At 72.7% G+C, this 99,316-nt stretch carries 82 protein-coding genes, 2 tRNA genes, 3 pseudogenes and 1 riboswitch; of the genes and pseudogenes, 50 read left to right on the forward strand and 37 right to left on the reverse strand.

The features are described 5' to 3' along the window. Positions 1-114 precede the first annotated feature (114 nt). The 8 genes and pseudogenes from shc to ABZZ04_RS14280 all read left to right on the forward strand — a co-directional run bounded on the left by shc (position 115) and on the right by ABZZ04_RS14280 (position 8,544). The gene (gene shc, locus ABZZ04_RS14245; protein ID WP_356932482.1) at positions 115-2,103 is read left to right on the forward strand and encodes a squalene--hopene cyclase; all 1,989 of its coding nucleotides are present in this window, start codon (positions 115-117) and stop codon (positions 2,101-2,103) included. Beyond that, positions 2,103-2,762, forward strand: coding sequence for a 1-hydroxy-2-methyl-2-butenyl 4-diphosphate reductase (locus ABZZ04_RS14250; RefSeq protein WP_356932483.1), 660 nt, complete (start codon positions 2,103-2,105; stop codon positions 2,760-2,762). The genes shc and ABZZ04_RS14250 overlap by 1 nt, the downstream gene beginning before the upstream one ends. Before the next feature lie 5 nt (positions 2,763-2,767). Then, positions 2,768-3,787: an adenosyl-hopene transferase HpnH gene (gene hpnH / locus ABZZ04_RS14255; RefSeq protein WP_356932484.1), complete on the forward strand. Its 1,020-nt coding sequence runs from the start codon at positions 2,768-2,770 to the stop codon at positions 3,785-3,787. Positions 3,788-3,791: 4 nt separating this feature from the next. Continuing rightward, a pseudogene (locus ABZZ04_RS14260) lies at positions 3,792-4,295 on the forward strand (flavodoxin-dependent (E)-4-hydroxy-3-methylbut-2-enyl-diphosphate synthase); the annotation flags it as partial. A gap of 69 nt (positions 4,296-4,364) precedes the next feature. Next, positions 4,365-6,266, forward strand: coding sequence for a 1-deoxy-D-xylulose-5-phosphate synthase (dxs, locus tag ABZZ04_RS14265; protein ID WP_356932485.1), 1,902 nt, complete (start codon positions 4,365-4,367; stop codon positions 6,264-6,266). Beyond that, positions 6,263-7,660 carry an aspartate aminotransferase family protein gene (locus tag ABZZ04_RS14270; protein ID WP_356932486.1) on the forward strand — a complete coding sequence of 466 codons (1,398 nt, stop codon included), beginning with the start codon at positions 6,263-6,265 and terminating at the stop codon, positions 7,658-7,660. Before dxs ends, ABZZ04_RS14270 begins: the two co-directional genes overlap by 4 nt. 74 nt (positions 7,661-7,734) lie before the next feature. After that, positions 7,735-8,343 carry an XRE family transcriptional regulator gene (locus ABZZ04_RS14275; protein ID WP_356932487.1) on the forward strand — a complete coding sequence of 203 codons (609 nt, stop codon included), beginning with the start codon at positions 7,735-7,737 and terminating at the stop codon, positions 8,341-8,343. Between the two features lie 33 nt (positions 8,344-8,376). Then, positions 8,377-8,544 carry a DUF6126 family protein gene (locus tag ABZZ04_RS14280; protein ID WP_177328335.1) on the forward strand — a complete coding sequence of 56 codons (168 nt, stop codon included), beginning with the start codon at positions 8,377-8,379 and terminating at the stop codon, positions 8,542-8,544. A gap of 88 nt (positions 8,545-8,632) precedes the next feature. On the opposite strand, the gene ABZZ04_RS14285 is transcribed toward ABZZ04_RS14280, so the two are convergent. Further along, on the reverse strand, positions 8,633-9,445 hold the full coding sequence (locus ABZZ04_RS14285) for a tyrosine-protein phosphatase (protein WP_356932488.1): 813 nt from the start codon (positions 9,443-9,445) through the stop codon (positions 8,633-8,635). A 224-nt stretch (positions 9,446-9,669) separates the two neighbouring features. Between ABZZ04_RS14285 and ABZZ04_RS14290 the strand changes: the two genes are divergently transcribed. The 3 genes from ABZZ04_RS14290 (at position 9,670) to ABZZ04_RS14300 (ending at position 14,234) form a co-directional block, all read left to right on the forward strand. Further along, a complete protein-coding gene (locus ABZZ04_RS14290; protein WP_356932489.1) occupies positions 9,670-11,766 on the forward strand; it encodes an alpha-galactosidase in 2,097 nt (698 codons plus the stop codon). A gap of 296 nt (positions 11,767-12,062) precedes the next feature. Next, a riboswitch (cyclic di-AMP (ydaO/yuaA leader) is annotated at positions 12,063-12,215 on the forward strand. A 3-nt stretch (positions 12,216-12,218) separates the two neighbouring features. Then, positions 12,219-13,190 (forward strand): peptidoglycan DD-metalloendopeptidase family protein, encoded by a 972-nt coding sequence (locus tag ABZZ04_RS14295; RefSeq protein WP_356932490.1) that lies wholly within the window; start codon positions 12,219-12,221, stop codon positions 13,188-13,190. A gap of 210 nt (positions 13,191-13,400) precedes the next feature. After that, positions 13,401-14,234 (forward strand): SGNH/GDSL hydrolase family protein, encoded by an 834-nt coding sequence (locus tag ABZZ04_RS14300; protein WP_356932491.1) that lies wholly within the window; start codon positions 13,401-13,403, stop codon positions 14,232-14,234. Between the two features lie 73 nt (positions 14,235-14,307). On the opposite strand, the gene ABZZ04_RS14305 is transcribed toward ABZZ04_RS14300, so the two are convergent. The 6 genes from ABZZ04_RS14305 to ABZZ04_RS14330 all read right to left on the reverse strand — a co-directional run bounded on the left by ABZZ04_RS14305 (position 14,308) and on the right by ABZZ04_RS14330 (position 20,520). Next, positions 14,308-15,186 carry an STM4011 family radical SAM protein gene (locus ABZZ04_RS14305; RefSeq protein WP_356932492.1) on the reverse strand — a complete coding sequence of 293 codons (879 nt, stop codon included), beginning with the start codon at positions 15,184-15,186 and terminating at the stop codon, positions 14,308-14,310. Positions 15,187-15,194: 8 nt separating this feature from the next. Next, entirely contained in the window at positions 15,195-16,556 is a 1,362-nt protein-coding gene (locus ABZZ04_RS14310; protein WP_356932493.1) for an STM4012 family radical SAM protein, read from the reverse strand. Next, positions 16,553-17,368, reverse strand: a complete 816-nt coding sequence (locus ABZZ04_RS14315) for an STM4013/SEN3800 family hydrolase (protein ID WP_356932494.1) — start codon at positions 17,366-17,368, stop codon at positions 16,553-16,555. The genes ABZZ04_RS14310 and ABZZ04_RS14315 overlap by 4 nt, the downstream gene beginning before the upstream one ends. Before the next feature lie 88 nt (positions 17,369-17,456). Beyond that, positions 17,457-18,611, reverse strand: a complete 1,155-nt coding sequence (locus ABZZ04_RS14320; RefSeq protein WP_356932495.1) for an STM4014 family protein — start codon at positions 18,609-18,611, stop codon at positions 17,457-17,459. Further along, positions 18,592-19,563, reverse strand: coding sequence for an STM4015 family protein (locus ABZZ04_RS14325; RefSeq protein ID WP_356932496.1), 972 nt, complete (start codon positions 19,561-19,563; stop codon positions 18,592-18,594). Before ABZZ04_RS14325 ends, ABZZ04_RS14320 begins: the two co-directional genes overlap by 20 nt. Before the next feature lie 6 nt (positions 19,564-19,569). Beyond that, positions 19,570-20,520, reverse strand: a complete 951-nt coding sequence (locus ABZZ04_RS14330; protein WP_356932497.1) for an STM4015 family protein — start codon at positions 20,518-20,520, stop codon at positions 19,570-19,572. A gap of 157 nt (positions 20,521-20,677) precedes the next feature. On the opposite strand from ABZZ04_RS14330, the gene ABZZ04_RS14335 reads away from it, so the two are divergent. The 3 genes from ABZZ04_RS14335 (at position 20,678) to ABZZ04_RS14345 (ending at position 22,860) form a co-directional block, all read left to right on the forward strand. Beyond that, the gene (locus tag ABZZ04_RS14335; protein WP_356932498.1) at positions 20,678-21,190 is read left to right on the forward strand and encodes a DUF1877 domain-containing protein; all 513 of its coding nucleotides are present in this window, start codon (positions 20,678-20,680) and stop codon (positions 21,188-21,190) included. Positions 21,191-21,348: 158 nt separating this feature from the next. Further along, positions 21,349-21,675, forward strand: coding sequence for a hypothetical protein (locus ABZZ04_RS14340; protein WP_356932499.1), 327 nt, complete (start codon positions 21,349-21,351; stop codon positions 21,673-21,675). 183 nt (positions 21,676-21,858) lie between these two features. Beyond that, positions 21,859-22,860 (forward strand): DUF6745 domain-containing protein, encoded by a 1,002-nt coding sequence (locus tag ABZZ04_RS14345; RefSeq protein ID WP_356932500.1) that lies wholly within the window; start codon positions 21,859-21,861, stop codon positions 22,858-22,860. Positions 22,861-22,915: 55 nt separating this feature from the next. Here ABZZ04_RS14345 and ABZZ04_RS14350 read toward each other — a convergent pair whose 3' ends face one another. Together ABZZ04_RS14350 and ABZZ04_RS14355 are read right to left on the reverse strand one after the other, a co-directional pair. Then, positions 22,916-23,527, reverse strand: a complete 612-nt coding sequence (locus ABZZ04_RS14350; protein ID WP_356932501.1) for a TetR/AcrR family transcriptional regulator — start codon at positions 23,525-23,527, stop codon at positions 22,916-22,918. Positions 23,528-23,765: 238 nt separating this feature from the next. Continuing rightward, positions 23,766-24,329, reverse strand: a complete 564-nt coding sequence (locus ABZZ04_RS14355) for a carboxymuconolactone decarboxylase family protein (RefSeq protein WP_356932502.1) — start codon at positions 24,327-24,329, stop codon at positions 23,766-23,768. Positions 24,330-24,515: 186 nt separating this feature from the next. Between ABZZ04_RS14355 and ABZZ04_RS14360 the strand changes: the two genes are divergently transcribed. After that, positions 24,516-24,956, forward strand: a complete 441-nt coding sequence (locus ABZZ04_RS14360) for a PPOX class F420-dependent oxidoreductase (RefSeq protein WP_356932503.1) — start codon at positions 24,516-24,518, stop codon at positions 24,954-24,956. Positions 24,957-25,067: 111 nt separating this feature from the next. Further along, positions 25,068-26,267, forward strand: a complete 1,200-nt coding sequence (locus ABZZ04_RS14365) for an MBL fold metallo-hydrolase (protein WP_356932504.1) — start codon at positions 25,068-25,070, stop codon at positions 26,265-26,267. 28 nt (positions 26,268-26,295) lie between these two features. Here the strand turns inward: ABZZ04_RS14365 and ABZZ04_RS14370 are convergent, their stop codons facing one another. After that, complete coding sequence (locus ABZZ04_RS14370; protein ID WP_356932505.1) at positions 26,296-27,036, reverse strand: response regulator transcription factor; 741 nt, start codon at positions 27,034-27,036, stop codon at positions 26,296-26,298. Then, a complete protein-coding gene (locus ABZZ04_RS14375) occupies positions 27,033-28,343 on the reverse strand; it encodes a histidine kinase (RefSeq protein WP_356932506.1) in 1,311 nt (436 codons plus the stop codon). Before ABZZ04_RS14375 ends, ABZZ04_RS14370 begins: the two co-directional genes overlap by 4 nt. A gap of 217 nt (positions 28,344-28,560) precedes the next feature. Between ABZZ04_RS14375 and ABZZ04_RS14380 the strand changes: the two genes are divergently transcribed. The 8 genes from ABZZ04_RS14380 to ABZZ04_RS14415 all read left to right on the forward strand — a co-directional run bounded on the left by ABZZ04_RS14380 (position 28,561) and on the right by ABZZ04_RS14415 (position 37,132). Further along, the gene (locus ABZZ04_RS14380; protein ID WP_356932507.1) at positions 28,561-29,268 is read left to right on the forward strand and encodes an ABC transporter ATP-binding protein; all 708 of its coding nucleotides are present in this window, start codon (positions 28,561-28,563) and stop codon (positions 29,266-29,268) included. Next, on the forward strand, positions 29,265-31,616 hold the full coding sequence (locus ABZZ04_RS14385) for an FtsX-like permease family protein (RefSeq protein WP_356932508.1): 2,352 nt from the start codon (positions 29,265-29,267) through the stop codon (positions 31,614-31,616). The genes ABZZ04_RS14380 and ABZZ04_RS14385 overlap by 4 nt, the downstream gene beginning before the upstream one ends. A gap of 213 nt (positions 31,617-31,829) precedes the next feature. Further along, positions 31,830-32,255: a hypothetical protein gene (locus ABZZ04_RS14390; protein ID WP_356932509.1), complete on the forward strand. Its 426-nt coding sequence runs from the start codon at positions 31,830-31,832 to the stop codon at positions 32,253-32,255. 413 nt (positions 32,256-32,668) lie between these two features. Then, complete coding sequence (locus ABZZ04_RS14395) at positions 32,669-34,612, forward strand: ATP-binding protein (RefSeq protein WP_356932510.1); 1,944 nt, start codon at positions 32,669-32,671, stop codon at positions 34,610-34,612. A 7-nt stretch (positions 34,613-34,619) separates the two neighbouring features. Then, positions 34,620-35,054 carry a roadblock/LC7 domain-containing protein gene (locus tag ABZZ04_RS14400; protein WP_148840873.1) on the forward strand — a complete coding sequence of 145 codons (435 nt, stop codon included), beginning with the start codon at positions 34,620-34,622 and terminating at the stop codon, positions 35,052-35,054. A gap of 2 nt (positions 35,055-35,056) precedes the next feature. After that, positions 35,057-35,428, forward strand: a complete 372-nt coding sequence (locus ABZZ04_RS14405) for a DUF742 domain-containing protein (protein ID WP_356932511.1) — start codon at positions 35,057-35,059, stop codon at positions 35,426-35,428. 559 nt (positions 35,429-35,987) lie between these two features. After that, positions 35,988-36,548, forward strand: a complete 561-nt coding sequence (locus tag ABZZ04_RS14410; RefSeq protein ID WP_356932558.1) for an ATP/GTP-binding protein — start codon at positions 35,988-35,990, stop codon at positions 36,546-36,548. Further along, a complete protein-coding gene (locus ABZZ04_RS14415) occupies positions 36,545-37,132 on the forward strand; it encodes a GAF domain-containing protein (protein WP_356932512.1) in 588 nt (195 codons plus the stop codon). Before ABZZ04_RS14410 ends, ABZZ04_RS14415 begins: the two co-directional genes overlap by 4 nt. Positions 37,133-37,228: 96 nt before the next feature. On the opposite strand, the gene ABZZ04_RS14420 is transcribed toward ABZZ04_RS14415, so the two are convergent. The 5 genes from ABZZ04_RS14420 to ABZZ04_RS14440 form a co-directional block, all read right to left on the reverse strand. Continuing rightward, the gene (locus tag ABZZ04_RS14420; protein ID WP_356932513.1) at positions 37,229-39,139 is read right to left on the reverse strand and encodes a DUF2264 domain-containing protein; all 1,911 of its coding nucleotides are present in this window, start codon (positions 39,137-39,139) and stop codon (positions 37,229-37,231) included. Positions 39,140-39,175: 36 nt separating this feature from the next. Further along, positions 39,176-41,611: a polysaccharide lyase 8 family protein gene (locus ABZZ04_RS14425; protein WP_356932514.1), complete on the reverse strand. Its 2,436-nt coding sequence runs from the start codon at positions 41,609-41,611 to the stop codon at positions 39,176-39,178. Between the two features lie 22 nt (positions 41,612-41,633). After that, complete coding sequence (locus ABZZ04_RS14430; RefSeq protein ID WP_356932515.1) at positions 41,634-43,010, reverse strand: M60 family metallopeptidase; 1,377 nt, start codon at positions 43,008-43,010, stop codon at positions 41,634-41,636. A gap of 237 nt (positions 43,011-43,247) precedes the next feature. Then, positions 43,248-44,342, reverse strand: a complete 1,095-nt coding sequence (locus ABZZ04_RS14435) for a LacI family DNA-binding transcriptional regulator (RefSeq protein WP_356932559.1) — start codon at positions 44,340-44,342, stop codon at positions 43,248-43,250. A gap of 62 nt (positions 44,343-44,404) precedes the next feature. Next, a complete protein-coding gene (locus tag ABZZ04_RS14440) occupies positions 44,405-45,391 on the reverse strand; it encodes a hydroxyacid dehydrogenase (RefSeq protein WP_356932516.1) in 987 nt (328 codons plus the stop codon). Between the two features lie 342 nt (positions 45,392-45,733). Between ABZZ04_RS14440 and ABZZ04_RS14445 the strand changes: the two genes are divergently transcribed. From ABZZ04_RS14445 to ABZZ04_RS14460, 4 genes are all read left to right on the forward strand, one after another. After that, entirely contained in the window at positions 45,734-46,747 is a 1,014-nt protein-coding gene (locus ABZZ04_RS14445; protein ID WP_356932517.1) for an ABC transporter permease subunit, read from the forward strand. Between the two features lie 82 nt (positions 46,748-46,829). Then, positions 46,830-47,690: a carbohydrate ABC transporter permease gene (locus ABZZ04_RS14450; protein ID WP_356932560.1), complete on the forward strand. Its 861-nt coding sequence runs from the start codon at positions 46,830-46,832 to the stop codon at positions 47,688-47,690. A gap of 74 nt (positions 47,691-47,764) precedes the next feature. Beyond that, on the forward strand, positions 47,765-49,438 hold the full coding sequence (locus tag ABZZ04_RS14455) for an extracellular solute-binding protein (protein WP_356932518.1): 1,674 nt from the start codon (positions 47,765-47,767) through the stop codon (positions 49,436-49,438). Beyond that, on the forward strand, positions 49,435-50,904 hold the full coding sequence (locus ABZZ04_RS14460) for a M1 family metallopeptidase (protein ID WP_356932519.1): 1,470 nt from the start codon (positions 49,435-49,437) through the stop codon (positions 50,902-50,904). Before ABZZ04_RS14455 ends, ABZZ04_RS14460 begins: the two co-directional genes overlap by 4 nt. A 148-nt stretch (positions 50,905-51,052) precedes the next feature. Here ABZZ04_RS14460 and ABZZ04_RS14465 read toward each other — a convergent pair whose 3' ends face one another. Further along, on the reverse strand, positions 51,053-51,955 hold the full coding sequence (locus ABZZ04_RS14465; RefSeq protein WP_356932520.1) for a transketolase: 903 nt from the start codon (positions 51,953-51,955) through the stop codon (positions 51,053-51,055). A gap of 57 nt (positions 51,956-52,012) precedes the next feature. Continuing rightward, positions 52,013-52,714, reverse strand: a complete 702-nt coding sequence (locus tag ABZZ04_RS14470; RefSeq protein WP_356932521.1) for a transketolase — start codon at positions 52,712-52,714, stop codon at positions 52,013-52,015. A gap of 126 nt (positions 52,715-52,840) precedes the next feature. Here ABZZ04_RS14470 and ABZZ04_RS14475 point away from each other — a divergent pair. After that, a tRNA-Pro gene (locus ABZZ04_RS14475) sits at positions 52,841-52,914 on the forward strand. Positions 52,915-53,021: 107 nt separating this feature from the next. Here the strand turns inward: ABZZ04_RS14475 and ABZZ04_RS14480 are convergent. Beyond that, positions 53,022-53,452 (reverse strand): annotated as a pseudogene (locus ABZZ04_RS14480) (tyrosine-type recombinase/integrase); the annotation flags it as partial. Positions 53,453-53,674: 222 nt separating this feature from the next. Between ABZZ04_RS14480 and ABZZ04_RS14485 the strand changes: the two are divergent. Then, positions 53,675-53,796, forward strand: a pseudogene (locus ABZZ04_RS14485) (polysaccharide deacetylase family protein); the annotation flags it as partial. Positions 53,797-53,852: 56 nt separating this feature from the next. On the opposite strand, the gene ABZZ04_RS14490 reads toward ABZZ04_RS14485, so the two are convergent. Further along, the gene (locus tag ABZZ04_RS14490) at positions 53,853-55,643 is read right to left on the reverse strand and encodes a hypothetical protein (RefSeq protein ID WP_356932522.1); all 1,791 of its coding nucleotides are present in this window, start codon (positions 55,641-55,643) and stop codon (positions 53,853-53,855) included. A 252-nt stretch (positions 55,644-55,895) separates the two neighbouring features. On the opposite strand from ABZZ04_RS14490, the gene ABZZ04_RS14495 reads away from it, so the two are divergent. After that, positions 55,896-56,912, forward strand: a complete 1,017-nt coding sequence (locus tag ABZZ04_RS14495; RefSeq protein ID WP_356932523.1) for a LuxR family transcriptional regulator — start codon at positions 55,896-55,898, stop codon at positions 56,910-56,912. 28 nt (positions 56,913-56,940) lie between these two features. On the opposite strand, the gene ABZZ04_RS14500 is transcribed toward ABZZ04_RS14495, so the two are convergent. The 9 genes from ABZZ04_RS14500 to ABZZ04_RS14540 form a co-directional block, all read right to left on the reverse strand. Next, on the reverse strand, positions 56,941-58,410 hold the full coding sequence (locus tag ABZZ04_RS14500) for an NAD(P)/FAD-dependent oxidoreductase (RefSeq protein WP_356932524.1): 1,470 nt from the start codon (positions 58,408-58,410) through the stop codon (positions 56,941-56,943). Then, positions 58,407-60,308 carry an ABC transporter ATP-binding protein gene (locus tag ABZZ04_RS14505; protein WP_356932525.1) on the reverse strand — a complete coding sequence of 634 codons (1,902 nt, stop codon included), beginning with the start codon at positions 60,306-60,308 and terminating at the stop codon, positions 58,407-58,409. Before ABZZ04_RS14505 ends, ABZZ04_RS14500 begins: the two co-directional genes overlap by 4 nt. Continuing rightward, entirely contained in the window at positions 60,305-61,117 is an 813-nt protein-coding gene (locus ABZZ04_RS14510) for a class I SAM-dependent methyltransferase (RefSeq protein WP_356932526.1), read from the reverse strand. Before ABZZ04_RS14510 ends, ABZZ04_RS14505 begins: the two co-directional genes overlap by 4 nt. Further along, entirely contained in the window at positions 61,114-61,722 is a 609-nt protein-coding gene (locus ABZZ04_RS14515) for a hypothetical protein (protein WP_356932527.1), read from the reverse strand. The genes ABZZ04_RS14510 and ABZZ04_RS14515 overlap by 4 nt, the downstream gene beginning before the upstream one ends. Beyond that, the gene (locus ABZZ04_RS14520; RefSeq protein WP_356932528.1) at positions 61,719-63,677 is read right to left on the reverse strand and encodes an alpha/beta fold hydrolase; all 1,959 of its coding nucleotides are present in this window, start codon (positions 63,675-63,677) and stop codon (positions 61,719-61,721) included. Before ABZZ04_RS14520 ends, ABZZ04_RS14515 begins: the two co-directional genes overlap by 4 nt. Positions 63,678-64,138: 461 nt before the next feature. Further along, entirely contained in the window at positions 64,139-64,339 is a 201-nt protein-coding gene (locus tag ABZZ04_RS14525) for a hypothetical protein (RefSeq protein ID WP_283855167.1), read from the reverse strand. 57 nt (positions 64,340-64,396) lie between these two features. After that, the gene (locus ABZZ04_RS14530) at positions 64,397-64,591 is read right to left on the reverse strand and encodes a hypothetical protein (RefSeq protein WP_356932529.1); all 195 of its coding nucleotides are present in this window, start codon (positions 64,589-64,591) and stop codon (positions 64,397-64,399) included. 73 nt (positions 64,592-64,664) lie between these two features. After that, complete coding sequence (locus ABZZ04_RS14535) at positions 64,665-64,838, reverse strand: hypothetical protein (protein WP_187439020.1); 174 nt, start codon at positions 64,836-64,838, stop codon at positions 64,665-64,667. A 291-nt stretch (positions 64,839-65,129) separates the two neighbouring features. Then, positions 65,130-65,333: a hypothetical protein gene (locus tag ABZZ04_RS14540; protein ID WP_356932530.1), complete on the reverse strand. Its 204-nt coding sequence runs from the start codon at positions 65,331-65,333 to the stop codon at positions 65,130-65,132. A gap of 190 nt (positions 65,334-65,523) precedes the next feature. Between ABZZ04_RS14540 and ABZZ04_RS14545 the strand changes: the two genes are divergently transcribed. The 3 genes from ABZZ04_RS14545 (at position 65,524) to ABZZ04_RS14555 (ending at position 69,176) form a co-directional block, all read left to right on the forward strand. Continuing rightward, positions 65,524-65,626: transfer RNA gene (locus ABZZ04_RS14545), tRNA-OTHER, on the forward strand. 167 nt (positions 65,627-65,793) lie between these two features. After that, positions 65,794-67,695, forward strand: a complete 1,902-nt coding sequence (locus ABZZ04_RS14550) for an alkyl sulfatase dimerization domain-containing protein (protein WP_356932531.1) — start codon at positions 65,794-65,796, stop codon at positions 67,693-67,695. Positions 67,696-67,841: 146 nt separating this feature from the next. Then, entirely contained in the window at positions 67,842-69,176 is a 1,335-nt protein-coding gene (locus ABZZ04_RS14555) for a hypothetical protein (protein WP_356932532.1), read from the forward strand. 43 nt (positions 69,177-69,219) lie between these two features. Here ABZZ04_RS14555 and ABZZ04_RS14560 read toward each other — a convergent pair whose 3' ends face one another. Next, a complete protein-coding gene (locus ABZZ04_RS14560) occupies positions 69,220-70,473 on the reverse strand; it encodes a DUF2254 family protein (protein WP_356932533.1) in 1,254 nt (417 codons plus the stop codon). Between the two features lie 151 nt (positions 70,474-70,624). On the opposite strand from ABZZ04_RS14560, the gene ABZZ04_RS14565 reads away from it, so the two are divergent. Further along, the gene (locus ABZZ04_RS14565) at positions 70,625-71,110 is read left to right on the forward strand and encodes a DUF1269 domain-containing protein (protein WP_356932534.1); all 486 of its coding nucleotides are present in this window, start codon (positions 70,625-70,627) and stop codon (positions 71,108-71,110) included. Between the two features lie 160 nt (positions 71,111-71,270). Beyond that, complete coding sequence (locus ABZZ04_RS14570; protein ID WP_356932535.1) at positions 71,271-73,982, forward strand: ABC transporter substrate-binding protein; 2,712 nt, start codon at positions 71,271-71,273, stop codon at positions 73,980-73,982. 75 nt (positions 73,983-74,057) lie between these two features. Here ABZZ04_RS14570 and fusA read toward each other — a convergent pair whose 3' ends face one another. Next, the gene (gene fusA, locus ABZZ04_RS14575; protein ID WP_356932536.1) at positions 74,058-76,151 is read right to left on the reverse strand and encodes an elongation factor G; all 2,094 of its coding nucleotides are present in this window, start codon (positions 76,149-76,151) and stop codon (positions 74,058-74,060) included. A 489-nt stretch (positions 76,152-76,640) separates the two neighbouring features. Here fusA and ABZZ04_RS14580 point away from each other — a divergent pair, with 489 nt between their 5' ends. Beyond that, positions 76,641-77,273 (forward strand): class I SAM-dependent methyltransferase, encoded by a 633-nt coding sequence (locus ABZZ04_RS14580; protein ID WP_356932537.1) that lies wholly within the window; start codon positions 76,641-76,643, stop codon positions 77,271-77,273. Between the two features lie 57 nt (positions 77,274-77,330). On the opposite strand, the gene ABZZ04_RS14585 is transcribed toward ABZZ04_RS14580, so the two are convergent. Beyond that, positions 77,331-77,663: a hypothetical protein gene (locus ABZZ04_RS14585; protein ID WP_356932538.1), complete on the reverse strand. Its 333-nt coding sequence runs from the start codon at positions 77,661-77,663 to the stop codon at positions 77,331-77,333. A 112-nt stretch (positions 77,664-77,775) separates the two neighbouring features. Then, positions 77,776-78,654: a DUF2510 domain-containing protein gene (locus ABZZ04_RS14590; RefSeq protein ID WP_356932561.1), complete on the reverse strand. Its 879-nt coding sequence runs from the start codon at positions 78,652-78,654 to the stop codon at positions 77,776-77,778. Between the two features lie 114 nt (positions 78,655-78,768). Here ABZZ04_RS14590 and ABZZ04_RS14595 point away from each other — a divergent pair, with 114 nt between their 5' ends. From ABZZ04_RS14595 to ABZZ04_RS14620, 6 genes are all read left to right on the forward strand, one after another. Further along, entirely contained in the window at positions 78,769-79,617 is an 849-nt protein-coding gene (locus tag ABZZ04_RS14595) for a crotonase/enoyl-CoA hydratase family protein (protein ID WP_356932539.1), read from the forward strand. Positions 79,618-79,727: 110 nt separating this feature from the next. Next, complete coding sequence (locus ABZZ04_RS14600) at positions 79,728-80,774, forward strand: S66 peptidase family protein (RefSeq protein WP_356932540.1); 1,047 nt, start codon at positions 79,728-79,730, stop codon at positions 80,772-80,774. A gap of 202 nt (positions 80,775-80,976) precedes the next feature. Next, positions 80,977-81,711, forward strand: a complete 735-nt coding sequence (locus ABZZ04_RS14605; protein WP_356932541.1) for an FCD domain-containing protein — start codon at positions 80,977-80,979, stop codon at positions 81,709-81,711. A gap of 192 nt (positions 81,712-81,903) precedes the next feature. Then, complete coding sequence (locus ABZZ04_RS14610) at positions 81,904-82,671, forward strand: (Fe-S)-binding protein (protein WP_356932542.1); 768 nt, start codon at positions 81,904-81,906, stop codon at positions 82,669-82,671. Then, on the forward strand, positions 82,668-84,227 hold the full coding sequence (locus tag ABZZ04_RS14615) for a lactate utilization protein B (RefSeq protein ID WP_356932543.1): 1,560 nt from the start codon (positions 82,668-82,670) through the stop codon (positions 84,225-84,227). The genes ABZZ04_RS14610 and ABZZ04_RS14615 overlap by 4 nt, the downstream gene beginning before the upstream one ends. Beyond that, positions 84,224-84,856, forward strand: a complete 633-nt coding sequence (locus tag ABZZ04_RS14620) for an LUD domain-containing protein (RefSeq protein WP_356932544.1) — start codon at positions 84,224-84,226, stop codon at positions 84,854-84,856. Before ABZZ04_RS14615 ends, ABZZ04_RS14620 begins: the two co-directional genes overlap by 4 nt. A gap of 41 nt (positions 84,857-84,897) precedes the next feature. Here the strand turns inward: ABZZ04_RS14620 and ABZZ04_RS14625 are convergent, their stop codons facing one another. Then, positions 84,898-86,799, reverse strand: coding sequence for a DUF2264 domain-containing protein (locus tag ABZZ04_RS14625; RefSeq protein WP_356932545.1), 1,902 nt, complete (start codon positions 86,797-86,799; stop codon positions 84,898-84,900). A 330-nt stretch (positions 86,800-87,129) separates the two neighbouring features. Between ABZZ04_RS14625 and ABZZ04_RS14630 the strand changes: the two genes are divergently transcribed. From ABZZ04_RS14630 to ABZZ04_RS14645, 4 genes are all read left to right on the forward strand, one after another. After that, positions 87,130-87,279 carry a hypothetical protein gene (locus ABZZ04_RS14630; RefSeq protein WP_356932546.1) on the forward strand — a complete coding sequence of 50 codons (150 nt, stop codon included), beginning with the start codon at positions 87,130-87,132 and terminating at the stop codon, positions 87,277-87,279. Between the two features lie 133 nt (positions 87,280-87,412). After that, positions 87,413-89,317 (forward strand): RiPP maturation radical SAM C-methyltransferase, encoded by a 1,905-nt coding sequence (locus ABZZ04_RS14635; RefSeq protein WP_356932547.1) that lies wholly within the window; start codon positions 87,413-87,415, stop codon positions 89,315-89,317. Further along, entirely contained in the window at positions 89,314-89,919 is a 606-nt protein-coding gene (locus ABZZ04_RS14640; protein ID WP_356932548.1) for a DUF5825 family protein, read from the forward strand. The genes ABZZ04_RS14635 and ABZZ04_RS14640 overlap by 4 nt, the downstream gene beginning before the upstream one ends. A 4-nt stretch (positions 89,920-89,923) precedes the next feature. Next, positions 89,924-91,171 (forward strand): MFS transporter, encoded by a 1,248-nt coding sequence (locus ABZZ04_RS14645; RefSeq protein ID WP_356932549.1) that lies wholly within the window; start codon positions 89,924-89,926, stop codon positions 91,169-91,171. A 142-nt stretch (positions 91,172-91,313) separates the two neighbouring features. Here ABZZ04_RS14645 and ABZZ04_RS14650 read toward each other — a convergent pair whose 3' ends face one another. Then, on the reverse strand, positions 91,314-92,843 hold the full coding sequence (locus ABZZ04_RS14650) for an amino acid permease (RefSeq protein ID WP_356932550.1): 1,530 nt from the start codon (positions 92,841-92,843) through the stop codon (positions 91,314-91,316). 91 nt (positions 92,844-92,934) lie between these two features. Next, complete coding sequence (locus tag ABZZ04_RS14655) at positions 92,935-93,942, reverse strand: hypothetical protein (protein ID WP_356932551.1); 1,008 nt, start codon at positions 93,940-93,942, stop codon at positions 92,935-92,937. A gap of 441 nt (positions 93,943-94,383) precedes the next feature. Between ABZZ04_RS14655 and ABZZ04_RS14660 the strand changes: the two genes are divergently transcribed. Genes ABZZ04_RS14660 through ABZZ04_RS14670 form a run of 3 tightly spaced genes read left to right on the forward strand, consistent with a single transcriptional unit; the run spans position 94,384 to position 98,484 of the window. After that, positions 94,384-95,817: an FGGY family carbohydrate kinase gene (locus ABZZ04_RS14660; protein WP_356932552.1), complete on the forward strand. Its 1,434-nt coding sequence runs from the start codon at positions 94,384-94,386 to the stop codon at positions 95,815-95,817. A 19-nt stretch (positions 95,818-95,836) separates the two neighbouring features. Continuing rightward, positions 95,837-97,249 (forward strand): NAD(P)/FAD-dependent oxidoreductase, encoded by a 1,413-nt coding sequence (locus ABZZ04_RS14665; RefSeq protein ID WP_356932562.1) that lies wholly within the window; start codon positions 95,837-95,839, stop codon positions 97,247-97,249. Beyond that, positions 97,246-98,484 (forward strand): FAD-dependent oxidoreductase, encoded by a 1,239-nt coding sequence (locus tag ABZZ04_RS14670; protein WP_356932553.1) that lies wholly within the window; start codon positions 97,246-97,248, stop codon positions 98,482-98,484. The genes ABZZ04_RS14665 and ABZZ04_RS14670 overlap by 4 nt, the downstream gene beginning before the upstream one ends. A gap of 48 nt (positions 98,485-98,532) precedes the next feature. Here ABZZ04_RS14670 and ABZZ04_RS14675 read toward each other — a convergent pair whose 3' ends face one another. Beyond that, positions 98,533-99,159 (reverse strand): hypothetical protein, encoded by a 627-nt coding sequence (locus ABZZ04_RS14675; protein WP_356932554.1) that lies wholly within the window; start codon positions 99,157-99,159, stop codon positions 98,533-98,535. Between the last annotated feature and the right edge of the window lie 157 nt (positions 99,160-99,316).

Consider the following 99,316-nt stretch of genomic DNA (forward strand, 5'->3'; position numbering starts at 1 on the left):
CTCCCCATCTCACCATCTGGTCCATATGACTCGCTGTCGCCGGCGGGGCCCCGGCGGGCACCGGCCGACGGAGACCCCAGCACAGCAGAGGACCGACTGCACGAAGGGGAAGCCATGACAGCGACGACCGACGGAAGCACCGGGGCCGTGAACCCCCGCGCGGCCTCGGCCAGTGAACCGACCGACACAACCATCGCCGCGGACGACGTGCTCGCCGCCGCGCGGCGGGCCGCGGAACGCTCGGTGGAGCACCTCCTCGGCAAGCAGGACGAGCAGGGCTGGTGGAAGGGCGACCTCGCCACCAACGTCACCATGGACGCGGAGGACCTGCTCCTGCGTCAGTTCCTCGGCATCCAGGACCCCGAGACCGTCCGGGCGGCCGGCCTCTTCATCCGCGGCGAACAGCTGGGCAACGGCACCTGGGCCACCTTCCACGGCGGGCCCGGCGAACTCTCCACCACCATCGAGGCGTACGTGGCCCTGCGGCTGGCCGGGGACCGGCCGGACGAACCGCACATGGCCCGCGCCTCGGCCTGGATCAGGGAACAGGGCGGCATCGCGGCCGCCCGCGTCTTCACCCGGATCTGGCTCGCCCTGTTCGGCTGGTGGAAATGGGACGACCTGCCGGAACTCCCGCCCGAGCTGATGTTCTTCCCCAAGTGGGCCCCGCTCAACATCTACGACTTCGGCTGCTGGGCCCGCCAGACCATCGTGCCGCTCACCATCGTCTCGGCGAAGCGGCCGGTGCGCCCCGCCCCGTTCCCGCTCGACGAACTGCACACCGACCCGGCCAACCCGAATCCGCCCAGACGCCCGGCCCCGGCGGCGAGCTGGGACGGCGTCTTCCAGCGCCTGGACCGGGCGCTGCACGTCTACCACCGGTTCGCCCCGCGCAGGCTGCGCCGGATCGCCATGAACGCGGCGTCCCGCTGGATCATCGAACGCCAGGAGAACGACGGCTGCTGGGGCGGCATCCAGCCGCCCGCCGTGTACTCCGTCATCGCCCTGCACCTGCTCGGCTACGACCTGGACCATCCGGTGATGCGGGCCGGACTCGAATCGCTGGACCGGTTCGCGGTCTGGCGCGAGGACGGCGCCCGCATGATCGAGGCATGCCAGTCCCCGGTGTGGGACACCTGCCTCGCCACCATCGCGCTCGCCGACGCCGGGGTCAGCCCCGACCACCCGGCCCTCGTCAAGGCCGCGGACTGGATGCTCGGCGAGGAGATCGTCCGGCCCGGCGACTGGTCGGTGCGCCGGCCCCGGCTCAACCCGGGCGGCTGGGCGTTCGAGTTCCACAACGACAACTACCCGGACATCGACGACACCGCGGAAGTGGTCCTCGCGCTGCGCCGGGTCCGCCACCCCGACCGGGCCCGCGTCGAGGCCGCCATCAGGCGGGGCGTGCGCTGGAACGTCGGGATGCAGTCCCGCAACGGGGCCTGGGGCGCGTTCGACGCGGACAACACCAGCGCCTTCCCCAACCGGCTGCCCTTCTGCGACTTCGGCGAGGTCATCGACCCGCCGTCCGCCGACGTCACCGGACACGTGGTGGAGATGCTCGCCGTCGAAGGGAAGACCGGACACCCCGCGACCCGGCGCGGCGTCGAGTGGCTGCTCGCCGAACAGGAGGCCAACGGCGCCTGGTTCGGCCGGTGGGGCGTCAACTACGTGTACGGGACGGGGTCGGTCGTGCCCGCCCTGGTCGCCGCCGGACTGCCCGTCACGCACCCGGCGGTCCGGCGCGCGGTCCACTGGCTGGAGTCCGTGCAGAACGACGACGGCGGCTGGGGCGAGGACCTGCGCTCGTACCACGAGGACGAGTGGATCGGGCACGGCGCCTCGACCGCCTCCCAGACCGCGTGGGCGCTGCTCGCGCTGCTCGCCGCCGGACGGCGCGACAGCGGGGCCGTGCTGCGGGGGGTGTCCTGGCTGACCGAGACCCAACGGGCCGACGGCTCCTGGGACGAGCCGTACTTCACCGGGACCGGCTTCCCCTGGGACTTCTCCATCAACTACCACCTCTACCGGCAGGTCTTCCCGCTCACCGCCCTCGGGCGGTACGTGTACGGCGAACCGTTCGCCGTCCGCAAGGGGGCCTGATGGGCGACGACCCGGGGCCGTCAGGGCCCGCGGCACCGCTGCTGATCGCCTGCGCGCTGGGCATCGAGCGGTTCGCCCTGCACAGCGGCCGGGGCAGGGCCGGCACGGCCCCCGGCCCCGTCACCGTCCTGCGCACGGGCATGGGCCCCAGGGCCGCCGAGGAGGCCGTGGGCCGGGCGCTGGCCCAAGGCCGCGCGTCCGGTGCGGCGGTCCTGGCCTCCGGGTTCTGCGCCGGACTGTCCCCGGGGATGCACCCCGGGGATTTGGTGGTCGCCGACGAGACCCGGGAAGCCGGGAGCTCGACGGCCTGCACCGCCCCGGGCCTGCTCGCCGAGGCCCTGGCCAGGGCGGTGCCCGGCCGCACCGTCCACACCGGCCCGCTGGCCGGCTCCGCCCATGTCGTACGCGGGCACGAGCGGGCCGGACTGCGGGCCACCGGAGCGATCGCGGCGGACATGGAGTCGGCTGCCACGCTGCGCACCGCCCTGCGGTCCGGGCCACGCCCGGTTGCCGCCGTACGGGTGGTCGTGGATGCTCCGGAGCACGAGCTCGTCCGCATCGGCACGGTGCGCGGTGGAATATCGGCTTTCCGTGTTCTCCGTGCCGTCCTACCGGCTTTCTACGAATGGCACCGATCTTTGTTGCTCCCCAGGAGGTGAGCCAGATGGCCATGCCGCTCCGTCAGACCATCAAGGTTGCGACGTATCTCGCCGAACAGAAGCTCCGCAAGCGGGACAAGTTCCCGCTCATCGTGGAGCTGGAGCCCCTGTTCGCCTGCAATCTCGCGTGCGAGGGCTGTGGGAAGATCCAGCACCCCGCCGGAGTGCTCAAACAGCGCATGCCGGTCGCCCAGGCCGTGGGCGCCGTGCTCGAATCGGGTGCCCCGATGGTCTCCATCGCGGGAGGCGAACCGTTGATGCACCCGCAGATCGACGAGATCGTCCGGCAATTGGTGGCGCGGAAGAAGTACGTCTTCCTCTGCACCAACGCGATGCTGCTGCGGAAGAAGATCGAGAAATTCACCCCCTCCCCGTATTTCGCCTTCGCCGTGCACATCGACGGGCTGCGCGAACGGCACGACGAATCGGTCGCCAAGGAAGGCGTTTTCGACGAGGCGGTGGCGGCGATCAAGGAGGCCAAACGACGCGGCTTCCGGGTCACCACGAATTCCACCTTCTTCAACACCGACACCCCGCAGACCGTCATCGAGGTCCTCAATTACCTCAATGACGAGCTGAAGGTCGACGAGATGATGCTCTCGCCCGCCTACGCCTACGAGAAGGCGCCCGACCAGGAGCACTTCCTGGGCGTCGAGCAGACCCGCGAACTCTTCAAGAAGGCGTTCGCCGGCGGGAACCGCGCCCGCTGGCGGCTGAACCACTCGCCGCTCTTCCTGGACTTCCTGGAGGGCAAGGCGGACTTCCCCTGCACGGCCTGGGCCATCCCGAACTACTCCCTGTTCGGCTGGCAGCGGCCCTGCTACCTGATGAGCGACGGCTACGTGCCGACGTACCGCCAGCTCATCGAGGAGACCGACTGGGACAGGTACGGCCGGGGCAAGGACCCGCGCTGCGACAACTGCATGGCGCACTGCGGCTACGAGCCCACCGCCGTGCTCGCCACCATGGGATCGCTGAAGGAGTCCCTGCGCGCGGCGCGCGAGACGGTCTCCGGGAACCGGTGACGCCATGACCGCCGGAGAGCCGGTCGTACCGGGTCTCCCCGGCCCGTCGGCCCGGCCGCTCGCGATGCGCCGCCCCTCGCGGCGCATCCGGGTCGGGTCGGTTGCGGTGGGCGGGGACGCGCCGGTGCGGGTGAACCCGGGGAACATCAAGCAGTTCGACGACAAGGTCAGGGAGATCGCGCGGGCCGCGGGCGAGGCGGGCACCCCGATCCGGATCGGGGTGAACGCGGGCTCGCTGGACGCGCGGCTGCTGGCCAAGTACGGCAAGGTCACCCCGGAGGCGCTGGTGGAGTCGGCGCTGTGGGAGGCGTCGCTGTTCGAGGAGCACGGCTTCCGGGACATCAAGATCTCCGTGAAGCACAACGACCCGGTGGTGATGGTCAATGCCTACCGGCAGCTGGCCGAGCGCTGCGACTATCCCCTGCACCTGGGCGTGACGGAGGCCGGGCCGGCCTTCCGGGGCACGATCAAGTCGGCGGTGGCCTTCGGCGCGCTGCTGTCGGAGGGCACCGGGACGCCGTCGGGGGCTCCCGCCGTCACCGTGAGCTGAAACGGAACCAGGAGAGGGGGCCCGAGCATGACGATTCTGGAGAACGTCCGGGGGCCGCACGATCTCAAGGCGCTGGACGAAGCAAGACTCGGCGAACTCGCCGAGGACATCAGGAAGTTCCTCATCCAGGCGGTGGCGAGGACCGGCGGCCACCTGGGACCCAACCTCGGCGTGGTGGAGCTGTCCATCGCCCTGCACCGGGTCTTCGACTCGCCCGTGGACCGCATCCTCTGGGACACCGGGCACCAGAGCTACGTGCACAAACTGCTCACCGGACGGCAGGACTTCTCCAAGCTGCGCGGCAAGGGCGGACTGTCCGGATACCCCTGCCGCGAGGAGTCCGCGCACGACGTCATCGAGAACTCCCACGCCTCGACCGTCCTCGGCTGGGCCGACGGCATCGCCAAGGCCAACCAGGTGCTGGGACGCGACGACCACGTCGTGGCCGTCATCGGGGACGGGGCCCTCACCGGCGGGATGGCCTGGGAGGCGCTCAACAACATCGCGGCCGCGCGGGACCGGCCGCTGGTCGTCGTGGTCAACGACAACGAGCGCTCGTACGCCCCCACCATCGGCGGCCTCGCCGACCACCTCGCGACCCTGCGCACCACCGACGGCTACGAACGCTTCCTCTCCTGGGGCAAGGGCGTGCTGCGGCAGACACCGGTCATCGGGCCGCCGCTGTACGAATCGCTGCACGGCGCGAAGAAGGGGTTCAAGGACGCCTTCGCCCCGCAGGGCATGTTCGAGGACCTCGGGCTCAAGTACGTCGGTCCGGTCGACGGGCACGACATCGCGGCCGTCGAGTCCGCCCTGAACCGGGCGAAACGCTTCCACGGCCCGGTGGTGGTGCACTGCATCACCGAGAAGGGCCGCGGCTACCCGCCCGCGCTCCACGACGAGGCCGACCGCTTCCACACCGTCGGCGCGATGGACCCGCTGACCTGCGCGCCGCTCGCCGCTCCCGGCGGGCCGTCCTGGACCTCGGTGTTCGGCGACGAGATCGCCCTGATCGGAGCGGAGCGGCCGGACGTCGTGGCCGTCACCGCGGCGATGCTGGACCCCGTCGGGCTCACCCGGTTCGCCGAGGCGTTCCCCGACCGGATCTGGGACGTCGGCATCGCCGAACAGCACGCCGTCGTCTCCGCGGCGGGGCTCGCCACCGCCGGACTCCACCCGGTCGTCGCCGTCTACGCCACCTTCCTCAACCGGGCCTTCGACCAGTTGCTGATGGACGTCGCGCTGCACGGGTGCGGGGTGACCTTCGTCCTCGACCGGGCCGGGGTCACCGGACCCGACGGACCCTCGCACAACGGGATGTGGGACATGTCCGTGCTCCAGGTCGTGCCCGGACTGCGGATCGCCGCACCGCGCGACGCCGACGAGCTGCGGGCCCAGCTCCGCGAGGCCGTGGCCGTCGACGACGCCCCCACCGTGATCCGGTTCCCCAAGGAGTCGGTGGGGGAGCCGGTCCCGGCGCTCGACCGGATCGGCTCCATGGACGTGCTGCACCGGGCGGACGACCCCGACGTGCTGCTCGTGGCCGTCGGCGCGCTCGCCCCGGTCTGCCTGGGAGCGGCGGACCTGCTGGCCGGCGGCGGCATCCGCTGCACCGTCGTCGACCCGCGCTGGGTCAAACCGGTCGACGGGGAGCTGCCCCCGCTCGCCGCACGCCACCGGCTGGTCGCAGTAGTCGAGGACAACAGCCGGGCAGGGGGCGTCGGCTCCGCGGTCGGGCAGGCGCTGCGGGACGCCGGGGTCGACGTACCGCTGCGGACGTTCGGCATCCCCGAGCAGTTCCTCGCCCACGGCAAGCGTGCCGAGGTACTGGCCGACATCGGGCTCACCCCGGTGGAGATCGCCGGACGGATCAGCGCCGCACTGGCCGCCAGGGAGGCGGCGACGAGTACCGAGGAGAGCGGGGAATGAAGGACGACGACCCCAAGGGCTTCGACCTGGCGCGACTCCTCGCGGAGCGCGGCGCCGAACGCTACGAACTGCACACGAAGCACCTCAACCACCAGCTGCCCCGGATGCTCCGCACCATCGGCTTCGACAAGGTCTACGAGCGGGCCGAGGGCGCGTACTTCTGGGACGCGGACGGCAACGACTACCTCGACATGCTCGCCGGGTTCGGCGTGATGGGGCTCGGCCGGCACCACCCCGTCGTGCGCAAGGCCCTGCACGACGTCCTGGACGCCTCGCTCGCCGACCTCACCCGCTTCGACTGCCAGCCGCTGCCCGGCCTGCTGGCCGAGAAACTGCTCGCGCACAGCCCGCACCTGGACCGGGTGTTCTTCGGCAACAGCGGAACGGAGGCGGTCGAGACGGCCCTGAAGTTCGCCCGCCGCGCCACCGGCAGGCCCAGGATCCTCTACTGCGCACACTCCTTCCACGGGCTGACGACCGGCTCCCTCTCGGTCAACGGCGAGGACGGCTTCCGGGACGGCTTCGCCCCCCTGCTGCCGGACACCGCCATCGGCCTGGGCGACCTCGACGCGCTGCGGCGCGAACTGGGGCGCGGCGACGTGGCGGCGCTGATCGTCGAGCCGGTCCAGGGCAAGGGGGTCCACGCCGCGCCCCCCGGCTTCCTGCGGGAGGCCCAGGAGCTGCTGCACGGACACAAGGCACTGCTCATCGCGGACGAGGTGCAGACCGGCCTCGGCCGGACCGGCGACTTCTACGCGTACCAGCACGAGGAGGGCGTCGAACCCGATCTGGTCTGCGTGGCCAAGGCGCTGTCCGGCGGCTACGTCCCGGTCGGGGCGACCCTCGGCAAGGACTGGATCTTCCGGCGCGTCTACTCGTCGATGGACCGGGTCCTGGTCCACTCCGCGAGCTTCGGCTCCAACGCCCAGGCGATGGCGGCCGGACTCGCCGTCCTCGCGGTGATGGAGGACGAGCGGATCGTCGCCCGCGCGCGCCGCACCGGCGACCTGCTGCGGGAACGGCTGGGCGCGCTGGTCGACCGCTACGAACTGCTGCACGAGGTGCGCGGACGCGGACTGATGATCGGGATCGAGTTCGGCCGGCCGTCGTCACTGAAGCTGCGCAGCCGCTGGACCATGCTGCAGGCGGCCCGCAAAGGACTGTTCGCGCAGATGGTGGTGGTGCCGCTGCTCCGGAAGCACCGCATCCTCACCCAGGTCTCGGGCGACCACATGGAAGTGATCAAGCTGATTCCGCCGCTGGTGATCGGGGAGCCGGAGGTGGACCGGTTCGTCACGGCGTTCACCGAGGTCATGGACGACGCCCACAGCGGCGGCGGACTGATGTGGGACTTCGGCCGGACCCTGGTGAAGCAGGCCGTGGCCAACCGCTGACCGGGGTTCCCGGAAGCTTTTGCCTCGGAGGCAAGAAATTTGCCTCCGAGGCAGGATCCTGGCCCAATGGGAACATGAATCCTCCGGACGGAGGGGTGGCCGACGAGCTGCCCGGAGTCGCACCACGCCTGCGCGATCTGCGCCGCAGCCGCGGTCTCACCCTGGAGACCGCCGCCCAGCGGGCGGGGCTTTCCCCCGCCCATCTCTCCCGGCTCGAAACGGGCCGGCGTCAGCCCTCGCTGCCGATGCTCCTCGGTCTTGCCAGGATCTACGGTACGACGGTCTCCGAGCTGCTCGGCGAGACACCCCCCGAACGCGACGCGATCATCCGCGGCGGAAAGTTCGAGGGGGCCGAGGCCGACGGCTGGTCCTACCAGCAGGCCGGCGGCTCGGGCCGGGCGATGCAGGCCCTCCGGGTCCGGGTTCCCCACGGTGCGCAGGGCGACCTCGTGCGGGTCCACCCGGGCGAGGAGTGGGTGTACGTGCTCGCCGGACACCTGCGCGTCACGCTCGGGGACACCGTGCACGACCTCGCCCCCGGCGACAGCGCGCACTTCGACTCGCTCACCCCGCACCGGCTCGCGGCCCTCGACCGCGACGGCGCGGAGCTGCTCTTCGTCCACACCCTGCTGCAGAGCCCCGCCGCCGAGCTGTGCCTCGGCAGCGGCATCCACCGTCGCTGAGACCGGCCCGGCCGGTCACCAGAGAGGACCGTCATGTCCGATTCGGAGAACTTCGACCCGCTCGGGTCCACGAAGAAGTACGAGGCCCAGGAGCGGAAGTTCCCCCGCGGCGTGGTGATCAGGCTGTTCGCCTATCTCATCGCCGGGCACATCTTCGCGGCCTTCCTCTACCTGCTGTTCGCGGTGGCGGGCAAGGGCTGAACACGCGCCGGGGCGGGCCGGGCACGCGACGCGGCCGACCGGGCGCCGTTTTGGACCGCTCCCGCCCCCGACCGCGCCGCGTTCCCGCTCAGGACTCGTCGAGGAGCCGGTCGCGCAGCCGCTCGCGGGTCCCGTGGGAGAGCTTCAGCCCCTCGGAGAAGTAGCGTTCCGTGCCGCCCCAGGTCTCGTCGATGACGGCGAACGCCGCGGAGAGGTACTCGGCACGGGCGCCGAAGAGCGGATTGAGCAACTCCATCACCTCGTCCGACATGCCCTTCGCCGACGTGTCGCTGCGGCGCACCTTGTAGCGGCGGTGGGCGTCGTTGGACTTCAGGTAGTCGGCCTCGATCTCCTCGCGCCCGACGCCGACGGCCAGCAGCGACACCGCGATCGCCAGCCCGGCCCGGTCCTTGCCCGCCGCGCAGTGCATCAGCGCCGGGACGCTGTCCTCGGCCAGGGCGTGCAGGACCCGGCTGTGCTCGGCGGTCCGGTCCAGGATGATCGACCGGTACGAGGCGATCATCCGGTTCACCCCCTTGCCGTCGCCGAGTATCGCGTGCAGCTGCGGGACGTCGCCGTCCCGGACCACGTGCCAGAACTCCGCCCCGTCGGCCGGGTCGGACAGGGGTATGTTCACGCTCCGCACGCCGGGCAGCTCCACGTCCAGGCCGTCGAGCCGCCGGTCGGTCTCGTTGCGGAAGTCGAAGACGGTGTGCAGACCGAGACCGCCGAGGAAGGCGGCGTCCTCGGCCGTGGCGTGCGCGAGGTGACCGCTGCGGAAGAGCCGCCCGTACCGCACCCGTCGGCCGTCCGCGGCGGGCAGGCCGCCCAGGTCGCGGAAGTTGCGGACGCCCGCCAGTTCGGGTTCCGTCGACGGGATCTGCGGCAACTGCTGGGTCACGGCGCCTCCTGGAGTGTCTGGGACCGGCGCGAGTCGCCGGCAAGGCCAACCCTCGCGACGATACGACATGGGTTCCTCAGGCAATCATCTCGGCCATTTCCTGTCGATACCCGGTGAACTCCCTTGCTCCGGCAGCCAGTCCGACCGGTGAATTGCCCACTGGCCGTTGCCCGGTATCCAGTGATGCTCGATGATGTGCGGAACTGTTGGAATGTGGGGAAGCGATGATCGAGACGGGCAATACGGGCCGGGTCTGGATGCTCACCGGGGCGGACAGCAGTTACGCGCTGCGCCTCACCGAGCGGGACGAGCTGATCCATCTGCACTGGGGGCCGAAGCTCTCCCTCGCGGCGGCCGAGTCCCTGGCCCAGGAGCCGGAGCCGTCCTCCCGGGCCTTCGAGTCCTGGCTCGACGGGCGCGAGGAGTACCCCGTGGAGGGCGGCCCCAGGTTCGCCCGCCCGGCCCTCTCGGTGCGCACCCCGCAGGTCAGGGGCACCGAGTGGTCCTTCGCCGATGCCGTGGTGGACGGGGACGAACTGCGCGTCGGCTTCACCGACGCCGTGCACCGGCTCGCCCTCACGCTGCACTACCGGATGCGGGCGGACTCCGACGTCGTCGAGCGCTGGGCCACCGTCACCCACGCCGGACCGGACGGCCCGCCGCTGGAACTGCTGCGGGCCGACGCGGCCGCCTGGTCGCTGCCCGCCCGCGACGGATGGCGGCTGAGCCGGCTGCACGGGCGCTGGGCGGCGGAGTCGCAGCTCGAACGGGCGGAGCTGATGCACGGCGAGAGCGTCACCTCCAGCAGGCGCGGCCACACCGGCCACCAGCACCTGCCGTGGGTCGCGCTGGACGCCGACGGCACGGCGACCGAGGGGAGCGGGGAGGTGTACGGCTGTGCGCTCGCCTGGTCCGGGTCGTGGCGGATCTGCGTGCAGCGGCTTCCCGACGGGCTCGTGCAGATCACCGGCGGCGCCGGCCACGACGACTCCGGACTGCTGCGGCTCGCCCCGGGGGAGTCGTACACCACACCCGTGTTCGCCGGTCTGTGGAGCGGGCGGGGGTTCGGCGGGGCGAGCCGCGCCTGGCACGCCTGGCAGCTGGCCCATGTGGTCCCGGACGCGGAGAGCCTCCGGCCGGTGCTCTACAACTCCTGGGAGGCGGCCGGCTTCGACGTCTCGCTGGAGCAGCAGCGCGCCCTCGCCGCCCGCGCCGCCGGGGTGGGCGTGGAACTCTTCGTCGTGGACGACGCGTGGTTCGGGCGGCGGACCAGCGACCGGGCCGGGCTCGGCGACTGGACGCCGAATCCGGACCGCTTTCCCGAGGGGCTGAAGCCGCTCGCGGACGAAGTGCACGCACTCGGCATGCAGTTCGGTATCTGGGTCGAACCGGAAATGGTCAACCCGGACAGTGATCTCTATCGTGCGCACCCCGACTGGGTGCAGCACTTCCCGGGCAGGAAGCGGACCGAGTACCGCAATCAGCTGGTGCTGAACCTGGCCCGCGCCGATGTGCGCGAATATCTCCTGGGGCAGCTGGACACCCTGCTCTCCAGCGCGCCCATCGACTATGTGAAATGGGATTTCAACCGCTGTTTCACCGATGCGGGGTGGCCGGGCGAGGAGTATCCGCAGAAGCTCTGGATCGAGCACGTGGACGGCCTGTACGCACTGATCGACCGGCTCGGGGCCGCGCACCCCTCCGTCGCGTTCGAGTCCTGCTCGGGCGGTGGCGGGCGGATCGACCTGGGAATCCTGTCCCGTACGGACCAGGTGTGGACCTCCGACAACACCGACCCGCTGGACCGGCTCGCCATCCAGGAGGGCTTCGGTCAGATTCACCCGGCCCGGGTGATGGCCGCCTGGGTCACCGACAGTCCGAACGTCCAGTTCAACGACAGGGTCAGCTCCCTGCGCTTCCGTTTCGTGAGTGCGATGGCCGGGGTGCTCGGCATCGGCGGGGACCTCGCGAAGTGGAGCGGGGAGGAGCTCGCCGAGGCGCGGGAATGGGTGGATCTGTACAAGGAGATCCGGCCGGTGGTGCAGCACGGCGAGCTGTACCGGCTGCGCCCCCCGGACGGCGGCCTCAGCGCGGTCCAGTACGTCCGCGGCGAGGAGACCGTGGTCCTGATGTGGCTGGAGACCCAGCGCCACCGGGAGCGGCCCCCGGCCCTGCGGCTGCGCGGGATCGACCCCGGGGCCACGTACACCTGCCTGGACACGGGGGCGGTGCACCACGGTTCGGTGCTGCTGCACCGCGGACTGCACACCGGGCTCCGGGGGGATCTCGACGCGCGCGTGCTGAGGCTTCGGAAGGGATGACCTGCGAAGTGTGTCCGTAATGTTCCTTTTGGTGCAACTTGCCCCGGGTGCGGGGGAGATGGTTGCCCGCTCGTGAGCGGGATCATATCCGTGACGGTGTGTGGCGAAGGGGCGGTCGGGAATTCCGTGCGCGGCGCGGAAAGGCATGATCCTTAATCCACGGAGTGTGACCGGAATTCCGCACCGATTTCCCGGGTGCGGAATCCGGGGTGGAACCCATGGCTTGTTCTCGACGTCCCGGCTCGCCTACGGTCACCGTCAATCCGGACGGACCGCCCAATCCTGCCGCCGCCCGGAATTCACATCCACTGATCGCGTGGCAGGAGCGGGGGAACCAGGTAAGCCGCCGACCGGTATCCGGTCGGCTAGGGGTGAAGTCGCGTTCGCGCGGCCGGGCATCTCCAGCCCGAACCCGACAGCTCACCTCGCAGGCGCCGGAGAGGAAACACTTCATGCCCATATCGGGTAAGCACCGTCGTCCCAAGGCCGGCCCCATCGCCCGCGGCGTCGTCGCGGCGAGCGCCGGCGGCGCCGTCATCGCGCTCCCGCTGCTCGGCGCCACCGGCGCCCACGCCGCGGAGCAGGCCGCCCCGGCCGTCGTGCCGCAGAAGGCCCCCGTCACCACCACGCACGCCCAGCCGGTCGCGCAGAAGCAGGCTCCCGCCACCACGACGTACTCCGTCGTCACCGGCGACTACCTGGCGAAGATCGCCGCCGAGTACAAGGTCCAGGGCGGCTGGCAGAAGCTGTACCAGGACAACCGCCAGATCGTCGGCGAGAACCCCGGCCTGATCTTCCCGGGCATGAAGCTGACCCTCGGCGGCAAGGCGTCCGCCGGCGCCGCGTCCACCGGCACGGGCACCGGCTCCTCCCTCCCGTCGAAGGCCCCCTCGGCGCCGTCGGTCGCGAAGAAGTCGGCCCCGGCCCAGGCCGCCCCGGCCGAGTCGGCCCCGGTCAAGTCCGCGCCCGTCGCCGAGTCCAAGGCCGCGACCTCCGCCCCGGCCGCCCAGAGCACCGGCTCCGGCTACGTCCACCCGGTTCCCGGCAACCACACCACCAACTACCGGGCCTCCGGATCCAACTGGTCCAGCGGCAGCCACAGCGGGATCGACTTCCCCGTCTCCACCGGCACCAGTGTGAAGGCCATCACCTCCGGCACCGTCGTCACCGCCGGCTGGGGCGGCGCGTACGGCAACCAGGTCGTCATCAAGCACGCCGACGGCCGCTACTCGCAGTACGGCCACATGTCCTCCCTCTCCGTCTCGGCGGGTCAGAGCGTGAGCGCCGGGCAGCAGGTCGGCCTCTCCGGCTCCACCGGCAACTCCACCGGTCCGCACCTGCACTTCGAGGTCCGCACGGGTCCGGCGTACGGCTCGGACATCGACCCGATCGCCTACCTGGCCTCGCACGGCATCTACGTCTGATCCGTACGGATCCACGTCCGATCCGCACGGCCGGGAAACCGGACGGCGGAATCCGACCCCGGCGACATGGAAGGGGCGGTGCGCGGCGGCGCACCGCCCCTTCGGCGTATTCCCCCTTTGCCAAAAACTGACCGGGTGGTCTATCTCACCTCCCGTCAACCCCATATTACGGTCGCGTAGGTCACATTCAGCGGTGCAGGATAAGCGCTTGTGGCAGACGATTCGAGAAAAAATCAACGTGGCGTCATCAACCGAAATGGTGTCATCGGGTCGTACGCGGCGATCGGCGACAGCTTCACCGAAGGGGTCGGCGACCCGGGGCCGGACGGGGCCTTCGTCGGCTGGGCGGACCGGTTCGCGGTACTCCTCGCGGACCAGCTCCCGGACACCGGACCGGACGCGGATCCCCACGGGGACTTCAGGTACGCCAACCTCGCCGTACGCGGACGCCTCCTCGACCAGATCGTCGAGGAGCAGGTGCCGCGCGCCAAGGAACTCGCCCCCGACCTGGTGAGCTTCTGCGCGGGCGGCAACGACATCATCCGCCCCGGCACCGACCCCGACGACGTGGCCGAGCGCTTCGAGCGCGCGGTCGCCGACCTGAGCGGATCGGTCGGGACGGTCATGATCACCACCGGCTTCGACACCCGTGGCGTCCCCGTGCTGCGCCATCTGCGCGGCAAGATCGCCACGTACAACGCCCATGTGCGGGCCGTCGCGGACCGCTACGGGTGCCCGGTCCTCGACCTGTGGTCGCTGCGGTCCGTCCAGGACCGGCGCGCCTGGGACGACGACCGGCTCCACCTCTCGCCCGAGGGACACACCAGGGTCGCGCTGCGCGCCGCCCAGGTCCTCGGCATGGAGGTGCCGGCCGACCCCGACCAGGAATGGCCCCCGCAGGCCCAGCGCGGCACGCTCGAAGTGCGGCGCGACGACATCCACTGGGCGCGCGAGTACCTGGTGCCGTGGATCGGACGGCGGCTGCGCGGAGAGTCCTCCGGCGACCACGTCGAAGCGAAGCGGCCGGACCTGCTGCCGCTCTAGGGATGCTTCCCACCGGGCGCCGGACGGAGCGGACGGCCCGGACCCGGCCGTGCGACGGACGGATCCGGGCCTCTCAGGCCCGTCCGAGGAGGGACGGCGGCGACGCCGCCGGTATCCGCTCCAGCACCCCGCCCGCGAAGACGTCGTACAGCGGCAGCGTCTCCAGGTGCACGTACCCGATGTGGCAGTCGCAGACCGCCAGCGGGCAGGCCCGCGGCCCGAGCGCCCGCCGGTAGCTCCCGTCGTAGAGGTTGCCGAGCTCCGCCGGCACGAAGTGGCAGCGCCGCACCGTGCCCTCCCCGTCCACCGAGACGACCGACTCACCGGTCCGGCAGGGCAGCCCCGCCGACCGGTGCGGGTGCCGGCTGTAGGGGAAGAGCGGGTCGACGGCCGTCCAGCGGTCCGCCTCCTCGTCCGTGTAGGTGTGGCCCTCCGCCGCGTTCACCCACAGGTAGACCTCGTCCGGCAGCGCGGCCCGCAGCCGCCGCGCCTCCGCCAGGTGCTCGTCGAGCCCGACGATCCCGACGCTGTGCCGGACGCCCATCGCGGTCAGCTCCCGGCACTTGCCGAGGAACCTCTCGTACGGCGTCTGCCCCGGGTGGTACGTGCACCAGAGCGCGATCTTCCCGAGCCCGGCCCCGCCCGCCTCGGCCAGCCACCCCGTACGACTGCTGAGATTGGTCTGGATCGCGACCCGGCGGATGTGCGGCAACTGCGCCAGCTCGACCAGCGCACGGCGGTACCAGGAGCGGACCAGTCCCTCGCCCCACGGCGTGAACAGCACCGAGAGCCGGTCACCGGTCTGCGCCGCGGCCCACGCCGTGAACCGCTCCAGCGCGGCACGGTCGGCGCGCAGCTGCTCCCGGCTGTCGCGCCGCTTGGCGAACGGGCAGTACGGGCAGTCGTAGTCGCACGAGGAGAGCGGGCCGCGGTAGAGGATGGTCAGGTCCATGGGCGCGCTCACTTCAATTCGTACGCGGCCATCGCGGCCCGTACACCGGGGGAGAAGAGCTCGGGGCCCAGGGCGTCGGAGTGGGCCAGGCCCTCGGGGGAGAGCCGCAGCAGCCCGGCGCCGCCGGCCGGCGCGTCGAGCCAGCCGCGAGCCTCGAAACGGGCCAGTTCGGCGGGGAAGTCGTCGGCGGGCGAGGTGCCGAACCGCTCACGGTAGTCGTCGACCCGCAGCCCCTCGGCCTGGAGGACCGACTGCAGGAGATGACGGCGGCGGGCCTCGTCGCCGTCGACGTACCGGCCGACCTCGGCGCGCGAGAAGTCCTCCGTGGCGGTGTAGCCGTCGATGATCGCCCGCACCTCCCGCATCTCCACCGCGTAGTCGAAGGAGTAGTGCAGCTTCGTGGTGTACGAGCGGGCCCCGCACCCCAGGCCGATCATCCCGTCGGTCTGGCAGGCGTAGTCGTCCGGGCCGTCCGTGCGCGGGGCGTCGGCACGGCGGAACATCCGCATCGAGACCTGCTCGTACCCGTGGGCGAGGAGGTGGTCCCGGCCCGCGCGGTACAGCCGCAGCCGCTGCTCGTCCCAGGCCGCTTCCGCCGCCTCGCCGTCGGCGCCGAGCCGCCCCAGACCGGTCAGCGGACGCACGTACAGCGGGTAAAGGTACAGCTCCTCCGGCCGCCAGCCGAGCGCCGCGTCCAGCGAGGTGCGCCAGCTGGCCTCGGTCTGGCCGTCGATGCCGTAGATCAGGTCGATGTTGAGGATCGGGACCCCGGCGTCGCGGATCCGGTCGAGCGCCGCCTCCACGTCGGCCCGGTGCTGCGGGCGCACGGCGGCACGCGCCTCGGCCTCTACGAAGCTCTGCACCCCGATGCTGATCCTGGTCGCGCCCCGGTCGGCCAGGACGGCCAGCCGGTCGGCGGTCGCGGTCGACGGAGACGTCTCGACCGACAGCGGGACGGAGCGCAGATCGGCTCCCATCCGCTTCTCCGCGATGTCGCAGAGCCGGTCCAGCTCCGCCGCGGTCAGGAACGTGGGCGTGCCCCCGCCGAACGCGGCCGCCGCGAAACGCACCGGCTCGGCGTCACCCAGCGCCTCCCGGACGGCCGTGGCCTGCCGGTCCAGCGCATCGAGATAACGGGTCGTCAGCTCGTCGGGGGCGCCGATCCTGGTGAAGAGGTTGCAGAAGCCGCAGCGGACCTCGCAGAAGGGTATGTGGAGATAGAGCGAGAGCGCGTCCCTGCGCTCGCCCGCCCACAGCTCGCGCAGCTCCGGCCGGTCGGTGAGCGGCCGGTAGGCGGTCTTGTGCGGGTAGGCGTAGACGTAGCTCCGGTACGGGCGGACGGCCGGTACGGCGGTCGTGGTGCGGTTCATGGTGCGATGGCCCCCGGTTCCAGGAAGAAGTGCGCGTACGGAACGGTCCAGACGGACTCGTGCCCGAGCCGGTGACCGGTGTAGCCGTCGTCCCCGTACGCCGTGCCGTGGTCGGAGCACACGATGGCGAAGCAGCGGCGACGGCTGCTCGCCGCGGCGAAGAGCCGGCCGATGTGGGCGTCGACGTACTCCAGGGCGGCGGCGTGGGTGGCGCGGGAGTCGCCCGCCTCACGGGTGGCTCCCGGCCGGTGGAACCAGTTGGGCTGGTGCAGGGCGGACACGTTCACGAAGAGGAACAGCCGCTGCTCGGGCGGGAGTTCCGCCACGACCTGCTCGGCGCGGGCCACCTGCGCCTCGAAGGAGGTGGGCGAGGCCACGCCGAACTCCGGCTCCCAGTGGCTCTCCTGGAACATGTCCGGCAGCACGGAACCGAGCGGCGGCTGCCGGTTGAAGAAACCGACACCCCCGATGCACACCGTGCGGTAGCCCACGTCGGCGAGGGCGGACATCAGGTCCGGCCGGTCGAAGACGAAGGTGCCCGACGCGGTCGACTCGCTGCCGGCGAAACGCGCCGCGAACAGCCGGGGATGCGGTCCGGGGCCGGCCGGAGTCGGCAGGAAGCCCGCGAAGATCGCCTGGTGGGAGGCGTAGGTGAAACTGCCCGGCGCATGGCGCTTCTCCCAGACCCCGCCCGGCAGGTGGCGCGCCAGGTTCGGGATGCGCCCCGCGGCGGCGAGCTCCACCGCCACGTCGTGGCGCAACGTGTCGAGGGTGACGAGCAGCAGATCGTGACTGCCCACGATCCCGCTCATGTCCGGTTCGCCCGTGCCCGGTCCGTTCGTGTCCGGTTGATTTGCGTCAGGGGCCGGGGCGGGGGCGTCCGCGGGAGCGGGCGCGGTGTCAGGCGGTGGCGGTTGCACGGTGGTTCCTTGCTCTGTTCTGTACGGCGGCGACCTGTGCCGCGTAGGTGTCCAGTCCCTCGGCGCCGCTGCCGGGCAGTCCCGTCAGCCGCGGCAGCAGGTCGCCGAAGGCGTTGACCTCCCCGACGGCGAAGCGCCGCCAGTCGGTCGAGGGCAGCAGATCGACGCCCACGCACAGCGTGTCCGGGAAACACGCCGCCGCCCGCTCGCACACGGCCAGGGCGTCGGCCCAGCTGCCGCCCGCGGCAGCGACGGCCGCACGGACCTCGTCGAGGCTTCCGCGTTCGCCGCCGAGGTGAAGATTGGTCATGGGGGAGGTGCTGGTGCGCACGACGGCATGGGTGGCCCTGCCCGCCACCACCACGACCCGCAGGTCCGTCGCCCGGCCGCGCCGGGTCGCCTTGGGCAGCCAGCGCTCGACGTGCAGCCCGTCGGGCGCCAGCGCGTCGACGATCGCGGCGACCTCCGGTTCCGTCGTGCAGCGGCGCACCCGCAACGAGTTGAACAGCCGGCCGGACGCGTCCCGCTCCACCGAGGTGGTGGCCCTGATCCGGCCGGGCCCGGCCGTCTCCACGGCCAGGACCCCCGACGCGGACGAACCGTGCGCGAGCTTCACGAAGACCCGGGGCGTGCCCAGGGCAGCCATCCGCTCGCGCACGTCCGCCCAGTCCCGCACCACCGGCGCCGCGGCGCCCGACGTCGGCGACGCCGGGACGGGCACACCGGCACCGTCCAGCACGGCATGGCAGAGCCGCTTGTCGAACAGCACCGCGGCCTCGTCGGGATCGTCGAGCAGTACGGCCCCGGCGGCGTCCGCCGCCCGCGCCACCGCCCGGACGGCCCCGGTGAACCGGGCGTACCAGAGCGCGGTCCCCTCGACCCTGGTCGGATCGTCTACCGCCCTGAGCAGCCGCTCCACCTCGGCGTCCTCGCCGGGCGAGTCCATCCGCACGGTCTCGCCCGGGCGGAAGGCCGCCGCGCCGCGCAGGACGTCCAGCCAGGGCACGACGCGCGCCGCCGGCAGCCCGGCGGCACGCACGGCGTCCTGGAAGAACGCGACCCGGCGGTTGCCGGGCACACCCACGACGGCGAAGCGCGGCGCCGGGCCGACCGCGCTATTCGCTGACGGCGACATAGCGGTGCTCGTCCTCTTCCGGGTCCCAGTACTCGGCCTCGTCGATCTCGGTGTTCACCCGGTCGGGCCCCAGCAGGTCCCGCAGGCGGTCCACCAGCGGGTCGCCGATGTAGTGGTGGTGCAGATCCAGCGAGGCCAGATGGGTGAGGGGCTGGCCCGAGAGCAGTGCCTGGGCCCCCTCGTCGCCCAGGGTGCCCATCGCGAGGGAGAGCGACTCCAGCCGGGCGACGACCGGCGCGGAGGCGACCGCCGCCGCGATCTCGTCCTGGATCTCGCTGTTCTGCAGCCCCAGATGGCGCAGGGCCGGGAACGCCGCCCCGGACAGCAGCGGAGCGAGGTCCGCGACCGTGGCGTCGCCGCCGTACTCGGTGACGCCGAGCCAGAGTTCGAGCCGCTCCAGCGCGGGCAGCTCCGACGCCCCCACTGCCCGCACGACCCCGGCCGGAAGCCCGCCGGACTCGAACCGCAGCGACTTGAGCGCCGGATGCCGAACCGGCCGCAGGGCGAGGACCTCCCGGTCGCCGACCGGCTCGCCGCAGCCGCGCACCGTCAGCTCCTCCAGCTGCCCGAACGCCTCGACCACCGGGGTGATGTCGCACATCTCGAGCCACGACAGCTCGCACTCCTCACCGACCACATCGGCGAGGTAGAGCGCCCGCAGGGCCGGGAACCGGTCCGCGTGGCCGGCCAGCAGCTCGACGACGGGGGCGAAGCTCTCGTATTCCTCCTGCCACCAGGGGCCGATCAGCAGGGCCCGCACCCGCGTCGTGTCGACCGTGTCGACGAAGTGCTGCCACAGCGCGCCGAAGGTCAGCTCGTCCTGCCAGGCGCTCTCCAGCCGCCACGCCACCGAGCCGGCGTCCGGGAGAGGGACGTCGGAGGCCCGGTCAGGGCCGGGCAGGGTGAGGACGGGCAGGCCGTGGAACGTTTCGGGGTGGCCGATGTCCGACACCGCGCATCACTCCGCGACCGAGGTGTAGCGGCCCTCGACGCCGCGGTCGCCCCAGGGCTCGTTGCGTTCCGACACGTCGACCCGCACGCCGTGCGGTTCCAGCGCCTCCGTGACCCGACGCTCCATCGGCTCGGTCATGAAGTGGTGGTGCAGGTCGAGCCGTTCGAGATGGGTGAGGGGCTGGCCCTCCAGCAGCGCCGCCGCGCCCTCGTCGCCCAGCGTGCCGTTGGACAGGTCGAGGACCCGGAGCTGCGCGACGACCGGGGCACTGGCGACCGCCGAGGCGATCTCGTTCTGCAACTCGCTGTTGCGCAGGCCGAGATGGGTGAGCCGGGGGAAGCGGGTGCCGGAGAGCAGCGGGGCCAGGTCCGCCACATCGGCGTCGCCGCCGTACGCGGACACGCCGAGCCAGAGGTCGAGCCGCTCCAGCGCGGGCAGCTCACTGTCCAGGATGCCGCGGATCACCTCGACCGGCAGACCACCGGTCTCGATGGTCAGCGCGCTCAGCCGCTCGTGCTTGGAGGGCGTGAAGACCAGTTCCGAACCACCGCGCACCCCCAGCTCGGCCAGCTCGGGGAAGGCCTTGAGCAGCGCCGTGACGTCCGACTGCTCGATCCAGGAGATCTCGCTCTCCTCCATGATCAGGTCGCCGACGAAGACGGCCCGCAGCGAGGTGAACCGGTCGGCGGCGGCGATGACCAGGTCGATCGGGTAGGACGACTTCTCCTCGTACGACTCGCCCCACTGGCCGATGACCAGAGCCCGCACCCCGGCCGGATCGACCGTCCGCAGAAACTTCTCGAACGCCTCTTCCCAGGTCGTTTCCTCCTCGTACGGCTCGACCGAGATGCGCCAGGCTGCCGCGTCGGCGGCCTGCACGGGCACTTCCTCCGCCGTGTGCTGGAACTGGACGACGGGAAGGCCGAAAAACTCGTGCAGATGGTCCACACCGGACATGACCCTGAGCTCCTGGTACTGGGGGACGACTGATGTCCCCAAGGTTTATCAAGTCACACTGACAACGGCACGGCCGGGACCGCCCACGACGGGGCGACCGGGGCCGGACGGGCGGCGTCGCGGTTCCGGCCACCGGCGGTCCGCGATACTTCGACGCATGGCGCTGACGCAGCAACTCGCACGGGTGTCCCCGCAGTACCTGGCCCGGTGCCGCGCAGCCGCGGAAGCGGCACCGGACGGCAACCCCGACTGGGACCCGCCCGCGGAGGACACGGTGGATCTTGACTGGGCGGTTCGGGGCTTGATCCGGTTCTGTCGGTACATGCGTGTCGAGGGGCCGTGCGTCCAGGTCCTCGAACGGAGCGTCTCGGGAGATCCGGGTGGCGTCGAGTTCCTCGACCATCCCGCGGTCCATGACGGTTTCGGCTCCCCTCCGGCCCTGCTCACCCCTGCGGCAGTGGCCGACGTGGCCCGCGGACTGGCCGCTCCGGATGTCGGCGAAGTGCTCGGCCGCCTGCCCGCGGACCCGTCGGGAGCCGCCGGGGCATGCGGATTCCGGGGATTCGACGGGCACCCGCGCGAGTACCTCGTCGAGCATTTCGGGCTGCTGCAGAACTTCTACCTCGTGGCCGCTCGACGGGGGATGGCAGTTCTGGCCTGGACGGACTGACCACGGTCCGGGAGACCGGCGGAATGGCTGCGGGACAGCCGGTCGCGGCGCCATCCGACCCCTGGGCCACGACCGTCGGACCCCTCGATGTCAGACCCCCGTCGTAGCGTTTTCTGCGTGGCCGGCACAGCGGGTGCGGCCATCGAGGGGAGACGTCTGTGTACCGGCAGGGCGATGTACTGATCATGTCGTTGGAGGAGTCGGAGGTGCCCGCGCAGCTCCTGGAGGCCCCGGGTGAGCCGAGGGACGCCCGGGGCCGCATGGTCCTCGCGCTGGGTGAGGTCACCGGCCACGCCCACGCCATCCAGGGGCCGGGCCGGCTGATGCGCGAGGCGGGGGCCTTCGGACCGATGCTGCTCCATCTCCCCGAGGGCGGACGGGTGGTGCACGAGGAGCACGCGACGATACCGCTGCCGAAGGGCTGGTACCGGGTGGTGCGCCAGCGGGAGTACGCGCCGGGAGCGGTCCGCATCGTCGCGGACTGACGCGCCGGGAAACGGCCCGGGGCACGGCGGCGCACCGGATCACCGCAGCGCGCCGCGCATCACGCACCACTCGCAGGACGCTCCGCGCGCAGCCGCTGCGCACGGACGCACAGACACACGAATACGCAGACACGCGGATACGCGGATACGCGAACACACGGAATCAGGGGACGGGGAAGACTGATGCAGTACGTGGACTCATGGCGGACCGTGGCGGCGGCGACGGGCACGGCGGACCGGGCCGCGGCCGAGGACGGGCTGCGGCTCGCCTACCGCAGCGCGGGGCTCGCCGAGCCGGAGCGGATCGTCTGGGTCGAATCGCCCCGGGCCGCGGTGGAGGCCGTCGAGAAGCTGGTGGACGCCGGCCGCTCGGTGCGCGACGAGGTGCGGACCCGGCCCTGGGCGCAGGAGCGCCGCCGGATGTACGACGAACTGGGCCCGGCGGGCTGGTCCGCCCTGTGGTCCGCGACGGGGGCACAGCTGTGGGAGACCACGGCGGCGCTCGCCGACCGGATCCGGGCCGGGGTCGTCGCGGACCTCGCGAAGCGCCCGGAGGACGAGTCCGACGTCCGGCTGGTGCTGCTCGACGCCGTCCTCGGCCAGCACGACGCGGCCTGGCTCGCGGCCTTCGACGGCCGGGGCGACCGGCTGAACGGCCTGGCCGAGGTGGCCAGGAACGCGGGCTGGTGGTGGCCCTACGAGCGCGCCGTGGTGATCAGCGAGCGACCGCAGGCACTGCACCGGGACGAGGCGGGGCGGCTCGACCGGGGGGACGGTCCCGCACTCGCCTACGCCGACGGCTTCGCCCTCCACGCCTGGCGCGGCATGCCGGTGCCCGCCGAGTTCCTCGACGAGCTCAACGCGCTGACCCCGAAGCGGATACGCGAGGAGGAGAACGCCGAACTGCGCCGCGTGATGCTGGAGTTCTACGGCTACGACCGCTACCTGAGCGAGTCGGGTGCCGAGCCGGTGCACCGGGACGAGACCGGTGTCCTCTGGCGGATCGCGCTGGCCGGCGACGAGGACGTGGTGATGGTCGAGGTGGTCAACTCCACTCCCGAGCCGGACGGGACGCACCGCGTCTACTGGCTCCGGGTGCCGCCGGGCACACGGACCGCGAAGGCGGGAGTGGCCTGGACCTTCGGGGTCGGGAGCGAGGAGTACGCGCCCCTGCAGCAGACCTGACCCCCAGTCGGTTGGACGGATCGCCGCCCCGCGCACGACGGGGCGGGCCGTCGGGTCAGGCCGTCAGCGTCGCGCGGTCGATGCCGAGTTCGCGGGCGAGCGCCTCTTCGGTCCAGGCCAGCATCGTGGTGCGGGAGAGCGGGCCCGCGTACGAGATCATCTGCACGGCCAGGCCGTCCAGCAGGGCGGTCAGCCGCCAGGCCGTCGACATGGGGTCGTCGCACTGGAACTCACCGGCGGCGGCGCCCTCTTCGATGACCTCGGCCAGCTCCGCCTTCCACTGCTGGTCGAGATCGCCGGCCACGTTGCGCAGCGCCGGATCGCGCAGCGAACCGGCCCAGCCCTCGATCCACAGCCGCCAGCCCTTGGCCTGCCCCGTCGGGGCGTACCAGCGGACGGCGGCGCGCAGCCGGCGCACCGCGCTCGTGCGCCGGCCCAACAGCTTGCGCAGATGGGCGAGATCGGCCTCGGCGGCATGGGCGAAGGCCGCCGCGACCAGCTTCTCCTTGGTCGAGAAGTGATAGAGCACGAGCGCGTTGCTCACACCGAGCACGGAGGCGACATCGGCGATCCGGACCGCCGCGACCCCCCGCACCTCGATCTGCTCGACGGCAGCGCGCAGGAGCTCTTCGCGTCGTTCCGCCACGCTCAACCGCACTCTTGCCACGGCGTCACCCTAACGAATATGCCTCCGGCGGGAAGAGCGGGGGCGCGGCCGTGTCCGGCTCCGTCCCGGTTCGGCCGAGCCCCGGGCCCCGGACCTGCGCCGACACCTCCGCCCTCGTTCTGGTCGCCCCCGCCCTTGCCCGCCCTCGCCTCCGTACGCGCCGGATGCCGCGGCGACAGGGCTCCGGTCGGTCGATCGACCGACCGACCGGCCGGAGCGACTGCGGCGACCGCGGCGGTCAGAGCCGCGCGGGGCGTTCGAGGTCGCACCGGTCCTTGAAGCCCTGGCTGGTCAGACCGAGCGCGGAATTGGTCCGAGAACGCATGTTCTCCAACGCGACCATGGTGGTGAGCTCGACGAACGCCTCCTCGCCCAGCACGGTCCGCAACCGCTCCGCCAACTCGTCACCGACCTCGGGCGGGGTGACGCTCATGCCCTCCGCGTACTCCATGACGTCGCGCTCCAGCGGGGTGTACGCCTCGCTCTCCCGCCACACCGGCACATCGCGCAGCTTGCGCGGGTCCATGCCGTGGCGGTGGTTCTCCCAGTAGCCGAAGTCCAGGCACCAGCTGCAACCGACCGTGGTCGCCGACGTCATCACGGCCAGCGCCCCGAGCTGCGGGTCGAGCTTCTTCCAGCGGCCCGCGGCCAGCTCGAGACGGACCAGGGACCACAGCACCCCGGTGTGATGGGCGTAGGCCCGTACGGGGTCGACCACCTTGCCGTACGTGCGCTTCGAGTACCACGAAACGGCACGGAACAGCAGGGTGCGGGGCGGGTCGAGCGATATGCGGGTGGTCATGTCCGTTCTCCTTCGAATACGAATTCCGAATACGGCTTCGATACGGCGTGGACGCCGCCCGGCGGAGCCGTGGGACGCCGCGGGCGGGCCGCTCACACCGATGCGACGGATGACGGCACCGCGGATGTGACACGGGATGTCACCGGAAAGCGGAATCCTGCGGCGGGCACGGACGTTGGTTCCGGCATGACGGGATTCGACGCACGGCAGGAAGCACTGCTCGGGCTGCTCGCCGAGGAGAACGGCGGAGTGCTCGTGACACTCGGGCAGGACGGCAGGCCCCAGCTGTCCAATGTCAATCACTTCTACTATCCGCAGGAGCGCATCGTCCGCGTCTCGATCACCGACGGCCGGGTGAAGACCAGGAACCTCCGCCGCGACCCGCGGGCGAGCTACCACGTCACCAGCGCGGACCGCTGGGCGTGGACGGTGGTGGACGCCACCGCCGAGCTGTCCCCGGTCGCCGCCGGACCGCACGACGCGACGGTGGAGGAGCTGATCACGCTCTACCGCGACGTCCAGGGCGAACACCCCGACTGGGACGACTACCGCGCGGCGATGGTCCGGGACCGGCGCGTCGTCCTGCGACTGCGCATCGAGCACGTGTACGGGCAGCCGCGTGGCTGACGCGGCCCGGCCGGGCCGCCGCCCCGTACGGCGCTTCGCCGGCCGTTCCGTTCCCGCACTGCGGTACCCCCTCCCCATAATGGGACAAGACCGACCCTCTCAGGAGATGCTGTGACCGGCGCCGATCCCTTGCCTCCGCTGCGCACCCGACTGCGTGCGCAGCGTCCCCTCGCCTTCGGCGCGGATCCGGACGGTGCCCGGATGGAGCGCATCCGCCGCTCGCCCAACTTCGCCGACGGCGTCTTCCAGAACCCGGTGGGGGCGCGGACCAGGCCCTCCGGTTCCACCCTGGAGTTCGCCAAGGTCTACTTCCGCAAGGAGGAGCGGGCGCGCCGGGCACCGTCCGGCACCGTGCCCGTCCACGCCACCACCTACGCCGATCTCGCCGAGCCGCCCGCCACGGGGCTGCGACTCACCTGGATGGGCCACTCCAGCGTGCTCGCCGAAATCGACGGCCGCCGGGTGCTCTTCGACCCGGTGTGGGGCGAACGCTGTTCGCCCTTCGCCTTCGCCGGGCCCCGGCGGCTGCATCCCGTGCCGCTGCCGCTCGCCGCGCTCGGGCCGGTGGACGCGGTGGTGATCTCCCACGACCACTACGACCACCTCGACCTGCCGACGGTCCGGTCCCTCGCGGGCACGGGCACGGTCTTCGTCGTCCCGCTCGGGGTCGGTGCCCATCTGGAACGGTGGGGCGTGTCCCCGGACCGGATGCGCGAGCTGGACTGGAACGAGACCACGCAGGTCGCCGGGATCGGCCTCACCGCCACCCCGGCCCGGCACTTCTGCGGCCGCGGCCTGCGCAACCAGCAGCACACGCTCTGGGCGTCCTGGGTCGTCGCGGGGCCCGAGCACCGGATCTACCACAGCGGGGACACGGGCTACTTCCCCGGCTTCGCGGAGATCGGTGCCGCGCACGGCCCGTTCGACGCGACGATGATCCAGATCGGCGCGTACTCCGAGTACTGGCCCGACATCCACATGACGCCGGCCGAGGGCATGCGGGCCCACCTGGACCTCCAGGGCGGCAGACCGCTCGGCGCGATGCTCCCCATCCACTGGGGCACCTTCAACCTGGCTCCGCACGCCTGGGCGGAGCCGGGGGAGTGGACGAAGGACGCGGCCGAGGAGGCGGGCCAGGCGGTGGCGCTGCCCCGTCCCGGCGAGCCGTTCGAGCCCGCCGGGAAGCTGCCCTCCGACCCCTGGTGGCGCGGGGTGTCCCACCCGATCGCCCGCCCGTGGCGTCGGCCCCGGCGGGCCGGGGCGGTCGCCGAACCGCGCAGCGACGACCTCGACCTCGCGGGCGGGCGGTGACGCCGGTCCGCACGGTGCGGCGTCCGGTCTACTCCTGTTCGGCGGACAGCCGGCCGGCCCCGGGCGTGCCCGCGCTGACCAGCCCCGTCTCGTAGGCGACGATGACGGCCTGGACACGGTCCCGCAGCCGGAGCTTGGCGAGGATGCGGGCGACGTGGGTCTTGACGGTCGTCTCGGCCAGATGGAGGCGGGTGGCGAGTTCGGCGTTGCTCAGTCCTCGGGCGAGCAGGCCGAGGACCTCCAGTTCGCGCGGCGTGAGCGAGGCGAGGTCGCGGTGGAGGGCGGAGGCGTCGCTGCCGTGCCGTGCGAACCGCTGCACGAGGCGGCGGGTGATGGCGGGCGCGAGGAGGGCGTCGCCGGTACGGACCGTGCGCACGGCCGAGGTCAGCTGCTCGGGGGTGACGTCCTTGAGGAGGAATCCGCTGGCCCCGGCGGACAGGGCCGCGTACACGTACCGGTCGAGGTCGAAGGTCGTCAGGACGACGACGCGGGGTTCGCCGGGAGGCGGGGCCTCCCCTGCTCGAACGGAGTCGGGGGCCCGGGGAGCGGCGAGGATGCGGCGGGTGGCCTCCAGACCGTCCATCTCCGGCATCCGGATGTCCATCAGGACCACGTCGGGACGGGTGCGGCGGACCGCTTCGACCGCTTCGGCCCCGTTGGTCGCCTCGGCGACGACGTCGATGCCGTCGGCGCCGAGGATCATCCGGAATCCGGTGCGGACCAGGGTCTGGTCGTCGACCAGGAGGACCCGCGGCGGCTGCTCGGTCACGGTGCCTCCAGGGGGATCAGGGCTTCCACACGGTAGCCGCCGGTCAGGCGCCGTCCGGTGCTCAGGGTTCCGTCGTAGACGGCGAGACGTTCGCGCAGGCCGATGAGGCCCCGGCCGTTTCCGGTGGCCGCGCCCGCGTCCGGGCGCCCACCGGTGTCGGTGACCTCCACCCGGAGCCGTTCCGGTCCGTACTCGACGGTCACGCGGGCGGTGGCCCCGGACGCGTGCTTCATGGTGTTGGTCAGGGCCTCCTGGACCACTCGGTAGACGGCGAGCCCGATGCCGGGCGGGAGTTCGCCGGGCGGGCCGGTCACGGTCATGTCGACCGGCAGGCCGGCGTCCCGTACGCGCCCCACGAGCATGTCCAGCTGGTCCGGGCCGGGCTGCGGGGTCAGCTCCGTGCCCGCGTCGGTCAAGTCCCCTTCCCCGTCCGCCGGTTCGCCGTCCCCGGCCATGGTGAGCAGGCCCATGACGTGCCGCAGTTCGGTCATGGCCGCCCGACCGCCGGCCTCGACGGCGAGCAGGGCCTCACCGGCCTGCTCGGGGGCGGTTCTCATGATCTTGCGGGCTGCACCGGCCTGAATGACCATCACGCTGACGTTGTGCGTGACGACGTCGTGCAGTTCGCGGGCGATCCGCGCGCGTTCGTGCTCGACCGCCCGGCGCAGTGTCTCGGCCTGTTCGCGTTCCAGGGCGGCGAGCCGGGTCCGCCCCTCGTCGGTGCGGAGTTTCCAGGTACGGAGGCCGAGGGCGGCCCCGGCCATCGGGACCAGGATCAGCAGGACGACGTACTCGTTGGGGACGACCGGTGTCACCGAGTTCCCCGAGGTGCTGACCAGGAGGACCGACACGGGCAGGGCCGCCAGGGTCGCCGTCCGGTACGGGCTGAACACGGCCGCGCTGTAGACGGCGATGACGAACGCGTAGAAGGTCAGCCGCAGGACGCTCTGCGGCGTCGCGAGCGTCGCGGCCGTCACGACGCACAGCACGGCGAGCGGAAAGCGGCGGCGCAGCGCCAGGGCGCCCGAGGCGACGGCCGCGAGGGTCACCATGAGGACCAGGCCGCCGGTACCGGACGGCCGCGGGTTCGCGACCCGCACACCGGGCGCGATCTCGCGCACCACGACGTTGCCGACGTTGTCGACGCCGTAGTAGACGGTGGCGATCCCGAGGACCAGCGCCAGCAGTACGTCGAACTGCCGGGCGCGCCGGGTGAGCCGCAGCGGCGGACCGGTCGGCACCCTGGCGTCGCGGACCGCCCGACGGACCGGGACCGCCGGCCACGCCGACGTCGTACGTACGTTCATCACCGGCTCATTGTCGCCGCCGCACGGCTCCCCGGAGTCCGCCCCGGCGGTCGGTTTCCGGCGCCCGCGTACATCGGGCGCCTACATCGCGGGGATGACGTCCGGGCGGCTCGTTCCGATGCGGTACGGCAAAGGGCCCGGGCGGTCGACGCGCGGGGGCCGGGCCTGCTCCTAGCGTCCACGGAGTCCGATGCCCATGTCGAAGGAGCCCATTCCCATGACCACGCCGATGATCGAACTGCGCGAGGTGAGCCGGCGGTACGACGACGGCCCGCCCGCGCTGCGACACGTGTCGCTGACCGTGCGGAGCGGCGAGGCCGTCGCCGTCCTCGGCCCTTCAGGCAGCGGCAAGTCCACCCTGCTCAACCTGCTCGCGGGCCTGGACCGGCCGGACACCGGGACCGTCACCGTGGCCGGGGTGCGCGTGGACGGACTGGACGAGACCGGGGCGGCGCTGCACCGGCGGAACAGGGTCGGCATGGTCTTCCAGTTCTTCAACCTGCTCGACGACCTCACGGTCGCCGACAACGTCGTGCTGCCCGCGCGGCTCGCGGGCATGGGCCGTGCGGAGGCGGACCGGCGCGCGGCGGAGCTCCTGGAGAACCTCGGCATCGACCGGCACGCCCGCGCCCACCCGGGGCGGCTGTCCGGCGGAGAGCGCCAACGCGTCGCGGTGGCACGGGCGTTGATGAACCGGCCGCCGCTGCTCCTGGCCGACGAACCGACCGGGGCCCTGGACACGGCCGCGGGACAGGACGTCAGCAAGCTGCTCGCCGACCTCAACGCCGAGGGCCAGACCGTCGTCGTGGTCACCCACGACCTCGCACTGGCCCGCTCCTGCACCAGCCGTACGGTCGGGATCGCCGACGGCCGGATCACCGAGGACGTCCCGTCGCGGAACCTCGCCCCGGAGACCGCCCGATGAGCGCGCTCGGCAGGGTGGTGCGTTCGGGGGTGGGACGGCGCCGGGTGCAGACGCTGGTGATCGGACTCACCACGATGATGGCGGTGGCCGCCTCCGTCCTAGGAGGGTCGCTCCTCGTGGTCTCCGGCGCGCCCTTCGACGACGCCTTCGCCCGGCAGCACGGCGCACACCTGTCCGTCCGGTTCGACGCGCGCGAGGTGAGCGCCGCACAGCTGACGCGGTCCAAGGACGCCGAAGGGGTCAGCGGCGCGGCCGGTCCCTTCCGCACGGCCACGGTCACCCCGCGGGCCGACGCGGCGGGCCCCGGCTGGCCGATGACCGTGGCCGGGCGTTCCGGTCCCGGCCGTGACGTGGACGAGGTGGCGCTGACCGAGGGACGGTGGCCCACCCGCTCCGGTGAGATCGTGCTGTCCGCCGACTCCCCGCAGATCCCGACCCCGGGCAGGAGGATCGCCTTCCCCGGGCTGCCCGGGGAGCCGACGCTGACGGTGGTCGGAGTCGCCCGCTCGGTCACCCGGACCGCGGACGCCTGGGTGCTCCCGTCCCAGATGCCCGCACTCACCGCCTCCGGCAGCGGCGGTTACCAGATGCTCTACCGCTTCACCTCGGCGAACAGCGCGGCGCGGATCGCCGCGGGCAACAGGGCCGTGACGGCGTCCCTCCCGGCGGGTGCGGTCGTCGGCGACCAGTCCTGGCTCACCGTCAGGAAGGACGCCGAGCGCGAAACCGCCCTCTACGTCCCGTTCCTCGCCGCGTTCGGCGCGCTGGGCCTGGTCATGTCGGTGCTCGTCGTCGGCAACGTCATCGCCTCGGCCGTCGGCATGGGAACGCGTCGCATCGGCATCCTCAAGGCCGTCGGTTTCACCCCGGCCCAGGTCGTGCGCGCCTACGTGGGCCAGGCACTGGTCCCGGCCGCCGCCGGGACGGTCCTCGGCGTGCTCGCCGGGCACCTGCTCGCCGTCCCCGTGCTGGCCGAGGCCGAGGAGGTGTACGGCACCTCGTCCCTGGCCGTCGAGCCACGGGTCGACCTGGCGGTGGTCGCCGGGATGCTCGGCCTGGTGGCGGCGACGGCGTGGGCGAGTGCCCGGCGGGCGGGCCGGCTGCGTACGGCCGACGCGCTCCTCGCGGGGCGCAGCGCGTCCGCGGGGCGCGGCCGGTGGGCGGCGCGCCTGGCCGGACGGCTGCCGCTGCCGCGCCCGGTCGCCCTGGGCCTGACCCGGCCCTTCGCACGGCCCGCCCGTGCGCTGGCCATGGGCGCGGCGATCCTGTTCGGCACCGTCGCCGTCACCTTCACCGTGGGGATGGGCTCCTCGCTCGGCCGGGTGATGGAGGCCAAGGCGCACGACGTCGCCGACGTGGTCGTACCCGCGCCCATGCCGGACTTCGGACCCCGGGGCCCCGGTCCCGGGGAGCGGCGGCCCGGGACCGATCCGGCCGCGGTCGCCGCGGCCGTCCGGTCCGCCGACGGCACCGGGAGGTACTACCGCGCCACGACGGTCCGGGCGACCTTGGCCGGTCCGACCGGCATCGTCGACGTGACCGCCTTCACCGGCGACGCCTCCTGGGGCGGCTACACGATGGTCTCGGGCCGCTGGTTCGACGAGCCGGGCGAGGCCGTGGTCCCCACCCCCTTCCTGGCCGCCACCGGCAGCCGCGTCGGCGACACCGTCACCCTCGGCGGTCTGGCCCGGCCGGTCACGGTCCGGATCGTCGGCGAGGTCCTCGACCCCCGCAACGACGGCATGCAGGTCTTCGTCGACGCCCCGACCCTCACGGCCGCACGCCCCGACCCGACGGACACGAGCCATCACATCGAGGTTGCCCCGGGCACCGACGTGTCCGCCTACGTCACCGCCCTGAACAAGGCCCTGGCGCCGCTGGGGGCCACCGCACGGACCGGCGCGCTCCACGGCGGCAGCGACATGGCCGCCACCCTCGACGCGCTGTCCGCGACCCTCACGCTGATGCTCGTCGCCGTGGCCGCGCTCGGCGTGCTCAACGGCGTACTGCTCGACACCCGCGAGCGCGTCCGGGAGCTCGGTGTGCACAAGGCCCTGGGCATGACTCCCCGGCAGACCGTCGCGATGGTCCTCACCTCGGTCCTCGTGACCGGACTCGCCGCGGGCGCGCTGGGCGTGCCGCTCGGCGTGGCGCTGCACGCCCAGGTCCTCCCGGCCATGGGCGACAGCGTGGGGCTCCGCCTCCCCGGCTCAGTCATGGCCGTCCACGGCTGGGGAGAGTCGCTGGTGCTCGCACTCGGCGGCCTGCTCATCGCCGTCCTGGGCGCGCTCCTGCCCGCCTGCTGGGCCGCCAGGACCCGGACCGCCACGGCCCTGCGCACCGAATAGGGGCGGGGCCGGGACGCATGGCTCCGGTGCCTGTGGCCCGGACTTCCGCCGACGTGGTCTCAGGGGGAGCGGAGTGCGGTGCGGGGGCCCGGCAATGATGAGGGCAGGATTGTGCAGGCGCACGGCTCACCACTGCCGGAGAAGACCGGCAACTCGCCGTCGAAGGGAGAACTCGTGGCGCGGATCGTCCGGCGGCAAGGCGTGGAAGCGTTTGTGGGATATCACGCGTTCGGGTTGCAGGAATCCGACGATGCGGACCTGCCGGTCGCTTTCCTGGACGAGTTCGACTTCGGCTCCTTTCTCGTCGCCCGCCCCGGGCGTCTGGACATCACCAGTGGCGGCCACACCCACACCGCAACGGTGGACGTCGAGGTGTGGGACGGTACTCCGCCCCCGCAGGATCCGGCCGACTGGGACGAACAGGCCGAGGCCGGCTTCGACTCCACCAGCGGACGACTGGCGGTCTGGTCCATGCACACGGGCCGGACGGACGACGTCGTGCTGGCGGACTCGGGTGGCTCCTGGCGGGTCCGGGTCGGTTGCGCCGGCCGGGCAGAGGCCGCTGCCCTGTCGGCGGGCGACGGCACCGGAGCCGGGGTGGAGCGCTACCTCGTCCAGTTCTGGCCGGCGGACGCGTAGGCGGGGAGCGCGCCGACGGGGCGGTGGCCCGGTGGCGGTGCGCTCCCGGGGCGGCTCACCGCACCCGGGCGTGGATCACGCATGACGCGGCAGACGGCTCGGTGGGCAGGCCGAGCCGTTCCGTGTGCTCACGGTGCCGCTCCGTTCGGCCGTTCGGGTGGTCGCCGGTCGGGTGCGGATGCGGAGTAATCGGTCTTTCGTGCGAGCTCTCATACCAGAGCGGGACGGATGGCGGGCAAGTTCGACAACTCCCCGCCGCGCCCGTGTGATGGACGACTACCGTGTGTTGCCGGTGATCAACGGTGGGCTCACGAATTCCGAGCCCGCCCGACCGACGAACCGAGCCTGACCGACCACCGTAGGTGCCACCGCATGGATGCCGATTCCTGGTGCCCCACGTACCGAGGACACTGATGTCTCAACTTCGCGCACCTGCAGCGCGACCGGAACGCCGAGAGGGCGGACGGCACGGCCGACCCGGTGCCCGTTCCCACTCGGCCGCGGCCAGACCCCGCGCCGCCCAGCCGTCCCCCGAGACGCGTATACGCCCCCAACTGCTGCGCACCGCGGTGCTGCCGACCGTCGCCGCGGTGCTGAGCGGGGCCGCAGCGGTCATCTTCACCGTCCGCTCCACGGGAGCCGGGCCGTCCACCGCGCTCTGGATCGCCCTGGGCGCGGCCGGTGCGCTCGCGATCGCCGCGGTGCTGGCCGCGTTCCTCGCCGCCAACCGGGTCGCCAACACCGTCTTCGGACGGTGCCTGGCGCTCCGCCGTGCCAGCGTCCAGGGGCAGGCGGAACTGCAGCGCGTGCTGGAGCGGCTCCGCAACGGCGAGCAGGTGCCCGTACGGAAGCCCGCCCCGCCCGTCGCTCCGGGGGGTGACGCCTTCGAGCTGCTCGCCCAGGAGATGGGCCGTCAGCAGGAGGCCGCGGTGGCCTCGGTCGTCGAGGCGTCCCGGCTCGCCGACCACTCCGGCGAGGACCAGAAGGTCGAGGTATTCGTCAACCTCGCCCGGCGGCTGCAGTCGCTCGTGCACCGCGAGATCCAGCTGCTCGACGAGCTGGAGCACGAGGTCGAGGACCCCGACCTGCTCAAGGGCCTCTTCCACGTCGACCACCTGGCCACCCGCATCCGCAGGCACGCCGAGAACCTCGCCGTCCTCGGCGGCGCGGTGTCCCGGCGGCAGTGGAGCAACCCGGTCAGCATGACCGAGGTCCTGCGCTCGGCGATCGCGGAGGTCGAGCAGTACCCGAGGGTCAAGCTCGTGCCGCCGATCGCCGGCACGCTGCGCGGCCACGCCGTGGCGGATGTGATCCACCTGCTGGCCGAACTGGTGGAGAACGCGACCGTCTTCTCCGCCCCGCAGACCCAGGTGCTCCTGCGCGCCCAGCAGGTCACCGCCGGGCTGGCACTGGAGGTGGAGGACCGGGGGCTGGGCCTGCCGGGCAACGAGCAGAAGCGGATGAACGCACTGCTCGCCGACCCCGACCAGGTCAACGTGGCCCGCCTGCTGCAGGACGGCCGGATCGGGCTGTTCGTCGTCGCGTCCCTGGCCCGTCGGCACGGCATCGCGGTCCGGCTGCAGAGCAACATCTACGGAGGCACCCAGGCCGTACTCGTCCTTCCGCAGACCCTGCTGGGAGGGGACGGGGACACCGGGGAGGCGAACGAGGCTGCCCCGGCCCCGCAGCCGGGGGTCGCGCACCACCCGCCGGCCGAGCCCGGCGGCCACCACCGACCGGACCAGGGCCCCGGCCCGTCCCCGGTCCCCGCGCCGGGACCGCAGACGGACACCACCCGCCGGCCGTACGTCCCCGGCCAGCCGCTGCGTCTGCACCAGACGCCCGAGCAGGAACCGGACCGGGGCGAGGCCCCGCCGCTCCCGCTGCGCGCGGACCGGCCCGCCCCGGACGGCCCCCGCCCCGAGGCCGACGCCCCCGGAGCCCCCCGGCCCGAACCCGGGGCGGTGCGCGGCACCATGAGCCGCCCCCAACTGCCCAGGCGCGCCAACCAGGAACACCTGGTACCGCAGCTCAGGGAAGCACCCGCACCGCGCACCGAGGACGAACAGGCCCTGCACGACCCGGGGCTCATGGCGGCCTTCCGCCGGGGCATCGAACTCGCCGAGGCCCGTGCCGAATCCGAGTCCGAGACGGACACCGTCCGGGAACCGGACCCGGCCACCGAGGCGCGGACGGCACCGCAGCCGTGGCAGCCCCGGGCCCCGCTCGAACCGCTGCCGGTACGCGGACGGACCACGGCCGTCACCCCGTACCCGGTCCCCGGCACGACCCCGGGCCCCGGAACGGGCGAGGCTCCGGCCGGCGACCCCCTCGAAACGAACACCTCCAAGGAGTAGATGCACCATGGCGACCGATATGCCGTCCGGTCAGGTCTCGGACCTCGACTGGCTGCTGAGCGGACTGGTCCAGCGCGTCCCGTACACACGCAGTGCGGTTCTCCTCTCCGCCGACGGGCTGGTGAAATCCCTCCATGGCATGGACGCCGACAGCGCCGACCACATGGCGGCGCTGGCGGCCGGCCTGTACTCGCTCGGCCGCAGCGCCGGCGCGCGCTTCGGCGACAGCGGCGAGGTGCGCCAGGTGGTGGTCGAACTCGACTCGACCCTGCTGTTCGTCTCCACCGCCGGCTCCGGCACCTGCCTCGCCGTCCTCGCCGGACGCGAGGCGGACGCGGCGGTGCTCGGCTACGAGATGACGATGCTGGTCAAGAGCGTCCGGCCCTACCTGATGACGCCGACGAGACAAGCGGCCGGCACGCCGAGCCCCACGGGGCTGTGAGGGTGTCGGTCCAGCAGGACGGGCCGCTGCTCGACGACGCGGCGGGCCGGCTGATCCGCCCGTACACCGTGAGCAACGGCCGTACCCGTCCGACGGCCGTGCTCGATCTGCTCTCCCTGGTGATGGCCACGGGCACCGAGCCGCAGATCCACCTCGGCCCCGAGCACTCCGTCGCGCTGGGGCTGTGCGGCGGCCCCACGTCGGTGGCCGAGATCGCCGCCCATCTGCGGCTGCCCGCGGTCGTCACCAAGGTGCTCGTCTCCGACCTGGTCGACTGCGGAGCAGTCACCGCGCACCCGCCCGCCTTCCAAGACATGCCCACCGACCGATCCCTGCTGGAGGCAGTGCTCGATGGCTTACGACGACAGCTCTGACGGCTTCGGCAGCCCCGCCGCGTACGAGAACGACGCAGGCTCCGAGGGCTACGGCGGCCCGCAGGGCTACCCGATGCCGCAGGGCTACGGAACTCCGCAGGCCCACGGGGAGGCCCAGGGGTACGGAGCCCCGCAGGCCCAGGGCTACGGAGCCGCACAGGCCCACGAGGAGGCCCGGGGCTACGGAACTCCGCAGGGCTATGGAGCGCCGCAGGGATACGGCGACCCGCAGTCCTACGGAGAGACCCCGGCCCCCGGGAGCCCGCAGGACTACGGGAGCGGGCAGTACTACGGCGACACGCACCACTACGGGGACGCCCGGGGGCGGGGAAGCACCGGGGCGGAGTTCGGGGCAGTGCCCGCGCAGGGCTCGCCGGACTACGGCACCGGGCCGGACTACGGCACCGGGCCGGACTACGGCACCGGGCCGGGCCACGGCGACGCGCAGGACCACGGAGCCGGACCGGAGCACGGCGGCCACGGTGACGCCCCGGACCCCGCGGACCTCGCCGGTCCCACCGGTCCCGCCGCCTCCGAGGGCTTTCCCGTCGCGCTCAAGGTGCTGGTGGCGGGCGGATTCGGCGTCGGCAAGACCACGTTCGTCGGCGCGGTCAGCGAAATCGCACCGCTGAGCACGGAAGAGCTGCTGACCCAGGTCAGCGCCGCGACCGACAGCCTCGACGGCATCGAGTCCAAGACGTCCACCACCGTGGCGATGGACTTCGGCCGGATCACCCTCGACGAGCAGCACGTGCTCTATCTGTTCGGCACCCCCGGCCAGGAACGTTTCTGGTTCATGTGGGACGAGCTCTCCCAGGGGGCGCTGGGAGCGGTCGTGATCGCGGACACCCGCAGGCTCGCGGACTGCTTCGCCGCCGTCGACTTCTTCGAACGGCGAGGCATCGGATTCATCGTCGCGGTGAACGAGTTCGACGGCGCCTTCCGCTACGCGCCCGAGGAGGTACGCGCCGCGCTCGACCTCGGGCCGGACGTGCCGGTGGTGCTCTGCGACGCCCGGATCGCCAGCTCGGGAACCGGCGCCCTGGTCACCCTGGTCCAGCATCTGATCAACGCCACCTCGGCACCGGCCCCGTTGACCGGTTTCGGGGCCCACCCGTGACCCGGAGCACCACCCGACGGATGCTGCTCACGCCCGCCGACCGCGACGCCCCGGTCCGCACCCGACGACTGCGGACCCTGGGGCTCGGGGAGCGTGCCGACGCGTCCTTCGACAACTTCGACGCCTTCGCCGACAGGGTGGCCGAAGTGACCGACGTGCCCTTCTCGATGGTCAACTTCATCGACGGGAACCGGCAGTTCTTCGCGGGACTGCACACCCCGACCGGCACCCACCGGGGCTCCGACCTCGGGGCCGCGGCCGCGGGCAGCAGCCGCAGCGGCCGGTACGTGGCGCTCGACCGCGGCTACTGCCCCCACGTCGTCGTACGGCGCAAGGCGCTCGTCCTGGAGGACGTCTGCGACTACCCCCGGTTCGCCGGCAACCCGGTCGTCGACGAGATAGGCATCCGCTCCTACCTCGGCGCCCCCCTCATCGACCGCACGGGCGTCGCCCTGGGCGCCGTCTGCGCGGTCGACACGGTGCCCCGCCCATGGGGCAGGGCCGGGCTGGACACCATCAAGTCCCTTGCCAGGGAACTCGTCGGACACATCCACCAGCGGGAGGAGAACGGCATCGGCATCTGAACCGGCACTGCCCGGCCCTCTCCGGCCCGTGGCCGGACCCGCTCGGCCCGGACCACCGGCCGATCCATCCCGATCCGTCCCGCCCGGCGTGCCGCCTCAGACCTCGACCGTCGTACCGTCCAGGAAGGTCAGCACCACCGAGTCCGCCTCCACCCGCACCCGCACCGCGTCGCGCAGCGCCTCCGGATGCACGGTGTCCCGGGACAGGGCGACCAGCGAGACGTGGATGCTGCGACCGCCCGGATGCGGACGGCTGCGCAGATACGGGACCGCGGAATGCGGGCCGTACGCGTTGGACTGGACGTCACGCGCCACGGCGGCTCCCTCGGCGCCACCGTCCCAGCCGTGCAGCGCGATCAGGGCGCTGCTCAGCCCGTCGGCCGTCCGGGCGAGCGCCCAGTCCGGCCCCGACACGGCGAACGGGCTCCGTGCGTGCGCGACCGCGTGACCGCCCTCCCGCACCACCGCCCCCTCGGGTGCCTCGACCCGGTGCACCCGGATCTCCCACGGACCGTGCAGCACGCTCGTCGTCCCGATCCGGTACGCCCGCTCGTCGCCCGGCAGCCGGGCCGCGTACCAGGAAGCGGCGACCCGGTCCGCGCAGCGCAGCGGATGGATGCGGCGGCGCCGCGACGGGGTGCCGTCCGGGGCCACCAGCGCCAGATGCCCGTCGATCGAGCGGGACACCGCGTGCGGGGCGGCCTCCGGAGCCGTCGCCGTCGAGAAGGCGAAACCCGCGTAGTGCGGATCGGCCGTTCCCTCGGCCGGGTCGGCCGTCTCGTCGTACGGCGGATTGTGGTCGCTGCCGTGGTTGATCAGCCGGACGATCCCGTCGTCGCGGGTGCCGTGCAGCAGCCAGCCCGGGGCGGGCAGCGCCGTGTACCGGTCGGACTCCTCGACGGGCAGCGGGAGTTCGCGCGCCGTCCACACCGCATGGTCCGCCGGGAGCAGCAGCCCGAGGAAGCCCTTGCTCGCCCAGTACGGCGAGGCGGGGCCGGAGTACGGCTGGGTGGTCGGCAGGAACGTGTCGTACCAGCCCAGCGTCAGCAGGCCGCGCTCGTCCGGCACCCCGCGCTCCACGAAGTGCCGCATGGTGCCCGAGGCGAGCCGGCGGGTGAGCCCCGGCGCGAGCGGGGTGCAGTCGGCCAGCGCCCCCATCCACACCGGCGCCAGGGCGGCGAACCGGTAGGTCAGCGAACGGCCCTGGTGCACCGGGGCGCCGTCGGATCCGAAGAAGTGCTGGTAGTCCTCCAGGAACCGGCCGAGCCGCTGCCGGTAGACCTCGGTCCTGCCCCCGTCGTCGGTGCCCGCCATCCGCGACCACAACAGCGGGTACAGGTGCATCGCCCAGCCGATGTAGTAGTCGAAGTTCTGGCCGTCGCCGTCGGTGTACCAGCCGTCGCCGACGTACCAGTCCTCGATCCTGTCCAGGTTGCTCTCGATGTCCGACCGGCTGTACGGGGCGCCGACCGAGGCGAGGAACTGCTCGGACACCACCTGGAAGAGCCGCCAGTTGTTGTCCCAGGTGCGCCCGCCGACGAATCCGGAGAACCAGTCGACGACCCGCTCCTGCACCCGGGCGTCCAGCCGGTCCCAGATCCACGGCCGGGTCTCGTGCAGCGCCACCGCGACCGACGCCGCCTCGACCATCTGCTGCGAGCAGTCCGTCAGCTCCGGCCACGCCTCCCCGCTCGCGGGATCCGTGCCGGCCGCCAGCCCCGCCGCGTACCGTTCGACCAGCGCCGGGTCGACCGCCCCGCCCGCGCCCGCGATGCGGCAGGCGGCGAGCAGGAACGACCGGGCGAATCCTTCGAGACCGTCCGAGACGACCCCCGACCAGCTGCCGCGGCCGGGCAGCCGGTACTGGGCGAGGCCGGGGGTCGCGTACGGCACCAGGGCGTCCAGCAGCCGGTCGGCCGTCGCCTCCCAGTGGGCCCTGGTCCAGCCGGTGCGGGAGGACAGGAGCCGGTCGGGCGGCGGCAGGTGCAGATGCGGTGCGACGGACACGGTGGTGCTCCTCGGAATGGGGGGTGCGGGGGCGGATCAGCGGGAAAGCACGGCTCGGTGGGTGTGACCGCGGGAGCCGCCGACGGCGATGGTGAGCACGGGCCTGCGGCCCGGGGCGACGCTCACCGAGGCGTCGGCGTCCACCACCGACCGCACGGGGAACGGCAGCTCGACCGAGAGCGTGGTGAGCGTCCGTCCCGGGTCCGCGACCGCGACGCGGACCCGCCCGCCGTGGTGCTGCACGAGCACCGACGCCGGGCCCGACGCGGTGATCCCGGCGGCCGTCCCGGCACCCCAGAAGTTCACGGCGGTCAGCCCCGCCCGGCGCACCTCCACGGCCTGCGCGGTCGCGTCGTCGGCGACGGTCCGCACCGGCCGGGACCGCGCCCAGGCGGCGGTCGCCGCCGCCGAGGCGCCGGGCAGCAGCACGTAGCAGTAGCGGGCGTCGGCGGGGGAGACGCCGTGGTCCACCCACAGCGTCAGATAGCGGCGGGTGACGGGATCGGTGCTGCCGCCGGTGTCCGCACCGGAGTTGATGTCCCGCCAGGTGCCGGTGCGCTGTTCCCGCAGGGCGTGCAGGGCGGCCCGGTCGGGGAACACATAGCCGCCGACGCCTTCCACGTGTGCCCACCGGGCCCCGTCGAACTCATGGGTCCAGCCCTGCTCGACGGGCTGGCGGAGGCCGTCGACCAGCAGCCGGTGGCGGCCGTCGGCGCCCAGGCTGCGGTTCTCCACGACCGTCTCGATGCGGCGGCCGTCGGTCGACGTGATGCCCGCCCCGAGCGCGATCACCGCGTTGTCCAGCAGGAACCACGACTTCCTGGCCCGCAGCGTGGTGTCGGGGGCACCGAGCACCTCCATCGCGGCCGCCACGTACCTGCCGTCCAGCACGGCACCGCCCGCGACGGCGTTGGACGGGCGGTGGGTGGACGTGCCCGCGCCCGTGCCGAGATCGGCGCGCGGCCGGGTGTCGACCGTGGTGCCGGGCAGCCGGTACGGGTCGACGGTCGGCCAGAAGCCGTCGTTGTACTGCCGCAGGTCGTCGCCGTCGTACAGGTACGTCATGCCGTCGCCGGTGTACCAGCCGTGCAGGTTCTCGCCGTTGCCCGCCTCGTACGCCGAGATCCGCTTCGACGACAGCGACAGCGCGCAGGCCCAGCCGGGGCGGCGGTGCACCACGCGGTCCATGTCGGCGAAGACCGAACTGCCGGTGGTACGGGGCCCGACGGGGACGGTGTCGTCGTTCAGGACGGCCTTGGCCAGGGCGAGTTGGGGCAGGCTCGCGAGGGCCCCGAAGGGGGTGGCGCGGTTGCGGACCAGCCAGCCCTTGACCAGCGCGCGCCAGCGGTCCGCGTACCCGGCGGGGGCGCCGGAGGCCAGGAGCAGGATCGCCGCGAGGGCCGCCGCGCCGTCGCGGTGGTCACCGGCGCGCTCCCGGGAGACCGCCCGGCCGCGCACCGAATCCATCATCAGCCCGTCGAGGACCACCGGGGCGAAGGTCCGCTCGACGGCCTCGTACATCACCGAGACCTTCGGGTCGGTCACCGCCCACTCGGAGCCGGCCAGCAGCGCCAGCAGATGGGCCGTGCCGCTGAGCAGCACGACGCCGTACGTACCGGTGTAGGCGACCACGTCGTGCTGGACGAACGACCCGTCCTCGTAGAACCCGTCCCCCGAAGCGGCGTACCGGAAGAGGCTGTTGCGGCCCGCGTAGCGCACGTCGGACAGCGCGTCGCGGGCCGAGACGAGCTTGCCGGGGTCCCGCCCCAGCAGCCCGCGCAGCGCCACGACGACCGCCTTGTCGGTGCGGTTGGCACCGGTCTCGGCGAGCGCGGGGTGGTTGGTGCGGCGGTCCGCGTCCGGGCAGAACCGGTCGACGACCGCGAGGTAGTCCGCGAGGTCGGCCGCGGGAAGCCGGTCGCGCAGGACGACGGCGCAGTCCATCAGGGCGCGCGGGGCGCCGATCTCCCAGAACCACCAGTTGCCGGTCTCGGGCCTGGTCGGGTTGTACGCGGTGTCGTGGGTGAGGCGCAGCGCCGCGACGAGGGCGTCCGCCACCTCGGCGCTGCCCGCGAGGGAGGTGCCCGCGGTGGCCCAGGCGGTCGCGAGGGTGCGCAGCCGGGTGTAGCTCTGGCCGAAGTTGCCGGGGGCGGTGAGCGGCGCGAGGTCGGACCAGAGCGCGGTGCGTCCCGTGCCGCGGTCGAGGGTGTCCCACAGGCCCCGGGCCGTGGTGTCCAGGGCCGCGACGGCGGTGGCGAGATCGGGGTCGGCGGGGTCGGGGACGCCGCCGGTGAGCAGCGCCTCGGCCCGCTGGAGCAGGGTGTCGAAACCGACGGCCGCCGCCCCGCCGGCCGTCGTCCCGTCGGTCGCCGCCGTGCCGGGGGCGGCCAGGGCGGTGCCGGGCGCGGCCAGCAGTGCGGTGGCGGTGGTGGCGCCGCCCGCCATCAGGAGGGTTCTTCTGCCGATGTCCACGGTGGACTCCTTGTGGTGGCGGTCAGTCGGCCAGGGTGGACGGGTCGACGAGGGGCTTCGGGAGGTCCAGCGCGGCCAGCTCGGCCCGGCCGACGGCGTCGATCGGGAACGCCCAGGTGTTCACGAAGAAGTCCGTCAGGTCGTGGCCGGCGACCCGGCTGGAGTACGTGGCCAGGGCCCGATAGCGCTTCTCGTCCTCCGTGTAGTGGGACTGCGGGTTCTCCTCGCGGACCAGCTTGTGCATCCGGGGCCAGAAGTCCTCGCCGAAGGCCAGCTCCAGCTGGCGCAGCGGAACGAGCTTCTCGTACGCGCCGAAGGACTTCTCGTACGTCAGCCCCGGTGTGCCGAACTTCTGCCGGGCCGACCGGAAGGGGTCGAGACCCGTCTTCGGGTCGACGGTGAGGAGGTTGGAGGGCTGTCCGAGGGTGCGCTGCGCGGCCAGCGAGTAGATGTTGACCGTGACCTCGGTCAGACCGCCGGGCTTGTAGGCGAACTGCTGATGCAGGTGGCCGAGTTCGTGGTACAGGCCCCAGCCGCGGGTCCGGAGTCCCTCCACGGTCGTGGCCCGGTCCAGGTAGGCCCGCGGGAAGCCGTTGTAGCCGTGCGTGGCGTAGGCGCCGACGCCGCTGGGCACCTTGCTGACCTCGGTGAAGTGGTACGGGCCCGCCTTGCGCCGGTGCACCGGCCGCGAACCGTCCAGGCCGCTGATCCGGGCGTGCGACTCGATGATCGTCTCGACCAGTTCGAGCAGTGCCGCGTGGTCCTGGTCCCGGTACAGCAGCGCGCCCTCGCGGGTGAGCGTCATGATCGTGCGCGGCGCGTGGAGCTCCACGTACGGCGACGCGGTGAGCGTGTCCAACTGCCGCTGGTAGTCCGCCTCCGAGGTGCGGCCCAGGGTGAAGACCGGCATGGGCACGGCTCCGGAGCGGAACAGCACGCCCGCCTTCTCGCCGTTCCCGGTCAGGGTGAGGTGGACCGGGCCGCCGTGCGGGTCCGTCACCGTGTTCGCGCCCTCGGTGAGCGGATGGGCGCGGGGCTCGGTGATCCCGCCGTAGTAGTCCCAGGCGCCGATCCAGAGGGTGGGCAGCAGGCCGTCGTGCGCCTGGACCGTCAGGGAGAGGGGCGTGCCGCCGGGGACGTACAGACCGGTGGGCTGGAACTCCGAGCCGCGCAGGGCCTGTCCGAGCCGCAGCCGCTCGGCCTCGGCGGCGGGCCGGGCGGTCACGGTCAGCCCGACCGGGCGAGACCCCCGGTGCCCGGCGGCGGTACCGGCCGTCGAGGCCCGGGCGGTCCCGGCACCGAGCGCGATCGCCGTGCCCGCTCCGGCCACCGCGGCGAGAACCGAACGGCGGCCGACGGGGGAGGGGACGGCGGAAGGAGTGGCGGAGGGCGCCCCCACGGAAGGCGCCACGGAAGACGCCGCGGAAGACGCGGCGGAAGGCGTGACGGAGGAGCCGGCGGATTCGGTGGGCATGCGCATGCGGAACTCTCCCTGCGAACGAGTGAGGGGCAGAAGGCGTGCGGAACGAGTGCTGCTCGGCGCCAGCATGTAAGCGGTTGCTATGGAGAGGCAAGAGGAGGTGGGGAGTTACTGTTATTTTCTATGGCCGACTGCGGACAGGCTGGAAGTAACCGATCACATACCGGTGGACCGGGCGGAACGCGGCGCGACGGAATCGCGTACCACGATGTGGGTGCCGAGCCGCAGCGCGCCCGTGGTGGGCTCGCGCCAGTCGTCCTCGTCCCCGCCGGTCACGGCGAGCCGCACCGCCTGACGGCCCATCTCCTCCAGCGGCACATGGACGGTGGTGAGGCGCGGCCGCAGTTCCTGGGCCACCGGGATGTCGTCGTACCCCACCAGGGACACGTCCTTCGGGATCCGCACCCCGGCCTCCTCCAGCGCCTGCGCCGCACCCGCCGCCACCATGTCGTTGGCGGCGAACACCGCGGTGAAGTCCGGTCCGTCCCGCAGCAGTTCGGCCATCCTCCGGTGGCCGAAGCCGCGGCTGAAGGCGCCGGGGTGCACCAGGTCCGGGTCCGGCGCGATCCCGCGCAGCTCCAGGGCCCGCCGGTGGCCGGCCAGCCGGTCGCGGGTGGTGGAGAGCTTCGGCGGGCCGCCGAGGTAGAGGATCCGCTCGTGCCCCTGCATCAGCAGATGGTCGGTGATGGCGAAGGCGCCGCCCTCGTTGTCGTACTCGACCGCGACGGTCGGGGCCTGCTCGCCCAGCGGCGGCCTGCCGCACAGCACCAGTTTCGATCCGCCCGCGTCCAGTTCGCGGGCCCGGCGGGCCAGTTCGGTGGTGTAGCCGCGGTCCGCGATGGAGCCGCCGACCACGACCACCGCGTCCGCCCTGCGCTCGTGCATCAGGTCGATGAAGGCCAGTTCGCGCTGCGGGTCGCCCTGGGTGCAGCAGACCAGGCAGAGCCGTCCGCCCAGCGCCGCCTCCCGCTCCACCCCGCGCGCGATGTACGCGTAGAACGGGTCGACGACCTCGTTGACGATGATGCCGACGGTGCGGTTGGAGACCCCGGCCAGCGCGCGGGCGTGGGCGTTGACGACGTAGCCGAGCTCGCGCATCGCGGACTCGACCCGCTCCCGGGTCGCCTCCGCGACCGGGTAGTTGCGGTTCAGCACACGGGAGACCGTGGCCGTCGATACGCCCGCGCGCCGCGCGACGTCGGTGACCGTCGCGCGCCGTTGTCCGTCCGCGGCTGTGCTCTGCCGGCGCATCCGGCTCACCCCCTGGAGGCTGTTGTGTGACGCCGAGCCTAGAGCCTGCGGGAGGACGGGACTCATGCGATCCTCCCCAGGTCGGCCCGGTGCACCGGGTGTTCCAGCGCCGCGCCCCGCGCGTACCGGGCCAGCTCCTCGACGGCCAGTGCCCCGAGCCGCCCCACCTCGTTGCCCTGGGCGCCCGCCAGGTGCGGGGTGAGGAAGACGTTGGGCAGGTCCCACAGCGGGTGGTCCCCGGGCAGCGGCTCGGGGTGCGTCACGTCCAGGACCGCGTCCAGCCGCCCGCTGACCAGGTGCCCGGTCAGCGCCTCGGTGTCCACCAGCGGTCCGCGCGCGGTGTTGACCAGCAGGGTGCCCGGGCGCATCAGGGCGATCCGGCGGGCGTCGATGATCCCGCGCGTCTCGGGTGTGTCGGGGGCGTGGAGGGTCACCACGTCGCTGGTCGCGACCAGGGTGTCCAGATCGGTCGGGGTGACGCCGAGCGACCGCGCCCCGGCCGCGTCGACATAGGGGTCGTGGAGCAGCACCTCCGCGTCCAGGACCCGCAGCAGTTCGATGACCCGGCGGCCGATCCGGGATGCCCCGACGACGCCGACGGTCAGCCCGTGCGTGCCGAGCCAGTGCTGGCGGTCGAGGTCGGCGTGGGTGCGGTGGGTGCGCCGGGTGCGGAAGAGACCGGCCAGCGGGAACACCCGCTTGGCGCCCATGATGATCGCCGCCAGGGTGAACTCGGCGACCGGCACGGCGTTGGCGGCGGCGGCCGAGGAGACGACCAGTCCGCGGTCGAACGCGGCCGGGGACAGGAAGGTCTTCACCGTGCCGGCCGCGTGGATCACGGCCCGCAGCTCGGGTGCCCGGTCCAGCAGCCCGGCATCCACCGGTGGGCAGCCCCAGCCGGTGAGCAGGACCTCGGCGCGGCCCAGCGCCGCCGCGGCCCCGGGGGAGTCGAACTCGCTGATCGCGGACGGGGTGAGGAGGTCGGCGGTTTCCTCGAGGCGGGCCCGTACGGGTGGCGGAAAGACGTCGTCGAGCAGACCGGGGTCCATGACTAGGACCGTGCGCGGCCGTCGCGGGGACGCTGCCGCAGCATCGCTACCGGAATGAGCCGGTGCCTCTTCGGTGGTTCGCACCCTGCCTCCGGACAGTAATCGCGTTCTATGGAATGACCGGCACGCTAAGGAGCGTGATGACCGGACGTCAAGCTCCCGTACATCTCAACTGTCCGTTTCGCTGGCATATTTATGGACTGTTGGCGCCTGATTCCGTCATCGGGAGCGATGTGGACCGGATGGTGTTCGCTCAGATCCCTTGACGCTTGGGTTAACCGCTTACTAACTTGCGGCCCCAGAAGGCCCACCACGCGCCACCCAGCCGAACAGGACGCACCAATGGCTGAAACAGCACCCCCGTTGCCGCGGGAGAAACGGCGACCGAAGGCCGAGACACCCGCCCCGCCCGCCACCGGGGCCGCCGTCGCGCAGCACCGGCTCACGCTCCGCCGGCGGCTCAAGCGGGACCGGGTGATGCTCCTGCTCACCCTGCCCGGCCTGCTGTACTTCATCGTCTTCCACTACGTCCCGCTGCTCGGGTACGTCGTGGCGTTCCAGGACTACCAGCCGTACCTCGGCTACATGCACAGCGTCTGGGTGGGGTTCGCCAACTTCTCCGCCGCGTTCGGCGAACCGGCCTTCTGGTCCGCGACGTTCAACACCCTGGAGATCGCCCTCGTCCAGCTGGTGTTCTTCTTCCCGATCCCGATCGCGCTGGCCCTGCTGCTCAACAGCATCGCCAGCGACCGCGTCAGGCGCTTCGTGCAGAGCGTCGTCTACCTGCCGCACTTCATCGGCTGGGTCATCATCGTCTCGATCTTCCAGCAGATCCTGGGCGGCGCCGGACTCCTGCCCGACGTCCTCGGCGGCATGGGCCTGCCGCGCTACGACATGATGAGCGACCCCGACGCCTTCCCCTGGCTGCTGACGCTCCAGGTGGCCTGGAAGGATGCCGGCTGGGGCACGATCATCATCCTCGCCGCGCTGCTCAACATCGACAAACAGCAGTACGAGGCCGCCGCGATCGACGGCGCCGGACCGCGACGACGGCTGTGGCACGTGACACTGCCGGGCATCGCACCCGTCCTCATCCTGCTGCTGATCCTCAACCTCGGGCAGATCCTCTCCGTCGGCTTCGAGCAGATCCTGCTCCAGCGCGACGCGGTCGGCCCGGACGCCGGCGAGGTCCTCGACACCTACGTCTATTACCACGGCATCAAGGACAACGACTGGGGCGTCGCCGCCGCCGTCGGCCTCGTCAAGGCGGTCATCGGCACCGCACTCGTCCTGGGCGCGAACAAGTTCGCCCACCGACTCGGCCACGAAGGGGTGTACCGCGGTGCTGACCGCTGAGAAGAAGCGCGCCACGACGGAATCCACCGCACCGGCGCCCCGCCCCGCCCCCGCCCGGAAGTCCGACGGACGGCCCCCGTGGATGGAACGGCCGACCCGTCTCGGACAGACCGCCAAGGCGATCGCCGTCGTCGTGGTCGTCCTCGCCGTCGCCTACCCGCTGGTCGGCGTGATCGGCACGAGCTTCGCCTCGCAGACCGACATCATCAAGAGCTCCGGCCTCGTCCTGTGGCCGGACCACCCCACCCTGGACGCCTACCGCACCATCTTCACCGGCGGGGTCGTCACCCGGGCGCTGATCGTCTCCATCGGCATCACCGTCCTCGGCACCCTCGCCAGCCTCCTCGTCACCGTCGGCATGGCCTACGGCCTCTCCCGCCGCGACGTCACCGGCTCCCGCTTCATCCTGATGACCGCCCTGTTCACGATGCTCTTCAACGCGGGCATCATCCCGAACTTCCTGCTGGTCAAGGGACTCGGCCTGTACGACACCTACGCGGCGCTCGTCATGCCCACCCTGGTCAGCGCCTTCAACCTGGTCGTCCTGCGGTCCTTCTTCATGAACCTGCCGGACGAGCTGTACGACGCCGCGAAGGTCGACGGAGCGGGCGACTTCCGCATCCTGGTCCGGATCGTCCTGCCGCTGTCCAAGGCCGTCCTCGCCGTGATCAGCCTCTTCTACGCGGTGACGTACTGGAACGCCTTCTTCAACGCGCTCCTGTACCTCAACGACTCCGACAAGTGGCCGCTGCCGATGGTGCTGCGCACCTACGTCCTCCAGGGCCAGAGCCTGAACGCCGCCTCGGCGGGCGAGGCGCTCGCCCCGCAGCAGGCCGTGCAGATGGCCGTCCTGGTGATCGCCGTCGTACCGATCCTCTGCGTCTACCCGTTCCTCCAGCGCTACTTCACCAAGGGCGTGCTCACCGGCGCCGTCAAGGGCTGAGAAACCACCCGACGGCCTTTCGAGCGCAACCGCCGCCCCCCACTCCTTCCTTCCCCTCTCCCAAGGAGACCCAGGTGTCGAGCTCCACCCCCATCAACCGCAGAGCACTCTTCCGCATGGGCGCGGGCATCGGTCTGGGACTGGCCGCCGCCCCGCTGCTCGCCGCCTGCGGCGACGGCGGCGCGACCGCGAAGGCGGAGGCCAAGAGCGCCTCGCTGCTGCCCGGCACCGCGGTCCGCAACATCGGCCTCGAACCCGACCTGGCGGGCACCGCCGCCGGTGTCCCGCAGGGCTTCTTCAAGTACCCGGCCGAGCCGCTGCGCGCCACGAAGGGCGCCCCGCTCAAGGGTGCGAAGCCGATCAGCGCGACGATGGAGACCTTCTCCCCGCCGCCGCCCGCCCGCGGTTCCAACGCCGCCTGGCAGGCGATCGAGAAGCTCCTCGGCGGCCGGGTGGACATCACCGCCGTCCCCGCCGACGACTACGGCACCAAGTTCTCCACCATGGTCGCCAGCGACAGCCTGCCCGACCTGTTCATGTACCCGGAGAGCGGCGGCGTCGACAACAAGGCCGCCTTCCTCCAGGCCAAGTGCGCCGACCTGACCCCGCACCTGGCCGGGGACAGGATCAAGGACTACCCGAACCTGGCCGCGATCCCGAAGGGCGCCTGGCAGGCCGCGATCTTCGGCGGGAAGCTGTACGGCATCCCGATCGCCCGCACCGGCACCGGCGGCGCCGGCTTCTACCGTCACGACCTGTTCGAGGAGGCCGGCGTCACGAGCCTCGACCAGATCACCGACCTCGACCGGTTCGTCGAGCTCTGCAAGGAACTGACCCGGCCCAAGAAGGACCAGTACGCCATCATCGCGGGCGCCACCACGATGCTCGCCATGTCCGCGGGCGCGCCCAGCAGTTGGCGGCTGGACGGGAAGACCGGGAAGTTCACCCTCGACCTGGAGACGCCGGAGTACCGCAAGGCGGTGGAAACCGCCCGGCTGCTGTACGAGGCGGGCTGCTTCTACCCCGGCACCCTCCAGATGTCCGGGGCGCAGAAGGCCCAGTACACGGACATGTTCAAGAACGGCAAGGGTGCGTACGTCTACGACGGCATGCCCACCTACCTGGCGCCCGGCGTCGGCTACATCGCATCGATGAAGGCGATCGACGAGAAGTACGACCCGCGCCCGTTCGTGCCGGTCGGCAAGGACGCGGTCGCCTGGATGGACAACGTCGCCCTCCAGAACACCCACGTCAAGAAGGCGTCGGAGGACCGCGTCAAGGAGATCCTGGCCCTCGCCGACTTCGCCGCTTCCCCGTTCGGCAGCCAGGAGTACACGCTCATCAACTACGGCGTCGAGGGCACGGACTTCACCCGCGACGCCCAGGGCAACCCGGCCCTCACCAAGCAGGGCACCCAGGACGTCACCGTGCCCTGGAAGTTCATGGCCTCCGCCGTCCCCGCGATCTTCAGCGCCGACTCGGAGCAGGGCGTCCGCCACGTCCACGACGCGTTCACGAGGATGATCCCGATGATGGTGCCCGACCCGGTGCTCCAGTACTCGTCCCCCACCTGGGACTCGAAGGGCACCGGCAGCCTCTACACGCTCAAGCAGGACGGGCTCAAGGACGTCATCGCGGGCCGCAAGCCCATGTCCGCCTACGACCAGCTCGTCAAGGACTACCTGGCCAAGGGCGGCGAGCAGGCCCGCGGCGAATTCGAGGAAGCCTTCCAGAAGGGGAAGAAGTGACCACGACACGACGCACGGCCCTCCGGCTCGGCGGCACGGCGGTGGCGGCCGCCGTCGCCGTGCCCGCCCTCGGCTCGCCCGCCGCCGCCCGGTCGCACGGCTTCGACCCGCGGCCCGGCTCGGACGGCGTCGGCGACCCGCTCTTCCCGACCCTCGGCAACGGCGGCTACCAGGTCGTCCACTACGACCTGACCTTCGACTTCACCCCGGTCACCTACGACTTCACCGCCGCCGTGCGGATCGAGGCCAGGGCCACCCAGGACCTCTCCTCGTTCAACCTGGACACCGACGGCCACACCATCGACTCCGTCACCGTCGCCGGCCGCCCCGCCACCTGGGAGATCTCGCCCGGAAAGAGCGGCCAGGAGCTCACCGTCACCCCGGCCCGCCCGCTGCACGACGGCCGGGCGTTCACCACCGAGGTGCGCTACCGGGGCAACGGCAAGGCACCCCGACTCGGCCTGACCGGCTGGAAGTTCGGCACCGACGGCGGCTTCGCCTCCGCCGCCCAGTCCTCCCGCGCCGACACCTTCCTGCCCTGCAACGACACCCCCTCCGACAAGGCGACCTGGACCTTCCACATCAGCGCGCCCGAGGGCTACGTCGCCGCCGCCAACGGCGAACTGCTCCACAAGTCCCCGCGCGCCGACGGCTCCACCGTCTGGCACTTCGCCCTGCGCGAGCGCATGGCGACCGAACTCATCGGCATCGCCGTCGTCAAGGGCACCTACCTGTACGGCACCAGCCACCGCGGACTGCCGCTGCGCCACATCGTGCCCCGGGGCCAGGAGGACAAGTACGCCCCGATCGTCGCCCGTACCGCCGACCATCTGGCCTGGCTGGAGGCGAAGTTCGGCCGCTACCCGTTCTCCGTCTACGGCGTCCACATCTACGACGGCTACACCGACGCCCTGGAGAACCAGACCCTCTCGCTGTTCTCCACCAACTGGTTCAAACCCAACGCCCAGGGACAGCCCGGCTACGAGACCACCATGGTCCACGAGCTCGTCCACCAGTGGTTCGGCGACTCCGTCACCCCGAACGACTGGCAGCAGGCATGGCTCAACGAGGGCCCCGCCGTGTACTACGCCGGGGTGTACGGCGAGGAGCGCGGCTGGTCGGTCCTGGAGGACAAGATGAAGGCGACGTACGAGAAGCTCGACGCGGTCCGCGCCGCCGACGGCCCGCCCGGACTGCCCCGGGCGCTCGGCGGCACCAACATCTACGACGGCGGCGCACTCGTCCTGTACGCCCTCGACAAGCAGGTCGGACAACGGAGGTTCGACCGGATCATGCGCGAGTGGGTGCGGCGTTTCAAGGACTCCACGTACACCAGCGAGGACTTCATCCGGCACGCCGTCGACGTCACCGGCGACAGGTCCCTCGACCCGTTCCTGCGCGACTGGCTCTTCGGGGCCGTGAACCCGCCCATGCCCGGCCACCCCGACTGGAGGGCCACCGCGTGAACCGACCGGCGCACGTCGTACGAGGACCGTCGCCGCCGCCTTCGCCGCCCTGCTGAACCGGACTCCTCACCGCCCCGGGCCGCACCCGGGGCGGGTGCCCGGCGGCAGATGGACCCGGGCGGCGGGCGGCGCGTTCGCCGGGTCCCGGTCAGCGGCGCAGGAACGCGCCGATCCGCTCCCGCAGCCCCCGAGGATCCAGCCCGTGGGCGGCGAGGTGCTCGTCCATCTGCCCGTACCTGCGCAGCTCGGCCCGCCCCACACCGAGCCCCAGCACCCGGTGCGGCAGCTCGGCGAGGGCGTCGTTCGCCGCGGCCGTGGACGTGCCCGCCAGGTAGGGCTCCACGACCACCACGTCGGCGGCGTCCTGCCCGCCGACCGCCCGGCGCAGCCCGGCCCCGTCGAACGGGCGCACCGTGGCCGCGTACAGCACGGTCACGTCCAGCCCCTCGGTCGCCGCGAGCACGTTGTCGAGCATCGGCCCGACCGCGACCACCACCCCGCCCGTCCCCTCCCGCACCGTGATGAACCCGGCCCCCGAGCCGACCGGCCGGGCCACCGCGTTCGACTGCAGCGACAGCCGCAGGTACACCCGGTCGTCCCCGACCGCGGCCTCCCGCAGCAGTTCCTCGGCCTCGTCGGGATGGCCCGGCACCTGGACCGTCCAACCCTCCAGGGTGTCCATGAGGGCGACGTCGCCCGGCGCCATGTGGGTGAAGCCGCCGGCCGGCCAGTCGTACGAGGCCCCCGCGCTCACCAGCACCCCGCCCACCCCCTGGTGGCCGAAGTCCAGCTTGACCTGCTCGAACGGCCGCTCCACCAGAAAACTGGCGAAGGTGTGCACGATCGGCCGCAGACCGGTGAGCGCCATTCCCGCGCCCGCCCCGATCAGCAGTTGCTCCCTGATGCCGACGTTGACGACCCGGTCCGGATGGGCCCGCTCGGCCCGGGCGAAGCCGTCGCGGCTGATCTCGGCCAGCACCAGGGCCAGCCGCGGGTCCTCGTCCAGCAGCTGCGACGTGGTCGAGATGAAGCGGTCACGCATCGTGTCCATGTGAAGTGTCCCTCTTCTGCATCGCTGTTTCGGTGGGGCGGCGCTCGCTCGGAGCGCTCAGTCCTTCGGGTCGACGCGGGCGACCACGGCCCGCGGCCGTCCGGGGTGCGGCGCGGTGAAGGCCGCGTACAGCGCCTCGTGGTCCCGGCCGTCCACGGAGTCGACCGACCAGCCCGCGGCCTCGAAACGGGCCGCGATCCCGCCGGGCCGGCCGTGGGACGACGAAGCGTTGTCGATCACCACGGTGTGCAACTGCTCCAGCCCGGCCGGGCCCGCGTAGGCGATCGCCTCGTGATTGCTGCCCTCGTCCAGCTCGGCGTCGCCGATCAGCACCCACACCCGGGGGTCGGTGAGCCCCTGGGCCCGCAGACCGAGCACGCTCCCCACGGCCAGCGGCAGCCCGTGCCCCAGCGACCCGCTGCCGATCTCCGCCCCCGGCACCAGCGTCCGGTCCGGGTGGTGCCCGAGCGGCGAGTCGTACGCCCCGAACCCCGGCAGCAGCTCCTCGTCGAAGAAGCCGTGCGCGGCCAGGACGGCGTAGTACGCCATCGGCCCATGTCCCTTGGACAGCAGGAACCGGTCGCGGCCGGGCGCGTCGACGGTGTCGGGCGCGACCCGCAGCACCCGGTCGTACAGCACCCACAGCACGTCCAGCGTGGACGTCGCGGCGGGGCCGTGCTTCTCGTCCCCGGTCATCAGGCCCATCAGGCGGTTCATGTCGCGGTGGTCGGGTGTCCGTGCGGTGGTCGTGTTCGTCATGGGACCAGCGTTGAACATCAAGCATGGTTGAGGTCAAGCGGCGAAAGGAGTTCGTGACCACCCCGCCGAGTGCGGTATTGTTCTCATGCGCGTTCGGCCAGGGGAAACCCCAGGTCAGGCGGGTATCGGGACGTGGCGCAGCTTGGTAGCGCACTTGACTGGGGGTCAAGGGGTCGCAGGTTCAAATCCTGTCGTCCCGACTGGAGACAGTCGCAGGTCAGGGCCGGTTTCGGAGGTATCCGAAACCGGCCCTTGACCATTCTTGAGGACCAGTTGGGGACCGGTGTCCTCGACCGAGGCCGACGGGTCATGGAGATCGGGCCCGCAGCGAGCGCGGTGCGCGCAACACGCCGAGGTGCGCGGAGAGCGCCGCCCCGGCAGCCGTGATCTTGTGCATGTCGGGGTGCAGGTATCGCTGGGCCGTGGTCAGCGACCCGTGGCCGGCGATGCGTCGCAGGACGTGGACCTGCACGCCTGCGTCGGCGAACCAGGTCGGTCCGGTGTGCCGGAGGCCGTGGCGGCGCAGGCGCTCGTGGCCGAGCCTGGTGACCACGTCGTCCCGGTGCGCGGCGTCGCGCAGGACGGCGGTGGGGACGCGTCCGCCGTGCGGGCCGGTGAACAGGCGGGCATCGGGATCGGACCGGCGGACAGAACGTGCTGAGCGACGAGGGGACGGATCTCCTCGACGATGGGAACCTTGCGGGCCCGCTTGCCCTTGGTGCCTTTGTCGGTCAGCCCCCAAACCGCACATGGACGAGAGCGCCGGCCTCCGGCCCGCCCCTCCTGTACGAGGAGGGGCGCGGCGTTTCTGTCAGGGGCACGGGAACGGTGTGCCGCGCCCCGCGCCTACTCGGGCCGGGCAGCGCGCGTTGCCCCGGGACTGCCCTTCGGTTCCTTCCCCCGGGCCGAGGGCCCCGCCAGGCCACGACGCGCCGTCGGGTACCTGCAACCCAACGACGTGACAGCACCGTGCCCGCCGTGCCCGGCATCATCGACGCCCTCACCGCCCGCGGCCACACCTTCGTGACGGTGCCGCGGCTCCTGGCCCCGGCAGGGCCGAGCCGGGCGAGGTCTACCACTGAGGAACCCGGCCCCGCCGCCCTCCCACCACCTGCCGTTGCCGTCCTCCCGGCGCCCCTCATGGGACGCTCCGTTCCGCCGCGAGGCCGCCGCCCACCAGGTCCAGGCCGTGCCGGAGCCGCCGGAAGTAGGTGGCCCGGCTGATGTGGAGCCGCTGGGCGAGCCACTGATGGGTCCGCGGCCGTCCGAGGTAGTAGTGCTGGAGAATCCACCCGGCCTCGGCCTCCTCCCGCACCTCGCTGTCCGCCAGCCGCCGCACCGCCTCCCACAGGTCCGCGCGCAGCTCCGCCACCGTCCGGGGGCGCGGCGAGGAGAGCAGCGGGCTCTCGGCCAGCCGGGCCGGGTCGGCGATGTCGGCGAGGGCGCGGGCCACCTCCTGGCCGGTCGGACGCGGGCCGCCACGCATCCCCGAGGCGCGGGCGAGCCGCTCCGTCCAGTCGGGCAGCGCGGCGGAGCCGAAGTCCTGGCTGAAGATCTCGGGCTTGCGCCCGCAGCGGTAGACGTCGTCGGTGGTGGTGCCGTGACGCTGGAAGCGCAGCCCGCGCAGCAGTCGCTGGTAGTCCGGGTTCGGGGTGGACACCGTCAGCAGCAGGCCGCCCACGATGACCTGGCGCAGCAGGCTGCGCAGCAGGTGCGCGTGGGCGCCCCGATCGGGGCAGTAGGCCGCGCCGAGCAGCCATCCCCCGGTGCCGCGCGGGCGGCCGAGCAGCCGGTCCGTGTGCTGCTGGAGCAGCGGTTCCACACAGTTCATGGTGCGTTCGGTGACCTGCTGGGTGTTCGTCAGGCCGATGATCCGGTCGCCGCGGTTCCGGATCAACTGGAAGCTGGCGGGGTCGTCGACGAGCCAGCGTTCCACCAGGCGGTCGGTCCAGCGCACGTCCAGCCCGCCCTGCCGGGCCCACCGGCGCATCAGGGTGCCGATGGCGTCGGCGTCGTCCGGGGCGGCGGTGTGGATCACGTCCCGGGTCACGCTGATGGGGAACATGGTCTCGCGGACGGCGTCGTCGTCGGCCAGGGCCATGATCCCCTCGATGAGACGGCTGCGGCGGTCGGCGGCGGGTTCGTCGGCCAGCAGCTTCTTGCGGTGGGCCAGTGCACGGGCCCACGCGCCGCGGTGGGTGGCGGGCCGACGCCAGCGATGGGCCAGTTCGATCACCCCGCGGAAGGGCTCGGCGAGGGCCAACCCGAGTTCGGTGGGGACGACCGGGCTGAGCCCGGCCAGGGTGTCGAACAGGTCCGGGTCGGCGTCGAGCAGTTCCTCGTCCGCCGACCACACCGTGGCCAGCCGGACCAGGGCGTGCTGCCACGGCCCGGCGGGCCGCTCCCGGGAGAGCCGCTCCACGATCTCCCGGGCGGCGCCGTCGGCCACCGCCCCGGCCGCGGTCGGCGGCGCACCCGCGTGGACGGCCCGGCAGGCCGCGTCGGCGATCAGCGGGTTGCCCGCGGCGAGCCGGACGATCAGTTCCCGGGACCGCGCGTCGGTCACCCGCGCCTCCGTCGCCAGACGCCCGATCCGCGCGTCCGGCCACGGGCCGGTCTCCAGGACCGCGACCCCCGTGCCGGCCCATCCCGGCCGGGCCAGCAGGGAGCGCCTGCTGACCACGAGGACGGGCCGGCCGCTTCCCGGCGGGCGCAGCCGCAGCGGCTCCAGCGCGGCCAGGGCGTGGTCGTGGTCGGCGCTGTCCACGACCAGCGGACCCGGGGTGTCCTCGGCGAGCGCGGCAGGCAGCCGCTCCAGGGCGCCGGGCCGGTCGAGGTCGAGGAGGGAGACGGGCCCGAGTCCGGCGGCTAACCGGGACTTCCCGCTGCCGAGCGGGCCGGTGAGATTGGCCAGATCACGACTTGCCACCACCTCCCGCAGGGAGTTCGGCGTGGCTTGTACCGGCGATGCGGCTGCAGGTGCCTCGCCCATCGGACCTCCAGGATCACTTCGGTGCACGGCCTCCTGTCATAGCGATCAGAGACCGATCATTCAAGTGGTCACGCATCCGGAACTTCCCTGGTACCAGCGGGGCGTGAGACTTCGCTGAGACCTCACGCCCCGTCTCCCCGGGCAGACTTGTGCTCCGTCGTCCCGCCGGACATGTTCAAGGGGAGGGCCATGGGGACCCACACGATGTCGCCACTCGGTCTGAGCAGCACCGAGGAAGCGGTGTACCGGTTTTTCCTGCGGAATCCGGGCGCCGCCGTCCGTGACGCGCGCACCGCCGCGCCGATGGACGGGGAGGGCGTGGACCGGGCCGCGGCGCGGCTGCGCGACCGGGGGCTGCTGCACGGGAGCGAGGAGCGGACCTGGGCCACGGACCCGGGGGTGGTGGTGGCGCGGCTGGCGGAGGAGCAGCTGGACGCCGCCTACCGGACGCTGCGCCGCCTCGCCGACCCGCGGCCGATCCTGCGCTCCCTGTGGCGGGACGCCCCCGCCGCCCCCTCCTACGCGGGCGGCGGGGGCGTCCACGCGGGATCCGCGATAGCCCTGGACCGCCTGGAGGACCTGGGGCAGGCCCTCGCCCGGATCGACCGGGCGGCCTTCCACGCCGACGCCGAGATCCTGGCGGCGGTGCCCAACCGGGCCCTGGCCCCGCTGAGCACGGCCCACACGCTCTCACTCGGCCTGCGCTGCCTGCGGCGCGGCGTCCGGGTACGAATCCTGATGGGGAGCGAGGCTCCGACGTCCCGGACCGGCGCGGACCACCTCCGGCGGCTGCGCTCCCACGGCGCGGAGGTCAGGGTCGCGGAGGGGCTCTCGGAACTGGTGCTGGTCTACGACCGGCGCACCGCGCTGGTCCCCGTCGACGCGCACGACATCGACCGGGGCGTGCTGTGCATCGAGGAGAGCGGACCGGTGAGCAGTCTCGTCACCCTCTTCGAGAGGTTGTGGGCGGCGGCGACGGACCTCGCCGACCGTCCCGCGCCGAAGCCGGGCACCGACAGCCTCACCGGGACCCAGCGCACGGTGCTGCTCCTCATGTGCACCGCCACCAAGGACGAGGCGGGCGCCCGGGCGGCGGGCATGTCGCTGCGCACCTACCGGCGCCATGTCTCCGATCTGCTGGCCCTGCTGGGCGCGTGCAGCAGGGCCCAGGCGGCGCTGCTGGCCCGCGAACGCGGCTGGGTGTGACCCCGGGCCCGGTGCGCGGGCCGGGGCGTCATGCGGCCGGGGTTCCCGCGCCGACCGGGCCGAGCACGGGCAGCGGCCGGCCGAACTCGCGGCGCAGCGCCGACCGGGCCGCGAGCAGGCCGCACATGCCGTGCACCCCGGGGCCGGGCGGGGTGGCCGCCGAGCAGAGGTAGACGCCGGGCAGCGGGGTCCGGTAGGGGTCCCACCGGGGGACGGGCCGGAACACGGTCTGCCGCAGGCCGATCGCCCCGGTCGCGATGTCGCCGCCCACGTAGTTGGGGTTGTAGGCGGCGTAGTCCCGTCCGGACAGCCCGCGTTGGGCGACGATGGAGTCGGTGAAGCCCGGCGCGTACCGCTCGATGGCCGCGCGGATCACGGGCAGCGGGTCGCGCGCGCTGCCGTGCGGCAGATGGGCGTACGCCCACACCGGGCGGCGCCCGGCCACCTCGCGCCCCGGGTCGGTCACGGCCGGGTCGACGACCAGGACGAACGGTGAATCCCCCTCCCTGCCACGGGCGTTGGCGGTCTCCTGGCGGAAGATCTCGGCCGCCGTGCCGCCCAGGTGCACGGTGCCCGCGCGACCGGTCTCCGGGGCCGACCAGGGGATCGGTCCGGAGACCAGGAAGTCCGCCTTGCCCGCGGCCGGGCCGTACCGGTACCGGGACAGCCACCGGGTGTAGCCGGGCGGCAGGGCGCCCCCGGCGAGGTCGGGCAGCGCGGTCGGCGCGATGTCCAGCAGGACGGCCCGCGCCCCCGCCAGTTCCCGCAGGTCGGTGATCTTCCGCCCGGTATGCAGTTCCCCTCCGTGTGCCCGGATGTCGTCGGCCATGGCCTCGGCGATGCGGTGGCTGCCGCCGCGCGGCAGCGGCCAGCCGGGGCCATGGGCCAACTGGGCCAGCAGCAGCCCGACCCCGGCGCCGGGCAGCGAGGGCAGTGGGCCGACGACGTGCGCGGCGGCCCCGGCGAGCAGCGCGGGGGCCGCCGCGCCGCGGAAAGCACGGGGGCCGAGCCGGGTCCCGTGGAGCAGGACCCGGCTCAGTACGGCGGGTGCGGCGCGCAGCCCGCGCGGGCTGCGCAGATCGGACAGCAGCAGGTCGACCATGGCGTCGCTGTGTGTCAGCAGCGGTTCCATCAGCCGCCGCCAGCGCGGCCCGTCCGGGCCGAGGCCCGCGCAGGTGGCGTCAAGGTCGTGGTGGGCGAGGGCCACCCGGTCGCCGTCCAGCGGATGGGCGTAGCTGACTTCGGGCCGCAGCATCCGCACGCCCCGTCCGGCGAGGCCGAACTCCCGGAAGAACGGCGAGGCCGCCGCCATGGGGTGGACGGCCGCGCAGATGTCGTGCACCACCTCGGAGTCGAACAGCGCGGCGCCGCGCAGTCCCCCGCCGATCGTGTCGGCGGCCTCGTGCACGGCCACCCGCAGTCCGGCGCGGGCCAGGGCGACCGCGGCGGCCAGCCCGTTCGGCCCGCTGCCCACGACCGCCGCGTCCACCGTGCTCACCGGACGGCTCCCGCGCCCGGCAGGGCGGCCGGGACCGGCTCGGGCACCGGACCGGAGCCCGGCACCGCGCCCTGGGCCCCGTCCGGTACGGGGTCCGGCGCGGGGCGTCCGCCGAGGGGACCGTCGGCGAACTGGGTGGCGGCCAGCCGCCGGTAGAGGGCGTCGTTGCCGAGGAGTTCGGTGTGCGTGCCCACGGCGCGCACCCGGCCCTCGTCCAGGACCACGATCCGGTCGGCCTCGGCCACCGTGGAGATCCGGTGGGCGATGGCGACGACGGCGCACCGCCCGGCGATGCCGCGCAGGCTGTCGCGCAGCGCCGCCTCGGCGTCGGAGTCCAGGTGCGCGGTGGCCTCGTCGAGCAGCATCACGTCGGGCTTCTGGAGCAACGCCCGTGCCACGCAGAGCCGTTGCCGCTGCCCGCCGGAGAGTCCGGTGCCCTGGTCACCGAGGAGGGTGTCGAGGCCGTCCGGCAGTTCTGCCACCACCTCGGTGAGACCGGCGAGTTCGACGGCCTCGGCGATCTCCGCCTCGGTGGCGTCCGGCGCGGCGTACACGATGTTCTCGCGGAGGGTTCCGCGCATCGCGGCGTTGTCCTGCTGGACGTAGCCGACCCGGCCGCGGATCTCGGCGGACGGGAGGTGGGCGATGTCCCTGCCGTCGAGGAGGATCGCGCCGCCCCGGGGCCGGTAGAACCGCTCGATGAGCTGGAAGACGGTGGTCTTGCCCGCGCCGGAGGCGCCCACCACGGCGGTGAGCCCGTGGGCGGGGACGGTGAACGACACGCCTTCCAGCACCGGCCGGTCGCCGTAGCCGAAGGAGACGTCGCGGAACTCCACCGCGGGGTGGCCGCCCCGCGGGGCCGGACGGGCGGCCGGGTCGCCGGCGGGGGCGTCGGTCCGGTCGTCGGCCGGGTCCGCGGTGCCGGCCGGGTGATCGTCCTCCTGCGGCAGGATGTCGAGTTCGTCCACGCGCTGGACGGCCGCCCGGCCCTGGAGGTAGGTGCCGATCGAGAGGAAGACCAGGACCAGCGGCGACACCAGGTAGAACAGGTACATCGTGAACGCCGAGAAGTCGGCCAGGCTGATGGAGCCGGTGACGACGCGGGCCATGCCGATGCCCATCACGGCGGCGAGCGACGCCTGGAGACCGACATTCAGCGCGGGCGTGAACATGGCGTTCAGCACGGTGACCCGGTTGCCGGAGACGCGGGCGCGGTCGGCGGACTCCGCCAGGCGGCGCTGCTCACGGCCCTCGGCGTTGGCGGCCTTCACCGTCGTCAGGGCGGCGAGCACGCGCTGCAGGTCGGCACCGAAGTCGCCGGTGTCCTCCCGGTTGGCCAGGGCGGCCCGGCGCAGCGCGCGGGCCAGCCACACCGACCCGGTCCCGGCGATACCGAGGCACCCGACGGCGACCAGCAGCAGCCAGATGTCGGTGAACGCCATCATCACCACGGCGCCGACCACGATCAGCCCGTTGAGGACGATCTGGGCGAGGCTCTGGGTGAGCGCGATCTTCATCAGGGAGGTGTCGGCGACCAGCCGGGTGTGCAGGTCGCCCTGGCGCCGGGTGTCGAGGTGCGCGCAGTCGGCCCGGAGCACCTTGCCCGAGAGCAGGACCCGGGCGTCGCGGACGATGTTCTCCCCCGCCCTGCCGATGAGACAGCCCTGGGCGGCGGAGAGCACGGCGTCCAGCAGGAACAGCACGACCAGAGCCACGACGATCCCGACCACCGGGCGGTGGTCCCCGGCGTTCCTGATCAGGTCGGCCAGCAGCACCGGCTGCGTCAGGGTGCACACCACGCCCAGCAGCCCGAGGGCGGTGCCCCCGAGCAGCAGCCGCCACTGCCCGCGCGTCAGGTTCCGCACGGTGCCGCCGGACGCCGCCGCAGTGGCCGTCATGAGCGCTCCTCACCGGAGGCGGGGCGGCGGTAGCGGCTGATGTGGACGCCGCTCCCCTCGGGCAGGAACGGGCCGCCCGCCCAGTCGCCCTGCCGGGACACCAGGACGAGACCGGCGTCGGCGGCGTAGGAGTCGACGTCCTCGGCGGTGGTGAGCCGGGTGATCTCGGTGCCGATGCTCACCCGGCCGCCCTCGTGCACCAGGTGCGAGGCGTGCCAGAGCCCGCCGGGGATCAGGGTGGAGTAGGTCTGCACGCCGGTGCCCGGTTCGGCGTAGGGAATGAAGAAGGAGGTGCGGGCGCGTCCCTCGTGCAGGGCGGTCACGAAGCCGGGGTTGTGGGTCTCCACGACGAGGGTGCCGCCGGGTGCCAGGTGCCGGGCCGCGCGCGCGACGGCCGTCCGCTGCTCCGTCGGGTCGCAGATCAGTGAGAGGGTGGCGCAGACGCAGTAGACCAGCCCGTACCGGGAGTCGTCGGCGTAGGTGCGGATGTCGCCGTGCACCGGGGTGACCGGGGCGCCGGTGGCGTCGATGGTTTCGCACAGCCGCTGGAGCATCTCCGGCGAGGAGTCCACACCGACGACCCCGCCGGAGAGCCGGGCAAGCGGGACGGCGACGCGTCCGGTGCCCACGCCGAGTTCGAGGGTGCCTCCGCCGGGGTGCCAGGAGGCGAGGACCTCGGCGGTGCGTTCGGCGGAGCCGTCGTGGGGCAGCAGGCGGTCGTAGAAGTCGGCGAACACCCTTCCGTAGCCGATGTCCTGGACCTCGGGGGCGGTGGCCACGGAGGCCCAGGAGGGGGCGGCGGTGCTCATACGGTCTCGCTTTCTCGCGCCGGTGCCGCGGTCTCGCGCATCGGTGTGTAGGGGGAGAGGAAGAGGATCTCGGGCTCCTCGGTCTCGTCGTAGCCCGAGTTCTGGACCAGGGCGAACTGGAAGCCCTTGACGTCCGGAGTGCCGGACCGCTCGATCTCCTCGCGGAAGAATTTGCGCAGGATACGGAAGGAGGGCAGGGTCACGGCCACCTCGAACCCGCGGTCGAGGACGCGCAGGATCTCGCTGCCCAGGTCGTACACCGCCTTCTCGCTGCGCCGTTCGGGGAACCAGACGAACTGGCGGGCGCGGCGGCCCTGGATGACCTCCAGCGCGGACCAGTCGGAGGTCTCGCCCGCCTCGTCGAGGGTGCGGTAGTAGAACTGGAAGTCGTGCTGGGCCGGAGTCGGGGCGAAGAAGCGCCAGTTGGGGAAGATGCTGGAGAGCGGGTCGAGCCGCTGGACCCGGCCGAAGGACGGGTGCGGGTGCTGGCAGCAGACGGCGCCGAGGAAGGTGAGGCCGGCCACGAGGCGGACCTTGCCGTCCGTGCCGCCGAAGGCGCGGGTCAGCAGTGAGCCCGTGGCGCGCGGGAGACGGGGGTTGCTCATCGGTTCTCCTCCTCGGACGCGGCGGTCCGGCCGGACGGCTCCGTCCCGGTCAGGGGTCCGGGCCCGGACCCCGGTCCCCGCCCGGCGGTGTCGGCCAGGAAGGCCAGCAGGTGGCGGAGCGTCTCGGCGGCGTACTGGGGGTCCGTGAGGACGCCGTCGTGGTCGGCGCCCTCGATGACGACGTTTCGGACGGTCCGGTCCCCGCTGTGGGCGTCGGCGAGGTCCTTGTGCATCAGCAGGTGCTCGGGGTCGCGGTCCACGGTCCGTTGGGCGGAGAGCACCAGGGCGTGGGTGTCCAGGGCGTCGAGTGGCCCGGTGAAGGAGGGGAAGTCCTGCTCGACGGCCTTCCACTCACGCACCGCGGCGGTCCACACGCGGGAGTCCGCGAATTCCATCCTGACCTTGTCCCGCACCTGTTCGGGCAGGTTGGCGACCGGCTCGGGCGTCCGCATCAGCGCCCCGAACCCCAGCCGCAGGCTGATGGCCATGGTGCGCAGGCCCTCCCCGATCCGCGGCGCGGTCGTGCCCTGCTGCGCCGACCGGGTGAGCTGGCCGGGGTGCGAACTGTCCACGTAGACGACGGAGTTCACCCGGGATCCCAGCCTGACCGCCGCACGGCGGGAGATCTCGCCGCCCAGGGAGTGGCCCATCAGCACCACCTGGCGCCCCTCGGGGACCGCCGCGTCGATCAGGTCGACCAGGTCGTCGACCGACTCCTCCAGCGTGTACTCCCCGTCCGCGCGGCGCCGGCTGGGGCCGTAGCCGGCCCTGCTGTACATCAGCCACTGCCGGTCCCCGCCGCCGAGGGCGCGGACGATCCAGGCGAAGTACGCGGGGCAGGCGCCCAGTCCGTGGACGAAGACCACCACCGGGTTCGTACTCCGGCCGTCGAGGGTGCTCTGCACGCTCAGTTCGTTGCCGTGCCGGGTGGTGACGACGGAGCTGCCGTGCGGGGTGTCGGTGACGCGCAGCCGCCGGGCCACCGCGACCGTCCCCAGCACGGCCGCGCCGCCCGCCGCCAGCAGGGCCACCGCGGCCGGCATGGTGTCGTCGCGGCCCGCCACCGCGGGGTGGCTGCGCGGCGTGCTGGTGTAGGCGACCATCGGGTGCATCGCGGCGAAGGCCGGAAGGAACCTGCCGAGGCCCATGACGTAGCCGTTGGCCATGTGGAAGAGGACGGCGCCGCTCAGCACCGGGCGGGTCAGCCGGCCGCCCTTCAGGTAGAGCACCGGGAACAGGCACTCCAGGCCCAGCACACCGTAGACGAGGGCGCGGGCCGAGCGCGGGTAGCGCTGGGTCAGCTTCCAGGCCCCCTCGTGCCCGTACGTCCTGGTCCGCATCACCCCCGCCAGCGCGGCCCCCGACCGCCAGTCGGGACCCAGCAGCTTGACCCAGCCGGAGATCAGGTAGGACAGGTTTCCCTGGAGCGCGACGTACCAGATCAGGGCGTCCTGGGTGCGGGACGAGGGGGCGAGTCTGGCCAGCCCGGTCGCGGTCTGCACCATGGTGGACGCCTGGTCGGAGCCGTCGGTGCCGTAGCGCTCGGCCGGGTAGAGCAACGCCCCGCTGACGCCGAGGTAGAGGGTTGCGGCCCCGCGCCACCGGCCGTTGCCGGGCAGCATGAGGGCCGCGCTCGCGGCCACCCGTCCGGCGTGCAGCGCCCGGTTGGTCCGCTCGTCGGAGGCCAGGTCCAGCAGCTTGCGGAAGGGCCTGCCGTAACGGGCGTACGCGTCGCGGGAGATGGCCCATTCGTTCAGTCGGCTCGACCGGTGCTCCCGGCGGCGCGCGAGGTGTTCGACGCTGGACAGCAGGGACGTCGCCGCCGCCAGCCGCTCGGAGGCGCCCATGGCTTGCTCGCGGGAGAGGGGGACGGGGCCTTGCAGGGCGGACAGGACCGCGCGCAGCGTCGGCCGCTGTCTGCGGGGGCCACTCGGTCGGGTGGGGCGTGAGGGCATGGACGGGCCTTCCGTGCTGGGGACGAACGAGGTTGGGCCGCCGGTGGGAGGCGGGGGTGTCGGGGGGGACGGGGCGGAGGGCGGCGGACGGCTCCCGGGCCGGTACGGGGTCCCACGGGCCGGGCAGGGTGCTGTCCGGGGTCGTACCGGGTTCGTTCGGGACGGGTTCCTGCCGGGCCGGGCTCATGCCGTGCGGGGTCCGTCCGTGCCGGGGCCGGGCCGTGAGTCAGGGCGTGGTGGTGGCATGGGCGGGCGACCGCCCTGGAGGCGCTCGTCCCCATGTCACCCACGCACCGTCGTTTCCGGCCGGCCCCGGCACGGTGGCCGCGGCTCCCCGTGCCGGGGCCGGGGACGACGGGCCTACCGCTCGGCGCCCGTGCCGCCGGGGCGGCCCACCGCCCCCTGGGACGCCGCCGCGTTCACGGGGCGTCCCCACCGGGGACGGGGACGGCGCAATGGGTTCACATGGGGAGCTCGATGTCGCTGCCGGTGTAGTTGTAACCGGCGACGAAGGCGTTCACCAGGGCGACGCCGATGGCCACGCCGGCCACGACCCCGGGGGTCGCGGCGACCGGCGCGAAGGTCGACAGCGCCCGGCCGGGGTCGGACTCGGACAGACCGCCGGCACCGCGCAGGGCGGCCGGTGTCGGAGACGTGCTCACAGGGTTCTCCTCACTGGAGTGATGGAACGAAATGGTCTGGTGTCGGGGGAAACGCGACTACATCGGGAGTTCGATGTCGCTCCCGGCCGTGCGGCCGACCGCGTAACCGGCGAGGAACGCGACTCCCACGCCGGCCACGATGGCCACCGGGGTCGCGGCGACCGGCGCGAGGGCCGACAGCGTCACGCCGGGGTCGGACTCGGTCAGGGCACCGGTCGCGGTCAGGACGGCCGGAGCCGAGGATCTGCTCATGAAACTCTCCTACTGGTGAGGTGTCGGGTACTGATGAGGTGCCGGGCCACCCGCAGCGGGCGGCCCGTCGGGCCTACTGCGGGAGCTGTGTGGTGCTTCCGGTGAGGCAGACCGAGATGTCGACGCAGGCCGTCATGGTGAACGTGACGGAGGCGACCGGAACGGTGTCGAGCGGCGCCCGGCCGGGGTCGGACTCGGACAGGGCACCGGTCTCGGACAGAACGGCCGGTATCGAAGCGGTACTCAAGGACTTCTCCTTGCTGGTGGGCGGCCGGTGGGGTGACGTCATGGGCGGGCGGCGCAGACGGGACGGACCCACAGATCGGGGCGCCGAGTGGCGTCGGCCGCGTACCCGGCCGACGGACGGCCTTCGCGTCGTGGAGCCGTCATGGGTACGGCAACCGACGCGGGCGGCCCCTGATGGGACACGGCTCCGACGGGAGGGGGTCGGGACGGGCCGCCCCGGTGGGAGCGGCGGGTGTCCGGGCCACGCGCCGGGCGTCTTCCCCGGCCGGTACGGGTGGCGGGGTGCCGCCGCCTACATCGGGAGCTCGATGTCGCTGCCGCCGGCCAGCTCGCGGACGGCTACGCCGGCCGCGAAGGCGACCACCACGGCACTCGCGGTGGCCACGACGGCCGGGGTCGCGGCGACCGGGGACGCGCCCCCGAACACCCGGCCACCGGCGTTCTCGTCGAGCGGGGCGATGCCCCTGGTCCAACCGGGCTGTCTGAATTCGGGCATGTTTCTCCTTCATGGGCGGGCCGCCACCGGGGCGCCCTCATCCAGGCGCGCGCAAGCGCACCCGGGGCTCGGCACCCCGCGTGAACAGACGTTCTGTGATGCGCTCCACACGATGCCGAGAGCCCGGCGGAAAGGGAAGGCCACTCCGCTGGCATGAGGATGCGGGCTCCGAAGCAACATGCTGCGGGTTCGGGCACGGGGGTGTGCGGCGCGTACCGTTTCCGTCAATCCGCCCTGGAACACGTGGTGTTGGGAGAGGCAAAGGGGTGCAGGTTCAAATCCTGTCGTCCCGACTCGTGAGAGTCGTGGTTCAGGGGCCGTGCCGGAGAGATCCGGCACGGCCCCTGAACCCTTTTCGTGTTTCCCGTATGGAGCAGTTCCGATCGTGTCCGGGCCGGACGTCGGTGGAGGGTGGTCGTGACGCGCCGGCCGACGACCGGGGCGGGACAGGGAGCGAGAGATGACCCGGAACGACGGTTCCCGGCCGGCGGAGCAGTGGATCGCGAAGGGCAACGCGGCGGTCCTCCAGAGGTTCCCCTTCGACGACACCCGCGACTTCGACGACGCGCGGCACGGTTTCCTGGGCGCCGCCGAGGAGACGGTGGTGCGCGACGCGGACGGCCGCCCGGTCTGGGACCTCGGCGCCTACGGGTTCCTGCGGGGGGAATGCCCCGAGACGGCCAATCCGAGCCTGTGGCGCCAGAGCGGGCTCTGCGCCGAGCACGGCCTCTTCGAGGTGGTCGAGGGCATCTACCAGGTACGCGGATTCGACCTGTCCAACATGACGGTGGTCGAGGGCGAGCGGGGCATCCTGGTGATCGACCCCCTGATCTCCTCGGAGACCGCCGCGGCCGCCCTCGCCCTGTACCGCGCCCACCGGGGCGACCGGCCGGTCGCCGGGGTCCTCTACACGCACAGTCACGTCGACCACTTCGGCGGTGTGCGGGGCGTCGTGACCGACGACGAGGTCGCGGGCGGCGTCCCGGTCATCGCTCCCCGGGGGTTCCTGGAACACGCGGTCAAGGAGAACGTCTACGCGGGCACGGCGATGGCCCGCCGTGCCGCCTACATGTACGGGGCCGCGCTGCCGAAGGGGGAGCGGGGACAGATCGGCACGGGACTGGGGCAGACCACCTCGACCGGGACGGTCGGCCTGATCGCCCCGACACTGGACGTCACCCGCACCGGGCAGACGGAGACCGTGGACGGCATCCGCATGGTCTTCCAGATGACGCCCGGCACCGAGGCCCCCGCCGAGCTGAACATCCACTTCCCCGACCACGCCGCCCTGTGCATGGCCGAGAACGCCACCCACAACCTGCACAATCTGCTCACCCTGCGCGGGGCCGAGGTGCGCGATCCGCGGCAGTGGGCCCACTACCTCACCGAGGCCGTCGGCCTCTTCGGCGACGACACCGACGTGGCCTTCGCCTCGCACCACTGGCCGGTCCGGGGCCGCGAGCGCGTCATCGAGTTCCTCTCCGAGCAGCGCGACGTCTACGCCTATCTGCACGACCAGACCCTCCGCAGACTCAACCAGGGGTACACGCCGCTGGAGATCGCCGAGGAGCTGGTGATGCCCCCGGCCCTGGAGCGGGCCTGGCACACCCACGGCTACTACGGTTCGGTCAGCCACAACGTGAAGGCCGTCTACCAGCGGTACCTGGGCTGGTTCGACGGCAACCCGGCCCACCGGTGGGAACACCCCCCGGTCGAGAGCGCCACGAGGTACGTCGAGTTCATGGGGGGCGCCGACGAGGTGCTGCGCCGCGCACGCCGGTCGTTCGCCGAGGGCGACTACCGCTGGGTGGTCCAGGTGGTCGACCACGTGGTGTTCGCCGATCCCGGCAACGCGGACGCCCGGGAGCTGCAGGCCGACGCGCTGGAGCAGCTGGGGTACGGCAGCGAGAACGGGACCTGGCGCAACTTCTACCTCACCGGGGCGCTGGAGCTGCGGCACGGCTCCGTGGGCACCCCGACGACCACGGCCTCTCCCGACCTGCTGGGCGCGCTGACCCTGGACCAGCTCTTCGACGCCCTCGCCGTCCGGGTCGACGGGCCGGGCTCCTGGGACGCGGACATCTGCGTGCGCTGGCGGCCGAAGGGCGGCGACCCGGTCACCATGCGCCTGCGCAACGGCGTCCTCACCCATGTCACGGGCGACGGCCCGGCCGCCTGCGAACCGGACGTCGAGGTGACGCTGGGCGAGGACGACCTGCGGGCGGTGCTGCTGGGCGCGGCGGCCCTCCCCGAACTGGTGGAGCGGGGCGGGGCGGAGGTGGAGGGCGACCCCGGGAAGGTGACCGAGCTGCTCGGCCACCTCGACGAGCCGGATCCCGATTTCGCCGTCGTCGTGCCGTGAGCGGCCGTCGCCCCCGGCTCACCCGAACGACCGGTTCCCCTCGCCGCGTGCGGAGAACCGGGGTCCTCTGAACTCCGGGGCCCGCGAACCACGGGGGCTTCCGAACTGCGGGGGAAGGCGGCGCACCACGACCGGAGGAGGAACCCGTGGCCGAGGACGGGGAAGCCGGGACGCCCGGGGAAGCGGAGCGTGAACTGCGGGAGCTGCGCGGACGCGTGGCCGCGCTGGAGGCCGGGGCGGCCGCGCCCCGCGGGCGGCACCGGGTGCGGTCCTCCCTCGCGGTGGTGCTCGTCCTGATCGGGTGTCTGCTCGCCCCGCTGGGGATCGTCGCCGCGTGGGCGGCGGACGAGGTCGGTGACACCGACCGCTACGTCGCGACCGTGGCGCCGCTCGCCTCCGACCCCGATGTGCAGGACGCCGTCGCAGGCCGGGTGACCGACGCGCTCATGACCCGTATCGACCTGTCGACACTGCTCTCCGACGTCGCCGCCGAGGACCGCCCACGACTGGAGAAGGCCCTGGGGAGGCTCGGGGACGCGCTGGAGGGGGCCGTGCGCAGCTTCGTGCACGACAAGGCCCGGGAGATCGTGGCCTCCGACGCCTTCGAGCGGGTCTGGACCCGGGCGAACCGGGCGGCCCACGCCTCCGTGGACAAGGCGCTGACCGGCAGCGGCGGCGGTGCGGTGGAGCTGGAGGGGGACGCCGTCACGCTGGACCTGGGGCCGGTCGTCGACCGGGTGAAACAGCGTCTCGTCGACGAGGGGATGAAGGCCGCCGGACGGATCCCCGAGGTGCACACCGACTTCACGCTGGTGAAGTCGCAGGACATCGGACGGGTCAGGACCTGGACGCGCCTCCTCCAGCTGGCGGGCGCCTGGCTCCCGGTCCTGGTCGTCCTGCTGGTCGGCGGCGGTGTCCTGCTCTCGGTCCGGCGGCGCAGGGCCCTGGTCGTCGGCGCGCTCGGGGTCGCGGCCACCACCGCGCTGCTCGGCGTCGCCCTGCGCGTCTTCAGGGCGTTCTATCTGGACGCCCTGCCGCCGGACGTCTCCCGGGCGGCCGCCGGATCGGTCTACGACGTGCTCACCCACTTCCTGCACACGATGGTCCGGATGACCGCGGCCCTCGGTGTCGTCGTCGCCCTGTCCGCCTGGCTCACCGGCACCGGTCGCAGAGCCGCTCTCGTCAGGAACCTGTGGACCTCGGGCATCGGGGCCGCGCGGGCCACCGCCGACCGGGCGGGACTGCGGACCGGCCCGGTCGGTCCGTTCGTGCGCCGGTACCGGACCTGGATCGTCTGGATCCTCGTGGCGGCCGGGCTCGTGACCTACCTCCTGTGGTCCCACCCCACCGGCTGGGTGGTCGTCGGCCTGGCCCTGGCCCTGCTGTTCGCCCTCGCGGTGACGGACTTCCTGGCCGGCGGAACCGATACCGACGCCGACGTCGGTGTCGATGCGGACGAGGCGGTGGGGCGCAAGGGCTGACGTCCTCCGGCGCCAGTGGTGCGGGTGCGGGCGCGGGCGCGGCTCAGCCGGCGGGCCCGTCCGCCGCGAAGGAGGGGCGCCGGTCCGCGAGCCGCCGCTCGGTCCACAGGAGCCGTCGTTCCAGTACGGGGCGGCAGCCGGCGGGCGCCACCGCGAGGACGCCGGACAGGAGGACGCGGCAGCGGGCGAGCACCATGGGGGCGTTCGAGGCGGCGTCGAGGACGTCGTCCAGGCCGATCCGCAGCAGTTCCTCCCAGCCGGGCACGGACATCACCAGGCGCACGGCGCCCGTCCGGTCGGCGATGGCCCGGGTGGGTCGTCCGGTGTCGCCGGCGACGAGGCGGCGCAGCAGGTCCTCCAGGGTGTCCAGGACCTGTACGGCGGTGGCGGGGTCGTTGATCGCGGGGGAGAGCGCCCGCAATCCGATGTCGGCGAGCAGCCGGAAGGCGAGCGCCGGGTCCTGGTGGAACGTGCGCTCCTTCCCCACCACCACCGCCCCCAGGACGTCCTCCTCGGGCACCGCACCGCCGTGGACGTCGGCCACCACGTCGCCCCGGTACAGGGTGTCTCCCACCCGGGCACGCAGGACGACGACCGCGCCCGTGCGCGCGGCGGCCCTCGCCGGCCGGACGAGGTCGAGCTGCTCGACGAGCACGGCGTTACCCCGCCAGCGGACGGAGGAGACCGGTTCGGACGTCTCCGGTCCGTCGGGGAGGGCGGGCCGCGGCTCCCCGTCGCCGACGGGCGGGTAGTACATGGCGAGCGCTTCCAGGCCGCGGCCGCGCAGATCGTCCAGGACGTGGGAGAGCTGGATGGAGCGCAGGGCGTCGAGCTGCAGCCTGCGCACGAGCAGCAGGGTGAGCGCGGCGAGGACCAGGGTCGTGACGGGGACGGCCAGGGAGACGCTCGGGCGGGAACCGATGGTCAGGAGCGAGGCCACGGTGAAGGCCAGCACGCCGATCGTGAACGCGAAGACCCGCCAGACCACGGGGTCCGAACGGAAGAGGGCGAGGCGGTGGCTGAAGTTGCCGGCCGCCCACTGCACGACCAGGAACAGCAGGGAGAAGATCAGGGTGGTGATGCTCAGCACCCCCAGCCCGACCACCTTGAGCACGTCCACGACCCGGTCGGACGCGACCCGGGCGCCGCCGTCGATCCTCGACAGGAGGATGCCCAGTGCGACCGCCACGGCCACGGCCACCGCGTGGGCGCTCCCGGCGCGCAGCGCCCGCCGGGGACGTACGACACGTTCGGCCGAACGGCCCAGGCCGAGCAGCATCATCGGCGGTTCGTGCACAGCGCTCTCCCCTCACCGGGGCCGCGGGGACGTCCGCCCGCGGTGCGGTTTCCCGCACCCCGTGAATCGAATCGGGCGAAATGCACCCTATGCTCAATTCGCTTACTTTGGGGTTCCGTCGATCGCGCGCAGTCGCGCCTGGAGGAGCCTCATGGCCACGTTGACCGTATGGAAGTTCGATACGCCGGAGGGGGCCGGCAGCGTGGAGGACACGCTTCTGAACCTGCAGAAGCAGGAGCTGATCAAGGTGCTGGACGCGGCCACGGTCAGCTGGCCCGCGGAGGCGGGGAAGCCGAGGACGAAGCAGCTGCACAACCTCGCGGGAGCGGGCGCCCTCTCCGGCACGTTCTGGGGGATGCTCTTCGGCCTGCTCTTCTTCATGCCGCTGCTCGGCGCGGCGGTCGGCGCCGCGGCCGGTGCGCTGGGCGGCAAGATGGCCGACATCGGCATCGACGACGACTTCATCGACTCGGTCAAGTCGCAGGTGACCCCGGGTACTTCGGCGCTCTTCCTGCTCTCCCAGGACGCCGTGGTAGAGCGGGTGCGCAACGCCTTTCCCGGCGGTCACACCGAGCTGATCCACTCCAACCTGGACAGTGAGAAGGAGGCCAGGCTCCGCGAGGTCTTCGCGCACTGAGCCCGCGGCCCCGGACGGGGCGCCGTGCGACGACACCGGCCGGGAACATCCGTCCGGTGTCATTGCACGAGAAGCGTCCTGATGTCCAACTTCCGTTCTCTCAAGGTCACTTGACACTATAGTGCTCACCGATTCGCCGTTCGGGAACGGGGAGTGACGGATGGCGCTGGACGATGTCCTGGCACATTTGACCTTCAGGGAAAGATTCACCCGCAGGAGAGTGCGCTTCGAGCGCGGATCCGGTGCGCTCGTCATCCAGGTCGAGGGCGGGCCCGACCCCGTCCGGCAATGGCTCGACGCCCTGGTCAAGAGCTACCGGGGCATCGTGCCGGTCAACAATCCGAGCGACGTCCGGGCCGGGGCGGTCGAGGAACCCGGAGAGCCCGGGGGAGCCGGTGTTCCCGAGGGGGAGCGGGGCGACCGGGGAGAGGGCGATCAGGAGGACCTGGTCGTCGAGCAGTTGCAGGCGATGACCGAGGGCTGCGGATACGGGGGCCGGGTGGCCCACGGCCTGCCGATGGTCTTCCCGCGCTTCGCCGCCGCCCGCACGGCGCTCTACGAGTGGCAGCCGGTCCCCACCCAGTCCCGGCCGCGGCAGATCGGGGACCTGAAGAGGCAGATCAGGGAGGCGATCACCGAGGAGCGCCGGCAGACACTGCCCGAGCTGCGCCCCCGGATCGACCCCCTCCTGGAGGACCCGTACGTCAGCGAGGGCATGGGCGGACTGGTCGGCCTGCTGCTGAAGACGGTCAACGCCTTCCGCTTCCCCCACCACCGGACGGTCCGCTGGTACGGCACCGAGCGCTTTCCCCGGCAACGCACCTTCGAGGCGGTCTGCGAGCAACTGGAACGCCTGCGCGAGGAGCCGGCGGAGGCGAAACAACTGCTGCTCGTCGAGGCGCTGCTCGCCGACATCGACGCGCACTACGGGATCGTCCGCCGGCTCAACCGGGCGCGTCGCCCGGTCCTCCTCCTGCCGGACGTGGACACCGTCCCCGCGCGGCGGATCATCCGGGACCGGCTCATCGCCGCGTACGACGGGGAGTCCCGCGGCCTGCGCGTGTACCCGGTGGTCGTCACCACATCGGAACCCGGCGGGGCCACGCCCGAGGAGGGCGCCGGGCCGCCGGTGCCGCCGGACGGACTCGCCGGGGCACTCCGCGAACGCTTCGCCGAACGGGTGCGGGTCGGGGAGATGCGGAGCCTGGGCGACCACACCCCGCTGCCCAGCCGACTGGTCCAGGTCACTCTGGAGGAGAACCCCGAACCGCTGCCCACGGGGCGGCCGGGGCGCCGGATCCTGGGGCCGGTGACCGCCGTGGTCACGTCCCTGGCACTCGTGGCGTCCGGCCTCGGCGTCTACTACGGCTTCTTCCGTGAGCCGGAGAGCTGCGGCAGGGGCCTCCAGGTCCACGACGCGGAGTGTCTGGGAGTCTCCGACGGCAGCGGTGTGTTCATGCCCGGGGTCAAGGGCATGCCCGAGGTCTTCGCGCACATCGCGGAACAGAACAGGGCGGTCGCCGGCAAGAAGCACGCGACGGTCGCCCTGCTCATCCCGATGGAGTCGGGCGACCCGGCGGTGCGGCGGCAGATCCTCAGCGAGGTGCAGGGCGCCTATCTGGCCCAGGCCGGGGCGAACGGGGCCGACGCCGCGAAGCCGCCCATCCGCCTCGTCCTCGCGAACCCCGGCAGGGCGTACGGGCAGTGGAGGACGACGGTCGATCAACTCGTGCGGCAGGAACCGGACCTGAGAGCGGTCGTCGGCTTCAACCTCAGCCTGACGAAGACCAAGGAAGCCCTCACGTACGTGACCAACACCCTGAAGTTGCCCGCCGTCGCGAGCGTGGTGACGGCCGACGACTTCTCCAACCCGGAGGGCCGGCAGAAGGTCCCGTTCCCCGGTCTCGCCCGGGTGGTGTCCACCACCAAGGACCAGGCCCGCGCGCTCCTCGCCTTCGACCCCGGCCTGGCGGGGACGGAGACGGCCCTGGTCACCGACGACCGGCCGGGCGACGACTACAACCGCTCGCTGCGGGACGCCTTCACCGAGGCCAGGGCCGCCAAGGGCCGGGGCGGCGTCCAGGACATGCGCTTCGAGTCCCCCGGCGTCGAGGAAGCGGGCGTCACCCCCAACGAGTTCGAGGACTTCGCGGGCAACATCTGCCGCTCCAACGCCCACGTCGTCTACTTCGCCGGCCGGGCCCTGCACCTGAAGCTCTTCGTGAACAAGCTGGCCACCACCTACTGCCGCGAGAAGAAGTCGTACACCGTGATCACCGGCTCCGACGCCACGACGCTCGACCAGCGGCTCGACGACGGCCACCGGGCCCTGCTCCAGGGCGACCCGGGCTCCGGCAAACCCTCCGTCACCATCCGCTACGCGGCCCCGGCACACCCCGACGCGTGGTCCATCGAACTCGCGAGGTGGCAGAAGGACCCGCGCCGCAGGACGCAGCGCCCGCCGCTGTACCTCCGGGAGGCCCAGGACGCCATGGCCGCCCTGCGGCGCGACATCACGGCGCAGGGCGGAGCCATCGGGGACGTCTACCTCGACGACGGACGCACCATCGTCACGTACGACGTCGTCCTGACCGCGTCCAGGGCGCTGGCACGGGCGGTCCACACCAGCGGGCAGGAAGTGCCGACGGCCGACCGGATCCGCAAGGACCTCGGCAAGCTGAACGCCGATCTGCGCGTCCGGGGCGCCGGCGGCTGGATCTGCCTCACCAACGCGGGCAACCCGTACAACAAGGCGCTGTCCGTGGTCCACCTCGAACCCGGCTCGAAGAAGCTGACGTTCGAGGGGGTGGCCTGGCCGACCGGGCGCGCCCCCGCGCAGGAGGACGACTGCGTGATCCCGGCACACCCGTAGCGGCGGGGGCGCCGGAGCCCGGACGGACCGGGCCCCGGTCCCGCCCCGACGGGGACGGGACCGGGACGGCCCCCGCTACCGGACCGGCGTGCCGGAGGACACCGCACCCGGCGCCGGTGCGTGGCCCGCGGGACGGGTGGTGAAGGTGCCCCGGCCCTGCGTCCGGCTGCGCAGCCGGGTCGCGTAGCCGAACAGCTCCGCCAGCGGCACGGTCGCGGTGATCACCGAGGTGCCCGCCCGGGCGGCCGAACCCGAGACCCGGCCGCGCCGCGCCGCCAGATCGCCGAGCACCCCGCCCACGGCGTCGTCCGGCACCGTGACGGTGACCTCCGCCACCGGCTCCAGCACCACCATCGCGCAGGCGCGCAACGCCTCACGGAGCGCGAACCGGCCGGCCGTGCGGAACGCCATCTCCGAGGAGTCCTTGGAGTGGGTGGCCCCGTCGGTCAGCACGACCCGCAGCCCGGTCACCGGATGCCCGCCGAGCGGCCCCTCGGCCAGGGCGTCCCGGCAACCGGCCTCCACCGCCCGGACGTACTCCTGCGGCACCCGCCCGCCGACGACGGTCGACGCGAACACGAAGCCGTCGTCGTCACCGGCGCGGTCGCCGGGGGCGTCCGACGGTTCCACGTCGAGGACGACATGGGCGAACTGCCCGGCGCCGCCGTCCTGCTTCACGTGCCGGTACACCAGCCCGGACACCCCGCGCACGACCGTCTCCCGGCAGGCCACCCGCGGCCGGCCGACGCCGATCTCCAGTCCGTGAGCACGACGGATCTTCTCCACCGCGACCTCCAGATGCAGTTCCCCCATGCCCGACAGCACCGTCTGACCGGTCTCGGGATCGGTCCGCACCCGCAGCGAGGGGTCCTCCTCGGCCAGCCGGGCCAGCGCCGTCACCAGCCGTTCGGTGTCGGTGCTGCGACGGGCCTCCACCGCCACGGAGACGACCGGCTCGGCCGAGGACGGCGGTTCGAGGACCAGGGGCGCCGCCGGATCGCACAGGGTGGTACCGGCCCGGCCGCTCCTGAGCCCGATCACCGCGACGATGTCCCCGGCCACCGCCGTGTCCACATCGGTGTGCCGGTCGGCCCGCACCCGCAGGATGCGGCCCACCCGCTCGGTGCGCCCGGCGCCCGCGTCCAGCACCGTGTCCCCCTTCCGCAGCGTTCCCGAGTACACCCGCAGGTAGTTCAGGCGGCCGGTGGCCGTCGAGGTCACCTTGAACACCAGCGCGGCGAACGGCGCCGCCGGATCGGCCGCGCGTTCCCGCACCTCGCCGTCCAGGGTGCCGCGTACCGCCGGAACGTCCAGCGGCGAGGGCAGACAGGACACGACGGCCTCCAGCAGCGGCTCGACACCGCGGTTGCGGTAGGCGGAGCCGCACAGCACCACCACGCCCTCCCCGGTGCGGGTGAGGTCGCGCAGCGCGGTGCCCAGGGTCCGTTCCCCGAGCGCCGACCGCTCGCAGAACTCCTCCAGCGCGGCCGGATGGAGCTCCGCCACCGTCTCCTCCAGGAGCCGCCTGCGCCGGTGCGCCTCCTCGCGCAGGGCGTCCGGCACCGGCCGTTCCTCGACACCGTCGCCGTCGGCCCACACCAGCGCCCGCATGCGCACCAGGTCCACCACGCCGGTGAAGTCGTCCTCGCTGCCGATCGGCAGCTGGACCACCAGCGGAACCGTGTGCAGCCGGTCCCTGATCGACGCGACCGCGGTGTCGAGGTCGGCACCGGCCCGGTCCAGCTTGTTCACGAAGGCGATCCGCGGCACCCCGTGCCGGTCCGCCTGCCGCCACACCGACTCGCTCTGCGGTTCGACGCCCGCGACGGCGTCGAACACCGCGACCGCGCCGTCGAGCACCCGCAGCGAGCGCTCCACCTCGTCGGAGAAGTCGACGTGGCCCGGGGTGTCGATGAGGTTGATCCGGTGACCGTCCCAGACGCAGCTCACCGCGGCGGCGAAGATGGTGATCCCGCGGTCGCGTTCCTGGGGGTCGAAGTCGGTGACGGTGGTGCCGTCGTGGACCTCGCCCCGTTTGTGGACGGCGCCGGTCAGATGGAGGATCCGTTCGGTGACGGTGGTCTTTCCCGCGTCGACGTGGGCGAGGATGCCCAGGTTGCGGACGTCGGTCGGGGTGCCGGTGGGAAGACGGCGGATGTCGGTACGCACGGCCCATGGCCTTTCGGGGTGATCCGGAACGGGTCGGCGCGATTTCCCGGACGGACCGGCCCGTGACCGGGCCGCACGAAGCCCCTGACGCGGCGCCCCGCACGGGGCGGGACGCGATGGCGCTCCGGCGCCGGTGGTTGCTCGGGGTCAGTCGTTCGTCGCGGGTGTCCGGTGCGGGCCGCGCAGCCCGCCCCGGGCGCACGAGGACACCAGGATCACCTCGTACCGTGACCGGGGGACGACGACAGCGGCGCGATGGCGCACGACCGGTCTCCCCTCACTCGTCACGGTGCGCGCCACGAAGCCGTCGTGGTGCGCGATTCGTGGCGACTGTAGTGAACCCCGGACCGGTCGGTAAACCGGATATTCGTCCGTCACGTCTTCCCCGACGACCTCATGTTCCGTGACGGGGGCGGGCGTTGAAGGCCGCTTCGATTGATGAAACGATCCCGGCACATGGCACGGGGCAAAGGGGAAGGAATCACAACGATGGACGAGGAGCACGGTCTCACCGCCGCCACGGTGTTCGACGCCCTGGGCGCGGACTACGAGCGGGCGTTCGGTGAATCCGCCGCCCATCACGCCTCGTTGAGCCGACTGCTGGACCGGCTCGCACCGCACAGCCGGGTCCTGGACGTCGGCAGCGGAACGGGACGGCCGACCGCGCGGGCCCTGGTCGGGGCGGGTCACCGGGTGCTGGGGGTCGACATCTCGCCCGTCATGGTCGAACTGGCGGCGAAGCAGGTGCCGGAAGCGGACTTCGAATGCGCGGACATCCTCGAACTCCCTCTGGAGGAGGGGGGCTTCGATGCCGTCTGCATCTACTTCTCGATGCTGCAGATGTCCCGCGACGAGCAGTCCCGGCTGCTGCACAAGGCGCGGCGGCTGCTGGTTCCCGGAGGCCAGCTGGTCGTCGCGACGGTGCCCCTGGACGTGGAGGACGTCGGGGTCGTCTTCATGGGACAGCCGGTGCGCGCGACCAGCTTCGGCCCGGAGGAGTTCACCGAACTGGTCACCGGGGCCGGTTTCTCGGTCGTGTGGGAGCAGAGCACCCTGTTCACCCCGGACCACGAGGCCGCGGCGACCGAACCGCAGCTGTTCCTGCACTGCCGACGGGTCTGACATGCCGACGGGTCCGGCCTCCGGGAGTCACCTCCGGGGGCCGGACCCGTCGCCGGATCAGCGCTCGACCGGCAGCGATTTCGGGGTGCCGCGCAGGTCCCGCACCCCGGGACGCCGCCGGGCGACGAGGGCGCCGGGGCGCCCGCAGGCGTGCAGCGGGTCCTTCCAGCGGCGCAGCGCCTGCCCGCCGCACCTGCGCCACTGCGCGGGCGAGAGGGGGACGGGCTGCCCGCCCCGCGTCACCAGCGCGTTCACCGGAGCCATCGGGTCCGCCGCCGCGGCCTTGGCGAGCAGCACCCCGATCACCAGCGGGGCCAGGGTCACGGCCAGGGTCGTGCCGGCGGCGGCCACGTGCTGGAGGCGGGGGCGGTGCGGGGTGTCGGGAAGCATGCGGCCATTGGACCCCGGCGGCCCGTCCGGGGGATGGGCCGGCGTACTCAGCCCGGTGGGCCCGTAGTACTCATGCGTATGTGTGTCCGATACCCGGCGCCCGCGACCGTCCCTACACCGTGGTGCCGGGGCCCCTGCCCGTTCCCGAGGCGGCCTTGATGCCCTTGGTGATGTCGTCCATCACGGAGAGCTTCGGGGCCTTGGAGCTGACGTCGAAGCCGGAACGGACGACGACCATCATGTTCTCGGCATGGGGGGACGGGAAGGCCAGCGACTGGACGTACCCGTCGTCGCCGTTCTTCGTCACGACCTTCCAGCGCACCAGGTACCCCTTCTCGCCGGCCACGGTGACCGCCTCCGACTTGAGCTCCTCGTGCGAGGTGATGCCCCCGTAGATCTTCTCGCCGTACGACTCGGAGGCGTTGGCGGAGATGTCCTTCAGTGCCGTGGCCCTGGGCGTCGTGGTGTCGAGCTCCAGCATCTTCGCGGGCGTGGAGAACACCCCGCCGCGCACGCACTTCTCGGACGTGTTGCCGGGGCAGGGGTAATTGCCCGTGGTCACTCCCGCGCCCGCGACCCCCGAGGTGCCCTCCCAGCCGTCCGGCACCGGGAGGCTGATGCCGCTGGCGAGGTCGGTGGCGTAGCCGTCCTCGGCCTGCGGGGCCCGCTGCCCGGGGGGCCCGTCCCCGTCCTCGCCCCCCGGTGCGCCCGGTCCGCGTCCGGCGTCGTCGGAGGGCGGGGCGGACGGTGTCGCGGACGCGTGCTTCCCGGGGTCGTCGGAGCGGTCCGACCACAGGAGGACGCCGCCCCCGACGACGGCGAGGGCCACCACACCGGCGGTGATGCCGATGCCGACGCGCGTCCGGCGGCGCCGGGCCTCGGCGGGAGGCAGGCGGAGATGATCGGTCCACCGGGTGCCGTCCCACCAGCGTTCGTGGACGGGGCCTGTTCCTGTGTGCCCGGGGTCTGGGTGCCAGCCGGGCGGACTCATCTGGGTCACGGGCCCCACCGTAGAACGGTTGCGTGAGAATCGCATGAATCAGCTGTGCCGACGGGGACGGGGTGCTCCGCCGTCCCCGCACGATCCCCTGTGGGAGGCCGAACGATGAGCGAACGACCGGCGGTACGGATCGAGCGCGACGGCGCCGTGTTCACGGTGATCCTGAGCAGGCCCGAGGTCCGCAACGCGGTGGACGGGCCGACCGCGAGCCGGCTGGCCGACGCCTTCCGCGAGTTCGACGACGACCCGGACGCGTCCGTCGCCGTGCTGTGGGGCGAGGGCGGCACGTTCTGCGCGGGCGCCGATCTGAAGGGCATCGGCACGGAGCGGGGCAACAAGGTCCTGGCCGACGGGGACGGGCCGATGGGGCCGACCCGGATGCGCCTGGGCAAGCCCGTCATCGCGGCGGTCGCCGGTCACGCGGTGGCCGGGGGCCTGGAACTGGCCCTCTGGTGCGATCTCCGGGTGGCCGAGGAGGACGCGGTGTTCGGGGTGTTCTGCCGCCGCTGGGGCGTGCCGCTGGTGGACGGCGGAACGGTACGGCTGCCGCGCCTGATCGGCGAGAGCCGGGCCATGGACATGATCCTCACCGGGCGGCCCGTCCCGGCCGCCGAGGCGTACGCCATGGGACTCGCCAACCGGATCGTGCCGCCCGGCGGGGCGCGCGGGGCGGCGGAGCGGCTGGCCCGGGAGATCGCCGCCTTCCCACAACTTTGCCTGCGCCACGACCGGTTGTCGGTGCTCGAACAGCACGGCCTGGGCGAGTCGGAGGCGCTGGCCGCGGAGTACCGGCACGGCCTGGTGCCGCTGACCGCAGGGGAGACGCAGGCCGGCGCCGAACGGTTCGGGAACGGCGCGGGCCGCCACGGATCCTTCGACCGAGACGACCGAGACGACCGAGACGACCGAGACGACCGAGACGACCGAGACGACCGAGACGACCGGGGCGACTGAGACGACCGAGACGACCGGGGCGACGGGGGCGACCGGGACCGGACGGCGGACGGGCCGGGCGGATCGAAAATCATGACGATGCCGCGCCCGGAGCCGCCTACGCTCAGCGGATGTCGAGCAACCATTATCCGGCCAAGCCCGTGCCCGGTGACCGCGTCGCCGTGCTGTCCCCCTCCTCCGGCCTCCCCGGTCTTCTGCCGCTGCCCCATGAGTTGGGGCTGCGCAGGCTCCGCGAAGAGTTCGGACTCGAACCGGTGGAGTACCCGACGACGCGGAAGATGGGCTCCACCCCGCAGGAACGGGCGGCCGACATCCACGCGGCGTTCGCCGACCCCGACATCAAGGCCGTGATCTCCAGCATCGGCGGCGACGACCAGATCACCGTGCTGCCGTACCTGGACCGCGACCTGCTGCGTGCCAACCCCAAGCCCTTCTTCGGGTACAGCGACAACACCAACCTGCTGGTGTTCCTCGACAACCTGGGCATCGTCGGGTACCACGGCGGCACGGTGATGTGCGAGCTCGGGCGGCCCGGCGCGATGCACCCGCTGACCGCCGACTCCCTGCGGGCCGCGCTCTTCACCCACGGTGCCTTCGAGCTCACCCCGCCCAAGGAGACCAACGGCGCGAACGGCCGGTGGGAGGACCCGGGGACCTTCGACTCCGAACCCGAGATGCTCCCCTGCGACGGCTGGATCTGGCACAACGCCGACGGCCGGACCGTGAAGGGCGCGAGCTGGGGCGGGAACGTGGAGATCCTCTCCTGGCTGCTGATGGCCGACCGCGAGATCGGGCCGGTGGAAAACTACGCGGGGCGGGTGCTGTTCCTGGAGACGTCCGAGGAGATGCCGACGGCCGACGAGGTCTACTGGATCCTGCGGAGCATGGGGGAGCGGGGGCTGCTCGCCCAGTTCCCGGCCCTCCTCATGGCCCGGGCCAAGAACTGGTCGTTCGAACAGCCGCTCGGCGCCGAGGAGGGGGAGCGGTACCGCGAGGAGCAGCGGCAGGCGGTCCTGCGGGCGTTGGACGAGTACGCCCCCGGGACCATGGCCGTCCTCGACGTCGACTTCGGCCACACCGACCCGCAGCTGATCATCCCGTACGGCGGACAGATCGAGGTGGACGGAGCGGGCCGCCGCATCGTCGTCACCTACTGAGCGGGGAAGGGCCGGAGGGAGGGGCACGGACGGAAAGCGGGCGGGGACGGGAAAGCGGACGCGGGTGGGACAGCGGCCGCGGACGGGTGCTTGAACGGCGCCCGAGCTTTGGTCCGACCATATGCGGTGTGTGACATAGTTGAGGATCGGGCAGCAGAAGCGACGGCAACCGGACGATTCCGGCCGAGGCAGGGGGTGACGGATGCCCGTCGAATGGCAACCCGTACGACAGTCCCGTACGCATGAGCTCGTGCTCCAGAGCATCGAGGAGCGGGTGTTCTCCGGCGAGCTCAGGGCGGGCGACCGGCTGCCGCCCGAGCGTGAGCTCGCACCCGTGCTCGGGGTCAGCCGGTCCGCGCTGCGCGAGGCACTGAGGGTGCTGGAGACCATCGGCGTGCTGGTCGCGCAGCCGGGCCGGGGGCCGGACGCCGGGGCGCGGATCGTGCGCAACCCCGACGACGCGCTCGGGCGGCTGCTGCGCCTGCACTTCGCCCTGGGCAGCTACAGCCTGGAGGACGTCCTGGAGGCGCGGGTCGTGCTGGAGCGGTCCAGCTTCGAGGCGGCCGCGAGACACGCCTCGGCGGAGGACCTCGACGAGGCGGAGGCGCTGGTCGCGCGGATGGGCGAACCGGGTGTCGGAGTGGCCGAGTTCAACGACCTGGACACCCGCTTCCATGTGCACATCGCCCGCAGCTCCGGCAACGAACTGACCTCCACGCTCACCTCCGCCGTCCGCGAGTCGGTGCGACCGCTGATCCTGCGGGCGCTGGAGGAGGCGGAGGACTGGCCGGCCGCGGCCGCCGCGCTCGACGCGGAACACGCCGAACTGCTCGGCCTGGTGCGGGCGGGGCAGGGGGCGAAGGCCGCGGACCTGGTCGAGAAGCACATCCGCAGCCTGCACGGCACGCTGGTCGACGGGAACTCCGGCCACGAGTGAGGCGACGCCGGACCCGCCCCGGACCCGGTCCGGGGCGGGCGGGCGCGGAATCCGGGGCCGCGTCCATTCTTGTCAGGTTCATGACTTAATGGGTTCGCGGTGCGACCGGCACGTGCGCACCGCCTCCTTCATGTTTCGGACCGAGGCTAGTATGGTCGGACCATAAAACTGGAGAAACGATCGGAGAGACCCATGCGCATCGGACTCTTCGCCACCTGTCTGGGAGACACCCTCTTCCCCGAGGCGGTGAAATCGACCGCGGTCCTGCTCGCCCGCCTGGGCCACGACGTGGTCTTCCCACCGGGGCAGACCTGCTGCGGCCAGATGCACGTCAACACCGGCTACCAGCGCGAACCCCTGCCCCTGGTGCGGAACTTCGCGGAACAGTTCGGTGACGCCTCGATCGAGGCCGTCGTCATGCCGTCCGGTTCCTGCGCGGGCTCGGTCCGCCACCAGCACGAGATCGTCGCCGAGCGGTACGGGGACGCGGCGCTCCGGTCGGGCGTGGCCACCGTCAGGGCCAAGACGTACGAACTGTCGGAGCTCCTCGTCGACGTCCTGGGAGTCGAGGACGTCGGCGCGTACTTCCCGCACCGGGTGACGTATCACCCCACCTGCCACTCCCTGCGCATGCTCCGCGTCGGCGACAAGCCGCTGAAGCTGCTGCGCGCCGTCGACTCGATCGACCTCGTCGAGCTGCCGGAGGCCGACTCCTGCTGCGGATTCGGCGGCACCTTCGCCGTCAAGAACGCCGAGACGTCCACCGCGATGCTCCAGGACAAGATGCGCAACATCGCCGGGACCGGTGCCGGTGTCTGCACGGCGGGCGACTCGTCCTGCCTGATGCACATCGGCGGCGGGCTCTCCCGGATCGGGTCGGGCACCCGCACCCTGCACCTCGCCCAGATCCTTTCCGCCACCCGCACTTCGCCGTACGTCCCGACGGAGGCCGTCCGATGAGCAGTACCTTCCTCGGCATGCCCGCGCCCCCGCCCCGCTCCCCGTACGGGACGGGCAACCTGCGCGGCGACCGGAAGTTCCCCCGTGCCGCGCACGACGAGCTGCGCAACGAACAACTGCGCCGCAACCTCGGCCGCGCCACCCGCACCATCCGCGCCAAACGCCTCGACGTCACCGGCGAGCTGCCCGACTGGGAGGCGCTGCGCGAAGCCGGTTCGGCCATCAAGACCGACACCATGAACCGGCTCCCCGAACTCCTGGAACAGCTGGAGCGGAAGGTCACCGAGCACGGCGGCACCGTCCACTGGGCGCGCGACGGCGCCGAGGCCAACGAGATCGTCGCCCGGCTGGTCGAGGCGACGGGCAGCAGGGACGTCATCAAGGTCAAGTCGATGGCCACCCAGGAGATCGGCCTCAACGAGCATCTCGAATCGGTCGGTATCACCCCGTACGAGACGGACCTCGCCGAACTGATCGTCCAGCTCGCGCACGACAAGCCGTCGCACATCCTGGTGCCCGCGATCCACCGCAACCGCGACGAGATCCGGCAGATCTTCCTCAAGGGGATCCCGGGCGTCGACCCGGGCCTGGACAACGTGCCCGCGCACCTCGCCGCCGCCGCCCGCGCCTATCTGCGCGAGAAGTTCATGACCACCGAGGTCGCGGTCTCGGGCGCCAACTTCGGCATCGCCGAGACCGGAACCCTGTCCGTCGTGGAGTCCGAGGGCAACGGCCGCATGTGCCTGACGATGCCCGACACCCTGATCACCGTCATGGGCATCGAGAAGGTGCTGCCGCGCCATCAGGACCTGGAGGTCTTCCTCCAGTTGCTGCCCCGCTCCTCCACCGGCGAGCGGATGAACCCGTACACCTCGCTGTGGACCGGCGTGACGCCGGGCGACGGGCCGCAGGACTTCCACCTGATCCTGCTCGACAACGGACGCACCGCAGCGCTCGCCGACCGGATCGGCCGCGAGGCGCTCAACTGCATCCGCTGCTCGGCCTGCCTCAACGTCTGCCCGGTGTACGAACGGACCGGCGGCCACGCGTACGGCTCGACGTACCCGGGGCCGATCGGGGCCGTCCTGACACCGCAGCTCGCGGGGATGCACGCGGCCAAGGACGACCCCAACAGCTCGCTGCCGTACGCCTCCAGCCTCTGCGGCGCCTGCTTCGACGCCTGCCCCGTCAAGATCGACATCCCGTCGCTGCTGGTCGAACTGCGCCACCAGAACACCGAACAGACCGGTGTCACCGCCGAGAAGCTCGCCATGAGGGCCGCGGCCACCGTCATGAAGCACCCGAAACTCTTCACGGCGGCGCAGAAGGGCGCGGGGCTCGGCCGGGTGCTGGGCGGCCGGGACGGGAAGATCTCGCACCTGCCGCCGCCGTTCGACGGCTGGAGCGACAGCCGGGACACCGCCGTCCCGCCGAAGCGGACCTTCCGCTCCTGGCTGGCGTCGGCCGAGGGCGCCGCGACGATGCGGGACGCCGCCGACGAGTACCGGAGGAACGAGAAGGACGAGAAGGACGGGAAGAAGGAGAAGGACGCATGACGACCGCCCGTGACACGGTACTGGGCCGGATCAAGGACGCCCTGGCCCTCGCCCCCGCCCGGGACGTCACCGTCCCGCGTGCCTACCGCACCGGCCGAACCCTCCCCGACGACGAACGCCTGGCCCTGTTCACCGACCGGCTCGTCGACTACCGGGCGACGGTGCACACCTGCACCGCCGACCGCACCGCCCAGGTCCTCGCCGAGGTGCTGCGGGAACGCGGGGCCCGGCGGATCGGCGCGCCGGCCGGACTCGACGAGCAGTGGCTCGGAGCGTACGACGGCGAGGTCCAGCAGGACTCCGACACCATCCCGGCCCCCCGGCTCGGCGAACTGGACGGGGTCGTCACGGCCTCGGCCGTCGGCTGCGCCGAGACGGGCACCATCTTCCTCGACGGCTCGTCCGACCAGGGACGCCGGGCGCTGTCCCTCGTGCCCGACCTGCACGTGTGCGTCGTCGACCTGTCGAAGGTCGAGGTCGGCGTCCCGGAGGCGGTGGCGCGGCTGGTGCCGGGCCGGCCGACCACACTGATCAGCGGCCCCTCGGCCACGTCCGACATCGAACTGGAACGGGTGGAGGGCGTGCACGGCCCGCGCACGCTGGCGGTGGTGATCCGGACGGACGTGTGAACGGACGGGGCGCGCGGTCACCGGACCGCGCGCCCCGGAGCTCAGCCGTGCGTGACCGACGGCGGACCGAGGACGACACGGGTCGTCGCCGCGTCCTCGGCCCAGCGGACCTCCACCGTGTCCCCGTCCACGTCCACCCCGCTCACCACCGCGTCCAGCGGCGTCGCACCAGGCTCCGCGGTCAGCGAGCCGAGCGCCACCAGCAGCACCGTGCCCTCCGCCGCCGCGGACAGCCGGGGCACCACCGCCCAGGGGGTGTACGCGGTGCCCTGCGGCGCCCGCACCTCGTCCCGGTCCTCCCAGCCGTACAGGCCGTGCAGCGCGGAGACCACCGTGTCGTCGCGGCCGGTCGCCCAGCCGGTCTGCTCCACCCGGGCCCCGGGCGGGGCGCCGAGCACCCGGTGCACCCGCAGTTCGTACCGGCCGCGGGCCACGGTGACGCTCTCCACGCGCAGCCCCGGCACCATCGCCGGGCCGGACGTGAACACCGGGCGGTGCCAGGAGGCGGCCCACCCCCAGCCGTCGCCCGCACCGGCGCCCAGCGCGCGGACGACCCGGCGGCCGCTGCGCACCCCGGCGACGACCACGGCCAGATGGTTGTCCGCGACGTTCCCCCGCGCCGTGGGACCGGTCACCGTGGAGTACGACTGCCGGCTGTACAGCGGGTCGTCCTGGACCTGCGCCTCGCCCTCGTGCGGGCGCACGTGGTCGCTGCCGTGGTTGTGCAGCCGCACGATCCCGTCCGCGCGGGTGGACTGGACGAGCAGTCCGGGGGCGGGCAGGGCGAGCACCCGGTCGGGGCCCTCGCTCGGCGCGGGCTCCTCGGTCGCGGTCCACAGCGGATGGTCCCCGGGGGCCAGCAGCGCGACGAACGCCTTGGACGCCCAGTACGGCGAGGCGGGGCCCGAGTAGTTCTGCAACGACGCCTCGTGCGGACCGTGCCAGCCCAGGCTCAGCAACCCGTCCGCACCGGCCGCGCCCCGGTCCAGGAAGTAGCGCAGCGCCCCGTTGACCACCCGCCGCGAGGCGCCCGGCGCCAGCGGCGTGTGCCCGGTGACGGCGCCGAGCGCGACCGACGAGGCGGCGGCGAAGCGGTACGGCAGCGAGCGGCCGAAGTGGATCGGCGCGCCGTCGCCGCCGAACAGCAGCGAGAAGCCCTCCAGGTGTTCGCGCAGCCGGGCCCCGTAGTGCGCGGACAGTTCGGCGTCGCCCGACAGGTGCGCGTCCAGCACGGGGTAGAGGTGCAGCGCCCAGCCGTTGTAGTGGTCGAAGGCGCGCCCGTCGCCGTCCGAGTACCAGCCGTCCCCCCGGTACCAGCCCTCCAGCAGGTCCAGGGCGCGCTGCCTCGCCCGCGCCGTCACCGCGTCGCCCCGGCCCACGGACTCCAGGAATCCGGCCACGGAGTAGGGGAACAGGTACCAGTTGTTGGGGGCGGGGGTGTGGAGCAGCGCGTCGCGCAGCCACCGCGCGGCCCGGTCCTGCACCCCGGGGTCCAGCCGGTCCCACAGCCACGGCCGGGTCAGCCGCAGCCCGATGGCGACCGAGGCGGACTCGACCATCGGCTGGCCGAAGACGGCGTGGTCGCGGATCAGCGGCCAGGACTCGGCGTCGTCCCGGCCGGGGGCACGGGTGCCGGCCGCGAGCCCGTCGGCGTACCGGTCGAGCCAGCCGTGCGGGTCCGCGCCGTTCGCGCCCGCCACCCGGAAGGCGGCGGCGAGGAACGTGCGGGCGTAGCCCTCCAGGCCGTCGGAGCGCACCCCGGACACGGACGGCCGGCCCGGCAGGTCCAGCAGCGCGCCGCCCGGGGTGGCCCACCGCCAGGCGGCCCGGAGCAGCCCGTCCGCCGCGGCCTCCCAGTGCGCGCGGGTGTAACCGGTGTACGGGCTGGCGGCCCGGTCGTCGGCGGGGAGTCCGAGCGGGGAGCCCGGGTGGGGAGCGGTCATGCGGGAGATGCCAGCCTTTCGCGTCGTACGGGACGGGCGGGCCGTCGCCCGCGGCCCGGTGACCGGCCGTACCGGTCGTCGTGGCCCGTCGCCCCGCGGACGGGTGCGCGCCGTCCCGACTCCTGTCCTGAATCGGATCACTGGGAATCCTGATCGACTGATCGATAAGGGTCAAGAGATTGATCAATTTTGAATCAAAACGGTCAAACGATCATTCGATGGATATCGAGCCGCGCCTGCCGTGCGCGGGCGGCGGCTCCGGCGAACCGGACCGCCCGCGTCCGTGTTCACCAGGCGTCCCGTGCGTACCGCCGTCCCCGGGAGGCACTCTTGCGGTCCCACGCAACGGTCCCTAACGTCAACGGACTTGAGAGCGAACGCGGAAGGGAGGGGCACATGGAGATCAAGAAGGTCGTGGTCCGCGAGGAAGAGGCGAAGAACCGCGAACGGCAGACGATCGAGAAGCGCCCGACGCGCTGAGCCGGCGCGTTCCGGCGAAGCCGGCACCTGACGTGACCGGCACACGGGGCCGGCGCCGCCGGGCCGGACAGTGACGACAAGGGCGGACGCGGGGCACGTCCCGGCGTCCGCCCCCGTGCCGTGGGAGGCGCATGTGCGAATACATCTCGTGACGATGCCGTGGCAGCCGCTGGAACTTCCCTCGCTCCAGGTGGGATTGCTGCACGCGTTGCTGAACCGCGTCCGGCCGGACGACGAGGTGCGCGAGTTCCACGGCTCCCTGCGCTGGGCGGAGTTCCTGCTCGAACGCTCACGGGGGGAGCTGCGCCCCGGCGACCACATCGCGGTGGGAAGCGAATCGATCTTCGACGGGCTGGGGGACTGGGTGTTCTCCGGCGTCCTGTACGGCGATCCCGAATGGGGCGTGGCGCGGCTGAAGGAGTACGCCGCGCGGCGCGGCACCGACATCGGCACGGCGACCGCGATGCGGGTGCACGCCGCGGACTTCGTCGACGCGAGCGCGAGCGCGATCCTCGGCGACGCCCCCGACGTCGTGGGGTTCACCTCCACGTTCATGCAGAACGTCTCCTCGCTGGCGCTCGCCGCGGAACTCAAACGCCGCCGCCCCTCGCTGACCGTCGTGTTCGGCGGCAGCAACTGCGAGGGCCCGATGGGGCACGCCCTGCACCGCAACCACCGCTTCGTCGACCACGTGGTGCGCGGCGAGGGGGAGTACGCCCTGCCCGCCCTGCTCGCCCACCTCGACGCGGGCACCGCACCCTTTGACGTACCCGGGCTGTGCTGGTGGGACGGCGAGGAGTCCCGGGCCAACGAGGAGTCCCGGCGCACCGTCGCACCCGGCGACATCCCCTCGCCCGACTACGACCTGTGGCAGGAGGCCGTCGACACCTCCCCGCTCGCGGAGTACGTACACCCGAAACTGGTCGTGGAGGGGGCCCGCGGCTGCTGGTGGGGCGAGAAGCACCACTGCACCTTCTGCGGCCTCAACGGATCGGCCATGACCTTCCGCGCCAAGACCGGGGACCGCCTCTGGGCCGAGGTCGACCACCTGGTCCGGCGGCACCGCATCCTGGACGTCGTCACCGTCGACAACATCATCGACATGGCGTACTTCAAGGACTTCCTCCCGCTCGCCGCCGACAGCGGCTGGGACCTGCGCATGCACTACGAGGTCAAGTCCAACCTCACCGCCGAGCAGCTGGAACTGCTCGCCCGGGCGGGCTCGGTCCACATCCAGCCCGGCATCGAGAGCCTCAACAACAAGGCCCTGGACCTCATGGACAAGGGAGTCAGCGGCGCCCGCAACGTCCGCACCCTCCGCGAGTGCGAGAACCACTCGCTCACCTGCTCCTGGAACTACCTGTACGGCTTCCCCGGCGAGACCGCCGAGGACTACGCCTCCGTCATCGCCCAGATGCCGGCCCTCGTCCACCTCCAGCCGCCCGGCGGCGCCCACCGCATCCAGCTGGAGCGGTTCAGCCCCAACTTCGCCGACCCCGCGCTGGGCTTCCACCGGCGGACGCCCGCCGAGATGTACCACCACGTCTACGACCTGCCCGAGAGCGAACTGGCCGACCTGGTCTACCTCTTCGACACCCCGCCCGCCGGCATCGGCGGCGGGACCGAGGCCCGGCTCAGGGCCGCGGCGCGCGACTGGTACACCGGTCACCCCACCTCCACCCTGGTCATGGAACAGCCGGAGGCGGCGGACGGCGAGGAGGCGCTCCTCGTCCACGACCGACGGCACGGCTGGCCGGAGCGCACGCACCGGCTGACCGGCTGGCGGGCCGCCGCCCTCCGTCACCTGGAGGCGGGCCGCACCCCGGCCGCCCTGCACCGGCTGCTCACCACCGACGGGAACCCGCCGTCCGCCGGGGCGCTCGACGCGTGGCTCGGCGAAGCGGTCGCCCTGGGACTCCTCTTCGACGACGGGCGGACCCATGTGGCGCTGCCCACCTGGCACGTCCCGGTCCGCTCCGTCGACCGCGCCCCCGGCCCGGACGACACCCCGCTCCAGGAAGGGAGCGCCACCCGATGAGCCCCCTGCCCGCACCCCCGGCCCGACCCGCCCCCGCCCTGCCCACCGGACAGGTGCCGCACCGCATCCGGGGACGGCTGGTGACGGTGGACGAACCCCTCCGACTGGGCTCGGGCGGCCGACGCGCCGCGGCACAGGTCCGGTTCCTGCGCGAGTGCCAGAGCCACGACCTCGTCGTGCGATGGTTCCCGGCCACCGACGACCCCCTGTTCACCGGGCCCGCGCGGGAGGTCTCCGCGACGGCCGGCCTGCTGCGCCACCTGCCCGCCCCCGCCCCGCTGCCCGGAGAGCCGCCGGCCCTCGCCGAATGGCGGGAACGCCACGCCTACGGACAGCTCTACCACCGGAACGGACCGGACTTCGTGACCGTCATGGATCGCAGGGACCCCTCGGCCGCGGCCCGCTTCACGATCGACGACCCCGACCTGCTGGCCGCGTTCCGCACCCTCCAGGACGCCACCGCGGTGGCCGGTCTGGACGCGACCGGCCGCGAGGCGGTGGACCTGCTGGCGGGGGAACGCCTCGCACGGGTGACCGACGGCTGGGTGGTGGCGCTGCCGCCGCGCATCCGGCGGTGGCCCGTCCCCTGCTCCGACATCTGAACGGATGGAGCAGCCGCCCAGCCCCCCTTCCCCCGCCCGTGTCGGGGGACCGCCGCGCCCGCTGCCGCGCCACCGCCCCTTCCTGCTGCTGTGCGGGGAACAGATCGCCAGCTCCGTGGGACGCCAGGTCACCACCCTGGCGCTCGCGCTGATCGCCGTGACCCGGCTGGACGCGGGACCGTTCGGCGCCTCCGCGCTGATGGCGCTGAGCTATCTCCCCGGAGCGCTCCTCAGCCCGTTCGCCGGTCTGCTCGCCGACCGGGCCCGGCTGCGTGCCCTGACGGTCCTGCTCACGGTCCTCCAGACGCTCGTGGTCGGCTCGGTGCCCCTGGCGGCCGCCCTGGACCGGCTCGGCCTGCCCCAGCTGTACGTCGTGGCCACCGTGTCCGGCGCGCTGACCTCCATGCTCGCCGTGTCCCTCCAGGCGGCCCTGCCCCGGGTCGTGCACCCCGGACAACTGCTGTCCGCCAACTCCGCGCTGACCGGCGCCCGTACCACCGGACAGATCGGCGGCCCCGCCCTGGGCGGAGTGCTGGTGGGCCTGACCGGCGCGTCGACGGCGCTGCTGGCCGCGTGCGCGGCGTACGGCGTCGAGGCACTGCTGCTCCTCGCGCTCCCCGCCGCGCTCGACACCCCCGCCGAACGCCGCCACCCGCGACCGGGCTCCCGGACGGCCGCGCTGCGCGGCGGACTGGCGGTGGTGCGCGGCGAACGGCTGCTGCGCCGGCAGGTGCTCGCCGGGGCCGGGTTCAACCTCGGCAGCGGGGCGGCCGACGCGCTCTTCGTGCTGTACGCCACCCGCGATCTGGGGCTGCCACCCTGGCAGTTGGGCACGGTCTACGCCGCGTTCAGCGTCGCCACCGTCCTCGGGGTGCTGCTGGCGCGGCGGTTCGCCACCACGGCGGGACTGGCCGCGGCGACCCGGGTCTGTGCGGTGGTCGCCGCCCTCGCGATCTTCCTGATCCCGGCCGCCTCGCTGCTGCCGGCCTTCCCGGCGCTGCTCGGGTACCAGTTCGTCTTCGGCCTCGCGGCCACGGTCTGGGCCATCTCCATGACCACCACCCAGCAGCTGATCACACCGCCCGAACTCCAGGGCAGGGTCGCCGGGGTCGTCCAGGCCGCCCTCACCGCCACGGTGCCGGTCGGCGCGCTCGGCGGCGGGGCGCTGGCCGCCTGGCTGGGCAACGTACCGGTGCTCACGGGCGGGGCGACGGTGGCGCTGCTGGCCGCCGCCCGCCTCTGGGCGCGATGAGGGACGCACCGGCGCGGACCGTTCCCCGGAACCGGAGCACCGGCGACCGGCCCCGCACACGCCTCGGCCCTCCCCGGTCGCCGACCGCGGCCTGTCGTCCGCCGCGTGCCGTGACCCGGGAGGGCCGGAGAAGAGGGGAAGGTCAGACGATGCCTTCCTCGATCTCCGCCTGCTCGCGGGCGTTGCCGTACGCGGACGGCGTGCTGTACGAACGGCGGGCGACGAACCACCACACGGTGGCCAGGACCAGCACCGCGATCAGCGCGATCGACGCGTAGTTCATCGAGTCGACCGTCACCGGGGACGACTGCGGCAGCAGGAACAGCACGGTCACGATCGCCACCCACACGACGGCGATCCAGCCGATCGGCTTGCTCCACCGGCCCAGGTGCCAGGGGCCGCGCTCGAAGCGGTTGCCGGAGCGCAGCTTCAGGAAGATCGGGATCGCGTATGCGGGCGTGATGCCGATGACGTTGATCGCGGTCACCGCGCCGTACGCGGTGGCGGAGTACAGCGACGGCAGCGCGAGCACACCGGCGACGACGACCGACAGCCACACCGCGTTTACGGGGGTCTGGGTGCGCGCGCTCACCTTGTGCCACAGCGCCGAGCCCGGCAGGGCGTTGTCACGGCTGAACGCGAACACCATCCGGCTGGCGGCGGCGACCTCGGCGTTGCCGCAGAACAGCTGCGCCGCGATCACGATCAGGAGCAGGGCGGTGGCCCCGGAGGTGCCCAGCGCGTCGATCATGATCTGGGCGGGCGGGACGCCGGTGGCGCTCTCCTGGGTGCCGACGTAGTCCTGGATCGCGAAGGTCAGACCGGCGAGCAGGACGAAACCGGCGATCCAGGAGACCCAGATCGCCCGGACGATGCCCTTGGCGGCCGTCACCGAGGCGTTCGAGGTCTCCTCCGACAGGTGGGCCGAGGCGTCGTAGCCGCAGAAGGTGTATTGCGCGAGCAACAACCCGATCGCCGCGACGTACAACGGGTTCTCCCAGCCCGTGTCGTTGACGAACTCGGTGAAGACGAACGACGGCGACTGGTGGTTCGAGGGCACGATCGCGAGCACGGCGACGATCACACCGACACCGATGAGGTGCCACCACACGCTGATGGAGTTGAGCACGCTGACGAGGCGGACGCCGAAGAGGTTCAGCACCGCGTGCAGCAGCAGGATGCAGACGAAGATGATCATCGTCTTGCCCGGGGTGGGGGTGAATCCCCACTGCAGGTTCATCAGCGCGCCGGTGAACAGGGCGGCACCGTAGTCGATGCCCGCGATCGCGCCCAGCAGACCCAGCAGATTCAGCCAGCCGGTGTACCAGCCCCACTTGCGGCCGCCGAGCCGGTCGGCCATGTAGTACAGCGCCCCCGAGGTCGGGTAGGCGCTGGTGACCTCGGCGAGCGCCATGCCGACGCAGAGGACGAAGAGACCGACACCGGCCCAGCCCCAGAGCATCACCGCCGGGCCACCCGTGGACATGCCGAAGCCGTACAGGGTCATGCAGCCGGACAGGATCGAGATGACGGAGAAGCTGATGGCGAAGTTGCCGAAGCCCCCCATGCGACGGGCGAGCACCGGCTGGTAGCCGAGTTCGCGCAGCCGTTCCTCCTCGTCCACCGGATGGGAAAGCTCCGCACCCGGCTTGGCCGGGGTGGGTATGGACATCGGGAAAACCTCCATGAGCGGGATGGATCAGGGGCGGAAAGGGACGGAAAGGGGGATGGTTCCGGCAGGGGCGGCGTCGCGGCGCGACGGATCAGCCGCGCGACCTCCGGCCCGGGGTGCGGGAAGCGGCGAGGCAGCGGCTGCGGGCGCGCAGGAAGACGTCCTCCGCGTCTCCCGGTGACTTGCCGCCACGGGTGCGGTACGCCCAGGGAACCGAGGTGAAGTAGGGGCCGAGCTCCTCGAACACCGCGGCGGCGTCGGCGAACTGGAGGGCGCCCCACAGTGCGTGGGCCAGGTGGTTGAGGTCGAGCAGGGAGTGGGAGATCGGAGCCGTGCGCCGGAACCAGAGCTCCAGCGCGCGGACGGCGTCCCGCTCTGCGTCCTCGGTGACCCAGTGCAGGTCGAGCGCCTTCTCGTGGCCCTGCTCGCGACGGTAGCGCTCGACCCGCACGTACAGGGGAAGCACGTGCAGCGCGGAACCCTCGGGGGCCGAGGAGGCCGCCCACTGGACGAAGTTGACCGCCTCGGAGAGACTCCCGCCGGCCTTTCGCGCGTACACGAACTGGAGCATCCGGTGGTAGGCCTCGCGGTTGTACGGGTCGCGCTTGTCGGCCTCCGCCAGCAACCCCCACGGACCGGGGAACAGCATCGGTCCCGGTGGGTGCAGCCGGTGTTCCTCCAGCTGCTGCCGCTCGTCGAGCTGGGACAGGGCAAGCAGGCACACCCACGGCACCGGGTCGGTGGGGGAGGCGTTCGCGGCCGACCGGCAGGCCGACCAGGCGTCCTGCCACAGTTCCCGGGCACGGTGGTGGCCCTCGCGGTGGGCCCGTACGGCCCGCTCGACGACGACGCGGGCGTGCATCACCGCGGCGGCGATGCTCCGGGGCTCCTCGGCCAGCCAGGCCTGCACCGCGTCCGAACCGGCGGCAACCGCGCCGAGCACCTGGGTGCGCTGGGTCCACAGGGTCCAGTCCGGAGTGCTTTCCAGCAGACTCCGCATGGACATCCAGCGCCCGGTGCGCAAATCCTGTAAGGCGACACGTAAATCGTTGTCGTGGCCTGCCGGATGATAAACCGGCCGGAAATCACTGTTGGCCATGGACTCGCCCTGTCCCCGTGCGACGGGACGGCATGTGACGGATGGAAGTTCTTCTCAGCACGTCACGCAACCCGGTGGCATGGCACTTGTGCGGAAGCGGGAGAACCGGGAGTCGGCGCCCCGGTTCTCGGCGAAAGGTGTCGGTCTCATCAATCCTCAAGGACGTGGGGGGTGAAGCAGCTGTTGAAAAACGAACTGCTCGAAAGCGTCCGGTTGTTGCTCGGCGGTGAGTGTAGAGGCAGTTGCTCCGTTCTTCGGACCGATTCGCGGATCTTACTCAAGTGGTCCGAATCCCAAGGACGTTGACCGGCACCCCGAATGTTCCGGACAGGGGGCCGTTCGGCCCTTGACGTACGCGGTGGTCTGCACCACTCTGGGCGGCGCAGTTCAAAGATCACGATTCCGTTCAAGCCGCAGAGCTTCCGCACAGCTGGAGTGTCGATGACAGGCCCGGTACTCGCTGTGGACCAGGGGACATCGGGGACGAAGGCGCTGGTGATCTGCCCCGAGCGCGGCGTGATCGGTTCCGCTTCGGTGCCGGTGACGACCCGTCACAGCGGTGGGGGAGCGGTGGAGGCGGATCCCGGCGAACTCCTCGGCTCGGTCGTCGAGGCGGGACGCCGGGCCCTGCAGGAAGCTGCCGAACCGGTGGTCGCCGTCGGCCTCGCCAACCAGGGCGAGACGGTGCTCGCCTGGGACCCGGACACCGGGCGCCCGCTCACCGGCGCGATCGTCTGGCAGGACCGGAGGTCCGCCCCGATCTGCGCCGAGCTCTCCTCCCGCGACGAGGAATTGACCCAACTCACCGGACTGCCCCTCGACCCGTACTTCGCCGCCCCCAAGATGGCCTGGATCCGCCGGGAACTGACCCGCGAGGGCGTCGTCACCACCAGCGACTCCTGGCTGGTCCACCAGCTGACCGGAGCGTTCGTGACGGACGCGGCGACCGCGGGCCGCACCCAGCTGCTCGACCTGGACCGGGCCGCCTGGTCGCCCGAGGCCCTGGACGCCTTCGGCCTGGCCGACGAACGCCTCCCCGCCGTCGTCGACTGCGACGGCACGGTCGGCACGACGACCGCCTTCGGCGCCGAACTCCCGCTGACCGGCCTCATCGTCGACCAGCAGGCCGCCCTCCTCGCCCAGAACGCGTTGGACCCGGGCAACGCCAAGTGCACCTACGGAACGGGCGCGTTCCTCCTCGCCCAGACCGGAACCGCCCCGCGCCGCGGCTCCACCGGACTGGTCAGTTGCGTCGCCTGGCGGCTCGGCGGCACCACCAACTACTGCCTCGACGGGCAGGTCTACACCGCCGCCTCCGCCGTCGACTGGCTCACCGGCCTCGGGGTGATCTCCGGCGCGGCCGACCTCGACCCGGTCGGCACCGGGGTCCCCGACTCCGGCGGCGTCACCTTCGTACCGACACTGGCCGGCCTCGCCGCCCCCTGGTGGCGCGGCGACCTGCGCGGATCGGTGACCGGCCTCGGCCTCGACACCACCGCCGGACACCTGGCCCGCGCCCTGTGCGAGGGCATCGCGGCACAGGTGGTCGAACTCGCCGAGGCGGTCGCGACCGACCTCGGCTCCCCGCTGACCTCGCTCCGCGTCGACGGCGGCCTGACCCGCTCCACGCTGCTCATGCAGACCCAGGCCGATCTGCTGCAACGCCCCGTCGAGGTGTCCGCGCTGCCCGACGCCACCGCACTCGGCGTCGGGGCCGTCGCCCGGCTCGGCCTCGACCCGCGACTCCCGCTCCGGCGGGCCGTGCCCGAATGGAAGCCCGCCGCCGTGTACGAACCCCGGATCGGCGCCGACGAGGCGGCCGAACGGCTCGGCCGGTTCCGGGCGGCCGTACAGACCCTCCTGGACCATGCCTGACACGTACGGGAACCACGCGATGCCCCACACGACCACGACGACCGGCCCCCTGCCGACCGACGGCCCGCCCTACGACGTGACCGTCGTCGGCGCGGGCGTCGTCGGCACCGCCATCGCCCGCGAACTCGCCCGCCACCGCCTGCGCATCGCACTCCTCGACGCCTCGGACGACATCGGCAACGCCACGTCCAAGGCCAACACCGCCATCCTGCACACCGGCTTCGACGCCGTCCCCGGATCGCTGGAGGCCCGGCTCGTACGCGAGGGAGCGCACCTGCTGCGCGCGTACGCGGCCGGCGCGGGCATTCCCGTCGAACGCGTCGGAGCCCTCCTCGTCGCCTGGGACGAGGAACAACTCGCCGCGCTCCCCGCCCTGTTGGCCAAGGCCGTGCGCAACGACTACCACGCGGCCCGCCTCCTGGACGCGGCGGAACTGTACGCCCGCGAACCCCACCTGGGGCCCGGCGCCCTCGGCGCGCTCGAAGTGCCCGACGAGAGCATCATCTGCCCCTGGACGACCCCGCTCGCCTACGCCACCCAGGCCGTGCGCGCCGGAGTCCACCTGCACCTCGGCTGCCGGGTGCGGCACATCGACAGCGACGACGACCTGCACACCCTCACCACCGACCGGGGCCCGCTGCGCACCCGCCACCTGATCAACGCCGCCGGGCTGCACGCCGACGAGATCGACCGGGAACTGGGCCACGACGTCTTCACCGTCACCCCGCGCCGCGGCCAGCTCATCGTCTTCGACAAGCTCGCCCGGGACCTCGTCGACCACATCCTGCTGCCCGTGCCCACCGCCGCGGGCAAGGGCGTCCTGGTCGCACCCACCGTCTTCGGCAACGTCCTGCTCGGCCCCACCGCCGAGGAGCTCGACGACAAGACCGCCACCGGATCGACCGCCGACGGGATCGCCCTGCTGCGGGAGAAGGGCCACCGCATCCTGCCCGAGCTGCTCGACGAGGAGGTCACCGCCGTCTACGCCGGACTGCGGGCCGCCACCGGCCAGGAGGACTACCGCATCCGGTCCCACCCGGAACAGCGGTACATCGTCGTCGGCGGCATCCGCTCCACCGGACTCACCGCCTCCCTGGCCATCGCCGGGTACGTCACCGGACTGCTCGGCGACTCGGGACTCGACCTCTCCGCCCCCGCCGAACTGCCGCCCGTCACCATGCCCAACCTCGGCGAGGCGTTCCCGCGCCCCTACCAGGACGCCGGACTGATCGCCTCGGACCCGGCCTACGGCACACTCGTCTGCCACTGCGAACGGGTCTCCGCGGGCGAGATCAGGGACGCCCTCGCCAGTCCGGTGCCGCCCCGCTCCCCGGACGGCCTGCGCCGCAGGACCAGGGCGGGCAACGGGCGCTGCCAAGGCTTCCACTGCGGGGCCGCGGTCCGCGCACTGTTCGAGGAGGAACGGTCATGACCCGGCGCGAACGGACCGTCGACGTACTGGTCGTCGGCGGCGGCCCGGCCGGCCTCGGCGCCGGGGCCGAACTCGCCGCGTCCGGCGCCGGCCGGGTCGAGATCCTGGAACGCGAACAGACCGCGGGCGGCGTCCCCCGCCACTGCGCCCACGGCGGATTCGGCGACCGGACCCCCCTCCTCGGCGGGGGAACGACCGGACCCGCGTACGCCCGGAGCTGTGTGGCCGCCGCCGTGCGGTCCGGGGCCGTCCTGCGCACCGGGGTCACCGTCACCGGCTGGGCCGGACCGCTGACCGTCGACACCACCGCCCCCACCGGCCTCGAACGGATCACAGCCCGCGCCGTCGTCCTCGCCACCGGCGCCCGCGAACGCCCCCGCAGCGCCCGCCTCGTCCCCGGCAGCCGCCCGCCCGGCGTCTACACCACCGGCGAACTCCAGCAGGCCGTCCACCTGTACCGGCAGCGGATCGGGACCCGGGCGGTCGTCATCGGCGACGAGCCCGTCGGCCGCGCCGCGGTCGACACCCTGCGCGTCGCCGGTGCGGACGTCGTCGCCGTGGTCACCGACCGGCCGCACTCCCGGCTCGCCGCCCTGACCCGGAGCGGGGACCACCCGCCGGTCCTCGACGACACCACCGTCACCGCGCTGACCGGCCGGGAACGCCTCACCGGAGTGGCGGTGCGCCACCGCGACGGCCGGACCACCACCCTGCGCTGCGACACCGTGGTCTTCACCGGCGACTGGATCCCCGACCACGAACTGGCCCGCCGCGGCGCGATCACCCTGGACCCCGGCACCCGCGGCCCGGCGTACGACGCCGCCCACCGCACGACGAGGGACGGGGTCTTCGCCGTCGGCAACCTGCTGCACGGCGTGGAGAGCGCCGCCTTCGCCGCGGCCGAGGGCCGGGCCGTCGCCGCGCCCCTGCTGCACCACCTGGCCACGGGCGTGTGGCCCGAGGGGCGCCCGCCCGTCACGGTCGCGGCCCCGCTGCACTGGGTCGCGCCGAACCTCGTCGGCCCCGACGGCGACGTCCCGCCGCACAACCGCTTCAGCCTGCGCACCACCTGGCGGCTGTTCTCGCCACTGCTCGTCGTCCGGCAGGACGGCCGGGTGCTCCACCGGCAGCGACTGCTGCGGCCGGCCGTACCGGGTCTCCCGTTCCACCTGCGCGCCGACTGGCTCGACCGGGTCGATCCGGACGGCGGAACCGTACGGATCGAAGCGAACTGACGGGGAGTCGGGAATTTCGGGACGCCGGATGGCCGGGAGACCGGGGAGTCAGGGAATCAGCAGCCAGTCCGAACCGATCGCCGCTACCAGGCCGACGGACAGCAGCCAACTGCCGAGCCGGGTACGGCCGTTCCTGCTGAGCTCTATCACGATCCCGCACAGGATCAGCGCGAGCCCGTACACCCCCACCACCAGCACGGACGACCGGCTGGCGATCCGCAGCACGAGGACCACCGCCATCGCGGCCATGCCCACCGCCGACAGCACCATCCGCAGCCGCCGCGCCTGGCGCGGAGTCAGCCTCCGGCCGTCGTCGTCCCCGTCGTCGCTGTCCCCGCCGACGGCGTCCTCGTCGTCGGCGTCCTCGTCCGGGGCCGCCGCGGGAGCCGGTCCGCCGACCGTCCCGGGGCCCTCGTCCCCGGTCTCCTCCCCGGCCTCCCCGGCAGTCTTTCCAGCGGCCTTTCCGGTGGTCTTCTCCGCGGTGGCCGTCCCGGGGTCCTCGGCGGGAGCCGCTTCGCCGGCCGCCCGGGGGGCCGGTGCGGAAGGCGCCCCGTCGGTCTTCGCGGGAGTCGCCCCGTCGGCCGGCTCCGTGGCGGCCCCCGATCCGTCCCCGGATCCGTCCTTGGTGTCGGGTATCGGGGCGTCCACGGCCCGCTCCTGGTCAGAAGTGCTCATGACGCGCGATCGTAATGGCTGCGGGCCGTCCTGTTCACCGCTCCCGGTGACGCACGGCGCACGACGCGGCCGACATGCGACGCGGACGCGACACGCGCGGGCCGCGTCCCCGCCCCCGGCGGCACGCCCCGCGACCGGCCTACCGGCCCGGCCCCCG

The organism is Streptomyces sp. NPDC006435 (genome assembly GCF_040612315.1).
In the GTDB taxonomy this organism is placed as follows: domain Bacteria; phylum Actinomycetota; class Actinomycetes; order Streptomycetales; family Streptomycetaceae; genus Streptomyces.

Excerpts from the sequence above, each read along its gene's own strand:
- shc (WP_356932482.1), top strand. The coding sequence starts at position 115 with ATGACAGCGACGACCGACGGAAGCACCGGGGCCGTGAACCCCCGCGCG.
- ABZZ04_RS14250 (WP_356932483.1), top strand. The coding sequence starts at position 2,103 with ATGGGCGACGACCCGGGGCCGTCAGGGCCCGCGGCACCGCTGCTGATC.
- hpnH (WP_356932484.1), top strand. The coding sequence starts at position 2,768 with ATGGCCATGCCGCTCCGTCAGACCATCAAGGTTGCGACGTATCTCGCC.
- dxs (WP_356932485.1), top strand. The coding sequence starts at position 4,365 with ATGACGATTCTGGAGAACGTCCGGGGGCCGCACGATCTCAAGGCGCTG.
- ABZZ04_RS14270 (WP_356932486.1), top strand. The coding sequence starts at position 6,263 with ATGAAGGACGACGACCCCAAGGGCTTCGACCTGGCGCGACTCCTCGCG.
- ABZZ04_RS14275 (WP_356932487.1), top strand. The coding sequence starts at position 7,735 with ATGAATCCTCCGGACGGAGGGGTGGCCGACGAGCTGCCCGGAGTCGCA.
- ABZZ04_RS14280 (WP_177328335.1), top strand. The coding sequence starts at position 8,377 with ATGTCCGATTCGGAGAACTTCGACCCGCTCGGGTCCACGAAGAAGTAC.
- ABZZ04_RS14290 (WP_356932489.1), top strand. The coding sequence starts at position 9,670 with ATGATCGAGACGGGCAATACGGGCCGGGTCTGGATGCTCACCGGGGCG.
- ABZZ04_RS14295 (WP_356932490.1), top strand. The coding sequence starts at position 12,219 with ATGCCCATATCGGGTAAGCACCGTCGTCCCAAGGCCGGCCCCATCGCC.
- ABZZ04_RS14305 (WP_356932492.1), bottom strand. The coding sequence starts at position 15,186 with ATGGACCTGACCATCCTCTACCGCGGCCCGCTCTCCTCGTGCGACTAC.
- ABZZ04_RS14310 (WP_356932493.1), bottom strand. The coding sequence starts at position 16,556 with ATGAACCGCACCACGACCGCCGTACCGGCCGTCCGCCCGTACCGGAGC.
- ABZZ04_RS14315 (WP_356932494.1), bottom strand. The coding sequence starts at position 17,368 with ATGAGCGGGATCGTGGGCAGTCACGATCTGCTGCTCGTCACCCTCGAC.
- ABZZ04_RS14320 (WP_356932495.1), bottom strand. The coding sequence starts at position 18,611 with ATGTCGCCGTCAGCGAATAGCGCGGTCGGCCCGGCGCCGCGCTTCGCC.
- ABZZ04_RS14330 (WP_356932497.1), bottom strand. The coding sequence starts at position 20,520 with ATGTCCGGTGTGGACCATCTGCACGAGTTTTTCGGCCTTCCCGTCGTC.
- ABZZ04_RS14335 (WP_356932498.1), top strand. The coding sequence starts at position 20,678 with ATGGCGCTGACGCAGCAACTCGCACGGGTGTCCCCGCAGTACCTGGCC.
- ABZZ04_RS14345 (WP_356932500.1), top strand. The coding sequence starts at position 21,859 with ATGCAGTACGTGGACTCATGGCGGACCGTGGCGGCGGCGACGGGCACG.
- ABZZ04_RS14355 (WP_356932502.1), bottom strand. The coding sequence starts at position 24,329 with ATGACCACCCGCATATCGCTCGACCCGCCCCGCACCCTGCTGTTCCGT.
- ABZZ04_RS14360 (WP_356932503.1), top strand. The coding sequence starts at position 24,516 with ATGACGGGATTCGACGCACGGCAGGAAGCACTGCTCGGGCTGCTCGCC.
- ABZZ04_RS14375 (WP_356932506.1), bottom strand. The coding sequence starts at position 28,343 with ATGAACGTACGTACGACGTCGGCGTGGCCGGCGGTCCCGGTCCGTCGG.
- ABZZ04_RS14380 (WP_356932507.1), top strand. The coding sequence starts at position 28,561 with ATGACCACGCCGATGATCGAACTGCGCGAGGTGAGCCGGCGGTACGAC.
- ABZZ04_RS14385 (WP_356932508.1), top strand. The coding sequence starts at position 29,265 with ATGAGCGCGCTCGGCAGGGTGGTGCGTTCGGGGGTGGGACGGCGCCGG.
- ABZZ04_RS14395 (WP_356932510.1), top strand. The coding sequence starts at position 32,669 with ATGTCTCAACTTCGCGCACCTGCAGCGCGACCGGAACGCCGAGAGGGC.
- ABZZ04_RS14400 (WP_148840873.1), top strand. The coding sequence starts at position 34,620 with ATGGCGACCGATATGCCGTCCGGTCAGGTCTCGGACCTCGACTGGCTG.
- ABZZ04_RS14435 (WP_356932559.1), bottom strand. The coding sequence starts at position 44,342 with ATGCGCCGGCAGAGCACAGCCGCGGACGGACAACGGCGCGCGACGGTC.
- ABZZ04_RS14440 (WP_356932516.1), bottom strand. The coding sequence starts at position 45,391 with ATGGACCCCGGTCTGCTCGACGACGTCTTTCCGCCACCCGTACGGGCC.
- ABZZ04_RS14445 (WP_356932517.1), top strand. The coding sequence starts at position 45,734 with ATGGCTGAAACAGCACCCCCGTTGCCGCGGGAGAAACGGCGACCGAAG.
- ABZZ04_RS14450 (WP_356932560.1), top strand. The coding sequence starts at position 46,830 with ATGGAACGGCCGACCCGTCTCGGACAGACCGCCAAGGCGATCGCCGTC.
- ABZZ04_RS14465 (WP_356932520.1), bottom strand. The coding sequence starts at position 51,955 with ATGGACACGATGCGTGACCGCTTCATCTCGACCACGTCGCAGCTGCTG.
- ABZZ04_RS14470 (WP_356932521.1), bottom strand. The coding sequence starts at position 52,714 with ATGACGAACACGACCACCGCACGGACACCCGACCACCGCGACATGAAC.
- ABZZ04_RS14495 (WP_356932523.1), top strand. The coding sequence starts at position 55,896 with ATGGGGACCCACACGATGTCGCCACTCGGTCTGAGCAGCACCGAGGAA.
- ABZZ04_RS14505 (WP_356932525.1), bottom strand. The coding sequence starts at position 60,308 with ATGACGGCCACTGCGGCGGCGTCCGGCGGCACCGTGCGGAACCTGACG.
- ABZZ04_RS14510 (WP_356932526.1), bottom strand. The coding sequence starts at position 61,117 with ATGAGCACCGCCGCCCCCTCCTGGGCCTCCGTGGCCACCGCCCCCGAG.
- ABZZ04_RS14515 (WP_356932527.1), bottom strand. The coding sequence starts at position 61,722 with ATGAGCAACCCCCGTCTCCCGCGCGCCACGGGCTCACTGCTGACCCGC.
- ABZZ04_RS14520 (WP_356932528.1), bottom strand. The coding sequence starts at position 63,677 with ATGCCCTCACGCCCCACCCGACCGAGTGGCCCCCGCAGACAGCGGCCG.
- ABZZ04_RS14530 (WP_356932529.1), bottom strand. The coding sequence starts at position 64,591 with ATGAGCAGATCCTCGGCTCCGGCCGTCCTGACCGCGACCGGTGCCCTG.
- ABZZ04_RS14540 (WP_356932530.1), bottom strand. The coding sequence starts at position 65,333 with ATGCCCGAATTCAGACAGCCCGGTTGGACCAGGGGCATCGCCCCGCTC.
- ABZZ04_RS14550 (WP_356932531.1), top strand. The coding sequence starts at position 65,794 with ATGACCCGGAACGACGGTTCCCGGCCGGCGGAGCAGTGGATCGCGAAG.
- ABZZ04_RS14565 (WP_356932534.1), top strand. The coding sequence starts at position 70,625 with ATGGCCACGTTGACCGTATGGAAGTTCGATACGCCGGAGGGGGCCGGC.
- ABZZ04_RS14570 (WP_356932535.1), top strand. The coding sequence starts at position 71,271 with ATGGCGCTGGACGATGTCCTGGCACATTTGACCTTCAGGGAAAGATTC.
- ABZZ04_RS14580 (WP_356932537.1), top strand. The coding sequence starts at position 76,641 with ATGGACGAGGAGCACGGTCTCACCGCCGCCACGGTGTTCGACGCCCTG.
- ABZZ04_RS14585 (WP_356932538.1), bottom strand. The coding sequence starts at position 77,663 with ATGCTTCCCGACACCCCGCACCGCCCCCGCCTCCAGCACGTGGCCGCC.
- ABZZ04_RS14590 (WP_356932561.1), bottom strand. The coding sequence starts at position 78,654 with ATGAGTCCGCCCGGCTGGCACCCAGACCCCGGGCACACAGGAACAGGC.
- ABZZ04_RS14595 (WP_356932539.1), top strand. The coding sequence starts at position 78,769 with ATGAGCGAACGACCGGCGGTACGGATCGAGCGCGACGGCGCCGTGTTC.
- ABZZ04_RS14600 (WP_356932540.1), top strand. The coding sequence starts at position 79,728 with ATGTCGAGCAACCATTATCCGGCCAAGCCCGTGCCCGGTGACCGCGTC.
- ABZZ04_RS14605 (WP_356932541.1), top strand. The coding sequence starts at position 80,977 with ATGCCCGTCGAATGGCAACCCGTACGACAGTCCCGTACGCATGAGCTC.
- ABZZ04_RS14610 (WP_356932542.1), top strand. The coding sequence starts at position 81,904 with ATGCGCATCGGACTCTTCGCCACCTGTCTGGGAGACACCCTCTTCCCC.
- ABZZ04_RS14615 (WP_356932543.1), top strand. The coding sequence starts at position 82,668 with ATGAGCAGTACCTTCCTCGGCATGCCCGCGCCCCCGCCCCGCTCCCCG.
- ABZZ04_RS14620 (WP_356932544.1), top strand. The coding sequence starts at position 84,224 with ATGACGACCGCCCGTGACACGGTACTGGGCCGGATCAAGGACGCCCTG.
- ABZZ04_RS14625 (WP_356932545.1), bottom strand. The coding sequence starts at position 86,799 with ATGACCGCTCCCCACCCGGGCTCCCCGCTCGGACTCCCCGCCGACGAC.
- ABZZ04_RS14640 (WP_356932548.1), top strand. The coding sequence starts at position 89,314 with ATGAGCCCCCTGCCCGCACCCCCGGCCCGACCCGCCCCCGCCCTGCCC.
- ABZZ04_RS14645 (WP_356932549.1), top strand. The coding sequence starts at position 89,924 with ATGGAGCAGCCGCCCAGCCCCCCTTCCCCCGCCCGTGTCGGGGGACCG.
- ABZZ04_RS14650 (WP_356932550.1), bottom strand. The coding sequence starts at position 92,843 with ATGTCCATACCCACCCCGGCCAAGCCGGGTGCGGAGCTTTCCCATCCG.
- ABZZ04_RS14655 (WP_356932551.1), bottom strand. The coding sequence starts at position 93,942 with ATGGCCAACAGTGATTTCCGGCCGGTTTATCATCCGGCAGGCCACGAC.
- ABZZ04_RS14660 (WP_356932552.1), top strand. The coding sequence starts at position 94,384 with ATGACAGGCCCGGTACTCGCTGTGGACCAGGGGACATCGGGGACGAAG.
- ABZZ04_RS14665 (WP_356932562.1), top strand. The coding sequence starts at position 95,837 with ATGCCCCACACGACCACGACGACCGGCCCCCTGCCGACCGACGGCCCG.
- ABZZ04_RS14670 (WP_356932553.1), top strand. The coding sequence starts at position 97,246 with ATGACCCGGCGCGAACGGACCGTCGACGTACTGGTCGTCGGCGGCGGC.
- ABZZ04_RS14675 (WP_356932554.1), bottom strand. The coding sequence starts at position 99,159 with ATGAGCACTTCTGACCAGGAGCGGGCCGTGGACGCCCCGATACCCGAC.